Origin of the sequence: Butyricicoccus faecihominis (assembly GCF_014648015.1) — a bacterium.
GTDB lineage: Bacteria > Bacillota > Clostridia > Oscillospirales > Butyricicoccaceae > Agathobaculum > Agathobaculum butyriciproducens.
On the sequence record NZ_BMQH01000001.1, the window covers coordinates 221,789 to 334,490 of the forward strand.

Here is a 112,702-nt window from a genome sequence, read left to right on the forward strand (position 1 = left end):
TAATCGAGTCTGCAAATAATTTTGCGCATAAATCTTGACAGGATCCCACTCGTCTGTATAATAATTTGACTGTGTGTATACACATTAACACAAAAAGAAGCCGCCAACTCGGAATGGGCAAGCGAGTTGGCGGCCAATTTTTTAGGATGTTTCGTATTCGAAAATTACTAACGTGTTACAAAAGTGTTGCAAAAATTTTTTTGCGTTTTCAAGGTGTTAGCCAGAGAAGATTATTCCCACTCAATCGTAGCCGGCGGCTTACTGGTAATATCATACACAATACGGTTTACGCCGACAACCTCGTTTACGATACGGCTGGAAGCCTTATCAAGCACCTCGTACGGGATGCGCGCCCAGTCAGCGGTCATGAAGTCGCTGGTGGTTACGCCGCGCAGCGCGAGTGCGTAATCGTAGGTGCGGCTGTCACCCATAACGCCTACGGTGCGGGTGTTGGTCAGAACGGCAAAATACTGGTTGATCTCCTTGTCCAGACCTGCATTTGCAATCTCCTCGCGGAAGATTGCGTCTGCCTCACGCAGAATGTCGCACTTCTCCTTGGTGATCTCGCCGGTAATACGGATGCCGAGACCCGGACCCGGGAACGGCTGACGCATAACCAGCTGCTCGGACAGGCCCAGCTCAAAGCCGAGCTGACGAACTTCGTCCTTGAACAGCATGCGCAGCGGCTCAATGATCTCCTTGAAGTCCACGAAATCCGGCAGACCGCCTACGTTGTGGTGGCTCTTGATGACAGCGGCATCGTCCTTGCCGGACTCGATCACGTCCGGATAGATAGTGCCCTGTGCCAGATAGTCGATCTTGCCGACCTGCTCACCGATCTGCTTGCCCATCTTCTCAAACGTGCGGATGAACTGTGCGCCGATGGCCTTGCGCTTGTCCTCCGGATCGGTCAGACCCTTGAGAGCTCCGAGGAATGCGTCCTCCTCGTTCATGCGGATCAGGTTGATGTCCCACTTGGAGAAAGCTGCCTCAACCTCATCACCCTCGTTCTTACGCATCAGACCGTGGTCTACGAATACGCAGGTCAGCTGATTGCCGACTGCCTCAGCCAGCAGGGCCGCTGCAACCGAGGAGTCAACGCCGCCGGACAGCGCCAGCAGAACCTTGCCGTCGCCGACCTTCTCGCGGATGGCCTTGATGGAGCTGTTCTTGTAGTCACCCATGGTCCAGTCGCCTTTTGCATGGCAGACTTCATAAAGGAAGTTCTTCAGCATGAGCGAACCGTTCTCGGTGTGGTTTACCTCCGGATGGTACTGTACGCCGTAGAAGCCGCGCTTCTCGTCAGCGATGGCAGCGGTCGGGCACATATCGGTGTGAGCGACCAGCTCGAAGCCCTCCGGCACCTTTGCCATGTAGTCGCCGTGGCTCATCCAGGAAATGCCCTGCTCCGGCAGACCCTTGAACAGCTTGCAGTCCGTGTTGTAGAAGGTCTCGGTCTTGCCATACTCGCGCGCCGTATCCTCCTGCGCTGCGGTTACCTCGCCGCCGAGGGTATGCGCCATAAGCTGACAGCCGTAGCAGATGCCCAGAACCGGTACGCCCAGCTCGAACAGAGCCGGATCACACTTCGGGGATTTTTCCTCGTAAACGCTGTTCGGACCGCCGGTAAAGATGATGCCGATCGGATTGAGCGCCTTGATCTCCTCAATCGAGGTCTTATAGGGCTTAACCTCACAGTAAACATTATGTTCGCGGACGCGTCGTGCAATCAGCTGATTGTACTGACCGCCGAAGTCGAGCACCAGAACAAGCTGATGATTTTCCATCGCCAATCTCCTTTCTGTTTTCCCAATGTATATATAATAGAATTATGCCACATTTCTGCGTTTTCGGCAAGGGCTTTTGCGGAATTTTCCGTTTCCCGACAGGAAGAAAACATACACAGACCGGAATTCTGCCGATCCGGTATAAAATTTAACAGCCGCGTGCATACTTTCCGATAGAAGAAACGACCGGAAAGGGTGAAGGATTTTGAAAAACAGGCAGATTCGCATCATTGCGGTGCTGCTCGCAACCGTGCTCGCCTATGCGGGACTGATCGGCGCTGCCGCAGTAACTGCACAGGCGGCGGACAATGCACCGGTGGTGCAGCCGGTCACGGCGCAGACCTGCGTGGATATCGCCGTGGAGGCCAGGCTGTCCGCGACCGACGCGGATAACGACGTTGTGCTCTATCAACTGACCGAAAAGCCGCGGCTGGGCACAGCGAAGATCGAGGGCAGTACCTTATATTACACACCGGGCCGCAAAGCCGGACGCGACAGCTTCCGCTATACCGCCGTGGATGCCGAGGGCAATACAGCGCAGCCTGCCGCTATCACGATTGAAATCAAAAAGAATAAGACCGGACTCACCTACTCGGACATGGACGGTGATCCGGCACATTACGCGGCGATCTATCTGGCGCAGAAAGGCGTAATGACCGGAGAAACCATCGGCAGCTGTGCGTTTTTCCATCCCAGCCGAGCGGTAACACGCAGTGAGTTCATCGCCATGACAGCCGCCGCGGCAGACCTGTCCGTTGCGCCGACAGAACAGACCGATTTTGCGGACGACAGCGGACTTTCTGCGTGGGCCAAGCCGTATATCAGCGCCGCAGCCGCAAACGGACTGGTCAGCGGCTACGCGACCGCCTCCGGCGTGAGTGAGATTCGCGGCGAGAAACCCATCACAGTCGCTGAAGCCGGCGTGGTGCTCGATCACCTGCTTGACGGCACGCTGAGCGGTGTGCAGTACGCCTGGTCGATGTCCGACCATTCGCCGCAGGACTGGGCACAGCCGGCAATGAGCCGTCTTGAACGGGTCTCCGTGCTCACCTCGGCGCAGGCGCAGAATCCCGAAACTCCGCTCGACCGCCGAACGGCGTGCGAAATACTGTACCGCGCACTGATTTTGCTGGATTCTTGACGAAAATCAGCAGCAGTGATACAATAAAGCAGGGAGAAGCTTGGACTTCTCCCTGCTTTTTCTGATTTTGAAAGGACTGTATTCGTTTGCAGCAAATCGACTTTTCTCAGGGCAGCATCCGCCGCAGGATACTTGCGGTGGCCACACCGATGCTGATCGCGCAGCTGCTCAATCTGCTGTATAATATTGTAGACCGTATTTATATCGGCAAGATCCCCGGCGAGGGCACGCTTGCGCTGGCGAGTATCGGCTTGTGCTTCCCTTTTGTGACGCTCATTACCGCGTTTGCCAATTTGTTCGGACTGGGCGGTGCTCCGCTCTGCGCGATGGCGCGCGGCAAAGGCAACCGTGAAGGCGCACAAGGCATCATGGTCAACGCCGGCTTTATGTTGCTGCTGAGCGGTGCCGTGCTGACCGTGCTCGGCATCGCGTTCCATCGCCCGCTGCTGTACCTGTTCGGCGCCAGTGAGGTAACGTACCCGTATGCGTCCTCGTACATCGTGATTTACTTGCTCGGTACGCTATGCGTCATGCTGTCGCTCGGTCTCAATCCGTACATCAACTGTCAGGGCTTTGCCCGAATCGGCATGCTCACCGTGGCGCTCGGCGCGGCAGCCAACATCGTGCTCGACCCGATTTTCATTTTCGCACTGCACCTCGGCGTGCGCGGCGCTGCTATCGCAACCGTACTGTCGCAGTTTCTGTCTGCTGCATGGGTTGTCAAGTTTTTAACCGGCAAAAAAGCCGAGTTAAAGCTGGATTTCCGCGGTTTCTGTCCGGACTGGCACTGTATCCAGCACATTACCGTGCTCGGCATCGCCAGCTTTGTCATGTCGTTTACGGATATGCTCGTGCAGGTGGCGTGCAATTCCATGCTGCGCGGTTTCGGCGGAGACCTGTACATCAGCGTCATGACCGTACTTAACTCCGTGCGCCAGATCGCACAGACGCCGGTGCTCGCCATCGCGGATGGTGCATCTACCGCCATCAGCTACAACTACGGCGCCGGTCTGTACAAGCGCACCCGAGACGCTATCCGGTTTATGACGCAGATTGCTATCGGGTACACCATGCTTGTCTGGATGCTGGTCTCTCTCTTTCCTGCCCTGTTCATCCGCATTTTCAATCAGGACGCGGAACTGGTCGCGGCGGCTGTTCCGGCGCTGCACATTTACTTTTTCGGCTTTGTGATGATGGCGTTCCAGTATTCCGGTCAGAGTACGTTCCGCGCGTTGGGCCGGGCGAAATACGCGGTGTTCTTCTCTCTCTTGCGCAAGGCGTTCATTGTTGTGCCCCTGACTTTGCTGCTGCCGTACTGCTGGAATCTCGGCGTGAGCGGCGTATTTGCAGCAGAGCCGGTGTCCAACTGCATCGGCGGTCTGGCGTGCTACTTGACCATGCGGCATGTGGTGATGCCGGAGCTTAAAATGGAGAGTTGAAGATGGAGGATGGAGAATGAATAATCAGTCGCAGAACACTTCGTTTATTTTTCTGGATTTGGGACAGAACGGTCAGTGCCTGCTGTCTGTTCCGGCGTTTGTCGCCGAAAATGCGCGAGTCTATCAGGCTGAATTTGACAAATGGCTGCAGTCATCGACCGAGCATGATTACTGGGTTACTGCGCCGGACGGCACAAAGGCACTTTGCTTCGACGGCGCGGAAGCCTTTGTGGCGTGGCTCAATCAATATGTTCTGCAGGATTCCGAGGTCAAAGCACAGCGCATTCCAACGAATAGGTAAACCCGAAAAGGGAGTCGGACAAATCCGGCTCCCTTTTCGGCATTGCGAGGGGAAATCAGCAGCACTTTCGCTGGAAGGACTTACAGTCGGTGCACTGATCCACCGTTGGATTAGCCTCGTGCGTGCCAACGGTAATGCTGTCCAGCGCACAGTAAGAAGCGGTCGGACAATGGTTTGCGCACTGCTCCACCGTGCAGTGGATAGACTTGTTGCAGCGATCGTTACTCATAGAGAATGACCTCCTTTTGTGATTTCGGTAATATTATCTCACTCGTTTCCACAAATTATACTTTGGAATTGCGGAAATGCTTTCCGTTGTGCTATACTAAAACAAAAACATTACAATAAAGGTTGTGACATCCATGCAAAAGGGAGATTCCGCGAAGCTCAAGCTGCTGCTGGCAGGCATTTCAGCGCGGCTGACCAAAAACCGCGATTTTTTTGTGCAGGCAGACTGTACTCTGGTTTCCGGCAAAAAGAAATTTGACGCAAAGCTGTCCCGCGCGGACGAGGACTACACGCTGCATTTTCAGGGCAGCGACCGCCGCGTAGACGCGGCTGAATTCTGTACCTTCTTTGCCGAGCAGGCCGAGAAATACGACGAGAGCGTGCTCACCTACACCGAGCGCAGCACGGTTGTTACGCTGTCCGTGACGGCACGCGGCGTGCAGATGAAGCAGGCCGAGCGCGAAGCGACCGCCGAGGAAAAGGCGGCTGCCGCCAATCCGCTGCTCGACAGCGGCCGGCAGTACCTCATTCGTGTCGATCAGGCGGCAGCGCTGCTGCGCGAGATCGGCATCCTAACCGCAGACGGCAAGCTGAAAAACGACATGATCCGCAAGTACAATCAGATCGACCACTACGTCGAACTGGTTGCGCCGATGTTCGAGCAGGATGACAGCGACGAAATTGTGCTGCTGGACTGCGCCTGCGGCAAGTCCTACCTCAGCTTTGTCATGAATTACTATATCCACGAGGTGCTGCATCGTCGCTGCCGCGTTATCGGCGTGGATATCAAGGAGCACGTTATTGACGAGAGCCGTGCGATGGCGAAGCGTCTCGGCTACCACAACATGACATTCATTTGTGCGGATCTGCGGACATATCAGCCGCCGAAAAACGTTACCGCTGTGATTTCGCTGCACGCGTGCGATATTGCGACCGACCTTGCGCTCGGTACGGCAATCCGCGCCAAGGCGAAATACATCGCATGCGTGCCGTGCTGCCACAAGGAACTGCTCGATCAGTACACCATGCCCGGACTCGAGCCGCTGACCAAATTCGGCGTATTCAAGGCGCGCTTTAACGATGTGCTGACCGACAGCATGCGTGCGCTCAAACTGGAAGCCGAAGGCTACAAGGTGTCTGTCGTTGAGTATATTTCGCCGCTCGATACCCCGAAAAACCTGCTCATCCGCGCAACGCGAACCGGCAAGGCAAACAACCGCGCGAAAGCCGAGTACGATGCCGTGCGCCGCACGCTCGGCACGACCTCGGAGCTTGACCGTCGGTGCGCGGAACTCGACAACGAGTTTTTCGTCACCGATGAGGATTTGATGGGTTAATCCCCCGTTTTCCATGTGCATTTCAGACAATCTGCCGGATAGGCTCTTACTCTTTGAGCAAATCCGCATTATAATTTTTGTATACTCTCATGGAGGTGATGCCTGTGAAACCACCCGACAAAGGCCTGCCGCTCTCGTCGTATGTGGACTTTACCATTCCATCTCCGTTTGCGCGGGAGCATCTGTAGTACCTTATCCAATACAGACGCTACCATGAACTGCCGCCTTCCCCACCGGTATTACGTCACCGGGTCGACCGAGCTCCTCTGGTTTCACTTTTCCGGCGGCGAAAGCGCGGCTTATGTCCGGCTGCTGACCGGCGGCACCGGCATCTGCTTTGATGGGAATCATGAGATTCTCCCGTATTTTGAGCAGATTTTCTACTACGGTGACAAGCAGGTGTACAATGAGCACCGCATTTCGGTCGGCGTCCAATCCGTGCTGTGCTGTCTTGCCGCGCCGGACACCAAGCCGGATATTCCCGAGGTGATTCGTCCGGCGGTCGAGTATATCGCTGAGCACTTCTAGGAAGAGGTCACGCTCGAAACACTTGCCGATTTGTGCCATGTAAGTGTCACGCATCTCATTCGCTGTTTTGCCAGGTACATCGGCTTCCGTCCGCATGATTATCTGCAGGAGCAGCGTCTGCGTCACGCAAAGGTGCTGCTGACCGGTTCGGCGCTCTCCATCGAGCAGATCGCCGAGCAGAGCGGCTTCAACAGCGCAAGCCACTTTTCCCGCGTATTCCGCAGCCGCGAGAAAATGACGCCGAGTAAATTCCGCTCCATAAACTTCTGATGTTAATTTCTGCATAGAACAGGTTAATTTTCTGACGTAACTTTATGCAATTTTGTTCTATAATAGAGGCATAAAGTGAGCCACGCAGAACAAAAGGAGGCACAGATCATGGAGAAGAAAACGATTTCGGCAGGTATCATCGGTGCGGGCGGCTCTATCGGTCAGGAGCACCTCAAGCGACTGACCAAGCGGATCGACGGCGTTGCTGTCACCGCGCTGTACGATATCAATAAGGAAAAGACGGATGCGCTCGCTGCTGCATACGGTGCGGAGAGTATGGAGAGCGTGGACGCGCTCATCGCATCCGACAAGGTTGACGCTATCGTCATCACTGCGTGGGACGGCGTTCATGCCGAGATGACTAACAAGGCCATCGCAGCCGGCAAGCCGGTATTCTGCGAAAAGCCGTTGGCAACCACCAAGGCGGACTGCGCCGAGATTGTCCGCATTGAGCAGGCTGCCGGCAGGAATCTGGTGCAGGTCGGCTTTATGCGCCGCTATGACCCGGATTACCGTAAGATCAAGGCCATTCTGGATTCCGGTGAGCTGGGCAAGCCGCTGATGGCGCACTGCATCAGCCGCACGCCGCGCATCGCAGCCGGATTTACCAACGCCATGCAGGTAACTAATGTGCTCATCCACGAGATCGACCAGTTTCGCTGGCTGTTTGGCGAGGAGCTTGTCCGCGGTCAAATGCTGGCGGCACGCAACACCGCGTTCGCTGCTGACGGTCTGAATGACCCACAGCTGGCGCTCATGTGGACCGAGAGCAACATCCTGATTGACGTGGAATGCTCGGTCAACAGCTATTACGGCTACGAGATCGGCATGGAAATTGTATGTGAAAAGGGCACAATCCGTCTGCCGCTGCCCGCAGAACCAATCGTCCGTTCGCGTCTCAAGGTCGGCAATGAGATTATAGACAACTGGGCAGAACGTTTCCCGAAGGCTTATGATAATGAGCTGCAGCACTGGATCAACCATCTGCGCGGCATTGAGCCGACCGCAGGTCCGGGCAGCAAGGACGGCTTTGCAGCCTGCTGCATCGCGGATGCAATGATCGCATCGCAGACCTCGGGAAAGGTAGCGGCCGTAAACTTTGATATGTAAAATGTAAGGAGTAATTACTTATGCTGAAATTTGGTATGATCGGCGGCGGGCTTGGTTCATACATCGGCAAATTCCACCGCTGGGGCGCTATGCTGGACGATTCCGCCGAGTTGGTCTGCGGCTGCTTCTCCCGCAGCATGGATAAGAACCGCGCGACCGCTGAGGCGTATCACCTGCCTGACACCAGCCGCGTGTATGCGGATTTTCACGAAATGGCAGACAAGGAGTCCGCGCGTGAGGACGGTATTGATTTTGTCTCCATCATGACGGCAAACGATATGCATTACGAGATTGCAAAGTGCTTTCTTGAGCATGACATCCACGTTATATGCGACAAGCCGCTTGCGCTCCGCACTGAGGAAGCCGAGGAACTTGCCCGCATTGCAGAGGAGCGCGGTCTGCTGTTCGGCATAACGTATTCGTACACCGGCTATGCGCTCATCCGTCAGGCGCGTGAGATGATTCGCGCAGGTGTAATCGGCGATATTCTGCACGTCCGCGTGCAGCATCCGGAGGACTGGGTCATTTCCGGTGCGGTTGATGGCAAGGTGGACACCTCGGCATGGCGTTTTCAGCCGAAAAAGGTCGGTTCCTCGCTGTGTGCAAACGATCTCGGCACACATGCAGAGCAGATGGTAACGCAGTTTACCGGTCTGCACGTCAAGCGCGTGCTGGCGATGATGGATACCTATCCGCGTGATCTGCCGCTCGATACCAATGTAAATGTGCTGATGGATTTCGGGGGCGGCGTAACCGGTACGCTCTGGGCATCCCAGATTGCGATTGGACACGAGTGTGACAGCGGCATCTACGTCATCGGCACCGAAGGCTCGCTCGAATGGACCGCGACCGACTGCGACCACCTGATCTACACGCCGCGCAGCCAGCCGAGTCAGCGGCTGTCCGCCGGTGCAGACTATCTGCTCGATGCCAGCACGCGGCTTTCCCGCGTCGGTGCAGGCCATAATGAAGGCTTTATCGAGGCGTTCTCGAATATTTACCGTTCGTTCTGCAATGTGCTCTCCGATCGCAAGGCAGGTCGTGAGAACACGACCGACACCTTTCCGACTGTGGCGGACGGCGTGCTCGGCGTTCGCTTTGTCGATGCCTGTGTGCGCAGCCATAAGGCCGGAGGCGTCTGGATGGACGTATAAAGCAGCCCCCTCCCTCTTTGACGGAAGTCCCCCTGTATTGAAGGTACAGAGGGACTTCTTAATGTAACACCCCGGAAAATCTCCGAATAGATTGATACTGAAGTTGCTTCAATTTTTGTTTGGAGGTAATATACATGGCTGAAAAAGTTTGCTGCCCGGGTCCTATCGGCGGCAATAACGGCAACAGTGCAGGCGGCTTCCGCGAAGCGGTCTGCGTCCACACCAAAAAGGTTTATGACTCCTGCCGCAGCAAGGAGTGCCTGCGTGACATTCGCGTGTATCTCACCCGCGATGCGCAGGAGCTGATCAATGCCGGCGGCATTGCATCTGTGAAGCCGCGTGAAGCAGAACTGCTCTGTGTTTCTATTGATGTTGAGCGGATTCAGTTTAATCGAGGTTTCTACAGCGTTGATATCCGCTTTTTCTACCGCATTGAATGTGAAATCAGCTGCGTAATCGGTCGTCCGCGTATTGTGGACGGTCTGGCGGTATTTGACAAACGCGTTGTACTGTTCGGCGGTGAAGGCGGCGCGCGCATCTTTTCTTCGCAATATATCGAGGACGGCCGCGATGTGCAGCTGCGGCCTGACAGCAACAAGCCGACTGCAGTCGTAGAAGTCGTTGATCCGATCATGCTGGACGCGCGTGTGGTAGCGCCGGAAACCAGCTGCAACTGCTGCTGCTGCGCTCTGCACGAAGTACCCCGTTCAATCTGCTCGTGCTTCGGCGGTGACGATCTCGTGCTCAGCAACGATGGCTATCAGCTGTTCGTAACCCTCGGTCAGTTCTCGATCATCCGGCTCGAGCGCGACATCCAATTGCTCATGCCCGCTTACGACGTATGTCTGCCGCGGCGCGACTGCTCGAACAGCGGTGTCGGCGGTGAGCAGGACCCGTGCGAGATCTTCTCGAGCTTTGACTTCCCTATCGACGCCTTTTTCCCGCCGCAGAGCGACAAGGCAGGCTGCCTGTTCACCGGCAGTGCCGGCGTAAATGACAATCGCAGCGGCTGCGGCTGCGGCAATAACAATTCCTGCAGCGGCAATAATTCCTGCAGATAATCATCTTTACCCGTTTACGCGCAGCAGTTGACATGCGGCTGATGGATAGCGTACAGCTCGAGATACTCCGGTTCGGGTCTCTTGACCGAAACTATGAATGTCAATGAATATTTGAGCCGCTACTTGTGTTACTATCAGAACCAGTAAATAGCCTTTCACTGCCGCACAAACCGTTCGATCTGCTGAAAAATTTCTCTATTGGTGCAAAAAGTCCCTCATCGACTGATGAGGGACTTTTCCTGTGCAGTTTTTTGGTTCTGAGACTTCGCTTAGTACGCGATGCCCCAGACAACCATCTTGTTTGCAGGCTTGCCACAGACCGGACAGGTATCTGCGATGTGCTCCTGCTCGAACGGCATGCAGCGGCTCGGCATACCGGTCTCTTCCTTGACCTTCTCCTCGCAGGCGAGGTCGCCGCACCACATGGACTTGATAAAGCCGGTGTGCTCAGCAAGGATGGACTTCATCTCGTCAAGAGACTTTGCGGTATAGGTATGCGCCTCGCGGTTTGCGAGCGCCTTCTCATACAGCGACTTCTGGATATCCTCCAGCAGTGCCGGAATGGTCTTTTCGAGATCCTCGAACTTAACAACGGTCTTTTCGCGGGTGTCGCGGCGAACCAGTACGCACTGACCCTCAGCGATATCGCGCGGACCAACCTCCAGACGAAGCGGAATGCCCTTCATCTCGTACTCGGCAAACTTCCAACCCGGGGTATTGTCGCTCAGGTCGATCTTGGCACGGATACCCGCTGCCTTGACCTGCTCGTACAGCTCGGTTGCCTTCTCCTTGACGCCTTCCTTGTGAGCCGCAACCGGAATAACAACCAGCTGGGTCGGAGCGATGCGCGGCGGCAGAACCAGACCCTCGTTATCACCGTGCGTCATGATGATCGCGCCGATGATACGGGTGGAAACGCCCCAAGAGGTCTGATACATATACTGCAGGGTGTTGTTCTTATCGGTGTACTGCATGCCGAATGCGCGTGCAAAGCCATCACCGAAGTAGTGCGAGGTACCGGACTGCAGAGCCTTGCAGTCGTGCATCATAGCCTCGATGGTGTAGGTATTCTCTGCACCGGCGAAGCGCTCCTTCTCGGTCTTTTCGCCCTTAACGACCGGAATGGCCAGCCATTCCTCGAAGAACTTCGCGTAGATGTTCAGCATGCGCAGAGTCTCTTCCATAGCCTCCTCAGCGGTAGCATGAACGGTATGACCCTCCTGCCACCAGAACTCACGGCTGCGCAGGAACGGACGGGTGGTCTTTTCCCAGCGGACAACCGAGCACCACTGGTTGTACAGCTTCGGCAGGTCGCGCCAGGAGCGAACGATCTTTGCGTAATGCTCGCAGAACAGCGTCTCCGAGGTCGGACGAACGCACAGACGCTCCTCCAGCTTGTCGTTGCCGCCGTGTGTTACCCATGCACACTCCGGCGCGAAGCCTTCAACGTGGTCGGCTTCCTTCTGCAGCAGGCTTTCCGGGATAAAGATCGGCATTGCCACGTTCTCGTGACCGGTCTCCTTGAACATGCCGTCCAGCGTGTGCTGGATGTTCTCCCACAGCGCCTGTGCGTACGGACGCATGATGATACAGCCCTTTACAGACGAATAATCGGCCATTTCAGCCTTTTTAACAATATCTGTGTACCACTGCGCGAAGTCCACGTCCATGGACGTGATCTCGCTGACCAGCTTTTTCTTTTCTGCCATTATTCTTCACCTTTCTGGTTCGCAATAATCTTATCTATTTTCTCTTGTTCGTTTTCCAGCGCATCGTTGCCCCAGATGTAGAATACATCATCGGTTGCCGACCGAACGGTAATATTTCCGTCTTTCAACAGGCAGGTATAGTGTCCGCTTCTATGGCCCTCTGTCGGAATAGCGATTGTGAAGCGAACAGCACCGCTTTTGACCGTCTTTACCTCGTCGATCAGAATGTCATCGAGTGTTGCAAGCGTGGTCTGCGTTCCATCCGGCGCGATACGCACGAGCATATCACCGGCCATGTATCCGATACCATCCGAATAGTATTCCGTCCGCTCAGATTTATCGCAGGAAACAGCATAATAAGCCCCATCGGCATCCTGCTTTACGCCGATGACCGGAGAGTCTGTCACCTGTACCAGACGGCCGTTCTCTTCGCGGTACAGCCCGGCTGTGCCCCAGAACAGCACACCGTCACTGCCAAATATCTGCGGTGCAAAATGCTTGCGCACCTCGGCATCATCCGACTGATACGCATTCGAGATGGTATAGCGGTCTGTCTTTTGACCGTCCCAGTTATACGCCGTCAGCACGGTCTCGTCCGCCGTACATTTCTGCGTAACAGTCATGCCGTCATCCGTCAGCCGGCAGATACCCGCTGCCACGCCCAACGGCTCCACCCCTGTTTCAGTGAGCTTATAACTGGTCGTCTCGTCCGTGCAGATGATGCAGCCGTGTGCGCTCTGATAAACAGTGCGTTCTGCCCGCTGCTGCTGTGCTTCGGTCAGAGTCAGTTCGGTTTTGACCGTATCGCTGCGTACCGAGCACAGCGAATACGTTTCCGTTTCCTTGTTGAATATCAACAGATAGTCGGTTTCTCCGGCGCTGCCGAGATATTCCACAGAACTTTCTTTCGGCAGCGAGAGCACTTGCGTCAGCGCCATCGTCTTGCTGTCCATGAAGTACAGGATCAAGTCCGACTGCCTCATATCACTCTGCGCATAACGGTCTGTACCGCTGACAGGCTGCACGCCATCAATCGGACACTGCGCCACTGTCACATCTGCAATCTGGCAGACGAATGGCGAAGCAATCAGGTTCCATTTGCCATCGTACTGGTAATCATTGCTGTAATCACGCGGCAGAACGTCCCATGCCGCATTTTTGAACTGTTCCGCCGTGAAAACGCCGTCGTCGATCAGCTTTTCCGCCACACTGCGGTCGCTTTCATCGCCATTTTTCGCGTAGTTCGTACTGAGCAGCCGCGCCGAGAGCGAAACCGCATCTCCGCGGATAAAGCCCTCCTCATCCGTCTGCCGTACCTCATCGTTATCGACAAAAGCCGTACCCTGATAGCTGTCCGCATCCAAATGTGCCCGCGTCAGAAAAATGCAATACTGGTCGCAGGTGACATTGCGCTGCGAGCCGTACAGTGTCGCGGAAACGCCCTTGGTCAAACCATTCTGATACAGCCAGCCGACGTATTTGTCCGCCCACTGCGGTACATCGGTAAACGGATGCTTCCAGTTTCCTGCCAGCGCGGTCTTTTCTGCGCCAAGCAGGCGGGTCAGCATCACCGAGGCCTCTGCGCGGGTCATGGATTTCTCCAGCGCAAAGCCCTTGTCGGTGCCTTTAAACAGCCCGAGATCGTAAAGCATCTGCGCCTGCGCTTCGGTATCGCCGGGATAGCTGTTGTTGATCGTACCAACCTGTGCCGCACCGGCGGCACAAGTCATCAGACCTGCCATCAGACACGCGAAAACAAATTTTTTCATGTTGCACCCTCCCTGCATACATGACAAAACTCTATGAACCTTTATTCTATTGTGACGGAGAACGGAATACAGCTTCCGCTCTCCGTTTTGCTGCTTACTTCAGCTTATTCTCAACCTCATATGCGAGCTTCTCGATAAACTCGCCGGTCTCCATAGCGGTGGTCTCGCCGGTCTTGCGGGTACGAACCGAGATAACACCCTTTTCCTCGTCCTTGTCGCCAATGACGATCATATACGGAACCTTGTGAACCTGTGCTTCGCGGATCTTATAGCCAATCTTCTCGTTACGCTCGTCCATGGTTACGCGGAAGCCCTTATCGGTCAGCTGCTTAACAACCTCCTGTGCGCACGGAATATTGCGATCGGTCATCGGCATAACGCGAACCTGCTCCGGTGCGAGCCAGGTCGGGAATGCGCCTGCAAAATGCTCGGTGATAACGCCGATGAAGCGCTCAATAGAGCCGAGGACAACGCGGTGGATCATAACCGGACGGTGCTTCTCGCCGTCTGCGCCGGTGTACTCAAGCTCGAAACGCTCGGGCAGCTGCATATCCAGCTGGATGGTGCCGCACTGCCAGGTACGGCCGATGGAGTCTGCCAGATGGAAGTCCAGCTTCGGGCCGTAGAACGCGCCGTCGCCCTCGTTGACAACGTAGTCCTTGCCAATCTCGGTGATTGCTTCTGCGAGGGTCTTCTCAGCGAACTGCCAGTCCTTGAGGTCGCCCATGTGATCCTCCGGCATGGTAGACAGCTCGATCTGATAGGTCAGGCCAAAGGTGGAGTAAACCTCATCGAACAGACGGACAACGTTCTTGATCTCGTCCTTCATCTGGTCCCAGGTCATGAAGATGTGCGCGTCATCCTGCGTGAAGCAGCGCACACGGAACAGACCGTGCAGTGCGCCGGACAGCTCATGACGGTGTACCAGACCCAGCTCGCCGACACGCAGCGGCAGCTCCTTGTAGGAGTGCGGCTGAGCCTTGTAGACCAGCATACCGCCCGGGCAGTTCATCGGCTTGATTGCGTAATCCTCGTCATCGATGACGGTGGTGTACATGTTCTGCTTGTAGTGATCCCAGTGACCGGAGCGCTCCCACAGCTTGCGGTTGAGGATCATCGGGGTGGAGACCTCAACGTAGCCGTAGCGCTTGTGTACCTCGCGCCAGTAGTCGATGAGGGTGTTCTTGAGGGTCATGCCGTTCGGCAGGAAGAACGGGAAGCCGGGGCCTTCCTCGGTCAGCATGAACAGGCCGAGCTCCTTGCCCAGCTTGCGGTGGTCACGCTTCTTCGCTTCCTCCAGCATGTTGAGGTACTGGTCGAGTTCGTCCTTCTTCGGGAATGCGGTGCCGTAGATGCGCTGGAGCATCTTCTTGGAGGAATCGCCGCGCCAGTAAGCGCCGGTGACGTTCATCAGCTTGATGCCGTTGCCCTTTACGCGGCCGGTGGAGTCCAGATGCGGGCCTGCGCACAGGTCGGTGAACTCGCCCTGCTTGTAGAAGGAAATGGTAGCGTCCTCCGGCAGATCGTTAATCAGTTCTACCTTGTACGGCTCCTCGCGCTCTTCCATGAACTTGATGGCTTCCGCGCGCGGCAGCTCGAAGCGCTCAAGCTTCTCCTTCTCCTTGCAGATCTTACGCATCTCTGCCTCGAGAGCATCGAGGTGCTCCTGCGTGAAGGAGAACGGCGCATCAAAATCGTAGTAGAAGCCGTTGTCGATGGACGGACCGATGGCCAGCTTGACCTCCGGATACAGGCGCTTTACTGCCTGCGCGAGAATGTGCGATACCGTGTGACGGTAGGTGTCTCGGTATTCCTTGTTCTCAAACGTGTACTTGTTATCTTCGGACACTTTTATTCAGACCTTTCTTGTGAATTAGTAGTTAGTAATTACTAATTAGATGTAACACATTACATTTTGCTGCACAGCAACAAAAAAGCGCTCACCCCTGGTAAATTCAGGGGTGAGCGCTTGCCCACGGTTCCACCCTGCTTGCAGTCCCTTGAAGGACTGCCGCTCGGAGTTCTTAACGCGAACGACACGGCACAGCATACTGCGGTTTTCCGCTGTGCGGCTCGGGAATCGGTACTGTTTTCTCCGCATTGCGTGTGCTTGCAGCCGTGGCGCACGCTCTCTGATAAATGCTTTTCGGAAAACAGGATTTCCGTCATTGCCTATAACTTAATAAATACAAATTTATTATAACGCTCATATCCGCGCTTTGTCAACCGATTTCGCATGAAAAATGAGGAATTGAAAAATGCAGAATAACATCATTCTCCATTTTCCATTCTCAATTCTCCATTACTGTGCCTTTGCCTTGGTAATTTTATCTGCAGCAAGCAAAATACCCAGCTTGCCGGACTCATACGTCAGGCCGCCCTGCATATAGCAGACATACGGCTCGCGCATCGGTGCATCGGCGGAAAGCTCAATGGACGCGCCCTGCACGAACGCGCCTGCAGCCATGATAACCTGATCATCGTAACCCGGCATTGCCCACGGCTCCGGCGTTACATAGGAATCGACAGGTGCACCGGCCTGAATGCCCTCACAGAAGCGGCGCAGCGGGTCAGGCGCACCGAACGCGATGGTCTGGATGATGTCGTAACGCGGCTCCTCTGCCTTCGGGCTTACCTCGTAACCGAGCTTTTCCATGACCTTTGCGCAGAACATCGCGGTCTTGATGGCCTGCATGGTGACATGCGGCGCCATGAACAAGCCCTGATACAGCAGGCGGTTCTGACCCATCGTACAGCCGCATTCACCGCCGATGCCGGGTGCGGTCAGCTTATAGGAGGCGTTCTCGACCAGATCCGCACGGCCTGCAATATAGCCGCCGGTCGGGGCCAGACCGCCGCCCGGATTCTTGATGAGCGAGCCTGCGATGATGTCCGCACCGACCTGCGTCGGCTCGATCTCCTCAGTGAATTCACCGTAGCAGTTATCGACCATGATCGCTGCAGTCGTATTGACCTCACGCACGGCCTTGCAGATTTCGCCGATCTCCTCAACGGAGAGTGTCTTGCGGACGCCGTAGCCGCGGCTGCGCTGGATGAATACCAGCTTGATATTCTCATCTGCAGCCGCTGCCTTGATGGCAGGCAGGTCAGGTTCGCCGTTCTTGAGGTCAACCTGCCTGTAGCCGATGCCGTAGCTTTTCATGCTGCCGCAGTAATCGCCGGTGATGGTGTTCTGCAGCGTATCATACGCCGGGCCGGTGACGGACAGCACGGTGTCGCCGGTCTTGACGGCGGAAAACATCGCGCAGGACAGCGCGTGCGTGCCGTTTACAAAGCCGATACGCACGAGTGCGGCCTCGGTGCCGAAAATATCGGCGTAGATCTTGTCGAGCGTGTCACGGCCGTAGTCATCGTAGCCATAGCCGGTCGTACCGGCAAACAGGTTGTCGGATACACGGTTCTTCGCAAATGCCGCCAACACCTTCTCGGTGTTGCGGTCACAGATCTCCTCGAGACGCTCGAAATACGGACGGATCTCGCGTTCAGCCTCACGGCCGAGCGCACGAATCTCCGGTGAAATCTTAATATATTCAGACATTTATGTGTAATCTCCTTCTATCAGAGTGAAGAGTGGAGAGTTAAGAGTGAAGATAACGAAACGGTTTCGCTGTCTCTCTACTCTGCAATCTCCACTCTCCACTTTTTCTATATAACGCTTTCGCCGTCCGGCAGCGTAAACAATTCGCTGTCCGGCGTTTCCGTGCTGAGCTCGCTGACGGTGACTTTGCGCGTCAGCGTATCGCCGTCATAGAACGACGCCTGCGCCAGCAGACCGCTGACCGTTGAAACGGCATATACGCAGCGGTAGCCGTCCTGCTCAAACGTAACGGCAATACACGGTTCACCGTTAATGTCCTGCCGACCGGCAGCAGTCAACTGTACTTCGTCAGCCAGAACATCCTCGTACGTCGGCAGCATAGCAGTTGCGTCATCGGTTAAATCGCCGGCTTTGCCCTGATAAGCAGTGCTGTCCCCTGCATTCCACGCATACACCTTGCCGTCCGGAACGCGAATCAGCGTAGACTGCACCTGATTGTCACTGCCGAGTGTATCCGTGCGCATAACATTATCCCGCGCATAGCGATGGCAGTACAGAGTCGCCGAGCCGCCATCATAGTAGATCGTGTTCTCGATCCTGCTGCTGTATGCCGCCGGACGTGCGAGCGTCGCAATGACGGTCTTGGCGTTATTGACATCAATGGTAATATCATCCACACTCTGCCCGGTGAGCAGCGCACTGCCTGTGCCAACCGTTGGCGAATCGCCCTCACTGCCGGGCAGGATAATGCCGGTGCTGCTGCCGTGCATCCAGCTGGAGGACAGCACAAAGCTGAGCACCACCAACAGCACGAGCACAGTAGCGCCCGCAGCCGCAATCTTCGGCGTAGTGTCCGGCAGATAGTGTTTCGGTGTGTGCTTCTCTTTTTTTACGGGTTTCACGGGTTAAACGGAGCCGGACCGTCCTCGCGCAGACCAAAATACTGCTCGATCGCCTGCACGATACGCTGCGAGGTCTTTCCGTCGCCGTACGGATTGACAGCGTGCGCCATTTTTGCGTAAGCGTCCTTATCGTCGAACAGCTCGCGCGCGAGTTTAACGATATTAGCCTGCTCCACGCCTGCCAGCTTGACCGTACCTGCCTCGATGGCCTCCGGACGTTCGGTCTCGCGGCGCAGCACCAGAACCGGCTTGCCGAGGCTGGGCGCCTCCTCCTGCAGTCCGCCGGAGTCGGTCATGATGAGATAGCAGCGTGCCATCAGGTTATGCATCTCGTCCACGGCCAGCGGATGGATGAGGTGAATGCGGTTATTGCCGCCGAGGAATTTCTCCGCAGTCTCGCGGACATACGGGCTGAGGTGCACCGGATAAACGAAATGTACATCCGGGTATGCCTCGCTCAGCTCGGCAATGGCGCGGCAGATATTCTCCATCGGCTCGCCGTAGTTCTCGCGGCGGTGCGCGGTAACGAGGACAACGCGGTTGTTCTCGAAGTCCAGCGTTTTGAGCTGCTCATCACGGAACTCGAAATCCGGCTTTACGGTCATGTGGATCGCGTCAACAACCGTGTTGCCCATGACAAACACGCCGTCTGTGATACCTTCCTTCGCAAGATTATCACGGTTGCGCGGAGTCGGCGCAAAATGCAGCGTTGCAATCTGACCGGTCAGCTTGCGGTTCATCTCCTCCGGGAACGGGCTGTACTTATCGTAGGTACGCAGACCGGCCTCTACATGGCCGACCGGCACCTTGTGATAGAACGCCGCAAGCGCACCAGCAAAGGTGGTCGAGGTATCACCGTGGACGAGCACGATGTCCGGCTGTGCCTTTTCGAGCACCTCATCCAGACCGTGCAGGCTCTTCTCGGTGATGGTCGCCAGCGTCTGACGCGGCTGCATGATGTTCAGGTCATAATCCGGCTTAATATCGAAAATATCGAGCACCTGATCGAGCATCTCACGGTGCTGCGCGGTAACACACACAATGGATTCGGTGTTTTCATTCTGCTCAAGCGCGTGCACCAGCGGCGCCATCTTAATGGCCTCCGGGCGGGTGCCGAAAACCGTCATTACCTTGATTTTATTCATCGTCTTTATCCTCCTTGTTTTCGGGAGCGTGTTTGCTCCAGTGTTCCGCACCGTAAATGATGCCTGCGCCTACCAGAATCGCGGCCAGAACCGCCAGCAGCAGCACGATCGCCTTAACCTCGCCGGACGAGGTGAGCACCACGGCAGTCAGGCCGAGTGTTGCGCTGATAGCGTACAGGATAGCAACCGCCTGCTTCTGGTTGAAGCCCATGTCGATCAGCTTGTGATGCACATGGCCGCGGTCCGGACTCATCGGACTTCTGCCTGCCGCCACACGACGGATGATGGCGTTGGCTGTATCAAAAATCGGCAGACCGAGAATCAGGAACGGCACCGCAAACGAGATGACTGCGTAGAATTTGAACAGACCCATGATGGACACGGTCGCCAGCATGTAGCCGAGGAAGGTCGAGCCGGTGTCGCCCATGAAGATCTTAGCTGGGTTGAGGTTGTACGGCATAAAGCCGATGCACGCGCCGGCGAGCGCCGCCATCGTGATGGCAATCGGCATGTTGCCGGTCAGCAGCGCAACAGCAAGCATGGTAATCGCCGCAATAGACGAAACACCGACCGCAAGTCCGTCCAAACCGTCAATCAGGTTTACCGCATTCGTGATACCGACAATCCAGATAATCGTGACCGGCACTGCCAGAATGCCGAGATGGACAAACGGCGTATCCGACAGCGGATTCAAATTGGTGAACAGACCAATCTGCAGATCGCCGATGCAGACCGGAATAGCTGCCGCCACAATCTGCACCACGAATTTGAGCTTGGCGCCGAGCGCCAGCACATCATCGAAAATGCCGAGTGCGACAATGATGGCCGCTCCGAGCAGGACGCACAGCATGGTCTCATCAAGCTGCCCGAAAATCAGAATCGAGCACAGGAAGCCGCCGTAAATGGCCAGACCGCCCAGCCGCGGGATCGGTTTTTTGTGCATGCGGCGTGCATCCTTCGGCACGTCGATCGCGCCGACTTTGTGTGCAAAGTTCTTGACCGGCGGTGTGAAAAAATAGCTCAGCACGGCAGCTACGGCAAACGCTGCAATGATCGTGCCGATAACAATATATTCAGACATGGTTTACTCCCTTTTGGCTCAGCGTGCGACAAAGCCTACCTTTCGATAAACCTTATCCAGCGTTTTACGCGCCAGATAGGAGGCCTTCTGTGCGCCCTCCTTGTAGACCTGCTCCAGATAATCCTTGTTGTTCAGCAGATCGGTGGTCTTTTCACGAATCGGACGCAGCAGCTCGACAACGGCCTCGCCGACTGCGGGCTTGAACTCACCGTAGCCCTTGCCGTCAAACTCGGCTGCTGCCTGTTCGATGGTCTTACCGGTCGCCAGAGCGTAAATCTGCAGCAGGTTGGAAACACCCGGCTTGTTCTGCGGGTCAAAGATGATGCGGGAATCCGAGTCGGTAACCGCACGCTTGAACTTACGCATAATGTCCTCCGGCTTGTCCATCAGCAGGATATAGCCGTTCGGGTTCGGGTCGGACTTGCTCATTTTGCTGTTCGGGTCAACCAGGCTGGTAATCTTGGCACCCTCGCCAACCTTCGGGTAGTAGCCCTCCGGAATGGTAAAGGTGTTCGGATGCAGATTGTTGAAGCGGTTTGCAATGTCGCGGCAGATCTCGATGTGCTGGCTCTGGTCCACGCCAACCGGAACAAGATCGGTCTGGTACAGCAGAATGTCTGCCGCCATCAGAACCGGATAGGTGAACAGACCGACATTGATGTTGTCCGCATGCTTGGCGGATTTGTCCTTGAACTGGGTCATGCGGGAAGCCTCGCCGAACATGGTGAAGCAGTTGAGCACCCACGCCAGCTCCGCATGCGCAGGCACATGGCTCTGGATGAACAGAATGCTCTTTTCCGGGTCCAGACCGCAGGCAATGTACTGCGCGATCAGTTCAAGCGTTGCACGGCGGAGCGCCGCAGGCTCCTGCCGGACCGTGATGGCGTGCTGATCGACCACGCAGTAAATGCAGTTGTACTGCTCCTGCAGGATCGGGAAATTGCGGATAGCACCCAAATAGTTACCCAGCGTCAGCTTGCCGGACGGCTGCACGCCGGAGAAAATCGTTTTTTTCTGGTTATCGCTCATGTATATACTTCCCTTGCTTAGAATTTTTCGGTTCAATTCACCCCGAAAGGTTTCCATACTTAATTGTAATGATACCACACTTTAGGAAAGGTTGCAACCGTTCAAAAAGTTAGGAGGCAGGAGTGAGAAGATAGGAGTGGACAATGATGAACGTTTTCCTCAGGGGCGCACAGTGTGTGCCCGTCCCAGCGGCCTGCAACGGATAAAGAAAAAGGGCGCACACTGTGCGCCCCTGCGAGAGAGCTGAAGGCAGGAAAACTCCTGCCTCCTAACTCCTCACTGTTTGTTTACTCCGGTCTTTCTTTGGCCTTCCGCAAAATGGCCCACTCGCTGACCTTGAACGGGAACACAAAGTGTACGCGCATCTGCGGCACGTTGAACAGCTCACGCTTCGTGCCCTCGTCATCGGTGACGTTCTCCGCGCGGAACACATACGGCGCCTGACCCGGCTGGATCAGCTCCAGCTCTTCCCCGTCGAAAAAGCGGTTCTTGAGTGCGAACACGGCTTTGCCGCTGTCGTCACACTCGACCGGCATGCCGACAACCTCGTACTCGCGGATATACTGGCTGTCGCCGTAATGCTGTCCGTTTTCCTGATTGCCGAAGTAGAAGCCGGTGTAATACTCGCGGTGGCTGACCTTATTGACCTCATCGCGGCAGAACTGCGGCAGAACGAAGTTTTCCGGGTCCTTTTTATAGGTGTCAATCGCGGCACGGTATGCACCGGTGACACAGGCTGCATAGTACGCAGTTTTGTTGCGGCCCTCAATCTTGAACGAGGTAATACCGGCCTCGATCAGCTCCGGAACGTGCTCGATCATGCACATATCCTTGGAGTTATACAGGTAGGTGCCGCGTCCGTCCTCCTCGACCGGGAAGAACTGCCCCGGACGCTTCTCCTCCATCAGAGAATAATTCCAGCGGCACGGCTGTGCACATGCGCCGTGGTTGGCGTCGCGGCCGGTCATGTACTGCGAGATCAGGCAGCGGCCGGAGTACGAAATGCACATGGCACCATGAACAAAGGCCTCAATCTCGAGTTCCTTCGGGGTTTTGGCACGGATTTCGGCGATCTCCTCAAGAGAAAGCTCACGCGCAAGCACGATACGCTCGGCGCCTTCATCCGCCCAGTAGTTTGCCGCCTCGTGGTTAAGGATGCTGGTCTGGGTCGAGATGTGCACCGGAACCTTGGGCGCGTATCTGCGCGCCATGCGCAGCACGCCTACATCCGCGATGATGAGTGCGTCCGCGCCTGCGTCCTGCAGCAGCTCCAGATAGGCCGGAAGCGCCGGAAGGTCGCGGTTGGACGGCATAATATTGACTGTAATGTAGCACTTGACGCCGTGCGCATGCGCGTAGGCAATGCCCTCGCGCAGCGCATTATCGTCAAAGTTGGTTGCAGCGGCACGCATGCCGAAGCGCGTTCCGGCCATATAGACCGCATCCGCGCCGTAGGCAATGCCAAACCGCATTTTGTCCAGATCGCCTGCGGGCGACAGTAATTCAGGTGTGTTATTCACCGGTTGCCTCCGTTGTCGTCGTGTCTGCCGAAGCGCTTGCAGCCTGCGCCTGTGCCTGATTGGAAGCCTCGATGTTGCGCTCGTGCTCCTCATAGCTGCTTGCAAACAGGTGCGAGCCGTCCGGCATAGCAACGTAATAGTAGTAATTGTTGTCCTCCGGATGGCTTGCTGCGTACAGCGAAGCATAACCCGGGTTGCAGATCGGTCCGGGCGGCAGACCCTTGTGGTTGTAAAGGTTGTACTCGGAATCCGATTTGAGATCCTCGTCACTCAGCTTGCCGCCGGTGCGTCCCAGACCATACAGAACGGATGCATCCACCTGCAGATACGGGAACTCGGAGGAATTGTTCAGACGGTTATAGATAACGCCCGCAATGCGTGCGCGCTCATCGTCACGCTGTGCCTCACGCTCAATGAGAGAGGCGATCGTGACAATATCGTGCATCGAGCGGCCGAGATTCTCCGCGCCGGACTTGATGTCCGCGTCATACTTGTTGCCGAAGTTGTTGAGCATCTTGTTGATGGTATCGACAACCGCAGCGTTGCCCTTGTATACCTCATAGGTATCCGGGAACAGATAGCCTTCCAGCCAGCCTTCCGCGGCCGGTTTTTCATCCTCAAGGAAATCGTGCTTGAAGGAATATTCATTCAGCACCTCATCCAGTGCATCCTCGGTGCAGATATGGTTGTCCAGCAGCACCTGACGGATCTGCGAGATGGAATAACCCTCCGGGATGGTAATCTGCACGGTCTCTGTGCTTGCAGTGTTGGTCAGCGCGTCTACGATCTGACCGTAGTCCATCGACGGGTTCAGCTGATACGCACCTGCCAGAACCGAGGTATCGGTCTGGTGCTTGAGCTTCAGATACAGCTTGAACACCGAATGATAATTGATAACGCCCTGGTCGTCCAGTTCCTTAGCGAGCGAGGATACCGAGGTGTTCTCCGAAACCGTAATCTCCTTGACCGCATCTGCCTTGACAAAGGCAAAAATGTCGTTTGCCATGAACAGCGCTGCAATCGACAGCACCAGCGAAACGCCGACTACTGCGATCATGTACACCATCGAGCCTGCACAGCCTGCGTTCATCCGGCGGCGGCTGCGGCGGCGTCTGGGCTGCTTCTGCGGCGGCTGCGGCTCTCGATCGTCATCGAAATGCTCCGGCGTGAACTGCTCAGGCACCGGGGGTTCCGAGCCCGGCAGCGGTACACGCCGCGTTTCATCGTTGTTAAAATGATTATCCATAATTCACCTCTCTGCGGGTCAGCCTCAGCCGATCCAGTAATTCAGAATGATTTTACCGGCAAATGCCAGCGCGAACACAATAAATCCGGGCTCTTTCACCAGCAGCCACAGGTCGTACCAGCCGGCGCTGACCTCAAAGCGCGGAATGGAACCGCGCGCCAGCATTTTCCCCAGCGTGTCCAACGTTAAGAACGCAAACAGCAGGAAAAAGAGCACAGTCAGCGGCAGCAGGATGTTCCAAATGCCAAACGGTGCATAGGTATCTGCCATCCACTGCATCAACACGGTGACAAAAGCCGCCGCAGCATGGGAAAGCACCGCCGCCCATATGGTATCAAACACATAGGTCAGATAGGTAAACGCCAGACCGGCGCAGAATCCTGCCGCCAGATCAAGCGGACTGCCGTGCAGCAGTGCGAACACGATGCCGCCGAACAGCAGGCACGCCGAGGTACCGACTTCTTCACCGTATACGCTGAACAGCGCACCGCGTAAATAGATCTCCTCGACCAGAGCTGCTATCACAACGCCGATCAGCAGCCGCCATGCAAACGACATACCGCCGAGCGGCATCGGCAGGGATGCAATCGTCAGCCGGAGACCGGTATGCGCCAGCAGACGGTATTCCAGCATGTTCAGGCTGAGGGCGGCAAATGCGGTCGCCGCGCCCATAAACAGGATGAGCAGCCAGCCGCCCTTACGCGGCATTTTGAATGCAAGCCGCTGCTTAAAGCGCTCCCGATCCATGCCGGGCAGCGCCATTGCAAGCGCCAGACCGAAGCACACGATCTCACCGAGCGCCATCAGCGACGGAGGCAGATTGAAGTGTGTGATCAGCTTTTCCATGCCTGTCAGCAGGCAGAAGCACACAAACAGGCTGAGGCCCGGCAGCAGTGTGCGTTTATCTTGATTCATCGGTGCGCAGCACCTCTCTTTCGGTGATAATGTAATGACAGCGGCGATCGAACGCCTCGCGCGGCAGAGTTGCGCTCATGCGCTGAGAGGCACACAGCGCCGCACAGACCGCGTTTGTCCGGCTGAGGAACCGATCATAGTAGCCGCCGCCGTAGCCGAGACGGTACCCTTTTCTGTCGCACGAGAGCGCAGGCGCAAGAATCAGGTCGATGTTCTCCGGTGCAATCTCGGGCGCCGTGTCGGACGGCTCCAGAATACCGTAGTGACCGGTCTGCAGCTCAGAGAGCGCGGTGATTTTCCGCGCGGTCATGCTGCCGCCCTTGCCGCACAGCGGCACGCAGACCGTCCTGCCGGACGCAAGCGCGTTTTCGAGTACCATGCGGGTGTCAATCTCCTCAGCAGTCGAAACATAGCAGAAAATGCATTCTGCCTGCTGATAGAACTCGCTTTGCAGAATGTTCTGTGCGATGGCGCGATCAATCGCCTGCTTTTCCACGGCGGACAGACTTGCCCGTTCGGCAAGATAGCGCCCCCGCAGCGTTTTCTTATCCGTACACATGATGTACGACCGACTCTGCGATCTCGTCTGCCTTTGCCTTGCCGCACAGCGCGGTAATCAGCTCACACGCGAAATCCAGTGCGCCGCCGACGCCGCAGCCGGTGATGATCTTCCCGTCGGTGACTGCGTTTTTCTTTTCCGGGGTCGAACCCTTCATGCCGTCCTCCATGCCCGGATAGCAGGTCGCCTTTTTGCCTTCGAGCAGGCCCATGCCGCCCAGAATGATGGACGGAGCCGCGCAGATTGCCGCAACGTACTTGCCTGCATCCGCCATCGTGCGAACCGCATCGGTGACGCGCTTGTCCGCGTACAGATTGGTCGTGCCCGGCATGCCGCCCGGCAGAACGAGCATATCGGCCTTTGCAAGGTCAAGCTCGTCCATGGACAGGTCGGTTACGACATTGATGCCGCGTGCACCGCACACGGTTGCACCGGTCACACCGACCAGCCTGGTCTCCACGCCTGCGCGGCGCAGAAGATCGACCGGAGTCAACGCCTCGACTTCCTCGAAGCCCTCTGCCAGTAATACATATACCATGTTTGTCACACCTTTCAGTTGAGCATTAAATTCATATATCCAGCGGTTTCGTCCGCTTTGTTATGCCATTTACATACGCCGAGTGCGGTTTCCGCGCCGATCTCCGTCACGGCGAGCATATCGCGCCGCAGTACGTCCAGCAGCCCCTGCAGCTGCGCGTCACCTGCGCCGAGCAGCTCCTGCGCATTGTCCTCCCAGCAGAACGCATAGCCGGTGAGCGTTCCGTCCTTGAACCAGCCATACACGCCCGCACCGAGCGTGTCGAACAGCGCAAGCTGCGCGTTCCAGTACGCCGTGTCCCGCTCGATGCGGCATTTCGGCACCAGTTTGTCATACAGCGCCGCCAGCGCAGGCACATCCGCCGAGGTCAGCCGCCGAGGTGCTTCGCGCTCCCCTGCCGTGCGGGTAATCTCCCCGCGGGAAATATGGAAGAACGGCTCGTAGCCGAACGGTTTGTAAAAATCAAACAGCCACTTTTCTGCCGGAATGAGCACGGACGCGACACGCTCCGCCTGTCTGTCCAGCTCGAACGAGCGCTCGAGCAGCCGCGCCATATACCCCTTGCGGCGGTGCGCCGGGTCGGTACACGCGCCGTAGATATACGTCACCTCGCGGGATACGCCGCCCACCGTCATGCGGTACGGGAGCATCTGCACCATCGCCACGAGCGTTTCACCCTCGAGATACAGCAGCGTATATTTCTCTTTATAGAAGTGCGCGAAGAAGTAGTCATTGAAGCCGCCCTCATCCGGAAAACAGGTTTCCCAGAGGGTGCGAACGGCAGGAAAATCTCCTTTTTCGGCAAATCGCATCATTTCAATCAACCTTTCGGTGTTGCCACATATTTCACGCCGCGCATCACCGGATAATAGGACTTCTTCGCCTTGCGCAGACCCTCGAGTCCCAGATCCTCCTCGCGGTTGACGTATTCCACATCATTGCAGTTGCGCTGTACGAACTGCTGGTTGATCATCTGGTACGCGCCCTGAATCGTGTGGTCGGCCTTTTCAATCTGTACCACGAACATATCCGGCGTAGCCTTGCAGCCGAATGTGAACGCGATAACCTCGCCGTCCAAGCGGAGCAGTCCGCCGCGCAAATTCAAGTAGTCAAAGTTGTGGAGTGCCTGCACGATTGCGCAGGTCTCGCCCTCAAAGTCGCGCTCGCGTGCACAGCCGTTCAGGTTGCACCAGTGCACATGGAAGGCGAACGCATCCTTGCTGTTTTCCCGGGTCATGTCCTCGTAGCTCCACCGCCCCTCATAGGCGGTCTTGAAGCGGTTAACGAGGTTGCGCTTGCTCTGCAGCTTTTTGCCGGACAGCGTGCGCAGCTTTTCCGCGAGGTAGATATAATCGTCACCGTCCTCGCTGTCATGCGCGAACGTGAACTTGCCCGGACGAACGGCTTCGATACGCTCGATCATCGGCTCAGCGACCGAGACAATGACGAACGGAAGACCGCGTTCAGCGGCATCCTGCTCGAGCGCATCCAGCGCAGCGCCGAGGTCGCCCTGACCGACAGGCGCAAGATAGCAGTCGTGTCCGCCGTCCAACGGAGACATTTTCACCAGCATAAAGCCGTCTTTGAAGCAGATCTGCGTATTGTAGTGGCTGCGCCACATGAAAAGATCGACAAAGCAGCGCTCACACAGATGATAGTTGTAATGCGAGCCGCAGTGCTCGACCATCGGTTTATCTTCTAAGGTAATTTCTCTAAACGGTAACATATAATTCCTTTCGCAAGATTGATTTGAGGGTTACTTACCCTCGCGCAGCGTCTGATAGTGCGCGCGCACCTCTGCAGCCTTGCCGCAGGACATTTTGCCCTCTGTGCAGACACCGTCCACGCAGGCCGGTCCGCAGTGACCGAACAGCGTCGGCGCAACAGCGTATACCTGCCTGTACATCTCCTCGGCAAGCGCACGGATCTCCCACTGGGCGCGATTGCAGCAGCGCAGGCGGAAAAAGTTCTTGAGGCTGCGGGCGTTCGCCGTCATGACAATGCGGGTCGCGCAGGCGTTCGGCAGAACGTAGCGTGCGTCCTCAATGGCGTGCTTTTCAGCCTTGCTGCGGGCGGTCTTCTCCGGAACGCCCTGCTCGAGCAGCTCCTTGAGGTAGCCTTCCATCAGCGCGGCCGTCAATTCCTCGTAGGTGTGCTGATCGTCCTCCATCGCCTGAATGAATTTTGCCCGGGCAGCCGGAATTTTATCAATCTCCGGCGGAACAACATACTCAAAGCCCTTCTCACGCACATAGCGCTGGCTCTGTACCGAGAACGATGCAATGCGGTGGCGCGTGATCTGCGCCAGCAGAGAACGCGATACACCCTCAATTGCAAAGGTGAACGACACATGCTCGATCGGGCTTTCGTGGCCGATCTCGGAAAGCATGTTGACAAAGCTCTCGGTCTTTTCCTCGGTCAGACCATCCAGCACGCTGTCAACGTCCGTGGAGGAATAGCAGTTCTTTGCTGCAGCCGCGACCAGCTTTTCCGGGTCCGGCGTGTAAGCAAGCAGTTTTACTTTCATTCTTGTCACTTCCCCTTTCTGCCAAACAGCCGCTCCTTGATAACGATGAGCAGAAATTTCGGCAGCTTCATCATACGGCCGATACGGCTGGGCTGCTTGAGCAGGCGGTAAAACCACTCCAGACCCAGCTTGATGAAAATATCCGGCGCGCGCTTGGCAACGCCTGCAAACACATCCAGCGAGCCGCCGAGACCGCAGAACAGTGTGCTGTGGATATCGTCCATGTTGTCCGCGATAAATTTCTCCTGCTTGGGCGCACCCAGACAGACGAACACAACATCCGCACCGCCTGCGGCGTTGATGCTGTCAACAACCTCCTGCGGGTCAGAGAAATAGCCGTCATGCGTGCCGGCGAGCACCAGTCCCGGATACTTTGCACACAGGTTTGCACCTGCCTTTTCGGCAACACCGGGCTTCGCACCCAGCAGATACAGGCGCATGTTCTCCTTGGCCATCGCGGCAACAAGGCTCTCGGCAAATTCAATGCCGGCTACCTTTCCGTGCAGCTTTTCACCGAGGATCTTCGCAGCATAGATGATGCCGATGCCGTCCGGCAGGACAAGCGTCGCATGGTTGACAACGCCCATGAATTTTTCGTCATGGCGGCAGAGATCGACGATCTCCGGATTCGGGGTAACAACGTAGCCCTTCTGCCGGGAACGGATCTTGCTCATTGCAAGCTCAACAGCCTGCTGCTTGGTAACAGCGTGAAATTGCACGCCCAGAATAGAAGCAGTATTCATCTTCGTATCTCCCATATTTTCCAGCCTTTTATTTGGCGGTAAACATTCCTAATCTATTGTATTATACAGCAGCAAACTAAAATCTGCAAGTCCAGCTTGCAGAGAGTGAAGAGTAGATAGCGATAAACGTATCATGCAGGGTGGGCTGACCCCGGTTCGCCGCCTGTAAGTATGTGCAGATCGTTACGAACGGCGGCATGAGATCATGCCGCCCTGCGATATGCCTTGGCAAACATCGTTCTCTTTCCGCATAGGCTGTTAAGGGGAGGTGAACCCATGGAAGAACTGACGCAGTATATCAAGGCGGATTTCGCGGTTCTGGTGGCGGTTTTATACTGCATCGGACGCGGACTCAAGGCAATACAGCGTTTTCCCAATCAATTTATCCCTCTGGCACTCACGTTCTGCGGGATTGGACTGGCCTGTCTGTCGGTCATATCGCGCTATGCCAGCTACGGCAACTGGGCAGCCGCTCTGTTTGAAGGTGTGGTACAGGGTGTCCTGTGTACAGGCATGTCGGTCTATCTGAACGAAGTCATAGCGCACTGCAGTTCAAATAAAGGAAACGACCCGCCGAAATAACACGCGCAAACAAAAGAAGAACGAAGTGTTCCAACAATCTCAACGGCTTCGGATTTCCGAAGCCGTTTTCATTTATCCTTACTTGCAGCGGCAGGCAATTTGCGGTACAATACCCATATAAACTCTGTCCCCTGCTTTGGGACACCAAGGAGAGAGACACGCCTTGTACGATTTACAAACTCTGATTTTTTACGCCAAGGAGAAAAACACCTCCGATGTGCATTTGACCGTTGGTCTCCCGCCGATGCTGCGTATCGACGGTGAGCTGCGTACCCACGGTGACGTACCTCTGACCGAGCAGGATGTGCAGGATGCGGCGCAGCAGCTTGCGGATGAGCATCAGCTGCACGAGCTGAAAACCATCGGCGAGTCCGACTTTGCAGTGACGTTTGCCGATTCCGTGCGCATGCGCTGCAATCTGTTTCGCCAGCAGCACCACACGGCGCTGGCGCTGCGTCTGCTGCCGATGGAAATCCCGACTGCGGAGCAGCTTCGCCTGCCGGATATCATTATACAGCAGGCCGAAAAGCCGCGCGGACTGGTTATCGTGACCGGTCCCACCGGCTCCGGCAAAAGTTCCACACTGGCGGCACTGATCGACCACGTCAACCGCACCGCGGCACGCCATATCATCACGCTCGAAAACCCGATCGAGTATGTACACCCGCGCATCCGCTCAATGATCAACCAGCGCGAAATCGGCGCGGACACGGACAGCTTCGCAAGCGGTCTGCGGGCGGCTCTGCGGCAGGACCCGGACGTTATTCTCGTCGGTGAGATGCGCGATCTGGAGACCATTTCGACCGCTATCACGGCTGCCGAGACCGGACACCTTGTATTCGGCACACTGCACACCAAGGGGGCTGCCGGTACGATCGACCGTATCGTAGACGTATTCCCGCCGGAGCAGCAGGAGCAGATTCGCATTCAGCTTGCCGAGGTGCTTGAGTGCATTGTCTGCCAGACGCTCGTACCGCGCACCATGGGTGGCCGCGTAGCTGCATTTGAGATTCTGACCGGCACCCCTGCCGTGCGCAACCTGATCCGCCAAAACAAGTCGTATCAGCTCATCAGCACCATGCAGACCGGCCGCAATCAGGGTATGATGCTGATGGACGATTCGCTCGGGGAACTCGTCCGCAGCGGAGAGGTCCGCATCGACGATGCCGCCGCAAAGGCAGCCGACCCGGAAGCGTTTCCGCAGTCTGTCTTCCGATAAGATAACAAATCCCGCGTTGAATTTCACGCGGGATTTTTATGGCAATACCGCATAAAGGAGCCGCGGCTTTCACCTTATGCTTGCAGTGCGCCTGCTTTGGGAGCAGGATGCCGCAGGTTCGCTCTTACGTTAATTCTCCATTCTCAATTTTCCGCAACTCTACGGAGCGTTCATTGTATTCTCCTCTGTTTTCCGTATAATAGAACGCAAGGGAGGTGATCCGAATGGATCAGGTAAAAACCGGCAGACTAATCCGTACAATGCGGACAAAACTGGGACTGACACAGCTTGCGCTGGCTGAACAGCTTGGCGTCAGCGACAAGGCGGTATCCAAATGGGAGCGCGGAGTTTCCCATAGTTAAAGATACCACACCAAATATGATGAACCCACGCTTATACACTACCAGCTATAATAAACCGCAAGGACAGCAATTTGATGATACTGCTGTCCTTTCTTTTATAAAATTGCAGTACACATAAAAAAGCTGTAAAATGATAAATATATTTGTCCTTGTAACAATTCTCGGACATTTGCCTGTTATACTATCTGCAAAAAGCAAAGGAAGTGAGAATATGGAGCAGATTTTAATTGTCGAGGACGACAGTTTTTTGAATAAGATGTTAGACTATAACCTGACCGCAGACGGCTACGGCGTGACTTCTGCCCTAAATGCCAGAACCGCAGCCGAAGCCATCCGCCAGCGGGAATTTGATTTAGTGCTGCTGGACATCAACCTGCCGGACGGGAACGGTTTTGAACTGTGCAAGCTGATAAAGCCCCAGCACCCGGACACCATCGTAATATTCCTGACCGCCAACGATCAGGAGAGCGACCAGATACGGGGCTATGAGGTGGGCGCGGTGGACTACATCACAAAGCCCTTTGTGATCGGGGCCTTGCAGCGAAAAATCAAAGCCATGTTCGCCATGCTGGAACACCACAAACCGGCCAAGGACATTTACGACGACGGGCGGTTGTTTCTGGACTTCTCGGAGCAGACGGCTTCCTTAAACGGCAAGCCCCTGACTCTATCCCCGATGGAGTACAAAATGCTGAACCTGTTTCGTAAAAATCCCCGGCAAGTGCTGACCCGTGGGCAGCTTTTGGAAAAGCTGTGGGATATAGACGAGCGGTTTGTGGACGAACACACCCTGACAACCTCCATCAGCCGTATTCGCAGCAAGATTGAAGCCGACGGCGGCGCACCCTACATCAAGACCGTTTACGGCATGGGGTATCAATGGACGGGAGGCGAGGTAAAATGAAGTTTCAAAACCTCTCGGTAAAGCGGCTGTTTGGCCGGGTGGCAATGGAGCTTGTCCTCTCCATGTCCGGGATCACCATAGCCCTGTTTCTTGTGACAAAACAGATTGCGGTGCTGCTGACAGGCGGGACGCTGCTGCTGTGCGCCCTTGTGGGGATTTTTGTACTGACGCAGGCGTTTGGAAAGCGGCTGTCGCAGTTTACCGCTGACCTGTGCCAGACCTTAGACCACATGATCGCCGGGAATGAAGCGCCCCAGCGGCCAGAGGACAGCGAAACCCAGCTTGCCAGAATCGGACACCGGCTGGCAAGGCTTTACCAGATCATGCAGGAGAACCGCCGCCGGGTGGACGAGGAACGGCAGGAGTTACAGACCCTTGTATCGGATATTTCCCATCAGGTGAAAACGCCGGTAAGCAATCTGAAAATGGCGACGGACACCTTGCTGGAAAAGCCCATGACCGAGGCGGAGCGCACCGACTTTATCCGGGGAATCCGCAGCCAGACGGATAAGCTGGACTTTCTCTTTCAGGCCCTTGTGAAAACCTCACGGCTGGAAACGGGCGTGATCCAGTTGGATAAGAAACCGGGTCGCCTCTTTGATACCGTGGCGCAGGCCATGAGTGGGATTGTGTATGCAGCGGAGAAAAAGGAAATCGCTGTGTCCGTGGACTGCCCGGAGGATTTGACCGTTTTCCATGACAGCAAGTGGACATCCGAAGCCCTCTTTAACCTGCTGGACAATGCAGTGAAGTACACCCCGGCAGGCGGGAAAATCGCCGTGTCAGTGGTGCTGTGGGAAATGTATGTGGAGGTCAAAGTGACCGACACCGGCAAGGGCATTTCCGAAAGCAATCAGGCTGCCATCTTCCGGCGCTTCTATCGTGAGGAAGAAGTACACGAACAGCAGGGCGTGGGCATTGGCCTGTATCTGGCCCGCGAGATCGTAACGCGGCAAGGCGGCTATATCAAAGTGGTTTCGGAGCCGGGCAAGGGTTCAGAATTTTCCATTATGCTGCCGACAAAATAGAATGCGGCGGACGGTCATTCTCGGCTGCCCGCCGTAAGTCTTTTCGCAACAGTGTGCCGATAAAGCTGCCAGTGGCAGTTTTTCGGCGGAAATGTCCGAGCGTTGTAACATTTCACCCCCGATTTTCAATGAAATTTTTTGGCCGCTGTAACATTTCGCGGACATTTGGGTTTTACAATAGCCTTATCAACAGGCAGAAAGCCTTGAAAGGAGTTTTGAGTATGAGAATTTTACAGACTATCGACCTGAAAAAGTATTACGGTACAGAGCCGAATATCACCCGCGCCCTTGACGGCGTGAACTTCTCTGTAAATGACGGCGAATTTGTGGCCGTTGTGGGAACCTCCGGCAGCGGCAAGTCCACCCTGCTTCACATGATGGGCGGGCTGGACACCCCTACTTCCGGCAATGTGATTGTCCGGGACAAAGAGCTGTCGAAAATGAACGACGAACAGCTTACCATCTTCCGCCGCCGCAACATCGGCTTTATCTTCCAGAACTATAACCTTGTTCCTATCCTGAATGTGTATGAGAACATCGTCCTGCCGGTGGAGCTGGACGGGGACACGGTGGATCAGAAGTTTTTGGACGAGATCGTTCACCTGCTGGGGCTGGAAGATAAACTGAAAAATATGCCGAACAATCTTTCCGGCGGCCAGCAGCAGCGTGTGGCTATCGCACGCGCCCTGATTACCAAACCGGCTATTGTGCTGGCCGACGAGCCGACCGGCAACCTTGACAGCAAGACCAGCGCCGAGGTGCTGGGGCTTATCAAGCGCACCAGTGCAGAGTTCCGGCAAACTGTTGTGATGATTACCCACAATGACGACATAGCCCGTCTTGCAGATCGGATTGTCCGCATTGAGGACGGCAAGATTGTGGAGTAAGGAGGTGGCAGGCTATGACATGGCCTTTTGAGAATGATACCAGCGCCATTACAAAGAAGCTGGCAAAGAAAAGTTTGCAAAGCGAGAAGCGCCGGAATCTGATGGTGGTGATTGCCGTTGCGCTGGCGGCATTTCTGATCTGCTTTACGGGAATTGTGTCTACCTCCCTGACACAAATGCAGCGCAATCAGGTTGTCGATACTTATGAGGCGGTCTGGCTGGGCGTAGAGGAAAACGACATTGAAACCCTGAAAGGACTGCCGGAGTTTGAGCGCGTAGGCGGCTACTATATGCTGGGTGAGGAGCTTTCAGAACAGGGCTATCATGCGTCTTATGTGTATTGCGACGCGCAAATGATGGAGATTACCAAGGCGCAGATGGAGTTGTTAGAGGGCCGGGTTCCTGAAAAAGCAAATGAAGTTGTTGTAAGCGAATACTTTCTTTCCACCTATGGAAACAATGCCAAGATCGGGGACACTGTGACCTTAGATACAGAGAGTTTTCATGGTGATTATGTCGTTACCGGCATTATGGACAGCGTAAATGAAAAAGAAGCGAATACCTGCGCTATCATTCTTTCCAACGCTGCCCTGACAGGATGGAAAGGGTTTGACCCGACTGGCTATCGCGCCTATGTCCATTTCAAAAACAGCGACCAGTTGGGCGAAGAACTGATGACCTCTTATTGCAGGGAGATTGCGGAGGAATATCAGCTTCCTATGCCCAAAATGAACAGCAAGTATTTTGCCTATGCTTCTAAATCCTTTGATTTTGCACTGATGGCTGGCGTGATTGCCATTGTTCTGATCGGCGGCTATATTGTGATCCAGAGTATCTTCCGTATCTCCATCAATGACAAAATCAAGAGCTACGGGCAGCTTCGGACGATTGGTGCAACGCCAAAGCAAATCAAGCGGATTGTAAAGCGGGAGGGGCGTAAACTCGGCAGTATCGGGATTTTGATTGGTACAGTGCTGGGTGTATGCGGCGGTTTTCTTTTGTTTCCCAAGGGATTTAATGCTGTTTCCTATGTGGCAACGATTATTTTGACACTCATAAGCAGTTGGATCATGGTATCTGTTTCCATCCGTAAGCCGATAAAAATTGCGGCAGGGATTTCCCCGATTGAAGCCGTCCGTTTTACCCCGGCACAAAAGGACATCCGAAGCCGAAAAAAGAATATCAAGCTCAATCCTGTTTCAATGGGAATTGCGAATTTTAAGCGTGACCGAAAAAAGACCGTTGCTATTGTAGCCTCATTGAGTTTGGGCGGAATTATTCTGCTTGTGGTATCCTCCATTGTTTTGCTGCGTTCTCCAGAGGCGCTTGCAAGACGGTTTTTCCCGGACGGCGACTATAAAATTTATTTGGATTCTGAAATGACAGAAGAAAAGGTTATGGCAGCGGGAAATCCGTTGAATGAAGAATTAAAACAGGAAATCTTATCTATTGATGGTGTTACAGATATAATTCCAAGCAGACAATCTCTCTATGCAACCCTTAAGACGGACATTTACCAAAGCGGTGGTATGTGTGATATGCTGACCGACCAGAATTATGCAACAGTTGAAGCGGCTCTGACAGCAGGAACGATGCCAAAAGATTCCCGTAGTATTGTAATTGACTATAATGTGCTAAAGCAGAATGAGGATATGGGTGTTGGTTCAACAGTTGACTTTTATTTTGGAGAGGGGCAACCGCCTGTTTCCGTCACTGTATCAGGATTGTTTGATTCCAACAAGACGCCTTCCGGGCATGGAAAACTGGCCCTCGATGGAGTACTCTTTTTCGCACCAGAAGCATTGTTCCATGAACTGCACCCGGAAATCGCTTCTTTCGACTATTCATGGAGCATTGTAAACGATCCGAAAAAAACGGACTATGTGGGAGCTGAATTGAAAAATATTGTTGCCAGCCATAGTAATATTGCCTTAGATGAAATCAATACAGTGATTGAATATGAAGAAATGACAAATTCTTTTGCGTTTGGCAGTATGGAGATACTTTCATGGTTGGTATTTCTCTTTGGCGTTATCAACCTTATCAATACGACACTCTCTAACCAGATAGCCCGAAAGCAGGAAAACAGTATTCTGCGTTCTATCGGCCTAACACAAAAACAGCTATGTGAAATGAACATCTGTGAGGGGCTGTGCTATGCGCTCTTTGCAACATTGGCGACGCTGATCGTTGGGCTTCCGGCTTCCATCTTTGCTTGCAGAAAAATGAGTATAGGAGCTTTTGCCGGAAATGTAGTGCCTTACAAATTCCCGGTTTTGGAAATGGGACTGTTCATTCTGGTATTGTTCGGAATGGAACTGATCTTGTCTGTATGGACAATCCGCAGACAGAAAAAGCAATCCCTGATCGAACAAATGCGGGCGATGGAATAACCGTATGGGATCGGCGGGGCGGCGTGTGCTGCCCCGCTTTTTTCGCCATTTCTCAAAAAATTTTTGAAATGTCCGAGCTTTGTAACAATTCAGCCTGTTTTTTTGTCGAAATCAAAGGCACCTCGGACATTTATAGTTCTTCCAAAAGTTTGATGATAATATTACCATTCATGGAAGAAGCAATCTGTTATTGCAATAATGCGAAATTGACGATAGAAAGTTTTTCATATCTCGGTCAGCTCAACAATTACATTACTCTGCTGATACAGCCAGTCCGTAAATTCTTTCGGGCTGGCCGTTCCTGTTTTTACAGCCTTTTTTCTCTGTAAGGCTTCTTTCTTAAAGTCGGAAAAGGAAGCCTGTATTTTTTCCAGACGGTCAGCCGGAAAGCCTGCGGTATTTTTTACCCGGTTTATTTTGTTGCGCCAGTTCTGGCATTCATTTTTATAAAGCAGGTCATAGTTATTTTCTCTTGACCTCTCGTCAAATTCCCGCTTGTTTTGAAGCGCCTGTGCTTTTCGGCACTTGTCGCTGCACAGCTCATACCGCTGGCTCTTTGCCAGAAAATATTTTCCACAGACCTTGCACCGCCGGAAGCAAAGCCCCCAGTCATTCAGCCTGTTCAGATAATAGGTAATCAACGGGTAGAGGGACGCATAGGCAGACACACATTCTTCTGTGCGCCGGTTGTCCGGGAACCAGAGGTCAAGCCGGGTATCTTCTGACGGTGCGCCTTTGAAATAAAGGCTGCCAGCTTGAAATTGTTTCGGTTTTCCTGTCTCCCTGTCAAAGCTCATGGTTTCGTTTTGGAATACCCCGGTCAGTCTGCTCATTTTATCCATGAAGCGGTCACAGGCAGCGTTACGGTCACGGGGTTCTCTGGCAAGCAGATAGCTGTTCCAGATACGGAACGCCACATACATTTTCAGAGGGTCGTTGCTAAGATATTTCTCCCAAAGAAATTCGCTTGCCGCCTGCTCCAGCTCCGGCTGTTTCCATCGGTTGGAGTGGAGAGCTTGCCGCAGCGGAGAAAGCCCGTATAAGTTCCAGTCTCTGTCCGTGTCACGCTCAAAGTTTATCAAAAAAGTTCCCAGTGGGCGTGTCATATCACAAAGCACCTCTGCGTTTTGGCTCCCGTTCAGACGGAAGCGGATCTGCTGTTCTTCCCCAATCAAAATCCGCTCTTTCATTTTCTTCCTGTCCAGCGTCAGGACAAACAAAATCCTCTCAAAACATGGCTCATGCCGTATAAACTGATTCTCCATCCCTATCCCCTGCCTTTGTTTATGGTAATTATATAATTCAGTTATATCTGTTACACTCATGGTATCGCAGAATCATTGTTTTGTCAAGGATAGTACGCTATGATGATTGCGGTTGGTAATTTCGTACCGCACAGTACCTTGACAAGTGAATGACCGTCCAAAAGGGATATGACCGGCAGGAGAAGTGACGCATTCGGCGCACCAATGCAGGGAAACACCGCAGGAATGGGGCAGGAAAACGGCTTTTGGGGAGAACGGCAACAGGAAGCATTTTAACCTATTTGATTTATGGGAGGAACAGAATGAACGATAAAAAGAGATTGAACAGCTACGAGGATTTACCGCTGGTTCTGGATGTGGCGGACATTCAGCGGATTATGGGAATTTCAAGAGCGAGCGCCTATGAGCTGGTACACACACCCGGCTTTCCAGCGTTCCGCAGGGGCAGACTTATCAAGGTCAGCAAAATTGCTTTCTTTGAATGGATGGCAAAAGGCTCCGAAACCGTACCGGGAAGCGACAAATAAGCGTGAGGTATCATTCCCTGACTTGCAATACTGCCGCACTTTCCAAAGGGGCATACAGAGGGAAAAAAACTTAAAAATGATACCGAGACGCTACATCAAAACAGCCTATCTGCGTACATCAGATAGAAACGGAGAAAGGAGCCGGTTATGGCAAGAATGAGTAACAAGCGGCGGTTGGAATGGTCTTTCTTCTTAAATGACCGCAGCCGTATCACTTACAACGAACTGTGCCGGAAATGCCAGCACGAATGTAAACAGAGCTTCCGGGCGGTTGTGGTTGACTGCCCGAAGTATCTTTCCAAGCGTTCCAAGAAAAAGGACAAGACTGCCGGAAACGGCAAAATCCCTTAGGAACTAAGGGCGCACTTCTATACATAGTCTAAAGACCATGTATCGTGCGTCCTGCGGAGCTTACCTCTGCCGCTGATAAAATCAGCAATCCGAGGTCTGCGTTCGCTTCGCTCCGACAAGGTGGCTACACCCCCTTGCGCCGCTAAAGCGGCTATCCCCTGTGTACCCGCCGCAAAGAGAAATCCGCTCTGCGGTTTTCCCTTTTCATCGGGTTTTATAGAAGCACTGACACACGGACTGTCTGCGGATGGTCTTTCTTTATCTTATCAGCAAAGGATGTGAGAACATGGAAAAATCTTTGGAACAGTTGAAGCAGGAATATGAAAAAACCACTGTCCTGCTGGAACAGGAAAAACGGAAAATGCAGCGTTTGAAAAACCGGCAGGCGTATCTGGAAAGCGGTTCCCGGAAACAGAGGACGCACCGGCTGATTACCCGTGGGGCAGCTATTGAGAGCATTGCACCACAGACAAAGGAGCTATCCGAAGCGGAATTTTATTCCCTCATGGAAAGCATTTTGAATCTGCCGCAGGCGGAGCATTTCATCCGGTCTGCCACAGAGAACCACGCCCGTATTTCCGGGCAGGAGAAAGGCGGTGACTAAGGATAGCACTTTATCATTTTTCAATCGCACAGATCAAGCGCAGCGCCGGTCAGAGCGCCATTGCCAGCGCAGCCTATCGAGCCGGGGAGCGTCTTTACAGCAGCTACTATGGAGAAGTCAGCGACTACACCAAAAAGGGCGGCGTGATCGCTTCGGAAATCATGCTGCCGCCCCATGCGCCGGAAATATATCTTGACCGGGCGACCCTCTGGAATGCTGTGGAGAACTGCGAGAAACATCCAAAAGCACAGCTTGCCTATTCCTTTGATATTGCCATGCAGAATGAATTGACGCTGGAAGAAAACATGGAGCTGGCGAGGAAGTTCGTACAGGAGCAGTTTGTGACAAAAGGCATGATTGCCGACCTTGCTTTTCACAGCCCGGAGAAAGAGGACGGCGGCATCCCTAACCCGCATTTTCATGTGATGACAACCATGCGCCCTTTGAACCCGGATGGCACATGGGGACAAAAACAGCGTCGGGAATATCTTCTTGATGAAGATGGAAACCGAATCCGGGATAAAAACGGCGATTATATGTTTAACGCTGTCCATACAACAGACTGGCATGAGCCGGAAACGCTGGAACACTGGCGGGAGCAGTGGGCGGCTGCCGTTAATACAAAATTTGAGGAAAAAGGGCTGGATGTGCGTATCGACCACCGTTCCTATGTGCGGCAGGGGCTTGACCTGATACCTACTGTCCACGAGGGAGCTAATGTCCGGCAGATGGAAGCAAAGGGCATCCGCACCGAGAAAGGGGAACTGAACCGCTGGATTAAAGCCACCAACCGGCTCATGCAGGATGTGAGGAAGAAGATCAAAGCCCTGTTTGTCTGGATGGCAGAGGTAAAAGAAGAACTTTCCAAACCGCAGACACCGAGCCTTGCCGACCTGTTGATCGCTTATTACAACCAGCGCAACGCAGGGGCATGGAGCAATAAAGCCAGAACCGGAAACTTAAAGCAGTTTGCCGAAGCCGTCAATTATCTGACGGAAAACAAGCTGCTCACATTAGAGGATTTGCAGGAGCGTCTTTCCTCTGTCAACGAAGAATTTGAAGCGTTAAGCGACTCCATGAAAAAGAAATCTGCCCGGATAAAGGAATTGCAGGAATTGATACGGGAGGGCGAGAATTACCAGCGGCTAAAACCTGTTCATACGGAATTGAACAATATCAAGTTTAAGAAACAGAGGGAGAAATTTGAAACATCCCACGATGCGGAGTTACGGCTGTTTTATGCCGCCCGCCGTATTTTGAAAGAAAAACTGGACGGAAAACCCATTGCCCTGAAAGCATGGAAACAGGAATACGCACAGTTAAAAACAGAGTATGCCGAACTGTCTCCGCAGCACAAGCCACTCCGGGAGGAAGTCATACGGCTACGGCAGGTGCAGAACGCCGTAGATACCGCACTGCGCCGGAGGGAGCAGCCACAGGCAGTACAGAGAAAGAAACATGAGATGGAGCTATGATATAACCGGCAGCTTTACCGCTACCAGTATTTTTATGGAGGGAGCATTTGAATGTATTTGAAGCGGTGAAACAGTCTGTTACCACCCGGCAGGCTGCTTCATTCTATGGAATCCGGGTGGGGAGAAACGGCATGGTCTGCTGTCCATTCCACAATGACCGCACGCCCAGCATGAAAGTGGACAGCCGCTTTTACTGCTTCGGCTGCGGGGCTTCCGGGGATGTGATCGACTTGGCCGCTTTGCTGCATGGATTGGGGAAACGGGAAGCTGCGGTCAGGCTTGCGGAGGACTTCGGCGTTTCCTATGAGAAATCCGGCAATGCGCTGCCAGATAGGAAGCGTCACAACAGGTCACAGCCCCGACAAAAATCAGCGGAGCAGAGATTTCAGGAAACGGAACGGTATTGTTTCCGGGTGCTATGCGATTATCTGCGCCTGCTGGAGCATTGGAAAACAGCACACGCCCCACAGCCGCAGGATGCCATCTGGCATCCTCTTTTTGTGGAAGCGTTGCAGAGGATAAGCTACACAGAATACCTTTTGGATATTTTGTTATACGGAGAAATAGAAGAAAAAGCGGCATTGATCGCCGCACAGGGAAAGGAGGTGTTGCGGCTTGAACAGCGAATTTCAGAGCTTGCCGCCGGAAACGCAGGAAGCGGTCAAAAGGACGATGGACACAATGGAACCGGCGCAGACACCGGCAGAAATCCGGGAAACATTAGAGGGGACGCAGAAAGGCGGCGTGAAGAACAGCATCCGAAACTGCCTGACGGTGTTCCAGCGTGACCCTCTGTTTCGCGGGGCGCTGCGCCTGAACCTTTTGACGGAGCAGATTGACATTGTGAAGCCGCTGGGCTGGGAGCGCACCAGTACCACGCTGACCGACATGGACATGAACTACCTGCTTTTGTATCTGGAAGAAAATTACGGGCTTACCAGCGAGAAAAAGGTGCAGAGCGCCATCAAGATTGTTGCCAATGAAAACCGCTACCATCCAGTCAGGGATTACCTGAACAGCCTGCAATGGGACGGCACAGAGCGCATCCGTTACGCCCTGCATCACTTTCTGGGAGCCGATACGGACGAATACACCTATGAAGCCTTGAAACTGTTCCTGATGGGAGCCATCCGGCGGGTATTCAGACCGGGGAGCAAGTTTGAGGTCATGCTCTGTCTGGTTGGTGGTCAGGGAGCCGGGAAATCTACCTTTTTCCGGCTGCTGGCAGGCAGGGACGAATGGTTTTCAGACGATTTGAAAAAGCTGGACGATGAAAATGTGTACCGCAAGCTGCAAGGGCATTGGATTATCGAGATGTCGGAGATGATTGCCACAGCCAACGCCAAGAGTATTGAGGAAATCAAGTCATTCTTAAGCCGCCAGAAAGAAACCTACAAAGTGCCGTATGAGACACATCCGGCAGACCGGCTGCGGCAATGTGTATTTGGAGGGACGACCAACCGGCAGGACTTTTTGCCCCGTGATCGCACCGGCAACCGGCGCTTTCTCCCCGTGACGGTGTACCCGGAACGGGCGGAGGTTCACATACTGGACGATGAAGCGGCGGCGAGGGCGTATATCGAACAGATGTGGGCGGAAGCCATGACGGTTTATCGCAGTGGGAAGTATAAGCTGTCATTCAGCATGGAAATGAACCGATACCTGAACGCCCACCAGCAGGACTTTATGCAGGAAGACACACAGGCCGGCATGATCTACGCCTATTTGGAGGACTACACCGGCGACAGGGTATGTTCCAAGCAGCTTTATGAGGAAGCGCTGGGGAACTTAAATTCCCCGGCAGACTGGGAGACACGGGCAATCTGCGAGATTATGAATACCGGCATTGCGGGCGGCATCATACAGGGCTGGGTAGCCTACAAAAGCCCGAAGCGGTATAAGAAATACGGTTCTCAAAAAGGCTGGGAGCGTGTCAACCAAGCTCCGCCGGAGGGGGACGGTTTTCAGGAAATCACGGAAGAAGAAGCCCGGCAAATGGAACTTCCATTCTGAAAAGCCACCGGTTGACAGTTTGGTTGACGCTTTGGTTGACAGCCGGTTGACGGGGAAAAGCCTGATATTTGGGGCATTTCTCTCCTTTGTCAACCATGTCAACCAAGAAATCAAAGAAAAAGTAAAAAGTAATAATAGAGCGCCTATGGATTGTTTTCAAAGTCTTTTCTGCCGGTTGACACGGTTTGGTTGACACGGAGACAGTCTGCGGCTGTACACCTGTCTGACATTCCCTTGTCGGGCATATTTCATTTATGGAGGTAACTGCCTATGGCAAAAAGCAAAAACGAGAGCAATAACAAAAACAGCGGCACCCTGCTTACCGAAAAAGACGGCACCCAGTATTTTGTCATGGGGAAAGTCCGTATCAAGGTATCGGAGCATTTCGCACAGGATGGGAAGCCGCTTGACAGCCTGCTGGAAGATGTGATCCAGCACGCTGCCGCCGCTTCCTGAAAAAATACGGAATAACGACTGTCAATCAGCCCACGCTTATGATATACTTGTACCAGCGAGTATTGTATAAGCGTGGGTTGTTTCTTTTAGAAGGAGGATTTTTAACCGTGAAACAACCATACAATACAACGATTTATAACACTGCACTATATTTGAGATTGAGCCGTGACGATGAATTACAGGGGGAAAGCGGCAGTATCCAGACCCAGCGCATGATGCTTAGACAGTATGCCGCAGAGCATGGGCTGACCGTTGTAGACGAGTACATTGACGACGGATGGAGTGGGACAAATTTCGAGCGTCCAAGTTTCCAAAGGATGATTGATGACATCGAAGACGGGAAAATCAACTGCGTTGTCACAAAGGACTTATCCCGTCTGGGAAGAAACTATATCCTGACCGGTCAGTACACGGAAATCTATTTCCCCAGCAAGGGAGTACGCTACATTGCCATCAATGACAATGTGGACACCATCAACGGAGAAAGCGAGCTTGCACCGTTCTTAAACATCCTGAATGAAATGCACGCCCGACAGACCAGCAAAAAGGTCAAGGCTGCCATGCACACAAGATTTGCCAATGGCGCACACTATGGGGCCTATGCACCGCTGGGCTATGTAAAAGACCCGGACAAAAAAGGTCATCTTCTGATCGACCCGGAAACACGCTGGATTGTAGAGAAGATTTTTGACCTTGCTGTACACGGGCGTGGAGCCGCCAGCATTACACGGATTCTGGTGGAGGAAAAAGTACCTACCCCCGGCTGGCTGAACTATGAAAGATACGGGACTTTCGCCAATATCTACGCCGGTGCGCCCGCAGAAAAAGCCTATGCGTGGACGATAGCACAGGTCAAGAGCATTTTGAAAGAGGAAACCTACATCGGTCACAGCATTCACAACAAGCAGAGCAACATTTCATTCAAGAACAAGAAAAAGGTGCGGAAGCCGCAGGAAGAATGGTATCGTGTGGAAAATACCCACGAAGCCATCATTTCTGAAGAAGTGTTCCAAAAAGTTCAGGAGCTGATTGCAAGCAGACGCAGGAAACGCAGAAACGGTACGACACAGATTTTCGCAGGATTGATAAAATGTGCAGACTGCGGATGGTCTTTAGCCTATGGGGAAAACAAGCAGAATAAGAACCCATACGGGTACTACCATTGCAGCAAGAACGGGCAGGGATTACGCCAGTGTTCCATGCACTATATCCGCTATGATGTACTGTATGCCTATGTGCTTGCAAGACTGCAATACTGGTCTATGCTGGCACAGAAAGACGAGGACAAGCTGCTGAAACGCCTGCTCAATGCCAGCGACAGGGAAAGAAACTCTGCGAAGAAAAAGCAGGCTGCGGAGCTGAAAAAGGCAGAGAAGCGTAAAGCCGAGGTTGACGGGCTGTTTGCTAAAATGTATGAGGACTGGTCTGCCGGACGCATAACCGAGTATAACTTCAATATGCTGTCCGAGAAGTACCAGAACGAGCAAAAGGAGCTTGAAACAAAAATAAGACAGCTTCACGAAACGATGGAAGCCGCCGTACAGACCGCAGCGGATGCTGAAAAGTGGATTGCCCTGATGAAACAGTATGTCAACCCTGTGGAGCTGACCGCCGAACTTCTGAACACTCTAATTGAAAAAATAACCGTCCACGAAGCTGTCAAGGGCGAGGACGGAAGCCGTGAGCAGGAAGTAGAAATCTACTACCGCTTCATCGGCAAAATCGACTGACCTTTCTTTTTTACCCAACAATATCTTTAATTAAGGGAGACGGGCGGCGGTGCTCCCGATATCTCGCTCCTCCCATTGTTATCACAGGCCCTCGGCGTGGACACCGAAGCCCTGCTGAGAGGCGATCTGGAGGAAAACGATATGACTAACGGCAATATGAAGAAAATGCGGTTTTACCGCTGTCCGGCCTGCGGCAACCTGCTGTTCTCGACCGATGACGCAGATGTGACCTGCTGTGGTGCAAAATTGACCAACCTCGTTATGCACAAACCGGACGAGGAAAATGCACTGCAAATTGAGCACAGCGACGGCGAATGGTATATCACCGCACCGCATGAAATGCACCGCGAGCACTATATCTCGTTCGTTGCATTTCTCACCGGAGACACGATGATCGTCAAAAAGCAGTACCCGGAATGGGGATTAGACGTGCGTCTGCCCTATATTCGGCACGGCATGCTGCTGTGGTACTGCACGAGGGACGGACTGTTCTATCAGAATATCTGAGCAAAGGCAGGGTAACCTGCCTTTTTCTCATTTTGCAGGAGGCTTTTGGCAATCCTTCATTTTTGGTTATATTTTTCATAAAATCGACTTGCTTTTTTTATGAGGGCAATGGTATAGTCAAAGAGAACTTTATACTACTAAAGCTTGGAGGTAGTTCAAATGTACAAAGAAATGATGGATTCCATCGGTATGATCCAGTCGATCGACCCCGAGCTGGGCAGTGCGATGAACGAGGAGCTGCACCGTCAGCGCCAGAATATCGAGCTGATCGCCAGCGAAAATATCGTTTCTCCCGGCGTTATGGCTGCTATGGGCAGCGTGCTGACCAATAAGTACGCAGAGGGTCTTCCCGGCAAGCGCTACTACGGCGGCTGTGAATTTGTTGACAAGGTAGAGCGTATCGCAATCGAGCGCGCATGTGAGCTGTTCGGTGCAAAATATGCGAATGTTCAGCCGCACTCCGGTGCACAGGCCAACCTTGCGGTTTACTTCGCTCTGCTCGACCTGGGCGACACCGTTATGGGCATGGATCTGTCTCAGGGCGGTCACCTGAGCCATGGCTCTCCGGTCAACCAGTCCGGCAAGAACTACCACTTTGTTTCCTACGGCGTAAACGAGGACGGCTTCATCGACTACGCTGAGCTTGAGAAGGCTGTCAAGAAGCACCGCCCGAAGCTGATCGTTGCAGGTGCATCCGCGTATCCGCGTGCCATCGACTTCGAGAAAATGGCCGAGATCGCACATGGCTACGGCGCTTACCTGATGGTTGATATGGCGCACATTGCCGGTCTGGTCGCCGGCGGCCAGCACCAGAACCCGATGCCGTATGCTGACGTTGTTACCACCACCACCCACAAGACGCTTCGCGGTCCGCGCGGCGGCCTGATCCTGACCAACAACGCGGTTCTGGCAAAGCGTATTAACTCCGCTGTATTCCCGGGCACCCAGGGCGGCCCGCTCGAGCATGTTATCGCGTCCAAGGCGGTTTGCTTCGGTGAGGCACTGCAGCCGGAGTTCAAGGAGTACGCACGCAAGATCGTCGAGAATGCCAAGGCTATGGCTGCACAGCTGCAGGCACGCGGTGTCAAGCTGGTTTCCGGCGGCACCGACAATCACCTGCTGCTCGTTGATCTGACCGACGAGGAGTGCACCGGCAAGGATCTGGAGGCTCGTCTGGATTCGGTTCACATCACCGCCAACAAGAACACCGTTCCAGGTGAGAAGCGCAGCCCGTTCATCACCTCCGGCGTTCGTCTGGGCACTCCGGCCGCTACGACCCGCGGCATGGGTGTAGAAGAGATGAAGGTCATCGCGGACTGCATCGCAGACTGCATCTATCACTACGATGAGAAGAAGGACGAGATTTCCGCACGCGTTCTGGCACTCACCGAGAAGTTCCCGCTGTACGAATAATCTCCAGTTGCCGCGGAACTATTTCATCCGGATTTCCGAGCAATGCCGCATGAAGCTCCAGAGCACGCAAGTCCGATGATACTCGTACAAAGAAACAGAGCATTTCACTGCTGTGAAGCGCTCTGTTTTCATTTTTATTCCTGCAACAAAAAAGCCGATGCCTGCAAAATGCAGACATCGGCCTTTTACATATCTGATGCTTTTCCACTGACGATTATCGTAAGTTTGCCTTTTAACCCTTAAAATCTCCAGTGTTTGCAGTGTTTTTCGCTACTTCTTAGTACATACCACCCATATCCGGTGCAGCCGGAGCAGCCGGAACCGGCTCCTTCTTATCAGCAACCAGGCTCTCGGTGGTCAGAACCATCGAAGCAACGGAAGCTGCGTTCTGGAGTGCGGAACGGTTTACCTTGGTCGGGTCAACGATGCCGTTTGCAATCATGTCGCCGTAGGTCTCGGTTGCAGCGTCAAAGCCGTAGCCAACCTTGTCAGCGTGCTTTACCTTATCAACAACGATTGCGCCCTCGATGCCTGCGTTGGCAGCGATCTGCTTCATCGGTGCTTCCAGACCGCGTGCAACGATCTGCATACCGGTCTTCTCATCGCCGGTTGCCTCGGCAGCCAGAGCCTCAACCGCTGCGATAGCGTTTACATAAGCTACGCCGCCGCCTGCTACGATGCCTTCCTCAACAGCTGCGCGGGTTGCGTTCAGTGCATCCTCGATGCGGAGCTTCTGCTCCTTCATCTCGGTCTCGGTTGCAGCGCCAACCTTGATAACTGCTACGCCGCCGGCCAGCTTAGCCAGACGCTCCTGCAGCTTCTCACGGTCGAAGTCAGAGGTGGTGCGCTCGATCGCGCCGCGGATCTCAGCAACGCGGTTTGCGATAGCCTGCTTGTCGCCAGCACCGTCAACGATGGTGGTATTCTCCTTGGTCACCTTGATCTGACGAGCAGAACCCAGCATATCCATGGTAGCGTCCTTCAGCTCGATACCAACCTCCTCAGAGATTACGGTACCGCCGGTCAGGATTGCGATGTCGCGGAGCATATCCTTGCGGCGATCGCCAAAGCCCGGAGCCTTAACAGCTACGCAGGTGAAGGTGCCGCGCAGACGGTTTACGATCAGGGTGGACAGAGCCTCGCCCTCAACGTCCTCAGCAATGAGCAGCAGCTTCTTGCCGGCCTTAACAACCTGCTCAAGGATCGGCAGCAGCTCCTGAATGTTGGACAGCTTCTTATCGGTGATCAGCACCAGAGCGTCGTCCAAGTTTGCTTCCATCTTCTCGGTGTCGGTGCACATATACGGGGTGATATAACCGCGGTCGAACTGCATGCCCTCAACAACCTCAGAGTAGGTCTCAGCGGTCTTGGACTCCTCAACGGTGATTACGCCGTCGGTAGAAACCTTCTCCATAGCCTCTGCGATCAGGGTGCCGATCTCGTCGGAGCTGGAGGAGATAGCGCCTACACGGGCGATGTCGTTCGTGCCGTCAACCTTCTTGGAGTTCTCAGCAATCGCTGCAACAGCAGCCTTGACTGCCTTGGCGATACCGCGGCGCATTACCATCGGGTTTGCACCTGCTGCTACGTTCTTCAGGCCCTCACGAACGAAAGCCTGCGCCAGAACGGTAGCGGTGGTGGTGCCGTCGCCTGCGATGTCGTTGGTCTTGGTGGCAACTTCCTTAACAAGCTGTGCGCCCATGTTCTCGAAAGCGTCGTCCAGCTCGATCTCCTTAGCGATGGTAACACCGTCGTTGGTGATCAGCGGACCGCCGTACTTCTTATCCAGTACAACATTGCGGCCCTTCGGACCGATGGTTACCTTAACGGTATCAGCGAGCTGATCAATACCGCGCTGCAGAGCCTTGCGCGCGTCCTCGCCGTAAATAAGCTGCTTAGCCATGATGAATTACCTCCTGAAAATTACTCTACGATTGCCAGAATGTCGCTCTGACGAACGATGATATACTTCTCGCCGTCCAGCTTAACCTCAGTACCGGTGTACTTGCCGGTAATGACCTTCTGGCCCTTCTGAACTTCCATCTTGATTTCCTTGCCGTCAACAACACCGCCCGGGCCTACTTCAATGATTTCAGCAACCTGGGGCTTCTCCTGTGCGGATGCGGTAAGAATAATGCCGCTTGCGGTGGTCTCCTCCGCCTCGACCATCTTGATAACTACGCGGTCGCAAAGGGGCTTGAGCTTCATAATGGATTCCTCCTATGAAAAATAAGATTTTACAATGTTGGGGGTTAGCACTCAAATTACCCGAGTGCTAACTTCGAGTATTATCTTACACCAAGGAGCCGCAATATGCAAGGGGGTAATCCGGAATTTTCACAAAAATTTTCTGAACAAATTATGAACAGTGCCCTGTACTGCTCAGTGTTTTGCCGGTCGTTTAGCAGACGGACGGTCGGAGTGCTTATTTACCGGCTTATCCTGTGCAGATGGGTCTTTAAAATACATATGCAGCTCGCACTTGATCATGCCGTTATACAGCTTGCGGCGCTTATCCGCCTTGCGGCCGTAGCAACGCTCGAACAGCGGGTCCGAGCTGAGCAGATACTGCTTCATCGGGCTGTTTTTTGTCGCTCTGCCGAGGTCGGCGTACAGCTTTTCCGCCTGCTGCAAGTCCAGCAGACGCTCACCGTACGGCGGATTGGCAAACAGTACGCCTGCACCGCTGTAATCGCGCTTTACTGCGTCCGCGCGCTCGAAGAACACCGTGTTCGCTACACCGGCCTTGCGCGCGTTCTCGATGGACAGCTGCACGCAGTCCGGGTCGATGTCGCTGCCGACGATATCGAATTTTGCGTCCGGCTGGGCAAGGTCGAGCGCACTCTCGCGCGCCTGCTGCCAGACCGACTTGTCAAAGCAGCTCCACCTTTCCGCGTCAAAGCGGCGCAGCAGACCGGGGGCACGGCGCTGCGCGATCATGGCCGCCTCAATCGCGATCGTGCCCGAGCCGCAGAACGGGTCGAGGAACGGATCGCGCCCGCGCCAGCGCGCCAGCTTGACCATAGCCGCCGCCAGCGTCTCACGAAGCGGCGCCGCATTGCTGTTGGCGCGGTAGCCGCGCTTGTGCAGACCGGCACCCGAGGTATCGAGGTACAGCTCAGCCACATCGTGCATGATGGCGAACTGAATCTGATACTTTTCACCAATCTCATCAAACCAGGTCTGACCGTACTTCGCGCCCAGGCGCGATACGACTGCCTTTTTGATGATCTTCTGGCAGTCCGGAATCGAGTGCAGCGTGGAGTCCAGACTGTGACCCTTGACCGGAAATGCGCCGTCTGCCGAAATGAACTGCTCCCACGGGAGTGCTTTTACGCCCTCGAACAACTGGTCGAACGTTTTGGCTTTGAATGTGCCGATGCGGATGAGCACACGCTCGGCGCACCGCAGGTTCAGGTTCGCCCATGCAAGCGTGTTTTCGTCACCGGTGAACAGCACGCGGCCGTTTTCCGCGTGCACGTCGGTCAGCCTGCCGCCGAAGCGCAGCTCGTCCGCGACGATGCCCTCCAGCCCGAATAAAGTCGGACAGCATAATGTAAGTTCCATCGTGTTTCCTCCAAAAAGGCTCCCGCCGTCATAGCAGGAGCCGAAAGTCCTTTTTAACCTTTATATTGTATCGGTTTTTAAGGATTTTGTCAAGATTTGCGACGAGATAACGCGGTTTTCTGAATGCCGCTATTCGGAGCGTTATCGCTTGAGAAGCGATAACGCTCTTGCCTGCCCTGCATGGGCGCAAGAGGGAGACACCAAGGTTTGCCCGTAGGCCACTAAACCTTTTTCCCGCGCCGTGTGCGGATTAAAGCAGTGTTCGATTTGTGCAGGTAGAGCCAGCGCATTCATGTAGGCAAACAGATAGAATCGGCAATGGGTAAAGAGGGCGTTGTCCATTGCAAATTCCAAACAGGAGTGTTTCTATGAACACAGTGGGTATTGATGTTCCAAGCAGAAAGAGCACGGCTGCATCGCTTCGTTCTTTGGGCGAGGTTGTTCAGCTGCCGTTGGATGTTGTCCGCAACGCGGGAGGATTGGCTTCTCTCGCCGAGCACTTGAAGGCACTTGACAGCGAAACCCGCGTTGTGTTGGAACACGCATCGTAGTTCGTGAACGCATCGTCATCCGGCGGTTCCGGCCAACTCCACTGCTCGATCGGCTCATTGATATGCACGTCAAAGAACTTTGTTTCCGGTTCGCCGCACTCGCAGTTCGTTTCAAAGAAGTAATCCGGCATGAACTCTGTTCCGTGCCAGCCTTTACCTTCTCCAGTTTCGGCATTGTACTGCGTAAAGTACCAGCCGATACCCTCCGCTTCTCCTTCTTCCTGCTCAAAACGAACATATGGGAGATAGATCATTTTTTCATTTTTCACACCTTTTTCCTCCTTATTTGAGGCCTATTTTTACTGCGGACAAATAAAAAGTGCCGGTAATGAGAATTTCATTACCGACACTTTCGATAAGGAAGGCTCTTTAGGGTCTTCCTTTTCTTTTTATCAAGAACTACCCCAATTACAGGAGTTATCGCCTATGCCCAGCAATATACCATCAAAGTCCGATGAAAACGGCGCAGCCGAATTCATCAGTACCAGAAACTATGTGACTTGGATTACTATTCCCGCTTTTCGCACGAGGAACTGGAATCCAAGCACGCCGACATTCTGCATTTATACGAGGCCCTTAAGAAAGACACCCGCGTTTGGATTGCCTTATCGTTCGCCCTGATTCCGGTTAGTGCGTTTATCTTAAGGGACTTTTATCTGCTTCTCACCAATCCCACCTATGCCTTCTACACATCAAAAAATATGAACATCGCGGAGATTATAGCTCTTCTCATACATATCAGAGCCCTTCTGCTGCACGCAGCATTCATCGCATTTTCCGTTTCTGACGGTTTCTATCTCGGCTTTCTTCGCCGGCAGAAAGAGACGATCGAGGAGCTGCTTACCATCAACGAAGCCAAGTAAAGGATCTTCTCTATGCATTTCTGCATTTTTAAGCGCAACGAAACGCTGGACGTACTTCTGCTCCCCCACAAGGGAACAAACATGTACAGCTTCGTGAATCTTAGCAAAGGCCATATCTGCCCTTGCTTATTTCCCAGTATTGATGCCGCTATTGCTGACCTTGACGACCGGCAGAAACGTGGCTTAATCCTGAAATACGATGTTATTGCTTAAAATCAAAAGAAAACCTCTGCTCATTTTGAGCAGAGGTTTTCTTTTGCCGCAAGCCGCCCTTCGCCTGCGGATCCGATTCTTCATTTCTTTATCATTTTTCGGAACACACATTCCCTTGCCGATTCCTTTCCTTTGGGCAAAGAAAAAAGCACCAGCAATGAGAAAAGTCATTACTGGCACTTTTAACGTGTCATTTATTGATTTTTTATCGTTACGGTATCACTGCTCACGCATCTTTGCGAAGCACTCGCTGCAATATACCGGGCGGTCAGATTTCGGCTCGAACGGAACGCGAGCCTCGCCGCCACAAGCAGTACAGGTAGCGGTGAAGAACTCACGCGGACCGCGTGCAGCGTTCTTGCGCGCGTCACGGCAGCTCTTGCAGCGCTGCGGCTCGTTCTGGAAACCGCGCTCTGCGTAAAACTCCTGCTCGCCGGCGGTGAACACGAACTCCTTACCGCATTCCTTGCATACTAAAGTCTTGTCTTCGTACATGGTTTTTACCTCTCTTTGATACTGTTCCCTCGGGAAACTTGAAATATATGCGTACAGACACTGCGCCTGCTATCGCCTAAATAGGTTTAATGGCTGCCGATTTTCGCTTGATGCGCTGGACGGCATTATCCACAGATTTGATTGGTTTGTGCAGCGCTTCGGACATCTCTTCATACGATAAGCCGTCCAAAAACAACGTCAAAACCTGTGCCTCAAATTCAGACAAAAGCGAGTAGAGCTTCTTTTTCCGCTCTTCCCTCTCCTCATTGCCGATAACAAGCGATTCAGGATCACCATTCGGTGCAGTTACCCGGGTACGCGATTCCGCAAGGTCTTCAAACAGAGGTCGATCGATTGACATGGACTGATTGAGCGGGTCGTGCTTGAGCGACGCTGCCGCCTTCACTGCGGAATAAATCTTCCGCGTGATGCACAACCGTGCAAACGCTCCAAAGGGTGCGCCCTTGCTCTCATCGTACTCCCGGACGGCATTCAGCAGCCCGAGCATCCCCTCCTGCATCAAATCCTCTGCATCGGCGCCTGCCAGAAAGTAGGGCCGCGCACAGGTCTTGACCAGACGGGTATAACGACGGATCAGATTCTCCATCGCGGGTCCGTCTCCCTGCCGTGCCAGACGGCACAGCTTTTCATCGGGAATCCCGTTCGATGGTTGTATTTGATAATCATTTCTCATGTCAATAGCTATTATACGCGGTAGAATTGGAAATGTCAAGAAACGATTGTCATCTTTACCGATATCACACAAAAACGTGTTCTCGTTTTTGTGCATTCATGACAATATCGTTGACGTTTTACTCTACAGTTACCGACTTTGCCAGGTTGCGCGGCTTATCGACATCACAGTTGCGCTCCACTGCGATATAGTATGCCAAAAGCTGCATCGGAATAATCGAAAGCGAAGCGGAAAATTCATACAGGCACTTCGGCAGGCGCACGATGTGCTGGCAGACCGACTCGTCCCCGGTGAAATCGTCCGTGGTGACGAGCACGACGCTTGCGCCGCGCGCTACAACCTCACGGATATTGGAGACTGTTTTCTCAAACAGTGCCGGCTGCGTTGCCAGAGCAACAACCAGAGTACCCTCCTCGATCAGCGAAATCGTGCCGTGCTTCAGCTCACCGGCAGCATACGCCTCCGAATGAATATAGGAAATTTCCTTCAGCTTGAGCGAAGCCTCGAGCGCGGCGGCATAGTCCAGCCCGCGGCCAAGGAAGAACACGCTCGAGCGGTTTGCATACAGCGTAGCGATACGCTGCATATCCGACTGGCACCCCAGTGTCTGCTCAATACATTCCGGCAGACGCTGCAGCTCAGCGCACAGCGCACGCTCGTCACCGATGGAAATCAGGCCGCGCACACGCGCGATCTTAACCGAGATGAGGTACAGAGCGGACAGCTGTGCGGAATATGCCTTGGTTGTCGCAACCGAAATCTCCGGGCCGGCCCAGGTATACAGCACACCGTCTGCTTCGCGCGCAATCGTCGAGGAAACGACGTTTACGATCGCAATCGTGAACGCACCTGCCTGCTTGGCCAGACGCATGGCAGCCAGCGTATCCGCCGTCTCGCCGGACTGGCTGATAACGATGCACATATCCTTTTTGCCGATGATCGGGTTCTCATAACGGAACTCACTGGCAACCTCTGCCGTGCAGCGAATGCGGCACATTGCCTCAATCACACGTTTGCCGACCATGCCTGCGTGCAGTGCAGAGCCGCAGCCGATGATATGAATATGCTCGATTTCACGCAGACGCTCGTCGGTCAGACCGTTGTCCTCGAACGCAACCGCATCGTTTTTGATACGCGGCTTAACCGTATCGGCAACTGCCTTGGGCTGCTCCATGATCTCCTTGAGCATAAAGTGCTGGTAGCCGCCCTTTTCCGCTGCGGACATATCCCACGTTACGGTCATGATTTCCTTCTCTACCGTATCGCCGAACTCGTTCATGACAACTACGCTGTCCGGGCGAACGATTGCAACCTCGTTATCATCCAGAATAATGTAACGCTTGGTGCGATTGATAATAGCGGTAATATCGGATGCGATCATGTTCTCGCCCTCACCGATACCGATAACCAGCGGGTTGCCGCGGCGTGCAGCAACGATCTCCTGCGTGTTATCCATCGAGACTACGCCCAGTGCGTAAGAGCCGCGCAGACGCTGCACGGCCTGCAGAACGGTCTTTGCCAGATCCTCCTGCTTGCCGGTGTGCAGATAGTCCACGAGGTGCGCGACAGTCTCCGTATCGGTCTCGGACTTAAACTCGTAGCCGTGTGCCTCCAGACGCTCACGCAGCTCCTTGTAGTTCTCGATAATGCCGTTGTGTACAACTGCTACCTTGCCCTTGCCGCCCAGATGCGGGTGTGAGTTGCGGTCGGACGGCTCGCCGTGCGTTGCCCAGCGGGTGTGGCCGATACCGCAGGTGCAGTACATGTCGCCGCCTTCCTCCTTGATCTTCTCCTCAAGGTTTGCAATGCGGCCGCGCGCCTTGACAACGCGCAGACCGTCCTTCGTGAAGGCAGCCACACCGGCAGAGTCATAGCCACGGTATTCCAGGCTATACAGACCCTTGATGAGAATCGGAAGCGCGTTCTCGCGTCCGGTGAATCCAACGATTCCACACATAAAATAATACTCCTTTGCAACGGTAAATATAACATATCTTCCGCAACATTTCAGTATGAGCCTTAGGCAGCACGGAATAATGAAAGCTGTGGCTTCTTGCACGAACTCCGGTCGCGCCTTATCGGTCCGTAAAACTCTCTCACAAATCGCTCTTGTTTAATTATTCCGTATTGCCTTACCTCAATATATGCGGTGAATTTCTAATTTTGGGTATAAAAATAGTGCGTTACGCATAACTGCTCTGTCGATACGGTCGCCCGTATGTTTTAACAGCCTGCTGACGATCAACCCACTTGTGACCGAAGGGCACCCGCCGAATACTTTCGATTAACCCTTTCCTCGTCAACTGCGATACCGGCTGCACCGCAGTTCTGGCGCTTAGCATATTATGGAATTGTGCGCAAATGCTCCCACCTCCCTGTTAAGAATGCAGAAAGTGGGTGTGAAAACCACACCCACTCCCGTTGGCTCCTTTACATTATACAACAGACTCGATGACTTTGGCAACCTTTTTTGCCAAAGTATCTACCTGCTCACTGTTCGTGCCCTCTACCATGACGCGCACAAGCGCCTCCGTGCCGGACGGACGAACCAAGATTCGGCCGTTATTGCCCAGCTCCGCAGAAGCCGCATCGATAGCCGCCTTGACCTCGGGCAGCTGCTGCAGGGTAGCCTTTTTATCGTTCGGCACCTTGACGTTGATCATCAGCTGCGGCCACGGCTCAACCTCAGCTGCGATCTCCGAGCACTTCTTGCCGCTCGCCTTGAGGATAGACATAAACTGCAGTGCAGTCAGCTCACCATCACCGGTGGACGCATACTCAAGGAAAATAACGTGTCCGGACTGCTCGCCGCCCAGAATGTAACCCTTCTTGAGCATCATTTCGAGCACATAGCGGTCACCTACATTGGAGCACTCGATCTTCATGCCGTTCTTATCGGCGTAGGCGTGCAGGCCCATGTTGGACAGAATGGTGGCAACAAATGCGCCGCCGCGCAGCTTGCCTTCCTTCTTCATGTGCGCCGCGCAGACTGCCATAATGCGGTCGCCATCCAGCTCCTCGCCGGTCTCGTCTACGATCAGGCAGCGATCCGCATCACCGTCAAAAGCAACGCCAAGATCAAAATTGCCCGAGCGGACGCGCTCCTTCAGCTGACCGAGATGCGTGGAGCCGCAGTTATCGTTGATATTGATGCCATCCGGCTCATAGAAGCGGATTTCCGCCTTGCACTCGACCAGACGCATGAGGCGCTCCACCGTCGTGGAGGAGGAGCCGTTTGCACAGTCCACCGCCACGCGCAGACCGGACAGGTCGCCCTTGATGGTATCTGCAAGATGGTCGGTGTACTCGACTACCGGGTCGATCTCGCTTTTGAGTACACGGCCGATCTTCTCGTGGGTCATCTTCGGAATAGACTCGAAATCGTCGATCAGGTCCTCAATCCTTGCCTCGGTTTCGTCCGGCAGCTTGTAGCCGTTGCCTGCAAAAATCTTGATGCCGTTGTACTCAAAGGAGTTGTGGCTTGCGGAAATGACAATACCCGCATCTGCCTTGTGCTTAATGGTGAGGAAAGCGACCGCCGGCGTCGGGATAACGCCAAGCAGCTCTACATCCGCGCCAACCGAGCAGGTGCCCGCGACGAGCGCGTTCTCCAGCATATCCGAGGATACGCGGGTGTCCTTGCCGATCAGCAGCTTCGCCTTGCGGCCGTGTGCAGACTCCTGCGTAAGTGCGTATGCCGCTGCCGCGCCGATCTTGAACGCCAGCAGTGCATCAAGTTCCGAGTTCGCTACACCGCGAACGCCGTCTGTTCCAAAATATCTACCCAAATGAAACACCTAACTTTCTTATATGATAAAGGCGGGGAAATGATTGAATTACAGCATTTGCTGTCCGTCCGCCGGTTCCAGATTCAAATGACGGTAAGCCTGCAGCGTCACGCAGCGTCCGCGCGGCGTGCGGCTGAGAAAGCCGATCTGCATGAGATACGGCTCATAAACATCTTCCAAGGTGATCGCTTCTTCGCCGATGGTCGCGGCCAGCGTGTCCAGTCCGACCGGACCGCCGCCGTAGTTCTGGATGATGCTTTTGAGCATCCTGCGGTCTACGTTATCCAGACCTAACTCATCAATCTCGAGTGCACGAAGCGCAATGTCGGCACTTTTTCTGTCAATCGTACCGGTGCCGATTACCTGCGCGAAGTCTCGCACGCGGCGCAGAAGCCGGTTGGCGATTCGCGGCGTACCGCGGCTGCGGCGCGCAATCTCGAATGCACCCTCGTGCTCGCACGGTACATTAAGAATGCCTGCCGAGCGTTCAACAATACCGCACAGCTCCTCCGGCGAATACAGCTCCAGGCGGAGCATAACGCCGAAGCGGTCACGCAGCGGACTGGTCATCTGACCGGCACGCGTAGTCGCGCCGATGAGCGTAAATTTCGGCAGGTCGATACGGATCGAGCGCGCCGAAGGCCCCTTGCCGATGATGATATCGAGTGCATAGTCCTCCATCGCGGGATAGAGAATCTCCTCTACCGCACGGTCGAGGCGATGGATCTCGTCAATAAACAAAATATCATTCTCTGAGAGATTTGTCAATAAAGCCGCCAAATCTCCCGCTTTTTCGATCGCCGGACCGCTCGTAACACGGATATTCACGCCCATTTCTGCGGCAATGATGCCCGCGAGTGTGGTCTTGCCCAGACCCGGCGGGCCGTACAGCAGCGTATGGTCGAGCGATTCACCGCGCATTTTCGCGGCCTGTATGTAAATACTCAGGTTTTCCTTAGCTTTTTTCTGACCGATATAGTCCGCCATGGATTTCGGACGGAGCGAATTCTCGGTCTCGTCCTCGCTGAGCTGGCGGGTGGAGATGATGCGCTCATCATCCGTCATGCCGCCGGAAAATTCAATACTCAAAGGTACACTCTCCTACTTGATCAGGCTTTTATCGTCCAAAATCAGGACTTGACCAGCTTTTTCAAGCACTGACGGATGATCTCGTCCGCCTCCATGCCGGCAGCATCCAGACCCTCCATCGCGTGCAGCGCCTCTGCCTGCGTATAGCCGAGCACCATAAGCGCCGCGACTGCCTCCTGCGTGTGGTTGACACCGCCGGAAACGGCGGCTGCCGCCACCGGAGACGCTGCAGATGCGGTCTCGAGCTGCTCCTTGCTCATCTTGTCGCGCAGCTCGAGTACAATGCGCTGTGCGATCTTCTTGCCGATGCCCGGCGCCTGCATGAGCATTTTTTCATCGCCGGTGATGATGCTGAGCGCCAGTCTGTCCGGCGGTGCGACCGACAGGATGGACAGCGCCGCCTTCGGGCCAACACCGTTAACGCTGGTCAGCATCAGGAAGCAGGACTTCTCCTCCTCGTCGATAAAGCCATACAGCTCAAACACGCCCTCACGGACATTGAGCCAGGTCAGCAGACGCGCTTTTTCGCCGGTTTTCAGCTTGCCGATGGTGTTCTGCGAAGCGTGACAGGCATAGCCTACACCGCTGCAGTCGATCACTGCAAGACCCTGCTGGAGCACGGAAACCGTGCCGTCTACATAATAAAACATCTATTTCAACCTCATAATAAGCCTTCATAGCGCATGGCCTGCCGGGAATGCCCGTGGCAGATGGCAAGCGCAAGCGCATCCGCGGCATCGTCCGGACGCGGCAGCTTGGTGAGATGGAGAATGCTTTTTGTCATTTCCATCACCTGTTTTTTCTCCGCGCCGCCATAGCCGACAACGGACAGCTTCACCTGATTTGGTGTATAGGATACCGGATGCAGTCCCTTCTGGGCCAGCGCCAGCAGAATTACACCGCGCGCCTGCGCAACCTGAATGCCGGTTGTGACGTTTTTCGAGAAGAAAAGCTCCTCGATTGCCACCTCGTCCGGGTGAAATGTGTCCACCAGCGTACAGATATCATCGTAAATCTCACATAAGCGCAGGTGCATTGGTATTCCGGGAGCGGTTTTTGCCGCACCGTACTGCACCGGCGTAAATTTCATATTATCGAACCGCACCACGCCGTAGCCAATCGTGCCATAGCCCGGGTCGATGCCAAGAATCGTTATCATTTCTTTATAACCTCAAAATTATACCACGTTTGCACACATTGTGCAATAAATTTTAGTGGCAGGTGAATGAAAAATTGAGAATGGCGAATTAAGAACTGCGGTTACGCGCAAAGCGTGTTATTGAATTGCCGCCCTGTGGGCGGACACATTCATTCTCCATTTTCCATTTTCAATTCTTCTTCTGTTGGCATAACCGCGCCCTTATGCTGCACGGTATACGCCGAGCATTCGGACGAAAATGTCAGATAATCCGCGAACTTTTCCTGCGGGATGTCAGCGAGCGTTTCCGCTGTCACACCGTCACGGGTAAGCTGATACAGGAACGACCCGATGAACGAATCGCCCGCTCCGGTGGTATCCGCGACCGTCACCGGCAGTGCTTCGGTCTCGGCGCTCGCGTTCGGCGTGTAGACTGCCGCGCCGTCCGCGCCGCGTGTCACAAGCAGCAGCCTGCAGCCCTGCGAAAACAGAAGTTCTGCCGCTTCCCTCTCGGTTTTGCAGCCGGTGCAGAATTCAACTTCATCATCCGACAGCTTCACGAGGTCTGCACACGGCAGAAATTCACGAATTGCTGCCTGACAGCTTTCCGGGCTGTCCCACAGCGGCAGGCGCACGTTCGGGTCGAACGAGAGAAACGCGCCTGCGTCCTTTGCCAGCCGGATGGCCTTGCGATGTGCCTGCTTGACAGGTGCATCCACCAGATCGACCGAGCAGAAGTGCAGCGCGGCACAGTCCGCGAAAATATCCGGCGTGATCTGTGCTTCATCGAGAAACAGGTCTGCCGAGGGATTGCGGTAGAAGGAAAACTCGCGGTTGCCGTTCTTATCAAGTGAAACAAACGCCAGCGCAGTATTCGCCCGTTCGGTGCGGAACACACTCGAGGTATCCACGCCGTTTGCGCGCAGCGTTTTGAGAATGTGCGTACCGAATGCGTCCTCTCCCACCTGTGAAATCATCTGCGCTCTGCCGCCGAGACGCGCCACTGCGGTTGCAACATTGGCCGGCGCACCGCCCGCGACACGCTCAAACTGCACGACCTCATCAAGTGCACAGCCGCGCTGCTGCGGTACGAAATCAATGAGCAGTTCGCCGATTGCCACTACTTTTTTCATCGTTCATTCCCCCAGAATATGTCGGTAAATCGCCTGTGCGACACCGTTTTCCATATTGCTGCCGGTGATAACGTCCGCTGCTTCGCAGATGCACGGCTCGCTGTTTGCCATGGCGACGCCCAGTCCCGCCATCTGCAGCATGGTCAGATCGTTTTCACTGTCACCGATAGCGATGACGTTGGCCAGCGTGCAGCCGAGGTGATGCGCCAGCCATTCCAGTCCGCGTCCCTTGTGCACACCCACGCGGTTGACCTCGACATTGCGCAGCTCTCCGCCATACATGACGGACGGTGCCAGCTCGAAAATGCCGTATTTATCGAGTGCAGCTGTCAGCGGCGCGATCGCATTCGGGTCATCGTGATAAAGAATCGCCTTGGTGAACGGGCGCGGCTCGCGCGCGAGCACAGCGCGCCACGCATTCTTGTCCCCAACAAAGTGATAACCCTCGTCGGCCTCATCCATCACGACCCGTCCGCGCCGCTGCAGGTTTTCGAGGAAATGCCGAAAAGCATGTCCATAGTACAAATCCTGCGTGGTATACAGGCATGGGTCGGTATCAATGGCGGTGCACTCGTTCAGGATGATGTCCACCATTTCTGTGCTCAGACCGTCGAAGAACGCCGGTTCCCTGTCGTCCGGATGCTGCACTGCCGCGCCGTTTGCGGTGACGAGCCAGTCCGGTGCGGCTTCCAGCTGTTCGCTGAAGCGGCGCACCTCGCGCACGTTGCGTCCGGTGCACAGCACGATCTGCACGCCCGCCTGCTGCGCCATGCGTACCGCGCGGGCGTTCTCCGGCGTGATGCGGCTCTGCGCATCCAGCAGCGTTCCGTCTAAATCCAACGCCAGAATTTTGTATTGATTCGTCATATTCATACTCGTTTCCTGTTCTCATTCGCGCAGCATGGCACGCCGCGCACGATAATCGGGTAAATAGCGCTCCACCAGCGCCCAGAACTGCGGTCCATGGTTTTTATGTGCAATGTGCGCCAGTTCATGCACCACCACATAGTCGATAGCGGGTTCGGGATAGTCCATCAGCCGCCATGAGAAGCAAATACTGTTTTTGCCGCTGCACGAGCCGAACCGTGTTCTCGCTGAGGTGATCTTCAGTCCGGTCGGGTACAGGTTCATCAGTTTTGCGTAATGCTGTACCTTGGGCGGCAGCTCTATTTTCGCTCGGCGGATAAGCTCAGCCTGCCTGGCCTCATCCGGCTCCGGATGTGCCGCACGGCAGGACTGCTGATCGGCAAGTGCGCGAGCTATCCAGTCCGTATGCTCCGCGACAAACCGTTCAATACGGTATTTTGCCAACCGCAGCGGCGCACGAACGATCACACGCCCCTCACGCGTCACCTGCACAGCAAGCGTCTTGCGTTTGGAGCGAACCAGTTCGTACTCGATCATATCATTGTCCCTTGCGCTCCAGATTGCGGTTATAGAAGAACACCGCGACCGAAATGCCGCAGATCAGCAGATAACCGAGGACGCTCCAGCCGTCCGGCAGCTGGCCGAACAGGAAAAAGCCGAGGATAGCCGAGAAGATGACCTGCGTGTAGTCGAACACCGAAATCTCCTTGGCCGGTGCATTGGCGTACGCGAGCGTTACGCCGAACTGTCCGAGCGCGGCTGACGCACCTGCGCCGATCAGGCAGAAGAACTGTCCCCATGTCATTGGGTGGTAGTCCGTGATCATAAACGGTACGCATACCAGCGTGGAGAACATCGAGAAGAAGAACACGATGCGGGCGCTCTTTTCGCCCTTCCGGCTGAGTGCGCGTACACAGGTGTAGGCCGCGCCTGCACCTGTGCCGCCCAGCAGGCCGATAATTGCCGGGAAGGTTGCCGAGGAAAAACCCGGCTTGATAATCAGCATGCTGCTGCCGAATGCCGCAAGCACCGCCGCGTACTGGAATACGCTGGCCCGCTCCTTCAGCAGAATGAGCGAGAAGATGATAGCGAAAAACGGCGACATTTTATTAAGAATGTTTGCATCTGCCAGTACGAGATGGTCAATAGCGTAGTAATTGCAGAAAATGCCGAGTGTACCGCAGGTTGCGCGTATGATGAGCAGCGGCAGGTTGCCCTTTTCCCACTTAAAACCAACCTTTTCGCGGCACAGCACCACGGCGGCCACTGCCACCGCGACCAGATTGCGGAAAAATGTTTTCTGCGTGAACGGCAGATCACCCGCCAGACGCACGAATGCCGCCATCATCGCAAAACCGAATGCGGACATAATGATAAAACCGATTGCCTTACTTTTTTTAGAAAGCACTGAAGTCTTCCTCCTTTTTCGCTGTGAGTTTTCTGACTGCTTCTATTGTAACACACAAACTGTTTCGCGTGGCAGAGAAATCGTCTGTTTTTCGCGTTTTGAAATTTTTCAAAAAAAATTTAAAAAAAGGTGTTGACATTTGGCGTTCACATGGATATAATAATTCTTGTCGCTGACAGTGAGGCGACTCGATGAGAACAGAATGCGAGTGTGCTGGAACTGGTAGACAGGCACGTTTGAGGGGCGTGTGTCGATCGACGTACGGGTTCAAGTCCCGTCACTCGCACCACCTTCTTTCAACAACAAAATATGCGGATGTGGCGGAATGGCAGACGCGCTAGCTTCAGGTGCTAGTGTTCGCAAGGACATGGGGGTTCAAGTCCCCCCATCCGCACCAAGTTAAAGAGCTTCAAACGTAAGTTTGAAGCTCTTTTTCTGTACTTTTCGGAAAGCTCATCGGAGTAGGGAGGAGGCTGTCCAATACCCTTGTCTAACAGATTGTCTGCTATTTCACCCAATTCCGCAGAATGCACCAAAACCAAGCCGACAGACTACGGATTTTCTGTATTGACACCTGCTCAAACCGTGGTACAATTATAACAGAAAAAGCAGAGTAGAGCACAATGCGTTAAGTGCCGCTGAAACGGGGAGTTGTTCGGCGGACGAAAGGGAGCCTTTTCCTTGCGGTATTGTGGTCGCATCCCGCTGCTGCAACTGTTTAGGCACTTTCCTAAATCGCTGTGGCAACAGATGAATTTGATTAGGAGGTGTCTTTTTCTATGTCTAAAACTCCGAATATCTTTGTCCGCTCGCTGCGTGAGCTGAGGTCCACCCGCTGTCTGGCGGTCACGGCGCTGCTCATTGCGATCAACGTCACGCTGGATCTGCTCGGTCTGTCGATCAAGCTGCCGCCCAACCTGCGTATCGGCTTCGGCTTCCTGTGCAATGCGTCGATCGGCATGCTGTTCGGCCCGGTCGTCGGCATGATGGCCGGCGTGTGCACCGACGTGCTCGGCTACTTTGCGGGCAACCTGTCCATGGGCGCGTATTTCCCGGGCTATACGCTGACAGCCGTTGTAGGCGGTCTGATCTGGGGTCTGTGGCTGTATCCGCGCAAGGTCACTGTATGGCGTGCCATCGGCGCAAAGACCTGCATCAACCTGTTCTGCAATATCTGCCTGAACACCCTTTGGCTGACCGTCACCGGCGGCAAGGCGATGAGCGTGCTGCTCGTTACGCGCGTGCCGAAAAACCTTATTCTGCTGCCGATCGAGATCGTGCTGGTCTATTTCGGCATGAAGCTGGTCAACCGTATCTATGGCGCGCTGCCGAATGGAAAGACCGCTGCGGAAAACTCTTGAGTAAGAGCGGAGAGAAACCTGTCTCCACCTGATAACAGTCCCCCGGCTCTGTCGCTTGACAAAACCGGGGGATATGCTATAATAAAGCCAAAGGGACACTGTTACAGCAGTCAGGCCCTTGTACTTTCATCAGTTAAATTTTGAAGACCGTTTCGGGTACCAGCCGGACGGTCATCGCGCTTTTATACAGAAAATGTACAGTACAATGACCGCACATACAAAAAGCTGAAATGCTTTCTTCTGCACTTGCGCCACCTCCTTCCTGCCGCGGACTGCGGGAAAGGAAAAGAGGGTCTGACCGCCTTATGTAACAGTGTCCGCAATGATTATAGCATATAACACCGAATAAAGTCGATCAGCCGCCTTTTCGGGCGGTTTTTGTTTTATTTGAAAACATTGGCAGCACGCTTTCAGCTTTTTGTGAATAATTCTGTTTTTCCCTATGCAAACGGCTGATTTTTTGTTATACTATATATGATTGGAGAAGAACGGTACAGTCCGTTCGCTGAAAGGGAGTGACCTCTTTATGAAACTTACAAAAGAGAGTATTAAACATAACGTGGCATGGAAGGGTTATCGTCTGCCGCAGTACGACATTGACGCCGTGCGCGAAAACACCCACAAGGCACCGACTTGGCTGCATTTCGGCGCCGGCAACCTGTTCCGCGCCTTCCCGGCTGTACTGGCGCAGCGCCTGCTGACCGCCGGTCTGTCCGACACCGGCATTATCTGCTGCGACGGCTACGATGAGGAGCTGATCGACCGCTGCTACCGCGCCTGCGATCATCTGTCGCTGGTTGTCACCCTGTATTCCAACGGCACGATCAACAAGGAAGTGGTTGCGTCCGTTACCGAAAGCCTCAAGCTGAGCGAGGACATGCTGCGCCTGAAGGACATTTTCCTGGCGCCGAGCCTGCAGATGATCAGCTTTACGCTGACCGAGAAGGGCTATATCATCCAGGACGACACCCGTGAGTTCCTGCCGGACTACAAGCACGACCGCGAGAACGGTCCGGAAGGCTGCCAGTCCTTCTTCGGCAAGCTGACCGCACTGTGCCTCGAGCGCTGCCGCGCCGGTCTGTCTCCGCTGGCACTCGTTTCGCTGGATAACTGCTCGGATAACGGCACCCGTCTGGAGCGTGCTGTCCGTCACATGGCACGCGCATGGCAGCGTGGCGGCTTCATCACCGAGGATGAGTATTACTTCCTGCTCAAGAAGAATACCTTCCCGCTGTCCATGATTGATAAGATTACCCCGCATCCGGATAACCGCATCGCAGACAAGCTGGCGGCTGACGGTCTGGAGAACGCAAAGCCGTTCGTAACCGAAAAGGGCACGCACGCGGCTGTTTACGTCAACTCCGAAAGCCCGCACTACCTGCTCATCGAGAACGCATTCCCGAACGGTCATCCGGCTCTCGAGCAGTGCGGCGTTATCATCACCCGCCGCGACATCGTTGAGAAGTCTGCGATGATGAAGGTAAGCACCTGCATGAACCCGATGGATACCGCCCTCGGCGTATTCGGCTGCATGCTCGGCTACACCCGCATCAGCGACGAGATGAAGGACACCGAGCTGGTCAACCTCATCACGCGCCTGAGCGAGCAGGAGGCAATGCCGATGGTAGCCGACCCGGGCGTTATCGACCCGGAGGCATTCCTGCACGAGGTTCTTGGCGAACGTTATCCGAACCCGTTCCTGCAGGATTCCCCGCAGCGTACCGCAACCGATACCTCGCGTAAGATTGCGCCGCGCTTCGGCACCACGCTGTACGCTTACTATAACTCCATGCTGCCCGCACACCGTGCCACCAGGCTGATTTACATTCCGCTGGTACTGGCCGGCTGGCTGCGCTATCTGGAAGGCGTGGACGATAACGGCAGCGAGTTCACCCTCAGCCCCGACGCGAATATCGAGCATGTCCGCGCACTGATGGGCAACCCGAAGCTGGGCGATGACGTAAGCGAGGCTCAGCTGTATCCGCTGCTGGCAAACCGCTACTACTTCGGTGTCAACCTGTTTGAGATCGGCGTAGGCGAGACCGTTGTCCGCATGTTTGGTGAGATGAACCGCGGCCCGCACGCTGTCCGCGAGACGCTGCAGAAGTACTGCGGCGAGGAGCAGGAGCAGGAGTGGATTTTCTCTTAATTACCGAAAAACCGTAAGACAAAAGGCGAACCGTAAGGTTCGCCTTTTTGTATGCAGATAAAACAAAAACCGCCACAAAAGGCGGTTGATTGACAAGGTATTGCAATATATGCTATACTCAGAATGTCAACAACGATGTGAAACAGGTTGTTCCTCCCAACATAAGGGAGGTGATGACATGGTCACTTATTCCGATCTGTTCCAGTTCGGTCTTCTGATCGTTGCTATCATCAGTCTATGTCTGAAACATAGAAGATAACCGCCCCTGAAAAGGAGCGGCGTTTCCTCAATTAACCAAGTTTTTTAGGAACGACCGCTCTTTCGCAGAGAGCCATCGTTGTTGATACCATTATAACGCAGTGCCCCGGTTTTGTCAAGCGACAGAGCCGGGGCGCTGTTATTCAGTTATCCGTTAACAAGGGTTACAATACCTTTCCAAAGAGCGTAAAGCAAGTCCTCGAATGACGCCTGCGGGTTATGAATGGCAATCCATACAAAGCCCGCCGTTAAAAGGACAGTTACTACGATTATCACCCAGAAACAATACCATCTCTGTTTAGGTGTCATATGATTTCCCTCCTCAGTCATAACGGTATTTTTCACCTCGGGGAGTTTACGGCTTATATCTATATATTAAAAGATATTCACGGTTTGCAAAGGGATTTTGCACAGAAGCCGGTGCATTATTTTTGTCCGGCGGCAACCCGTAATCCCGGTGCATACCTCAGCCATTTCCCGCTCTTGAGCCGCAGGAAGAAGCAGATCGACCGGCACAGCCAGTCACCGATCATGGCAATCCAGATGCCGATCGCGCCCATGCCGAAGTGCACCGCGAGAATATATCCCGCGACAAGTCGCAGTCCCAGCATGGAGATAATCGAGCACACCATCGGATACCGCACGTCGTTCGCCGCACGCAGGATATTCGGCATGGCGAACGAGGTCGGCCACAGGAAGATCGCGCAGCCGTTGTGGATCATAATCAGCGTCATGCCGAGCGCAAGCGCCTCCGCAGACACGCTGTAAATCTTGAGGATAAGCGGCGTGCACGCAATCGTGACAAGGCAGGTGCTCGCGGTAACGGCGTAGGTGATCATCATCAGCTTTTTCGCCATGCGGCGCGTCTGCGGCTCATCGCCCGAGCCGATGCACTGCCCGATAACGGTTATCATCGCCAGGCTCATCGCCTGACCCGGAATGACGGCTACGGCATCCAGATTGTTCGCCAGCGCATTCGCGGCAATCTGGGTCGTGCCGAACAGCGAGATCATGCTCACGACGAGCACGCGGCCCAGCTGAAACAGGCTGTTTTCCAGTCCGTTCGGCACACCAATCTGCAGAATGCGGCGGATCAGCTCCTTATCCGGTCGAAACCGCTGTCCGCGCCGCAGAGAGACCGTGTGCTCGGGGTTCAGCAGCAGAATCGTGATAGCGACAGCCGCCGTGCCGCGCGACAGCACGGACGAAAGCGCTGCGCCTCCGACGCCCCACTTGAACACGAAAATGAACAGCGAGTTGCCAATGAGGTTGACGATGTTGATCAGTCCCGCAATCAGCATGGAGATACGCGAGTTGCCCTGTGCGCGGAACAGCGCCGCACCGGCGTTGTAAATCGCCAGAACAGGGTAGGAGAACACGCTGACCGTCAGGTAGGTGAGCGCGCTCTGCATCACGTCGTCCTCGATCGTGCCGAACAGCAGCCGCAGCAGCGGTGCGCGGAACAGCATGACGAGCGTCGAGATGATCAGCGCAATGACCGTCACAACTAAGTACAGCTGCTTGGAGGCGTCGCATGCACGGTCGTTTTTTCTCGCGCCGAGCAGCTGCGCGACCACGACCGCGCCGCCGGTCGCCAGCGCAGAAAAGATGTTGATGATGAGTACGTTGAGCATATCGACCAGCGATACGCCGGAAACCGCCGCTTCACCGACCGAGGAGACCATCATCGTGTCGGCCAGACCGACCGTGATGGCGAGTACCTGCTCGATAACGAGCGGAAAAATCAGCTTTTTGAGTGCAGCATTTGGAAATAACTCTTTACTCGTAAAAAATACACCTCGAATCAGAGAATAACGCGGTACGCCTCGATCAGCCGTTCGAGCGACCAAGCGGCGTTCGCGGGACTGGTGGAGGGCAGCTGCGTGATGGGAACGCCGGTTTTCGGCTCGATCAGCCTGCGGTACAGTTGCGCCGACTTGCCGCCGGTGGCAAAAATGCGCGTAATTTTGCTCTCGCGGAGCAGGCGGCCTATGTCATTCGGCTCGGCGTTGCGGATAGACGTGTCGGACGCGCCCGCAATATCGCATTTGGCGATGGTGTCCCACAGCGCCACATGATGCCGCAGGCACATCGCGCGCTTGTCCTCAATGGAGACCGGCACCTCCTCGCTGAGCACAGCCGCCAGCACGCGCCAGAACCGGTTCTGCGGGTGGCCGTAAAAGAATCCGACCTCGCGGGATTTCGGGCTTGGAATCGAGCCGAGCAGCAGCACGCGCGACTCGCTGTCGTACAGCGGCGGAATGGTGTGAATGATGGTTTGCAGTTGCATGGATCAGTCCTCCAGTACGGAAACAAAGCTGCGGAATGCGCTCGGCAGCGCATAAGCATCACGCAGCTCGGCAGGTGTGACAAAGGTGAGAGTGGGTGCAGGTGCGTCCAGTTCGACATACACGCCGTTCATGTGCCACTCCACATGGGTGAAAATATGCTTGGCAGGCCGCAGAGAGAGCAGCTTTCGCACGCTCCAGCCCATTTCGGTGAGCGCCGCGCGCAGCTCGTCCGGCGAGAGATGGCCATCGAGCGACGGCAGCTCCCACAGACCGGCGAGCAGACCCTTTTTGGGTCTCTGCCGCAGACCGACAAGCTGACCGCAGCGCACAACAAGTGCGGTGCGGTTTTCCACTCTCCGCGCCTTTTTTGCGGCTCGGAGCGGCAGCACAGCCGCATTGCCGCGATGAAAGCCCTCGCAGAGATGCTGAATCGGGCAGTCGGCACAGCGCGGTGCGCCGTTCGGCAGACAGACCGTTGCACCGAGTTCCATCAGCGACTGGTTGAGATCGCCGGAACGGTCGGACGGCATGAGTGCGGCGAACCGCTCGCGCGTCTGCTTTTTGAACTTTGCGTCCGTGATCGGCGTGAAATCGTTATCGAGCCGCGCCGCCACACGCAGAACATTGCCGTCCACCGCCGGAACAGGCAGCCCGAACGCGATAGACGCCACCGCGCCTGCCGTATATTCACCGACGCCGGGCAGAGCAAGCAGCCTGTCGTAATCGGCAGGCAGTTCGCCGCCGTATTCTTCGCACAGCAGGACCGCTGCACGGTGCAGGTTGCGCACGCGGCTGTAGTAGCCGAGCCCCTCCCAGAGCTTGGTGTAAACGGCCTCGTCCGCCGCCGCGAGAGCGGGAATATCGGGCAGCGCGTTCATCCAACGGGAAAAATAGCCGCGCACGGCCTCTACGCGCGTCTGCTGCAGCATGATCTCGCTCACCCAGACGCGGTAGGGAGTAGGCTCAGACCGCCACGGCAGGTCGCGGTGACCGGCGTCATACCAGTCCAGCAGCGGCTGCACGATGGCCTTGCTTACCCCGCTCAATATTTCATGTCATCCAGCGTAGCGCCGGTGTAGAACATGGTGAAGGTTGCGTCGGCAATGTGCTTGCCCTCGTCGTCGTGCACCTCGACCATGTAGACCGACACCTTGCGGCCGCGCTTGCGCTCGTACGCCACAGCGGTCAGTTTTTTGCCGCAGCGGCCTGGACGGTAGTAGTGGATGGTGCTGTCGAGCGTGACGGCCACCGTGCCCTGAGACGCCGCCGCAGAGCCGGCCGCAATGTCGCACAGCGAGAAGATCGTGCCGCCGTGCGCCATGCCGAGCGGATTGAGCAGCTCGGGGGTCAGGTCGAGTTCTACGGTTGCGCCGCCGTCCTTGTCGAGCGTCACAACGTGCATGTGCATCAGTTTGTTTAAGCCGCCGGCTTCCTGCCGCAGCTTGAGGATTTCTTCGATGGTCAAGGTTAGGACTCCTTTATCATGATATAATCTTTTGATAAACGATGGTTTTTCGCCTTCGAGGCGAACGGTTCTTGCCTGCGCGGCAGGCGCACAAGAGGGTAGACACCAAGGTTTCTACCCTCTTGAGAATCACCCATTTCCTTAGAGGGCACGGCGCAGATTGCCGACATGTGACCGCTGCGAAGCAGGGGAGCGGCAGAGGAGTTTTTCTTCCGCAGAGACGCACTGCGTGCGCTCATGTATCCGCATATTCGCAGTGTCGGATACCGTTCTGCTACACAGACCAGCTACTCTACGCAGGCGCGACATACCCGTGTCGCGCAATTCGTGAGCGCGTTATGATAGATAGGGCCTGCGCAGGATAACTTGCACCAAACGCTTAATTCGTAGGTGCTGTCTGTAATCTCCAGACTTACGAATTGTGCGGCACTGTTATGCCGCGCCTGCGTTGACTAAACCGCCTGTGTAGCAGTACGCTGTCTGTGAACTGCGAATATTTTGCGAAACAAACGCAAGAGTAACCCGACTGCCGTTCCTTTATTTCGCAGCGGTCACATATAGGAAATCTGCGCCAGATTGGGAAGCAAGGGAAAGGTAGGAGTTCAAAGAGGAAGGAAAACCGCAGGTTGTCCTTCCTTTTTGCCCCCGCGGCGGGCGCCGCAGTCTCCCGCGCTCCGCAGAGCGCAACTCCTCGCTGAGGTTCAGCAAAAGAACGGCCGCCCGTTAGGGGCGAACACGCTGACGCAGTTCGCGTGCCCCGGTTAGCCGGTGCTGAAAAACTGCCGCCCGTCAGGGGCGAACACGCTAACGTAGTTCGCGTGCCCCGGTTAGCCGGTGCTGAAAAAACTCCCGCCCGTTAGGGACGAACCGCCTGCGCAGTTCGCGTGCCCCGGTCAATCGGTGCAGGATAATAGGTGAAATCTGCAATATTACTCTATTTTATTATAAAATGCACCCGCTCCTGCGTCAAGTGCAACCGCCCGGCGAAGCCTGACGAATTTTTCTAACAACCGTCGGATTACACAATCCCCAATATGTAGTTACCAATCGAAAACAGGACAACAAAATGCAGGGAAAAGTGTCGAAAATACAAAGTGAGCCTGTCGAAATGCGTCGAATATGACTGTTTTCTGTACTTTACAAACGGTAATACAGCGAGTATAATATAAATATATATTTTATAGTTGTGCCTTCTGCGGCACAACGCAGACGGAGAATGTTGGAATGAGTGATTTTTCGCGCACGCTTGCGCTTCTGCGACGGGAAAAGAAAATAAGTCAAAGAGCGGCAGCGGGCGACCTCGGCGTTTCGCAGGCGCTTCTCAGCCACTATGAGAACGGACTGCGCGAACCCGGTCTGTCTTTTGTCGTGCGTGCGGCGGATTATTACGGTGTGTCCTGTGACTACCTGCTTGGCCGTTCGATGGCGCGTGACGGCTCTGCTGTGCCTGCTGAGCGCATGGAGGGCACGGACACCGAGACGGAGCACAGCCGGATCGTGCAGGCGGCAGCCCTGCTGCTGCAGGTTGCTGAATCGCTCGAGAGCAAGCAGCTTTCGCACGAGATCGAGTCGTATTTCGCGGTTGCAATCTACAAGGTATACCGCTATCTCTACATGGCTGACCCGGCCGGGGTGGATGCGGTGTTCCGCGCGCCGCAGGATCGATTCGAGTACCTGTGCGATGCCCGCATGAAGGAGCATGAGCTGAAAATCCGTCTGGCGGCCAACGGCGAGGAAGGCTGCGGTCTGACGCAGGAGAATATCCGGCGGATGCCGCTCGCCCCGAGCGAGATTGCACGGCGTTATCCGGATTTGTCGAGCGCACTGCTGACTGTTCTGCAGCAGGTGTCGGATTCGATCGATCGGAAAAATAAAATGCAATAATTTCGGACAAACCTATTGACAAATACACCGGTGTGAGGTATACTAAATAAGTCGCTGAGACAAGACGACTTGATGAAACGCTGGTGTAGCTCAGTTGGTAGAGCAGCTGATTTGTAATCAGCAGGTCGGGGGTTCAAGTCCGTCCACCAGCTCCAATCAAGCTGGTAATTGAATATGGAAGGTTTCCCGAGTGGCCAAAGGGAACAGACTGTAAATCTGTCGTCTATGACTTCGGTGGTTCGAATCCACCACCTTCCACCAAAACAGAAGGACATTCCAAAAGGAATGTCCTTTTTCTGTTTTGGCGGAAGGTGGTTGTGGATTCGAAAGCCGGCTCTTAGAAACGTGCCGGTGGCACGTTTCAACCGGCGTGGCTTCCGTCGCAACGGAAGCGAATCCACCACCGGACGGGTCGGCAGGCGTGTGGCAGTGCGGTTAGGGGACTGCACCAGACGCTCAAGTTAGGCACACGCCTTAAACGGAGCGCCGGCTCTTGGAAACAGCCCGGTGGGCTGTTTCAATCACCGTGGCTTTCACCGCAGTGAAAGCGAATCCACCACCGGACGGGTCGGCACGCGTGTGGCAGTGCGGTTAGGGGACTGCACCAGACGCTCAAGTTAGGCACGCGCCATATACGAAGGAATGAAAAACAGGCACGCGCCTAATTCGAAGGAAAGAGCGCTCGTTCGATAGCGAAGTCAACCTGCACAGGCTATTTGGAACGATTTATTGTCGTTTGCGATGTTACCTCGTAGGGGCGCACAGTGTGCGCCCGGGCAGCGCAAAATCATACGGGGCGTGGGCGAACAATGTTCGCCCCTACGGGATAGATTGTACAGACCGAAAAATATTTCCCTGAGTTGACCATTCGTGGTCAATTTTTTCCTCAATTCAGCATATAGGTGAGGGCAGAACCATTGCCGGTCAGGGCAAATGCAGCAGCGCATTAGCGGGCGTGAGAACCAATCGGCGGCGACCTGAGCCGATGAAGCTGCTCCATCGAACAGAGCAAAATACAGCCTTGTTGGGAATCAACAGGGCTTATTCCCATGCCCATCGTTTTTTCTCGCCCGGAAAACGCGATTTCTCGTCCGAAAAACGGCATTTCTCGTCCGGAAAATCCACAGAGCAGAGAAGAGCAGAGGACAGAACAGAAGAGGAGAGTAGAGCATAGCAGAGAACAGCAGAGCAGAAACAAGATTGAGAATGGAGAATGATTCTGACTGACCTGACCCTGACTGACGAAAAGAGATTTTCTAAATTGCTTTCTGCAAATAAAAAGGACCTCCGGTAAAACCGGAAGTCCTTGATCTATCGTTTTGGTAACGAGATTACTTAGCCATGGAAGCAACTTCTGCTGCGAAGTCGTCAACCTTCTTCTCGATGCCCTCGCCCTTCTCGAAACGAACGCACTTTACGAGCTTGATCTCGCCGCCCAGCTCCTTGGCAACAGCCTTGATGTGAGCCTCAACGGAAACCTTGTTCTCCTTAACGAAAGCCTGCTGCAGGAGGCAGTTCTCCTCGTAGTACTTGCCGATACGGCCGTCTACCATCTTGTGGATGATCTGCTCCGGCTTCGGCTTAGCAGCGGTCTTGTTCTCCTCGAGAGCCTGGATCAGGAGGATCTCCTTCTCCTTTGCGAGGGTAGCCTCGTCAACGTCGGACTTGTCCAGGAAGGACGGGTTCATAGCAGCAGCCTGCATGCCGATGTCCTTGCCCAGCTCCTTAACAGCAGCGTTGTCCTTCAGGCTGTCGGAAACTTCCAGACCAACCAGAACGCCGATTACGCCGCCCATGTGGTTGTAAGCAACGTTAACGGTGGAGTCGTCGAAACGCTCGAAACGACGGATCTGCAGGTTCTCGCCGATGGTCAGAACCTTCTCCTGCAGAGCGTCCTGAACGGTGCCTTCGCCCATCTTGCAAGCCTTGAGAGCCTCAACGTCAGCCGGAGCGTCCTTGATAACAACGTTAGCAACGTCGGAAACGAACTGCTGGAAGTCAGCGTTCTTAGCAACGAAGTCGGTCTCGGAGTTTACCTCGATGATTGCGCCTACGCCGCACTCATCACATACGGTAGCCTTGACCAGACCCTCAGCAGCGATGCGGTCTGCCTTCTTGGCAGCCTTAGCCAGGCCCTTCTCACGGAGCAGCTCGATAGCCTTGTCGAAGTCGCCGTCGGCCTCGGTCAGTGCCTTCTTGCAGTCCATCATGCCTACGCTGGTCATTTCGCGGAGCTTCTTTACGTCAGCAGCGGTAAAAGCCATTTTATTATTCCTCCAATTTATGATTTTACGATGAAAAAAAACGTAGGGCACAACGAACACCGGCGCGCCGGGTCGTCGCGCCCTACGAACAACTCACTGAATGTTATATTGAGTTATGAATTACTCAGCCTTTGCGTCAGCCTTAGCCTCAACCTCGAGCTGCTCGCCCTGCTTGCCTTCCAGAACAGCGTTAGCCATGGTCTGGGAGATCAGCTTGATAGCGCGGATAGCGTCGTCGTTGCCCGGGATAACGTAGTCGATCTCGTCCGGATCGCAGTTGGTATCAACGATTGCAACGATCGGAATGCCCAGCTTGCGTGCTTCTGCGATCGCGTTCTTCTCCTTGCGGGAGTCAACTACGAACAGAGCGCCCGGAAGCTCCTTCATTTCCTTAACGCCGCCGAGGTACTTCTCGAGCTTAGCGATCTCGAGCTGGAGCTTGATAACTTCCTTCTTCGGGAGCAGATCGAAGGTGCCGTCAGCCTGCATCTTCTGCAGCTGGTTCAGACGAGCGATACGGGTACGCATGGTCTTGAAGTTGGTCAGCATGCCGCCCAGCCAACGTGCGTTAACGTAGAACTGACCGCAACGCTCAGCCTCTTCCTTGATTGCGTCCTGTGCCTGCTTCTTGGTGCCGACGAACAGGATGGACTTGCCGGAAGCTGCCATATCGCGTACGAAGAAGTATGCTTCCTCGAGCTTCTTTACAGTCTTCTGGAGGTCAATGATGTAGATACCATTGCGCTCGGTGAAGATGTAGGTAGCCATTTTCGGGTTCCAACGACGGGTCTGATGGCCGAAGTGTACGCCGGCCTCCAGCAGCTGCTTCATAGAAATTACTGCCATTTTGTTTTTCCTCCTTGGTTTTTCCTCCATCCCTGATCATCTGACAGCGGCAACAGAACGAATGTCCCATCACCGACCGCTTTCATCACGGGATGTGTGAATTCATGCTATGATAGTTTACACCAATGGGGGAGGGATGTCAAGAGGAAAGTTGAAAATTGAGGATGGAAAATGGAGAATGGAGAATGAACGATACGGTTTACGGTGTTTCCCCGGGGGTGGCAGTGCATGAAATGCATACCGCAGGGTGCTGAAATCTTTTTTCGCTGCATAAATTATGACAGGAGGGGATTTCTTTGCGATTGGGTTTTCGTCACACCGCGTTTCAGGCGGTATGCACGGTTTTGGTTTTATGCTTTGCGCTCGGACTGCTTCAGCGTGCCGACACGGTGCAGCCGGTATTCGGGGAGGACAGCGTGCGTGTACCGATTCTAATGTATCACAGCATTCTCAAGGACAGCGCACGGCAGGGCAAATATGTTATCTCGCCGGCGGTTTTGGCGGCCGATTTGGACGCCTTGCAGGCGAAGGGGTATACCGCCATAACGGTAAGCGATCTGCTGGCGTATGTGCAGGACGGTGCAGACCTGCCGGAGAAGCCGGTGATGATCACCTTCGATGACGGCTACTACAACAACTACATTTATGCCTATCCGCTGCTCAAACAGCGCGGAATGAAGGCAGTTGTGTCCATCATCGGCAGCCAGACCGCGCTTTTCACCGACAACGGAGAGGAAAACGCCTACTGGTCGCATTTGCGGCTTGACCGCCTGCGCGAAATGCAGGATGTGTTTGAGGTGCAGAATCATTCGTGGAATCTGCACGAGTACGGCGAACGCCGCGGCTGTCTGCGCCGGAGAGGCGAGGACGAAACGCGCTATGAGACCCTGCTCCGCGAGGACACCGAGCAGACGCAGACGCTCATCACGGACGCCGGACTGCCCGCGCCGACCTGCTACACCTATCCGTTCGGTGCGTGCTCCAAGGAGAGCGAAACGCTGCTCAAAAGCATGGGCTTCCGGTGTACGCTCGGGTGCGAGGAGCGCGTCAATACCGTTACACGAAACCCGGACTGCCTGTTTGAACTGGGGCGGTTCAACCGTCCGGCAGGGCAGAGCACGGAAAGCTTCCTGCACCGCGCGTTAGGAGAGGATTAAATGCAGAATACCATGCGATTTTCCGAGCTGCACTGCCGTGAGGTGATCAATCTGTGCGACGGAGCACGGATGGGTGAGGTGAGCGATCTGCTGTTCGATCCGGTCTGCGGACAGATTACCGCACTCGTCGTGCCCGCGCAAAGCGGCATTGCAGGGCTGTTCTCTAAAAATGACTGCGTTATTCCGTGGGGGTGCATTGAAACCCTTGGGGAAGACTATATTCTGGTCCGGTATAGACCTAAATAATACCGGATTAGACCTGTACCGTAGGGCGGGGCACTCCAGAGTGGCGTCTCTTGCCCTACGGAGAAGACAAAATCACATCAAATGCAAAAAGAAAAAGGCGGACAACTGTCCGCCTCAGCTTGTCGAAAAAGCAATATTCGATTTTTATGCTTCGTGCGGCAGCACGCATTCAATCGAATTTGCTTTGCAAATTCATAAATTCCGGGAGCATGTATCTCGGAATTTATACAAGGGAAGAAAAAATGTGTCCGCAGGACGCGGTTTTTCTTCGAGATTCGCTCGAAAGCGTGGTTTCGAGCGAGAGGCTGTTCGGAAAACGAAGTTTTTCGACAGCCTCAGGCGGACAACCGTCCGCCTTTTGGCTCAATCCTTTTTATACTTTGCAACGCCCTCGGTGTAGAGGTTGCCGCCGACCGAATCCTGCGACACGATGGCGGAGAAATTCTCCACGGTGAGACGCTTGACCGACTCACAGCCCAGCTCGTCATATGCGATGACCTCGACATTCTTAATGGATGCCGCCTTCGCCGCGCCTGCGCCGCCGATGGCTACCATATAAACCGCGCCGTTGCGCGCCATTGCGTCCTGCACGCCTTGATTGCGCACGCCCTTGCCGATCATGCAGGCAAGACCTGCATCGAGCAGACGCGGTGCGAACGGGTCCATACGGCCGGAGGTGGTCGGGCCGACCGAGCCGATGACCTGACCCGGCTTTGCGGGGGTCGGTCCGGCGTAGTAGATCGCCGCGCCGTCGAGGTCGAACGGCAGCTTGTCGCCTGCGTCCATCGCGGCAACGATCTTCTTGTGTGCGGCGTCGCGCGCGGTGTAGACCGTGCCGGTCAGCGTTACGGTGTCGCCCGCACGCAGCTTCGGCGCCATTTCCTTGAGCTGTTCGGTTTTCAAATCGTAGTGTGCCATGCTTATTCCTCCGTTTTCTGGCGCAGATTGTTCAGAACCTCACGCAGTCCGTTTTTTGTCTTGTCCGGCTCGGGATGGGGCGCCTCGCCGTCCTTTTTGCCGAGCGACGCGCTGATCTTGTCAATTTCGCCGAGCACCTCACCGGCCTTGCGGGCCATCTCGGCGGATTCCTGCTGGTTGCGTGCCAGCACGGTGCGGTAGTTCTCCTTGGTGGCATCCAGCTGGCGGCGCACCTGCTCGATGGTCTCCATCGACTTGCGGCGCAGCTTCTGCAGCTCCACCTTGGCGTCCTCCTCGATCTGCTTGGCGCGCCGGTACGCGGAAAGCTCCATCTCGGCGATCTTCTCTCTGGTCGCATCGTATTCACCGCATTTGGCCGACAGCTTGGCGTTCTCCGAGGTCAGCCGGTCGTTTTCCGCCGCAAGCTGCGCCGCACGGGCGTTCTGCGCCTCGATCTCGGTCGCCTGCAGGGAAAAACCGCTTTCGATCTGGTCAAGCTGTGCACGGATCTTATCGGTATCCAGCGTCATTTCGCCCAGCCGCTCGAGCAGCTCGGCGTTCTTCGCGGTAAGCGCCTCGTTCTGCGTGCGCAGCTCGTTCATCGCGGACTGCGCCTCGGTCAGCTGAGAGCGCAGCTCGGCGGTCTCGGTGTAGTATTTCGTGTCGGTTTCTTCTATGTAATGCAGTACGTCCTCGCGGTTAAAGCCGCCGAAGATGGCACTGCGGAATCCACGGGTTTGCTCGTCCATTACAGTTCCTCCCACAATAATCTTTCTTTAGTATAGCAAATTCATGAGATAAAGGCAAATAATAATTAGTAATTACTAATTCCTAACTTATATATAATATGTGTCTTGCAATCAAAAAAAGAACGTGCTATTATTATCTTAACTTGCAAAAACGAGGAAGATGCTCAATGTTAGAATTAAAAGATTTCGAGGCAGCTGCGGACCGACTGAAAAACGTCATCCACAACATTCCGCTGTCTACGTCCTGCACCTTCTCCGCCATGACCGGCGCAGAGGTTTATCTGAAGTACGAAAATCAGCAGAAGACCGGCTCCTTTAAGGTGCGCGGTGCTTACAATAAGATTATGAAGCGCTACGCTGAGGGCGACCTGCACGCTGTTGTTGCGTCCTCTGCGGGCAACCATGCACAGGGCGTTGCCTTTGCGGCAACCGCTGCCGGTGTAAAGTCCACCATCGTTATGCCGCGTTCCGCGCCGATCGCCAAGGTTTCCGCAACCCAGGGCTACGGTGCCGAGGTTGTTCTGGCGGGCAACATTTACGATGAAGCCTATGCCAAGGCATGCGAGATCTGCGAGGAGACCGGCGCAGAGTTCATCCACCCGTTTGACGATGAGGATGTTATGGCGGGTCAGGGCACCATCGCACTGGAAATCCTGCGCGACCTGCCGGGCGTTGACATGATCTTCGTTCCGGCCGGCGGCGGCGGACTGATCTCCGGCGTGGCTGCCTGCGCAAAGCAGATCAACCCGCGCATCCAGATCATCGGCGTACAGGCTGAGGGCGCACCGGCAATCGCAAATTCGTTCCGCACCGGTGAGCGCATTCCGTCCGATACCGTGCACACCATCGCTGACGGTATTGCCGTAAAGACCCCGGGCGAAAAGACCTTTGAGTATATCAAGAAGTATGTGGACCGCGTTGTCACGGTTTCTGATGATGAGATTGCTTCCGCTGTTCTGCTGCTGCTCGAGCGCTGCAAGCAGGTCGTTGAGACCTCGGGTGCGGCTCCGCTCGCGGCTGTACTCAACAACAAGGTGGATGTACGCGGCAAGAAGGTCGTCTGCGTGCTGTCCGGCGGCAATATCGACGTGTCCTTTATTCACAAGATTGTGGAAAAGGGCCTGATTACCCGCTGCCGTCAGCTGAAGTTCTCTGTGCTCATGCCGGATGCACCGGGCGCACTCGAGCATTTCTCGCACATCGTTGCACAGCAGAATGCCAATATCATCCTGTTCCAGCATGACCGCGTACAGACGGACCTCGAGATCGGCGAGGCGATTATCCATGTCGTCTGTGAGGTTGGCGGCGTTGACCACGCCAAGCGCCTGATCGACACCCTCACCGATGATGGCTATAAGGTGTTTACTTCGCAGATTTGATAAAAATGCAATGAAATTACAGCGTTCCGCTTGGATAGAGCGGGACGCTGTTCTTTTTTCGGAAGAATGGAGAATTGAAAGTGAACGTAAACGTAAACCATCACATTCATTTTCCACTCTCCATTTTCAAGTACTCCTGCCTTGTATAACGCTCTACTCTCATGGCAAGATATTATATTGACAAATAAATAACGATGTGCTATTATCTCAGCGTGATAAGGAATGAAAAAACAGGTGGACGTTTTATCGCATTATTTGCCTTAAAACGGATAGAATAATAAAACCAAGCATACAGTCAACCGCAGAAAGGAAGCATTACGCTATGGCAGCACACATCAACGACGAAATGCTGAACAAAATGGACGCATACTGGCGGGCGGCAAATTATCTTGCAGCCGGTCAGCTTTACCTGCTCGACAACCCGCTCCTGAAGGAGCCGCTGAAGCCCGAGCACATCAAGAAGAAGATCGTCGGCCACTGGGGCACGGTGCCCGGACAGAACCTGATTTACGTTCACCTGAACCGCATCATCAAGCAGTATAATCTGGATATGATCCTGCTGTCCGGTCCGGGTCACGGCGGCAATTTCTTCGTGGCGAACACCTATCTCGAGGGCACTTACAGCGAGGTTTACCCGAACATCAGCGAGGACACTGAGGGCATGAAGCGCCTGTTCAAGCAGTTCTCGTTCCCGGGCGGCATTGCCAGCCACGTTGCACCGGAGACCCCCGGCTCCATCCACGAGGGCGGTGAACTGGGTTATTCTCTGGCGCACGGCTTCGGTGCGGTGCTGGATAACCCCGATCTGATCGCAACCGTAGTTGTCGGTGACGGCGAGGCGGAGACCGGCCCGCTGGCAACCTCGTGGCACGGCAACAAGTTCCTCAATCCGGTAACGGACGGTGTTGTTCTGCCGATCCTGCATCTGAACGGCTACAAAATCTCCAACCCGACCCTGCTTTCGCGTATTCCGGAGGAGGAACTGCGCAAAATGCTCGAGGGCTGCGGCTGGAAGCCGTATTTCGTCGAGGGCGATGAGCCGATGAAGGTACACCGCGCACTGGCGGACACGCTCGATACCGTAACCGAGGAAATCCTCGCCATCCGCAAGCACGCCCGTGAGACCGGCGACACGACCCGTCCGATCTACCCGATGATCGTGCTGCGCACCCCGAAGGGCTGGACCGGCCCGAAGAACGTGGACGGCAAGCAGATCGAGGGCAGCTTCCGCGCGCATCAGGTGCCGCTGATGATGGACAGCCCGGAGCATCTGCCCATGCTCGAGCAGTGGCTGCGCAGCTACCATCCGGAGGAGCTGTTCGACGAAAACGGCAAGCTGATTCCCGAACTCAAGGCACTGGCGCCGACCGGCGAGCACCGCATCGGCGCAAACCCGCACGCCAACGGCGGTCTGCTCATGCACCAGCTGCGCCTGCCGGATTTCCGCGATTACGGACTGAATGTTCCGGCTCCGGGCAGTGTTGAGGGTCAGGATATGATCGAGCTTGGCGCTTATGTCCGCGATGTCATCAAGCTGAACATGGACAGCCGCAACTTCCGCGTATTCGGCCCGGACGAGACCATGTCCAACCGCCTGAGCCACATTTTCGAGGTCACCGACCGCGAGTGGAACGCCGAGCGTCTGGACACCGACGAATTTCTGTCCGCAAGCGGCCGTGTGATGGACGGCATGCTGTCCGAGCACATGTGCGAGGGTTGGCTTGAGGGCTATCTGCTGACCGGCCGTCACGGCTTTTTCGCAAGCTATGAGGCGTTCATCCGCATTATCGACTCGATGGCGGCACAGCACGCCAAGTGGCTCAAGGTTTGCAACGGCCTGCCGTGGCGTCAGCCGATCGCGTCGCTCAACCTGATTCTGGCTTCAAACGTATGGCAGCAGGACCACAACGGCTTTACCCATCAGGACCCGGGCTTCCTTGACCACATCGCCAACAAAAAGGCGGATGTTGTCCGTCTGTACCTGCCGCCCGATGCAAACTGCCTGCTCAGCTGCTTCGATCACTGCATCAAGAGCCGCAACTATGTCAACGTCATCGTGGCTTCCAAGCATCCGCGTCCGCAGTGGCTGACCATGGAGCAGGCTGTGCAGCACTGCACCCAGGGCATCGGCATCTGGGAGTGGGCGTCCAACGATCAGGGCGCAGAACCGGACGTTGTTATGGCGTGCTGCGGCGAGACGCCGACGCTCGAAACGCTGGCTGCCGTATCCATCCTGCGGGAAGAGCTGCCCGAACTCAAGGTTCGCGTTGTCAACGTGGTTGACCTGATGAAGCTGCAGCCCGAGCGGGAGCATCCGCACGGCCTGTCCGATGCAGAATACGACATGCTGTTCACCAAGGATAAGCCGATCATCTTCGCCTTCCACGGCTACCCGACGCTCGTTCATGAGCTGACCTACCGCCGTCATAACCGCAACCTGCACGTTCGCGGCTACAGGGAGGAGGGCACCATCACCACGCCGTTTGATATGCGCGTGCAGAATGATATCGACCGCTTCCACCTTGTCAAGGACGTTCTGCTGCGCCTGCCGCAGCTGGGCAACCGCGGCGCGTACCTCTACCAGAAGATGAGCGATAAGCTGGTGCAGCATCAGCAGTATATCACCGAGTACGGTGAGGATATGCCGGAAGTCCGCGAGTGGAAATGGAAATAATAGAGAATTGAAAATGGAAAATGGAGAATGACCGTGAAGGGATGGTTCTCCGCAGGGCGCACATTGTGCGCCCTTTTTCTTTTGCAACGATAAATCATGTTCATACCGACAAATAACTGCACAAACATTACCGTAGGGTGCGGCAAGGTGAATTGCGGCATAGCCGCAAGAGAAGGTGCCCTGGGGTACGACCTCGGCGCACCGTTTGTAAATTCATCGGCAACATTTATCTCGTAGGGGAGCACAGTGTGCTCCCTCGTTGTGGTTAAATGGGTGTGCGGCCGCTCCTTGCGCAGGCTCCGGTCGCGCTGCGGCCGCTCCTTGCGCAGGCTCCGGTCGCGCTGCGGGCGAACAATGTTCGCCCCTACGGTTACGCATGTGCAGACGGTTTACACGGTGCGCCGGGGTCGGCGCACCCTACGGTAAGGCTTTCTATCACGTTAATTACTAACTTCTAATTCCTAATTACTAATTATGCTTGACATGCCGTCTGGTTCGTGTTATTATCTAACTGTACTAAAACACACAGTACAGTTGATACACTCTCAAATCAACAAAAGGAAAGGAGGCGCGTCAGGTGATTAAAATCGACTATCGGGATGCCCGACCCATCTATGAACAGGTGGTGGACGGCATTGAGGGACTGGCTTTGCGTGGGGCACTGCCGGCGGACACCCAGCTGCCCAGTGTACGGCAGCTTGCGATGGAACTGTCGATCAACCCGAACACAATACAGCGCGCTTACGGAGAGCTGGAACGCCGCGGTGTGATCTACGCCGCAAAAGGACGGGGAAATTTTATATCGGACAATGCAGCGGTGCTGCGTTCCCAGAGGCTTAACGAACTGGGTGAGCAGATTACCGCACTGGCTGGTCAGGCGCGCTCGCTCGGGGCGACCGAGGAGCAGCTGCGCGGCTGGGTAGAGAGGAAAGGAGAGAGCAGAACATGATTACGGCAACCAACGCGACCAAGCGGTTTGAGGACATCACGGCGGTCGATCACATCTGTGCGGAAGTCAAGGACGGTTCGGTCTACGGCCTGATCGGCTCGAACGGCGCGGGCAAGTCCACGTTCCTGCGCATGCTGGCCGGCATTTTGCAGCCGGATGAGGGCACGGTGCAGATCGACGGCAAGGACATTTTCGAGAACATTGCAATGAAGGAACGGTTTTTCTTCATCTCGGATGAGCAGTTCTTTTTCCCGAACAGCACGCCGAAGGAAATGAAAAACTACTACAAGCGCTTTTACAGCAAATTCGATGAAGCGCGCTACCGCAAGCTGATGAACGGCTTCGGTCTGGACGAAAACCGCAAGCTGCGGACGTTCTCCAAGGGCATGAAAAAGCAGGTTTCGGTCATCTGCGGCGTATGCAGCGGCACGGACTACTTATTCTGCGATGAGACGTTCGACGGTCTCGACCCGGTCGTTCGCCAGACGGTAAAGAGCCTGTTTGCCGAGGATGTAGCGGACAGAGGTCTGACGCCCATCATCGCCTCGCACAACCTGCGTGAGCTGGAGGACATCTGCGACCATGTCGGTCTGCTGCATCGCGGCGGCATCCTGTTCTCGCGCGATCTGGACGACATGAAGCTCGGCATGTACAAAATGCAGTGCATTTTTCCGAATCCGCTGCCGGATTCCGCGTGGGAAGGCTTTGACATTCTGCACAAGGAGCAGCGCGGCTCGCTGTACACGATTACGGCGCGCGGCAGCCGGGAAGAGCTGCTCGCCAGGGTGAACGCGCTGAACCCGACCTTCTGCGAAATGCTCCCGCTGACGCTGGAGGAAATCTTTATCAATGAAACGGAGGTGGCAGACTATGATGTCAAGAAACTCCTGTTCTAAGGGTCTCGTGCGGGATTGCATGAAACGCAATCTGTGGGCCATCGTGCTGTCCACGGTGGGATTCTTTATGGCGCAGCTGCTGCCAGTGATTATGACGGCGCAGCACAGCCTGTCGGCACATAAGCAGGATCTGGTCAATCTGAGTGCGGCAGATGCCGCGGCAAGCTGGCAAGGCTATGTGGAGAGCGTCGGTGAGATGCTCGGCGGACAGAATGTGTTTGTCAAGCTGGCCGTCATCATTCTGGCGGTCACCTGCGGTGTGAGCATGTTCGCGTACCTGCACAATCGCCGCAAGGTGGATTTCTATCACAGCCTGCCGATTTCGCGCAGCCGTCTGTTTGCGGTAAACTACGCGACCGGTGCGCTGTGTGCGCTGGTGCCGTACCTCGTGCTGCATGCGCTGAGCATTGTCAGTGCATGTGCGATGGGCTTCGGTGAGGTGGTCAACGCATCGCTCATCGGCGTGATCGCGTCCAACGTCATTTTCTTCTTCCTGCTGTACGCGATGGCGGCTGTTACGACCATCCTGTGCGGCAACACGGTCATCACGCTGCTGCTCGGTCTGTGGGTGTACTTCGGACCGACACTCGTAACCGCACTGTGGCAGGGCCTCAAGAGCATGTTCTTCCAGACCTATGTGATGGATGCTTCCATGACTTCGCTGCTGTTCTGCAACAAGTTTGCACCGCTGATTCAGTATTTCGGCGTAAACGGCACGAAAATGCATAGCTGGGCAGGGGCAGTGGAGCCTGTCTATACGATGGATTACGCCGCCGGGCTGCAGGAGCCGAGTGCTATCGGTCTGCTGATCGGCTATGCGGTTGCGGCGATCGTTATCACCGCACTGGCGCTGTTCCTGTTCCGCATCCGCAAGAGCGAGCGGGCGGGCACGGCACTGGCATTCAACCCGATTAAGCTGCCCGTCAAGATTATTATCTGCGTGGTTATGGGTACGGCGTTCGCTGAGATTTTCAAAATGCTGGTCTACGAATCTGAGCTGTGGTTCTGGGTCGGTCTGGTGCTCGGCACGGTCATTTTCCACTGCGTGGTGGAGATCATTTACGCGTTCGACTTCCGCGCCATCTTCCGCAAGCCGCTGCAGCTGGTTATCATCCTTGCAGTGCTGGTCGGCGGTATGCTGATCATGCAGGCGGATGTGTTCGGTTATGATGAGTGGCTGCCGGATGAGGGCAGCATTGCAGCGGCAGCGCCGATGGGTTACGTCGGTGAATCGGCACTGCTCAGTGAGCCGGAAAATATCGCGGCAGCGCGGCAGCTGGCGGCGCTCGGCGTGGAAGGCCTGAATAATACGGATGAAAATGCACAGAAGGAGTGCATCACCGTCACCTTCAAGCTGAAGAACGGCAAGGTGAAGAGCCGTTCGTATGAGCTGCCGGCCACAGACGAAGTGTTCACGCTCAAAAAGCAGATTTACCAGTCCGCAGAGTACAAGCAGAAGGCGTGGTCGCTGTTTGCGCTCGGCGAGGTCAATGAGGGTTATCACCGCAACATTGTTTTCTACACCAACGGTGACGGCTACAACGGCGTCGGCACACTCAGCGACTCGCAGAAGGCACAGGAGATCATTGACACGCTCAAGGCAGAGACGCTGACCCACACCGGTGATGCCATGCCGGTGCTGCGCATGGAATTCTCGCAGCAGAACAACGACGATTATTACAGCGAGGGTGCCGTATGCGTGACCGACAAGGACGTAAAGACGCTTGCACTCATCAAAAAGTACGCCAATATCGTTCCCAAGGCTGTCAGCGCGAAAAACGTAAAGCTGATTACACTGAGCATCTATCTGCCGGATAAAGACTTCTGGCAGGGCGTGCAGGTGACCGACAGAGCAGACATTGACGCGCTGCTCAAGAATGCGGTCAACATTGACGCAATGAATCTGTACGGCAGCGATGCGATGGCGTATGGCATTATGCAGCAGTTTGCCCGCAGCAACGTATCCGTGACCTACACGGACGAAAAGGGCGACGAGTGGGATGCAAGCGCAGGCTATATCGAAGAGGATTATCCGAAGGATATCATCGAGAAATACCGTGCACAGGCGGAGAAGGACGCGGAAAACGGCGTCGAGTCTGCACAGAGCGGTGATGTTGCCTATACGACGGAAGTGGCCGTCGGATGAGCAAGCGCGGTATCATCGGCACGCTGCTTCTGCTGATGTACCTTGCGGGCGTGGGACTGTTTACCGGTCCTTCACTGGCGCAGCTGCTCGTTGGCCATCTGCCGCAGCCAAGGCTGGAGCTGATTCCGTTCGCGGATATGATTTCCGTGCTGACGGACAAAAACGCGGTCGGACTGGGCGCGTTCGTGAACATTGCCGGAAATATCGCGCTGCTGTTTCCGCTCGGACTGTTCCTGCCGCTGTTCTGGCGGTGGTTCGAGCGGGCGGGACGTACCATCGGCTGGTGCTTCGGCACCTCGCTCAGCATTGAGCTGATACAGCTGGCCGCGGGCGGCGTCACCTCGGCAGATGATCTGCTGCTGAATACGCTCGGCGGCGCGCTCGGCTTCGCGGCGACAAGGCTTCTGATGAGAGCGTGCCCCAAGCTCGCGCCGCAGGGCGAGGGAAGGGCAGAGTGGGCAGCACCGCTTGTCTGCTGGCTCGTCATCATCGCGGCAAGTACAATATCCGATCTGCTGATTCTGTGGTAGGAGACAGCGGGTCGCAGGATAGAGAGTAATATACGGAAAACAGGCACACCGAGAGGTGTGCCTGTTTTGGGGTTTATGTGATTGAAATACGGGGGAAATACACAAAAGCCGCCCCGAAGAGCGGTTTATTGACACAGTATGAAACCATGTATGCTATAATGAAGTTGCTGATATGGAACGGCGAGGTTATTCCCCTGCATTAAGGGGGTGACGCGCATGACAACAATGGAGGTACTTACGCTTCTGATGCTGCTTGCGACGGTTGTCTTCGGTATTTTGAACCTCAAGAAATAACCGCCACCTAAAAAGGCAGCGGCGTTTTCCTCAAGCTCTAAACTTGTTCGGGGAACGACCGCACCTGACACGTGAGAGCCGTTCTTATATCAGTATAATAAACGGACGCTCCGGTTTTGTCAAGTGATGAAACCGGAGCGCTTGTTTGTTGAGAGACATGGTTTTGCACCATATATCCCGTAGGGCGAACAGTGTTCGCCCTAATTATTGGTATGCGGGCGCACACTCCGGCTCGCTAAGAGCCGCCTACGGCGGTTGCTCGCTGGACGCCCACTGCGGTGGGTGTGTGCGCCCCTGCGAGATAACGTCGCAAACGGCAATATATCGTTACAAACGGTCCGTGCTGGTAGATTTCATCATCGAACGACCGCTCTTTCCTTCGGATTGGGCGTGTGCCTGCCGTGATTGGCGGGTGCAGCCTTATGGCTTTACTGCCACACGCGTGCCTGCCCGTCCGGTGGTGGATTCGAACCACCGAAGTCATAGACGACAGATTTACAGTGTGGAGCAAACCCGCAGAATAGCTGACGATTTCGGGGTTGTTCCCTTATTATTCCCTTGTTCTTTAGATAAATATCACTCCGAAGTCGATGCCCTATACAGCAACATCTTTGCCTGAGGAGTAGGAATGGTATATGATGATGTATTATATTTGAACAGTTATGAAAATTTTTACTATCGCCTAAAAACAACCAATACAACCACTGCACTTATCAATACCATGATGTTAAAGTACAGAACATAAGGATATTTTCGGCGTAACCGTCCCCAGGCTCGATGATTTTCTGGGCAGGACTCACATTCTCTTCCTTTGCAAGATGCTGCAATGCTTTGATTCGCAATCTTAGATACTGCGTACATTAACATAAATAATGTGTTAAATGCAATAAATCCAACTATCAATAAATATAGAAGCATATTCTTCACATTCATATTATTTATGTTCGAGAAAGTTTCTGTCAGTAACTTGATCTCAGTTGAGAAACCCAATACTATACCAGAAAAAATACCTAAAATTGCAATAGATTGACCATGGAATCCATTGACACGGTCAAGTAGATCAGTTACATTTTTGTTGCTTTCTTTATTCAACTGTTGAGCTTGTTTTAATGCTTCATCCGCTTTAGCACTTAAAAATGCCACTTTCTCCATTCTAGCCAAACGTAATGCTTCTAACTTAATATGATCATATAACTTTGTCATACCCTTACTAAGGTTAGAATGATCGTCTGATATTCTCGACATCACTCGTTCAAGAACAGCACAGACATTATCGCGCACATCACTCTGAAAGCCCTCTAATTGTTGGGAAATTTCATAATATGAATGCCGAAAAGTACCATCGTTATAGATTTCTTGAAAATCATTGAGTAACTCGTCGGCTTCCTCATCAGATGGCTCAATATAATGTGTCATGCTCTCAATGAGTTCACTTAGTTTCTCAGAATATTCCATATCAGATTAAGAGTCCAATCCAAGAGGATCATTACATGCAAAGAATCGTTTAATTGCATTTTTGCTTATCATCTGTCGTGAAGCAGTATTTTTCCATGGATCCTCTTTGTGTGTCATACTTACTAATTGTCTTGCAGAATACAGTAAGCATTTGTTTAGGACCTTATGCAATAAATTAAATGCTTTACTATCAATCCGCAAAGAATTACCAAATTCATTGGCAGCAGTAACATCGATGTTATTGATAGGATTGCTTAGGTTTACATTATACTCAAAATAAGCTTCAGGAACAACCGGACCATATTGCCAGTTGTATATATCCTCATCAAAAGCAAGGGAATCTAAGCACCTCATAAAATATCCTTGAATATAGTATAAAATTTTCTGCAGCTGCAAGTTTGTAACCGTTCTACCATCATCAGCTGTCGTTGAACAAATATAGTTCGACAACGATAGCACGGGGTATTCTCGTTGCATACATTCCCCTCCTTTCAAATTTATTGTAACATAATTATCAGAAAAAGCAATATTCTTTCTAAATGCCATCCACATATCTACAAGCTCCTTTTTTATGATTTAAGAATACCCTTCAATATATGTCTGATATACCGTATAAATTGACCACAAATGGTCAACTAAGAAAAAATTCCTCCGATTTTTTTCGGAGGAATTACAAATTCAGTACGCCAGCTTCTGCGACGCCCGGCGCTGGTCGTCGGTATTGATGTGCGTATAGATCTCGGTGACCTTAACGGACGAGTGTCCGAGCAGGGTCTGCACGGCGCGCAGCTCGGCGCCGCCCTTGATGAGGTAGGTGGCGTAGGTATGGCGCAGCTTATGCGGCGACAGGCGGCGAATGGGCAGCCCATCGAAAAAGCTGTCGTACTGCCGGCGGAACGAGCCGGGTGTCATGTAACCGCCGCGCTTTGCCGGAACAACGTAGATACTCGTTTTCGGCGCGTCCGCCAGCACCGCGGCAAGCTGGTCACCGTAGGTGACAACGCGCACCCGCTCGTTCTTGGTCACGTCCACGGGCGCAAACTCGCCTTTGGCAACACGGGTGACAACGCGCCGGACGGTGATTGTGCGGTTCTTCCGGTCGATGTCGCGCCAGTGCAGCCCCATGACTTCCTCGCTGCGCAGACCGGCGTACAGCAGAATGGCAATCGCCACACCGAACGGTCGGTCAAGGTGAGAGAGCAGGCAGGCGATTTCGTCCGGCTTGTAGACGGTGATATTCTTGAATGTCGCGTCCGGCTTGACCTTGATACCCTCGCACGGATTGCGGCTGCACAGACCGTTCGCAACCGCGCTTTTCATGATCTGGTCGATGGTGATGAAGATGTGGTGGCGTGCGCTCTTACTGAGGTGCGCGGCGCTGCCCATCAGCCGCTCAATGTCGGCGGGCATGACCTTGTCGAGCGACATTTTGCCGAGCATAGGCAGGATATAGCGGTTGAAATACAGCTCGTAATTGGCGTAGGTGCGGTACTTGACCGACTGCTCTTTGCGTTCCAGCCACTCTGCGCCCCAGCCTCCGACCGACTTCCGCCGGGCCTGCGTCTGTTTACCTTTCTCGAGAAATTCCTCGTAGGCGGCTTTAGCGAGCGCACGAGTGCGCCTGCAGAATGACTTCTGAACATGGCTGCCGTCCGGCATATCGAGCCAGACACGCAGTTCCACACTGCCGTTCGGCTTTTTGCGGAAACTTCCGTTCATAATGATAAAACCCCTTTCTTATCGCATGAAGGTGTGATAAAATAGAGGTACTGATAGGTTTCGCGATTTGTCAGTACCTCATGTCCCGCTCTGGTGTTGGTAGCACCGGGGCGGGATTTTTTTGAAAAAATATTTGTTGAATATTTATAGTAACGCCAAAGATGCCAGAAAGCTCCGCAGAACGCTGCGAACCGCTGGTGTCGGTTGGATGAATGATAAAACGTATCAAAAAGTTCAGAAAACGCGAGATTGAAGTTTTTTCACCGTCATTTTGTCAATTTACAGAATTGGTGCCATGCGGTAAGATACCACCTGTAATTACAACTGAGCGCGCTCACCCCGAAATGGGGGACAGCATTGGAGTAACGCATGGCGGGGTATGTTCCCGCCGCTCCTTTCCACCTATGGACGAAAGGACAATGCAATGAGCAAAGAAATTCAGATTTTCGCAAATGACCAGTTCGGCGAGGTTCGCACGCTGACTAAGGACGGCGAACCGTGGTTTGTCGGCAAGGACGTAGCGGACATTCTCGGTTATTCCGATACCGCACAGGCGGTCCGCAAGCACATCGATGACGAAGACAAGGGGGTGGTTGAAATGACAACCCCCGGCGGCAAGCAGAACATGGTTATCATCAACGAGTCCGGCTTGTACAGCCTTATCCTGTCCAGCAAGCTGCCGGCGGCCAGAGCGTTCAAGCGCTGGGTAACGTCCGAAGTGCTGCCTGCAATCCGCAAGCACGGCGAGTACACGGCACCGAAGGTATCGCAGAAGCGGCTCGGCGAGGTCAACAGCGCGGCACGCATTATCCGCCAGACACTCAAGGAGGCCGGTATGGCGCCGCAGTTTGTTGCCGTTGCCATGAAGAGTCTGTACGCGCCGGTCGGTGTGGAGATCCCGCTCGAGGGCGTAACGCTGAACAAGCAACTGTTCGATGCGACCGCGATTGCTAAAAAGGTTGGCGTAATGTCCAGATCGGGCAAACCGCACGCACACGCAATCTCCGCGATCATCGCGCAGGTGGACGTACTGCCCGAGGAAAAAGAGCTTGCGCCGTTCCAGAGCGCCGTCAGCGGCCACGCCGGAACGAACGTGCAGTACACGAAGTCGGTCGTTGCCAAGGTCAGCCTGTGGCTGGAGCGCCACGATTACCCGGAAAGTTTTGAGTACCGGGGCAAGAAGTACACGCTGCGGTATAGTGCGGCAGCATAAATATCCTATCCCTGTTCACGGTTCTACCAGTGAATGGGGATTTTTGTTTTAGCTCGGTCGAAATTCAACCTTGACGACCAGACCCAGAATTTGAACATTAGTCTCTTTCAAATCGTAAACAAACGGCTTGTGTTTGGGATTGGTGGACTGCGGCATGAGGGTTACTATGTTACCACTTCGAGAAAAGCGTTTGAGGGTTGCGTCTTGATCGTCGATAAGGACTGCCGCGATCTCGCCATTTTCAACAATATCCTGTCTACGGATAATAACAATATCACCATCAAAAATACGGGCGGCATTCATGCTGTCACCTCGTACGCGCAGAGCAAAGTATTCTGCGCCGCCGTTAAGGTCGGTAAAAGTGTAGCCCTCGATATTTTCTTCGGCGTAGATCGGCGCTCCTGCAGCGATGCGGCCGAGGATGGGGATGCGCTTTAGGTGAGAGAAGTCAACCGGAACGGCATTGTCGGGAAGTTTGTTTGTTTGTTCCTTGATAGGTGCTTTGCCGGTCAGCGTGTTCATGTCTACATTATAGAAGTCGGCAAAAACTTCAAGGGTTTCCAGATCTGGCTCGCGCTTGCCGGTTTCATACATACCGATCGCACTGCGGGATATTTTCAGGGTGTTTGCAAGCTCCTGCTGGGACAGTCCTTTTCTTTTTCGCAAATAAGTGAGCATATCACTAAGTTGTGCCAAATGGATCGCCTCCTTATGTTGGTATCATAACACGACCCGTGACAAAAGTAAATAGAAAAATGTCACGAAATGTGTTGACAAAGATTGACGAGGTTGTTATAATAACATTGTCACATAAAGTGACACGCAAGGAGGTGACAAAAATGACGATTGCAGAACGGCTTGTGCAGGCAAGAGGTAACATTCCGCGTGATATTGTAGCCAGTGCGGTAGGGATTTCGCTGTCTGCTATCTCGATGTACGAGAATGGACAGCGTGTACCGCGTGACGAGATCAAGGTCAAACTGGCGGATTACTACCACACGACCGTACAGGCTCTTTTTTTTGACACAGATAGTCACGATAAGTGACAAAAGCGAGGTAAGAAACAATGACTGAAAACACGCAAAAATCTATTAAGAAGGCACTTTGTTTTGAAAAAAACGGAGAAACATTTGCAGTTGAGATTAGTATTGCAAATGTTCCTCCGAAGCGCGAGCGAGATACCATAATCAGATGGTTGGATGAGCTCTATGTTAATGCAAAAATGGAGTTATGTTATCATTAAAGGAAGGATAATTTTAGCCATTTCTTCTGGATGTTTAGCCAGTTCTTGCATAATAATTTGCTCCTGATCTTCGGATGTTAAGCCAGGGCGGAGCATTTGCTGCAACAGGGTTGGTTGGGTACAGCAGAAATTGAGAAAATTTTTCATTACTTCCTGTTGTGGATCTGCTTTTTGTCCGAAAAGAGTGGGTACATAATTGGTAAATGCGCACAACTCCAAAAACTGGTTATCAGGCTTATTGGGATTTCGTTGATAGAAACCAAATCTTGAGATGAGCTTTGTTTTCAAATCTTCCATACCACCTGCTTCCAAAGAGTATTCGATATAGCGCAAGTGAGAAATATCGAAAGGAATTGAAGGTGCATTTTGCTCACGGATAAGAATGGTGCGTGGGCTGATGGCATGGCGTATACCGAGTTCATAAAATACATTTGGATTAGGATATGTGATGTCAGCAATAACATATTTGGAGTGCATCAACTTCATGAAAATATCATTGCTCATTGAACCGGGATTCAGTTCTTCATCTGCTCGGATGACTTCAAGCGTGGGGTCGGCAGCTTGGATAGCCTGCTTGATAATGTAGTCGTATCGTTTACGCAGATCATTTTCGGAAACAGTTACACCATTGTAAATTTGTGTACCGATTGGCATAACAACAAAGCAAGAATTTGTCATAATAAGACCTCCTTTGTCAATATTATAGCAAATGCTGGATTAGGGTACAAGCGTAAAAGTGAGGTGAAAACCAATGATTTTCCCAATTACCGCTTTATGCGTATCGTCGTTCGCCTTAGGCTGGACTGTACGCAGCTGCGTATATCAGTTCCTGCGCTGGCGTGCCTTAGACAATCTGGCAAAGGCCGTACGACGAGCGCTCGATGACAGCAATTCGGAGGAGAACCGATAAAATGGCAGAACAGAAACAAATACTGCGCATTTCGTCCACGGATAATATTCGCTACTCGGTGCTGCAGTTGCTGCATGAATGCCTTGCGGCGGCAGCAAGAAAGGGCGATGCCCAATCAGCTATTGCGCTGTCAAAATACATTTTCAAGGAATTTGATGAGCGAGATATGCTGCTTTATGTAGAAACGACGCAATACGAGCTGGAAACAAGAAAGCATGTACGAGAACCCATCAAGAAGGGTGGTGATGCTTCATGATTTACCTCCCGTCGGGCATTGCTTTTTGGGAGCTGCTCATTCTGGTGCAGATCCACCTGTTGAAGAACAGGCTGTTCCATCAGCGTATCGACATGTTCTGTGCGGTATTTTACATCAGTTTGGCTGCTCTGATCTGCATTGCACGGATGACAGCTAAGTTTATCACATAAGAGAGGAGAATTCACATGACGGACAAGCGTGAAACCTACACCGCAAAAGAATGCGCACAACGTCTGGGCATGAACCCTAACTCGCTGCGCAACCTGATCCGCACCAAGCAGGTGCCGTTTGGCATCGCGTACCGTCAGCCGAGCGGGCGTATGCACTTTATCATTCCCAAGGCCGCGTTCGAGAAGTTCATGGCCGAGGGTGTCAGCACGGAATGAAAAGGAGATGAAACCCTATGTCTAACAACAATTTCGCAGAAACTCTCGCCTCGGTCGCATCCGAGTTCGACAGTCCGCACCGCAAGCCGCGGCCGAGCAAGCGCCCGTACTTCCGCTGGACAGATGAACAGCTCGAGCAGTTGGCAACGCTGCGCGACGAGGGCAAGTCCGCGAACGAGATCGCGGAGGCGCTGGGCGTATCCCGCGATAAGGTCATCACCAAGCTGGCCGCCATGGCAGCACGGCAGCGGACCGGCAGCAAGACGCCGGAGCCGAGTACCGAACCGGTACCCGAGGTCGAAGCAGAGCCGGAGCAGGAAGCTGAAACCGAGCCGTCCGTCGAGGCCGAGCCGGAACCAGCAAAAGAGCCGGTCGATGTTGACCGCATGATCTTCACGGCGTTTGACGCTGTGGTCGGTCGGGTGGACGACTTCAACAAGATGGCTGTCTGCTGGCGCAAGGCTTTGTCGGTCATCGAGCAGGAAATCCGCAAGCTGTCGTACATCATCGAGCAGCACCCCGACGCCGATGTGTCGGTCTGCGAGATCGCGGCTGTTATCGCCTACGACGAAGTGCGCGCATGAAAAACGCCGCTGTCAGGACGGCAATCCCGATCAGCGGCAGGTAAAAGTATTCAACCACATAATAGCATGAAGTTAGGAGATTTTCAATGGTAAAGATTATCTGTACGGAAAAAAATGGCGTGAACAAGACCGAAGTCGAGCTGTCCGGCGAGATGGACTTCATCACCGCCCAGATCAGCTACGCGATTGCAAGCATGTACACCGAGATCCGCAAGCAGGACAAGAACGTCGGTGAAGCGTTTCGCGTGTCTATGACCCGCGCCATCGCAAGCAAGGATTCGCCCGTCTGGAAGCGCACGACTTACGATGACGCGACCTGCCGTGCAGCACTCGTCCGCAAGGGCGCGAAGCTGACCGGCGACGACATTGCCGACCTGCTGCGCCGCGGCACGCCGAAGGACATCATCAAGAGCCTGCTGGAGGAGATGGAAGCATGAACATCCTTCTGAAATCCTTGGATTTGGTGCACTTCAAGTGCTTCAACGTCCTGCACCTCGACTTTCACGAGGGCGTGAACAACATCTATGGCGAGAACGCCGCAGGCAAAACCAGCGTTTACGACGCGCTGACGTGGCTGCTTTTCGACAAGGACAGCGCAGGCCACAGCCGCCCGGCCATCAAGCCGACTGGTGCACCGGCAGGCACGATGCCCGAGGTCACCGCCATTCTGGAGGTGGACGGCGAGCCAATCAAGCTGCGCAAGGTGCTCCGCGAGAAGTGGGAGAAGCCACGCGGTTCGTCCATCGAGCGCTACGCCGGTGACACCCGTGACTATTACATCGACGATGTGCCGCTTGCCGAAAACGCATACAAGCGCCGCATTGCAGAGCTGATCGACGAGAGACAGTTTAAGTTGCTCACCGATGTCTGGGCGGTAACGAAAGGAATGCACTGGAAAGACCGCCGCACGCTGCTCGCTGAGATCTGCGGTCTGCCGGAGGACAAGCAGCTGCTCGCGACTGCACCGCAGTTTGCCGAGTTGACCGAGAAAGTCGGCCGCCGGACAGTGGATGAATACAAGTCCGTGCTGATGAAGCAGCGCAAGGACATGAACGCAAACCTGAACACGCTGCCGGTCCGCGTGGATGAATGCAGCCGCATGGTAGCGGAGCTGGAAAGTCTTGACTTCGCGGCAGCGCACAGCGAAAGCGACCGTTTGCAGGCCGAGCGCGAGCGGGTGCAGGGCGAGCTTGTGAAGCTCACGAACAACACCCTTGCCGCACAGGCACGCAACGAGCTGGGCGCACTGCAAAATCAGCTCCGTGAGCTGGAAACCGAAAACAACGCCCATCTTGCCAGTCAGCGCGTGCCGGTCGAGGACAAGACCGACGAGCTGCGCCGTGCGCTTTCCGAACGTAAGCAGGACGTTGATCGCTTTCAGAGAACCATTGACCATGAAAAGCGGTACATCGCGGACGGCGAAACCCGCCTAAACGATTACCGTGCCCGCTGGCGTGCGATTGACATGGAAGAGTTCACGGAAACCGTCTGCCCGACCTGCCATCAGCCGCTGCCGGCAGAGCAGGTTGCAGAGGCGCGCGAAGCCTTTGCCGCCTATCAGCAGCAGCGTAAGGGCGCACTCCTTGAGGACAGCAAGCTGGTCAAGCAGGGCATTGCCGCCGCGCAGGAGCGCCTTGCGAATGCGGAAACGGCGCTGAAATCCGCACAGGACGAGGTGCAGAAAGCGCAGATTGCCCTTGACGGATATACGCCGCCGGTCATCACAGAACCGGAGAACCTGCCGGACTACGACCGCCGCAGGAACGCCATCCAGATGCTCATCACGGATACGGAAAAGCGGCTCGACCGATTGAACAGCGACACCGCTGCGGAAAAGACCCGTCTGGAAACCGAGCACGCCGAGCTGACGCGCCGCAAGCTGGAAAGCGATGCCGTTCTTGCCAAGGAGCAGACACTCGCGGACACGAAAAAGCGCATTGCCGAGTTGCAGACCGAGCAGCGCAAAGCCGCCGCCAAGGTCGAGCAGATGGACAGGCTCATTGCCATGTGCGAGGAGTTCACGCGCTACCGCGTGCAGGCCATTACCGAGAGCGTCAACAGCCGGTTCCGCCTGACGCGCTGGCGGCTGTTCACCGAGCAGGTCAACGGCGGTCTGGTAGACTGCTGTGAGCCGATGGATATGAACGGCTCGACGTTCGAGGGCACGAACAACGCCATGCAAATCAACATCGGCATGGACATTATTGACACGCTTTCCGCACATTTCGGCCGCCGTGTACCGCTTTTCGTGGACAACGCCGAGAGTGTTACACATTTGCAGCCTATCGGCTCGCAGGTCGTGCGGCTGGTGGTTTCGGAGCAGGATAAGGAGTTGAGAATCGAATGAGCCTGAAAGCAAAACGCAAGGTCGTGAGCAGCATTCCGCCGATGGACGGCGGCACCTACATGGGTGTTTGCGTTGCGGTCGTTGACCTCGGTCAGCAGTACAAGCAGTTCGAGAAGCAGAAGCAGGGCAAGTACGCCGAGGAATGTATGTTCATCTTCGAGATACCGGATGAGCGTGTCGAGGTGGACGGCGAGGACAAGCCGCGCTGGCTGTCGTCCCGCCGGTTTACGGTGTCGCTGCATGAGCGTGCGGCGCTGTTCCAGATGCTGACCGCATGGCGCGGCAAGGCGCTGACCGATGCGGAGCTGGATCCGGCCGGTGATGGCTTTGATCTGATGCAGATGGCGGGCGTTCCGGCGATGCTGAGCGTGACCGTCACGGAGAAGGACGACGGCGGCAGGTACAACCGCATTGAGGCCGTGACCGGCTTCCCGAAAGGGATTCCTGCGCCGCAGCCGGAGAGCGAAATTCTCGTTTTCGATGCGGACGATCCGGACATGGAAGTGCTCGGCAAGCTGCCCGAGTGGGTGCAGGACATCATCCGCAAGTCCACGCAGTTCGCGGACAACGCGCCCGAGGAAAAGGTGGAAATCCCGCCCGAGGAGACCGAAGGAGAGTGCCCGATTTGACGTTTACATCACTGGCGAGCAGTTCCAAGGGCAACGCCTACGTGGTGTCGGACGGCGAAACCACGCTGCTGTTGGAGTGCGGACTGACGTTCAAGGAGCTGCAAAAGCGGCTCGGCTACGGCGTGGCGGGCATTACCGCGTGTCTGGTCAGCCATGAGCACCAGGACCACGCCAAAGCCGCCGCACAGCTGCTGAAAGGCGGCGTTCCGGTCTACATGAGCGAGGGCACAGCCGCCGCCCACAAGGACGCAATGGACGCGGCGCATCTCATCAAAGCGGGCGACGTGCTGCGGTTCGGACACCTGACAGTCGTTCCGTTCCGCACGTTCCACAACACGGACGAGCCGCTCGGGTTTCTCATCGAGGACGGCCGCACCAAGGAACGCCTGCTCTGGGCGGTGGATACCGCGAATCTGGGCGTCACCGCCGATAAGCTGACCTACATCGCGGTTGAATGCAATTACGAGGAGCGCCTGCTGAACCGCAGCGACCGCATTCCCTCGGTGCTGAAAGACCGCATCCGGCACAGCCATTTCGAGGTTTCGGATGTAATCCGTTGGCTGCACAAGCAGGATCTCAGCGGCGTGCTGACCATCTGGCTGCTGCACCTGTCCGCTGGCAACAGCAGGGCAGAGGCATGGCAGCGGCGGTTTGAACGGGAGTTTCCGGGGATTGAGATTCGGATTTGTCCGGAATAAGAGGAGAATTTCATGAAGATTACATTTGACGTAGACCCGCGCACTGCATCGGCGCTGCTGAAATACGCTGCTCGTTGGAGCATGACACCTGGCGAGATCATAGACGGTCTGATGAGATTCTACAAACGTGAGATGAAGGAGAGGTACAACCATGAGTAACTTTAATAACACCGGCGAAGTTAAGGAGATCAGCATTCTGGACATGATGAACGGCGCGATCGGTGAGCGCACGGCCTACGAGCTGACGCGCATCATGAAAAACTGCCGCGACTTCAACACTGAGGCGAAAAAGGCGCGGACGCTGACCATCAAGCTGTCCATCGTGCCGACCGAGAACCGCGACAGCGTGGCTGTCCGTGCGGAGGTGAGCAGCAAGCTGATTCCGGTCAAGCCGATCGACGGCGCACTGCTGCTCGGTGGCACGGACGCAGAACCCATCGTTATGGAGTACACGCCGCAGGTGCCCGGTCAGCAGTCGTTCGACCCGTCCGTTGACACCGAACCCAAGGTCGTCAAGCTGGCGTAAATCAATAGGAGGATATTCAAAATGATCAAGGAAGCACTGGAATATATCGTAAACCTTTCGGCTCCGCATCTGGAGTTCCGCAACGGCAGCCACTATGCAGACCGCACGCTGCACCGCATTCCGAACGAGCTGACGGCATCGCCGCTGGCGGTACATACGCTTTCGGCGGTGCGCGACTACATCGAGAGCGGCACGGATGAGTGCGCTGAGGACGAGGACAGCCTCAGCCGCCGCTTTGTTATCCACGTTGCGGATTACGACAGCGTGCACCTGTACCGCGAGCTGAACAGCGACAAGGCGCGTGAGTGCTTGCTGGAAGCCGAGCTGTCCGCACCAACGTTCCCGTTTGGCCGCTGGCTGGGCGTGGAGGAGTTCATCATCAATATGCAGACGCATTTCGTGCCGACCGAAGTCCGCGACACGTTGGTGCAGCTCATCAGCACGGTAACGACCGAGAACGGCGTATCGCTGGCGGATGACGGCATGACGCAGCGCGTGACGGCCCGCAGCGGTATTTCTCTTGTGAAGCAGGTGAGCGTGCCGAACCCGGTTGTACTGGCGCCGTACCGTACCTTTACCGAGGTTGAGCAGCCGAAAAGTCCGTTCGTGTTCCGTATTCGCCAGACCGGCGATGAGGTGCAGGCGGCGCTCTTTGCGGCTGATGCGGATGCATGGAAGCGTGAGGCTATCGCAAATATCCGCGACTGGTTCGAGCAGCACATTCCGCAGGAGCTCCGCGAGGACGTTATCATTCTGGCGTAAGCAGGCAAGGCACAGGGCGGCAACCCCGCCCTTCCTGCCCTGAAAACCGGAGGTGATACTACGGGCAGACCGACCAAGAACGGGCTGGATTATTTCCGTCACGATATTGGATTGATGAGCGACCCGAAGCTGATTACCGCACGGCGCAAATACGGCGCGGCGGCGATCGTGGTGTATTTACAGCTGCTGGTGATGGCGTACCGCGACAAAGGCTATTATTTAGCCTACGGCGATAGCGACCGTGACGGCGTGATCTGGTCCATTAAAAGCGAAGTATTGTCCGGACGCTATGAGCCGGACGCAGAAAAAATTGCAGAGATGATAGACTGTCTGGCGGCGCACGGGCTTTTCGACGGCGACCTATTCCAGCAGGGCATTATCACCTCGCACAGAATCCAGGAGCACTACTACTTTGCGACTGCCGGACGAACCAATCCGGAGGTGAAGTGGGAACTGTGGCTTCTGACCGAGCAGGAAATGCGGGAGATCAGCTCTCGCAGTGTTTTGCTGCAAAAATTCGTTTCCCGCGAGGAAAACCCCGGTTTCACAAGCGAGAAACCCCAGTTTCCCTCTGACGAAAGTACACATAGTAAAGTAAAAGAAAAAGATAGGAATATAGATAGTAATTCTACTCTACTACACAGCGACGTGGAGGAAATTTTAGGAGAACGGCTGAACAAGGCGAACCGCTCTGCTATCGCCAAGATGAGGTCATTAGGAATGACCGATGAGGTGATAACGGCTACTGCGCATTATGCAGTCGGCCACGCCAAGAGCGACAGCCGCGGTTATGTGCCGTACTTTATGACCGTACTGCGTGAGCGGCTGAAAAACGGCGTGCTGACGGCAGCGAACCTGTCCAGGCCGAAAGAGCAGAGCAGACCAAAGCAGGAGGACTCGAGCGGCTATCTCAGCCCGGCGAACATCGGCGGTACTGACCGAGGGCAGGACGATTCGCAGCTTTCGGACTGGGAGCGGGAATGGAAAAATCGGGTTATGAACCGCAGTAAGGAGAACAGTAATGACGATTAAAGAATATCAGCGCAAGGCCATGCGTACAGCGACGCCGAAGTGCTATAACACGGCAAATGCCGCTCTCGGCCTGACCGGCGAGGCTGGCGAGGTAGCCGATGAAGTCAAGAAGTGTATGTATCAGGGACATCCGTGGCAGCCGTCCAAAATTATCGAAGAGCTGGGCGACGTGCTGTGGTATGTGACTTTGATGGCTGAACTGATGAACGTACCGTTGGAGTACATCATGCAGGCAAACATCGAGAAGCTGGAACGGCGGTATCCGGATGGTTTTTCGCCGGCGGCGAGCGTGAATCGGGAGGAGAACAATGGCAAAATGTAAATTCTGCGGACAGGGCGTGCGGACTGCACCCGAGTTCCATCTGGCCTGCTGGGAGCAGCGGGCAAACAAGGTGATGGAGGGGTTCTGCGACGAGTATTGCAGATTTCCGCGAGAAATCAAGGACCATGACAATCTTATCGAGCATTGTTCGGAGTGCGTGGCCGCAGAGCTGCTGCGAATGGGAGGTAATGAGGTATGATGCTGGAACTGACAGGTAAGGACATTCTCGCCCTGACCAACGAGAGCAAGCGCAAGGCCGTCCTGGCCGACTGGCAGAACTGGGGTATCTGGCACAAGGCGCCCGAGATCGGGCTTAACGTGTACCGGCTCGACCTGCCGGACGGCAGCTTTTTCACCGCCAGCTGGTACGAGGGCGACGACTTCTTTCCCGGCGGCGGTACGCATAATGTCAACTGTCCGCGCTTCAATCTCTGCGACAAGGGCGGCAAGCTGAAAGCTGGGAGCAAGGCCGAGAGCCTGCTGACGGACAAGCTCAAGGAGCTGCGGAAGGAGCTGATGAGAGATGGCAACGCCTGAATGTTATTACTGCAAAGCAAAGGAACACTGCATTGCCGCGGCTCAGCCGGGGTCGGTTTTGTGCATGGTAAACCGCATGAGATACGGCGGTACACACGCGGATGATGTCCCGCCGAGAACAGAAGCGGTGTATTGCCAGTTTTGCGGACAGCCGTTAAAGGTAATCGGTCAGAAACGGTTTTGCAATAATACTCGTTGCCTGAACCGCTATAACGATGTCTGATAGGAGGATAAGCATGAATACAAAAGAACTTATCGAAGCCCTCGGACAGCTGAAAGTGCAGACCGGCTCTCTGGCCTGCCTCGGCTGCGGGCATGATCACAACTGCGGTTTGCATGGCTGCGCCCTGATCCGCGAGGCAGTGACCCAGCTGATCGAACAGAACGGCTGGATCAACCCAAAGGAGCGCCTGCCGGAGCGCGGTGTGCCGGTGTTGACGTACAACAAGTGGGGACGTGCAAGAGTGGAAACGCTGCGTACCTGGGATGAGCAGCCGTATTTTGTCGGCGGGCTGAAAGCCGGAACCGATGTGCTGTTCTGGCGGCCGTTGCCGCAGTTGCCGGAGGTGCAGGAATGACAATCACTGATTTGCTGGTCAATCTGGACTGTATCCTGTGGCTGGTGCTGTTCTTCCTTGTGCTGCATCGGGTCCACTTCTGGGACGGGAAATTCAGCGAGTTACATGAGGAACTGCTGAGAACAATCCGAGAGGAGGACAAGAAATGAACGATTTCAGTGGCCCGGTAGATAAGAAAACAGCGAAAACCCTGCTGAAACTATGCAGGAAGACCATTCCGGTTATGACACTGCTGGACGCATACACCATTCAGGCTATCCTGCACGGAGCAGAACGGCGTGCCAAAGAGAGGGAGGACACCCATGACGATTAACCAGGTAATCCGCATCCTCGACCCGGCCACGACAGCCGAGGAGTTGGCAGCGATCGAATACTACGGCGGTCTGCACGGCCGTGAAAAGATGGTGGCTGCGTGTGACGAGGCGTGCCACGTGGCGGTCGGCATCATGCGGAAATATCAGGAGGAGCATAAGAATATTGACTAAATACAGCGATAAAGTTCGGCGCTACCTTGCGTGGCGCTACGGCATTACGGACAGGGAGGGAAAACATTGAACAATCGTGAGGACTGGTGGGAGTACACAAAGCGCATCATCCGGTCGTACCCGGCGCTGCGCCGCAAGGCGGAAAATGTGGGCGACATGCCCTGCACACCGGCCTACGGCGCGTCCGGCGGCCACAGCAGCGGCGGCAGTCCGGTCGAGCGTGCGGTCGTTGACCGCCTGACTGACAAGGAGCAGCGGAGGTATGATGCGGTGCGGGCTGCCATCTCGGAAACCGAGGTGATGAAACACGGCCGCCAGCGCATGGAGCTGATCGACCGCGTGTACTGGAAGCGAAGCCATACGCTGTACGGCGCGGCGATGTGCGTGCCGGTGAGTGAGAGGACGGCGCATACATGGAATGCGGAGTTTATCCGGCTAGTTGAAAAATATTTAGATCTTCCGTGAAAATTTGCCTAACGTGCACCTAAATCTGTGTTTTAATAGTATCATGAAGTTGACAGGGGTGAAACGCAGACCCTGTGACCTCCTGCTTCATGCCATTGGAGTACATCTCTGAAAGAGCACTCTCGTTCGAGGGTGCTTTTTCCATTGACAACACAACGGGCTGTATTGTATGGTAGAGGCGTGGAGGTGTATGTGTATGTTTATGTCGAGTTTGTTTAAGTATTTCCCGGCAGAGTACATAAAAGATAAGAACGGAAAAGAAAGAAATTATGCTCTGGAGAGCATCAAAAATAATACTTTGTGGGCATCTATTCCCGATGCGTTTAATGATCCATTTGAGTGTGAGTCGCGTTGCACAATAGATGATTTGATGAAAGCTGCAATGCAGAAAGATTGGAAGGTAGCAGCACTGGATAATTCGACAGATCGTCAGTCTATTGAAAACGAATTACTTTCAACTATAACGGCAGCAAGGGAACAACTTAAGAGTCAAATAGGCATAACATGTTTTTCGAGAAAGGATACATCGTTGCTGATGTGGGGGCATTATGCAAACTGTCATCGCGGAATTTGCGTGGAATATGATGCTTCCAAATTCACAAAGAAAATGTGGCCTGTTGAATATCATTCGGAAATGATTTGTTTAACGGGTTATAAGGGGATAAAACTTCAACTTGCGGTCATTGGATCACTTTATCGCAAATCACCTGAGTGGTCATATGAGGAAGAAGTTCGTGCAATTCATATGCAAGTTCCGTTGGGAGAACAGGGCGCATCTTGGGACGCACCAATACCAAAATCAATCCGACTTGGTGTGAAAGCAGACGAGCGTTTGAAAGCCGAAATCAAAGACTTGTGCAAAGAAAAAGGCATTGAGTTATACCAAATGAAAAAAGTCCCCGGACAATACGCAATCGAAAAAATAAAAATAGAGCTGTAACCCAGCATAACCGTCTACACCGTAGGCGGTTTTCTTTTACCCATTTTCAGAAAGGACGGTGAGCGCGTGAGCAAACTGACAGCCAAGCAGCAGGCTTGGGTAGATTATTACAAGCAGGGCAAGACGGCGGCAGAAGCGGCGCGGCTTGCCGGATACAAGGCGAGGGATGACAATGGATTTCAGTCCATCGGCAGTGAAAACTTGCGGAAACTTGCTGTTTACATCGCAGACCGCGACAAGTTGCTTGAAACGCCGCGCATTGCCGACATGGAGGAGATCAACGCCTTCTGGACGAACGTCATGCGCGACAAGGATGAGGAAACCAAGGATCGGCTCAAGGCCTCAGAGCTGAGAGCCAAAGCGGCGGGCGCATTTGTGCAGAAAATCGAGCACTCCGGCATCCTCGAGGTGGAAAACCCGCTCGCAGGTCTGACCACCGAAGAACTGCGAAAGCTGGCTGACGATGGTTGACGCGCGTATTCGGCGCATGGCGCGGATTGAGCTTGCGCGGCGCGACTTCTGGGCGTTCTGCAAGCTGATGGCGCCGGACTTCTACCGCGAGGACCGGCCGTACCTCAAAACACTGTGTCGGCGCTTACAGGCGTTCTGTGAGAGCGACCGCAAGGTGTTGGTGGTCAATATGCCGCCGCGCCACGGCAAGAGCCGCACGGCGGTGCTGCTGAGCCAGTGGCTGTTTGGGCGCGATCCGTCCGAGCAGATCATGACCGGCAGCTACAACGAAACGCTGTCTACAACGTTCGCACGGGCAGTCCGCGATGGCATTGCGGAGGAACGGTTCGACCCGAACCGCATTGTGTTCTCGGACATTTTTCCGGCGACACGCATCAAGTACGGCGAAGCCGCCGCAGGCAAGTGGGCGCTTGAGGGACAGTACGCAAGCTACCTCGCAACCTCTCCGGGCGGCACGGCGACCGGCTTCGGCGCGCGCAAGCTGATTCTCGACGACCTCATCAAGAAAGCCGAGGAGGCTTTTAACGAGGGCGCACTCGACAAGCAGTGGCAGTGGTTCACGGACACCATGCTGTCCCGAACCGAAACCGGCTACAAGATCGTTATCATCATGACGCGCTGGGCGACCGGCGACCTCGCAGGCCGTGCGCTGGAGCACTGGCCGGATGCGGAACTCATTACGATGAAAGCCTTGCAGGACGACGGCACGATGCTGTGCGACGCGGTTCTCACCCGTGAGGACTACGAGGACAAGGTTCGCACGATGAGCGAGGAGATCGCGTCAGCGAACTACCAGCAGCAGCCGATCGACCTGAAAGGCCGTCTGTACAGCAGCTTCAAGACCTACACGGACATTCCGCGCGATGCAAACGGCAGGCCGCTGTTCACGCATATCCGCAGCTACACCGACACGGCGGACACCGGCGCGGACTATCTTTGCAGTATCATCTACGGCGAGTACGACCGTGAAGCCTATGTGCTCGATGTTTACTACACCAAAGACCCGATGGAGGTCACCGAGCCGGAAACCGCACGGCGGCTGCTGGCGCACGGCGTAAACCTCGCCAAAATCGAGAGCAACAACGGCGGCCGCGGCTTTGCCCGCAACGTGCAGGAGCAGCTTCGGCGGCTCGGCTCCAACCGCTGCCGTGTGGAGTGGTTCCACCAGAGCGAGAACAAGGTCGCGCGTATCCTCACGAACTCAACGTGGGTGCAGGATCACATTTACTACCCCGTAAACTGGCGCGACCGCTGGCCGGAGTACGCAAAAGCAATGTTACATTACCAGAAAGAGGGCAAGAACGCCCACGATGACGCTCCCGACGCGACAACCGGCGTTGCGGAGCAGTTTACCAGGAAAGGAGGTGTCAGCGTATGGTGAAAGTGAACAGCCGCACGATTCAGCGGCTTTTGCAGGGGCACGGGCAGTTCATCCGCGAGGCGGACGAGGCTCGGCGCTATTACAGCAACGTCAACCGCATCAAGCAGGACAACAGCGTTTTGCAGCGGCAGGCAGAGACCGAGCAGGCGCTCGGCAATCCGCTGCACCTCGCGGACAACCGCATTTCGCACTCGTGGCATAATCTGCTCGTGACGCAGAAGGTTTCCTACGCGCTGAGCTATCCGCCGGCGTTCGATGTGGGGAACAAGACCGCCAACGAGCGGATCGCAGAGATTCTCGGAGATCAGTATACCGCAACGGCCATGCAGCTCGGCATTGACGCGAGCAACACCTCGGTCGGCTGGCTGCATTACTGGCGCGGCACAGACGGCAGGTTCCGCTACCACACCGTAGACCCGGAACAGATTGTGCCGGTGTTCTCCGGTATGCTGGAGAGCGACCTCGTCGGCGTGCTGCGCTGCTACACCATGCTCGACCCGGCAAGCGGCCAGACCGTGCAGGTGTGCGAATACTGGGATGACACGACCTGCCGGTTCTACCGTCAGAACGGCGTGTCCGGCAATTACACCTACTTCGAATATCCGGAAGTCGGGCAGGAGCTGCGGCACGGCCTCGGCGCGGTGCCGTTCATCCCGTTTTACAACAACGCCGACCGGCGGGGCGACCTGCCGCTGTACCGCGACCTGATCGACGCCTACGACAAGGTGGTTTCCGGCTTCGCCAACGATATGGAGGACGTGCAGGAGGTCATCTTCGTCATCAAGAACTACGGCGGCACGGACAAGACCGAGTTCATGAGCGACCTCAAAAAGAGCAAGCTCATCAAGGTCGAGGGGGACGGCGGCGTGGACACCATTCGCGCGGAGATCCCGTTTGAGGCGCGGAACGCCTTCCTCGAAAGAACCCGCCGTCAGATCTTCGTTTCCGGCATGGGCGTTGACCCGAACCCTGAGAATTTCGGCAACTCGTCCGGTGTGGCGCTCAAGTACCTGTACAGTCTGCTGGAGCTCAAGGCCGTGATGCTGGAAACGCAGTTCCGCAGCGGTTTCGCCGAGCTGGTACGCGCTATCTGCCGACTGGAGGGTATCGCACAGCCCGTGCGTATTTTGCAGACTTGGACACGCAACATGGTGCAGAACGACCTCGAAACCGCGCAGATCGCGCAGCAGTCGGTCGGCATTATCTCGGACAGAACCATCCTCGCAAACCATCCGTGGGTAGACGATGCCGAGAGCGAGCAGAAGCAGCTGGAAAAGGAACAGCAGGCGGCAGCCGAGAAGCAGCCGCAGTTCCAGTTCCCGCCAAAGGACGGTGCAGGCGATGGCAGCAGCGGATAAGCTGAACGGCGCCTACTGGCGCAAGCGTGCCATTGAGCTGGCCGAAAAGCAGAAGCAGGAAGATGATGACCTGTGTCTGCGGTTCCATCGGGAATACGAGCGCATTCTGCACGAACTGGACAAGGAAATCTCGATCTTTTATGCCCGCTATGCCGCAAACGAGAGCGTCAGCATGGCAGACGCACGCAGGCTGCTGCGGGATGCAGAGCTGGAGGACTTCCGGATGTCGCTGGACGAGTTCCGCGACAAGGCGCTTGCAGGCGGCTTTGATAAGGAGCTGGAGGAGGTTTATCTCCGTTCGCGTATCTCGCGCTTGCAGGCATTGCAGACGCAGGTGGAGCTGCGGATGATGGAGCTGTTCAGCTCTCAGCGCGATGTGCTGCGCGACCACTTGCAGGAGCGCTACACCGACACCTACTACCGCACGGTGTACGCCGTCAGCCAGCAGGCCGATGTGGCGAGCACGTTCGCAAGGATTGACCCGCAGACCATTGAACGCATTCTTGCGGTGTCGTGGGTCGGCAGTGAGTTTTCCTCACGCATCTGGGCGGACAAGGACAAGCTGACCCGTGAGCTGATGCAGACGCTCTCGCGCGGCTTTGTCCGCGGCGACTCGCTCGATCGTATGACGAAAGAGTTCGCCCAGCGCATGGGCGTGTCCGAGAGCAGGGCGGCAACGCTCATCCACACCGAGAGCGCCCACATGGCGGCTGAGGCTGCCGAACAGGGATACCGGGAAACAGGTGTCCAGTCCTATCGGTTTGAGGCGGCGCTTGACCTCAAGACCTGTGCAGTGTGCGGTGCTTTGGATCAGCGCGAGTTTCCGCTCGCGGAGCATGAAACCGGCATTAACTATCCGCCGCTGCATCCGCGCTGCCGGTGCACCACCGTTCCGGTGACGGAGTTCCGGATCGGCAGTAAGCGTGCCGCCAGAAATCCCGCGACCGGCAAGACCGAGTATGTTGAGAAGAAGCTGACGTATGAGGAATGGCGGAAGAAGTACGTTGAGGAGGACGCAGACAAAACCGAGTGGGAAGAATATCAGCGTGTCTTGGGTGAAAAAGCACCGAAAACGCTTGAAGAATTCCGCAATATCAAGTATACTGAAAGTAAGAAATGGGGGATAATGATGGAGAACAAACGCCTGTTTGAGAAAATCGACAGCACCGAAACCTATTCCCCGGAGTACCGCGCCAAGCTGAAAGAAACCTATCAGTATTTCAGCGATGCCGGATTTGCGTTCCGTGAGCACGCACTCAACCGTGTGCTCGGTCAGAAAACCGGCAAGGATAAATTCACGTTCACCAAGGAAGAATTACTGCGTATACTGAATAAGCCCGCAAACTACCAACAGCCGGACGGCAAATATGTTCGTTTTTACGACGGCATTTCTGTTATTTCGGCGGATGACACCGGCGAAATCGTCAGTGTGGTAGTCAAGCGGACGCCAAGAAAGGACTGGACTGCGTTATGAAATACACCAATGAACTGATGCTGATGATTGCAAAGTTCCTGTACGGCGAGTACGATGCAGAGCGTTTTTCGTTTGATTTCCCTGCAACGCTTTCGGATGCGTATGACGCTTTTCAGCAGGAAAACCCTGACCTGTGCGACTATCTGGAAGAAGAAATGCCGGATGCGTGCGGCTACTTTGACCCGTATAACACCGGTGACCCGGATACGCTGAACGAACAGCAGTTCCGCATGAAGGTCATGGGAATTTACCAGAACGCGCTGCCGATGTCCATGCGGCCGGCATCGTAACAAATTGTTTGCGAAAATTGATAGAAAAGGTATTTTGAAGTAGAGATTGTGCTGCTACGCACCCTCTGGGTCAAAAGAAATGTGGGAAAGGGCACACCCACCAAAATACCAGAAATCCCGATAGGGGCGCTCCGCAAGGGGCGCCTTTGTCGTACAACCGAAGAACTAACCACCAAGACAACCGTCAAGGTGGTTTTTTCATACCCATTTTTCGATGAAAGGAGCAAAAACAATGGAATTTCTCAAAAGCCTTTTTGAAAAGGGCGCACTAACGTGGGAGCAGTTTCAGCAGGCAGCCAAGGACGCAAAGTTTGAGGTGGTCAACGCCGCCGGCGGTGCTTACGTTCCCAAGGCCGACCTGGACACCAAGGCGCAGGAGCTGACCACGGCGAACAACACCATCAAGGACCTGCGTGCCGCCGCCAAGGCGTGGGACGGCAAGGACCCGAAGAAGCTGGAGGATGACCTCAAAACCCTCCAGACCAAGTACGACACCGACACCGCGAACATCCGCCGCGACGCTGCCATCGACCTGGCACTGACCCGTGCCCATGCACGCGATCCGCAGCTGACCCGTGCGGCGCTCTCGATGGACGACATCAAGATCGGCACGGACGGCAAGGTGACCGGTCTGGACGCGCAGCTCGAAACGCTGAAGAAAGACAAGGCGTGGCTGTTCGAGGAGGACAGTGCAGGTCAGTCCGGCAAGCAGGGCAGCAAGGGCGGAAACCCGAACGGCGGCTATGACCCGCAGTCCGGCGGCAAGCCGAACACGGTAAACGACCTCGGTTCCGCTCTCGCAGAAGTATACAACACCAACGGATAAAGAAAGGAAGATGAAAAATGCCTATCACTCTCGCACAGGCAAAGGTCGGCATGGCAAACCATGTGGACCAGCAGGTTATCGACCAGTTCCGCCGCGGCTCCATGCTGCTGAACGCACTGACGTTTGACAACTCGGTTTCCCCCGGCACGGGCGGCTCGACCCTGACCTATGGCTACACTCAGCTCAAGACCCCGGCAGGCGCGGACTTCCGCGACATCAACGCCGACTACACCGAGACCGTTGCCGACCGCGAAACCAAGTCGGTTGACCTCAAGATCTTCGGCGGTACGTTCAAGATCGACCGTGTTCTCGCTAACACCGCGAACGGTCAGATCAACGAGGTGCAGTTCCAGCTCGAGGAGCACATCAAGGCGACCACCAACCTGTTCCACTACACTGCCATCAACGGCGACAAGGGCACCAAGGGCTTTGACGGTCTGGATACGCTGCTTGTCGGCACCTCCACCGAGCTCAACGCCGACGCCTCCAAGGCGATCGACCTGTCCACCTCGGCGGCCATCGACACCAACTACAAGACCGTGCTCGATATGCTCGACGAGTTCCTCTCCGAGCTGGACGGTGTGCCGACTATGCTCATCGGCAATGCGGCGCTGCTGACCAAGATCCGCTCGTGCGCCCGCCGTGCCGGTTATCTGACCCACGCCGAGGACGCTTTCGGCCGTCAGATGAGCGGTTACAACGGCATTCCGTTCATGGATATGCAGTATTACTACGACACCGCCGAGAAGAAGGAAAAGCCGGTCGTGCCGATTACGTCGCGTGAATACGGCGCGTCCTCGTCTAAGACCACGGTTACGGGTCTGACCGACCTGTACGCAGTCCGTCTGGGTCTGGACGGTTTCCACGCCGTATCTCCGATGGGCGGCAAGGTGATCTCGACCACGCTGCCTGATTTCTCCACCGCAGGTGCAGTCAAGGCCGGTGACGTGGAAATGGTAGCCGCTACCGTGCTCAAGAAGTCCCGCGCTGCCGGCGTGCTGCGTAACTTCAAGGTAAAGTGAGGTGCACATGATGTACAAGATCAAGGCACCGAGCGAGGAGTACGACCGCAAGATCGGCGGTGTGCAGTTCGTCAGTGGTGAGGCGCAGACGGATAACGAGTGGCTTGCAAGCTGGTTCTCCGGCCGTGCGGGCTTTACCGTGGAAACCGTGACCGCCGAGGAGGAAACCGAGCCGACCGAGGACAAACCGAGGGGGAAGCGCAGAAATGACAAGGGAAACGCTGATGCTGCGGGCGCAAAGCCTGCTGCCGAACCTGCCGCAGGAAACGCTTGAGTTCGCCTGCGATCTGGTGCTCGAGCAGATCTGTAACTACTGCAATCTGACCGAGGCACCGGACGGCCTGACGAACACTGCAGCGCTTATGGTGCGCGGCCTGGTAAACAGCGTTCAGCTCCAGAACGAGAATATGCAGCCTGCCGCAAAGGGCGTGTCCAGAGGGGATACGTCCTTTTCCTTTGCCACGGCGGCGGAGCAGCTGGCGGCGCTGGCAGGCTCGGGTGACTTCCTCACCGACTACAAGGCACAGCTGAATGCCTATCGAAAGATGAGGTGGTAGTATGCTCGGCAATCCGGAGCTGGAACGGGCGCTGCTTGAGCAGACCTATGACGGCGTGATGACCGTCACCGGCACACGCAAGCAGGAAGTGAACGGCGAAACCGTCGTAACGCCGGACGCAGTGCTGCACGAGAATATCCCATGTGCACTGTCGTTTTCGGGCACACCGGACAGCAAGACGGACGCAAACAGCGGTCAGATCAGCTATCAGGCCACGATCTACTGCGCGCCGGAGCTGACGATTCCGGCAGGCTGCCGCATTGTGGTTCAGCAGTACGGCGCGACCTATCGGCTGAAATACAGCGGCGAAAGCGTGGTCTATCCGACTCATCAGCAGCTTTCTGCCGTCCGAGAGGAGCGAGCGTAATGGCAAGCTGGGGAAGCTGCGATTTTCACGAGCTGCGCGACTTAAACGAACGCATTAAGGCCGCCGCCAGCGAACCGGAGATGGACGCTTTCTACACCGGCCTGCTCGATGAGATGATGAATGGCCTGCTGACCGACGTCAAGGAACTGACACCGGTTGACCGCGGTCATCTGCGGCGCAACTGGTTCATCACCAAGGCGAAGCGCAGCGGCAAGGTGTACCACGCGGATATTTATAACAACATTGAATACGCGCCGTATGTGGAGAACGGCCACCGGCAGGAGGTCGGACGG

At 54.7% G+C, this 112,702-nt stretch carries 122 protein-coding genes, 4 tRNA genes and 1 riboswitch (1 of these 127 only partly in view); of the genes, 77 read left to right on the plus strand and 49 right to left on the minus strand.

Annotated features, from left to right (window positions below):
* Positions 1-230: 230 nt before the first annotated feature.
* A complete protein-coding gene (guaA, locus tag IEY11_RS00945; RefSeq protein ID WP_117491254.1) occupies positions 231-1,787 on the minus strand; it encodes a glutamine-hydrolyzing GMP synthase in 1,557 nt (518 codons plus the stop codon).
* 205 nt (positions 1,788-1,992) lie between these two features.
* On the opposite strand from guaA, the gene IEY11_RS00950 reads away from it, so the two are divergent.
* The 3 genes from IEY11_RS00950 (at position 1,993) to IEY11_RS00960 (ending at position 4,668) form a co-directional block, all read left to right on the plus strand.
* Positions 1,993-2,928: an S-layer homology domain-containing protein gene (locus IEY11_RS00950; RefSeq protein WP_118729483.1), complete on the plus strand. Its 936-nt coding sequence runs from the start codon at positions 1,993-1,995 to the stop codon at positions 2,926-2,928.
* A gap of 86 nt (positions 2,929-3,014) precedes the next feature.
* A complete protein-coding gene (locus tag IEY11_RS00955; RefSeq protein ID WP_407926632.1) occupies positions 3,015-4,367 on the plus strand; it encodes an MATE family efflux transporter in 1,353 nt (450 codons plus the stop codon).
* Between the two features lie 16 nt (positions 4,368-4,383).
* The gene (locus IEY11_RS00960) at positions 4,384-4,668 is read left to right on the plus strand and encodes a hypothetical protein (RefSeq protein ID WP_188885496.1); all 285 of its coding nucleotides are present in this window, start codon (positions 4,384-4,386) and stop codon (positions 4,666-4,668) included.
* A 55-nt stretch (positions 4,669-4,723) separates the two neighbouring features.
* Here IEY11_RS00960 and IEY11_RS00965 read toward each other — a convergent pair whose 3' ends face one another.
* Positions 4,724-4,897, minus strand: a complete 174-nt coding sequence (locus tag IEY11_RS00965) for a DUF1540 domain-containing protein (protein WP_118285538.1) — start codon at positions 4,895-4,897, stop codon at positions 4,724-4,726.
* A 133-nt stretch (positions 4,898-5,030) separates the two neighbouring features.
* Here IEY11_RS00965 and IEY11_RS00970 point away from each other — a divergent pair, with 133 nt between their 5' ends.
* The 6 genes from IEY11_RS00970 (at position 5,031) to IEY11_RS00995 (ending at position 10,356) form a co-directional block, all read left to right on the plus strand.
* Positions 5,031-6,233 carry a class I SAM-dependent methyltransferase gene (locus IEY11_RS00970; protein WP_188885497.1) on the plus strand — a complete coding sequence of 401 codons (1,203 nt, stop codon included), beginning with the start codon at positions 5,031-5,033 and terminating at the stop codon, positions 6,231-6,233.
* A 213-nt stretch (positions 6,234-6,446) separates the two neighbouring features.
* Positions 6,447-6,761, plus strand: coding sequence for a hypothetical protein (locus IEY11_RS00975; protein ID WP_188885498.1), 315 nt, complete (start codon positions 6,447-6,449; stop codon positions 6,759-6,761).
* A 30-nt stretch (positions 6,762-6,791) separates the two neighbouring features.
* Positions 6,792-7,031, plus strand: coding sequence for a helix-turn-helix domain-containing protein (locus tag IEY11_RS00980; RefSeq protein ID WP_118479984.1), 240 nt, complete (start codon positions 6,792-6,794; stop codon positions 7,029-7,031).
* Positions 7,032-7,139: 108 nt separating this feature from the next.
* A complete protein-coding gene (locus IEY11_RS00985; RefSeq protein ID WP_188885499.1) occupies positions 7,140-8,141 on the plus strand; it encodes a Gfo/Idh/MocA family protein in 1,002 nt (333 codons plus the stop codon).
* A gap of 20 nt (positions 8,142-8,161) precedes the next feature.
* Positions 8,162-9,295, plus strand: a complete 1,134-nt coding sequence (locus IEY11_RS00990) for a Gfo/Idh/MocA family protein (protein WP_188885500.1) — start codon at positions 8,162-8,164, stop codon at positions 9,293-9,295.
* A 134-nt stretch (positions 9,296-9,429) separates the two neighbouring features.
* Positions 9,430-10,356, plus strand: coding sequence for a hypothetical protein (locus IEY11_RS00995; RefSeq protein ID WP_118285535.1), 927 nt, complete (start codon positions 9,430-9,432; stop codon positions 10,354-10,356).
* Between the two features lie 269 nt (positions 10,357-10,625).
* On the opposite strand, the gene proS is transcribed toward IEY11_RS00995, so the two are convergent.
* The 17 genes from proS to IEY11_RS01080 all read right to left on the minus strand — a co-directional run bounded on the left by proS (position 10,626) and on the right by IEY11_RS01080 (position 29,598).
* On the minus strand, positions 10,626-12,065 hold the full coding sequence (gene proS, locus IEY11_RS01000; RefSeq protein ID WP_110436840.1) for a proline--tRNA ligase: 1,440 nt from the start codon (positions 12,063-12,065) through the stop codon (positions 10,626-10,628).
* A complete protein-coding gene (locus tag IEY11_RS01005; RefSeq protein ID WP_188885501.1) occupies positions 12,065-13,834 on the minus strand; it encodes an S-layer homology domain-containing protein in 1,770 nt (589 codons plus the stop codon). Before IEY11_RS01005 ends, proS begins: the two co-directional genes overlap by 1 nt.
* Positions 13,835-13,928: 94 nt before the next feature.
* Positions 13,929-15,683 carry a threonine--tRNA ligase gene (gene thrS / locus IEY11_RS01010; protein WP_118358849.1) on the minus strand — a complete coding sequence of 585 codons (1,755 nt, stop codon included), beginning with the start codon at positions 15,681-15,683 and terminating at the stop codon, positions 13,929-13,931.
* 453 nt (positions 15,684-16,136) lie between these two features.
* Complete coding sequence (locus IEY11_RS01015) at positions 16,137-17,393, minus strand: methionine gamma-lyase family protein (protein ID WP_188885502.1); 1,257 nt, start codon at positions 17,391-17,393, stop codon at positions 16,137-16,139.
* A 107-nt stretch (positions 17,394-17,500) separates the two neighbouring features.
* On the minus strand, positions 17,501-18,295 hold the full coding sequence (locus tag IEY11_RS01020; RefSeq protein ID WP_188885503.1) for a hypothetical protein: 795 nt from the start codon (positions 18,293-18,295) through the stop codon (positions 17,501-17,503).
* The gene (gene wecB, locus IEY11_RS01025) at positions 18,292-19,440 is read right to left on the minus strand and encodes a non-hydrolyzing UDP-N-acetylglucosamine 2-epimerase (protein WP_119191094.1); all 1,149 of its coding nucleotides are present in this window, start codon (positions 19,438-19,440) and stop codon (positions 18,292-18,294) included. Before wecB ends, IEY11_RS01020 begins: the two co-directional genes overlap by 4 nt.
* Positions 19,433-20,521, minus strand: a complete 1,089-nt coding sequence (locus IEY11_RS01030; protein WP_188885504.1) for an MraY family glycosyltransferase — start codon at positions 20,519-20,521, stop codon at positions 19,433-19,435. Before IEY11_RS01030 ends, wecB begins: the two co-directional genes overlap by 8 nt.
* An 18-nt stretch (positions 20,522-20,539) precedes the next feature.
* A complete protein-coding gene (gene trpS / locus IEY11_RS01035; protein WP_110436847.1) occupies positions 20,540-21,550 on the minus strand; it encodes a tryptophan--tRNA ligase in 1,011 nt (336 codons plus the stop codon).
* 287 nt (positions 21,551-21,837) lie between these two features.
* Complete coding sequence (locus IEY11_RS01040; RefSeq protein ID WP_243183926.1) at positions 21,838-23,070, minus strand: peptidase U32 family protein; 1,233 nt, start codon at positions 23,068-23,070, stop codon at positions 21,838-21,840.
* Complete coding sequence (gene mltG / locus IEY11_RS01045; RefSeq protein WP_188885506.1) at positions 23,063-24,316, minus strand: endolytic transglycosylase MltG; 1,254 nt, start codon at positions 24,314-24,316, stop codon at positions 23,063-23,065. Before mltG ends, IEY11_RS01040 begins: the two co-directional genes overlap by 8 nt.
* Positions 24,317-24,340: 24 nt before the next feature.
* Positions 24,341-25,231 carry a CPBP family intramembrane glutamic endopeptidase gene (locus IEY11_RS01050; RefSeq protein WP_188885507.1) on the minus strand — a complete coding sequence of 297 codons (891 nt, stop codon included), beginning with the start codon at positions 25,229-25,231 and terminating at the stop codon, positions 24,341-24,343.
* The gene (locus IEY11_RS01055) at positions 25,218-25,790 is read right to left on the minus strand and encodes a 5-formyltetrahydrofolate cyclo-ligase (protein WP_188885508.1); all 573 of its coding nucleotides are present in this window, start codon (positions 25,788-25,790) and stop codon (positions 25,218-25,220) included. Before IEY11_RS01055 ends, IEY11_RS01050 begins: the two co-directional genes overlap by 14 nt.
* Complete coding sequence (locus tag IEY11_RS01060; RefSeq protein ID WP_118481238.1) at positions 25,777-26,328, minus strand: DJ-1 family glyoxalase III; 552 nt, start codon at positions 26,326-26,328, stop codon at positions 25,777-25,779. The genes IEY11_RS01055 and IEY11_RS01060 overlap by 14 nt, the downstream gene beginning before the upstream one ends.
* A gap of 14 nt (positions 26,329-26,342) precedes the next feature.
* A complete protein-coding gene (locus tag IEY11_RS01065; protein WP_188885509.1) occupies positions 26,343-27,143 on the minus strand; it encodes a GNAT family N-acetyltransferase in 801 nt (266 codons plus the stop codon).
* A gap of 5 nt (positions 27,144-27,148) precedes the next feature.
* Positions 27,149-28,054, minus strand: coding sequence for a DUF2156 domain-containing protein (locus IEY11_RS01070; protein ID WP_188885510.1), 906 nt, complete (start codon positions 28,052-28,054; stop codon positions 27,149-27,151).
* A 30-nt stretch (positions 28,055-28,084) separates the two neighbouring features.
* Positions 28,085-28,855 (minus strand): FAD-dependent thymidylate synthase, encoded by a 771-nt coding sequence (thyX, locus tag IEY11_RS01075; RefSeq protein WP_188885511.1) that lies wholly within the window; start codon positions 28,853-28,855, stop codon positions 28,085-28,087.
* Between the two features lie 5 nt (positions 28,856-28,860).
* Positions 28,861-29,598: a WecB/TagA/CpsF family glycosyltransferase gene (locus IEY11_RS01080; RefSeq protein WP_117491714.1), complete on the minus strand. Its 738-nt coding sequence runs from the start codon at positions 29,596-29,598 to the stop codon at positions 28,861-28,863.
* A gap of 276 nt (positions 29,599-29,874) precedes the next feature.
* Here IEY11_RS01080 and IEY11_RS01085 point away from each other — a divergent pair, with 276 nt between their 5' ends.
* The 7 genes from IEY11_RS01085 to IEY11_RS01115 all read left to right on the plus strand — a co-directional run bounded on the left by IEY11_RS01085 (position 29,875) and on the right by IEY11_RS01115 (position 36,973).
* Entirely contained in the window at positions 29,875-30,180 is a 306-nt protein-coding gene (locus IEY11_RS01085) for a phage holin family protein (RefSeq protein WP_188885512.1), read from the plus strand.
* Positions 30,181-30,343: 163 nt separating this feature from the next.
* Positions 30,344-31,399, plus strand: coding sequence for a type IV pilus twitching motility protein PilT (locus IEY11_RS01090; protein ID WP_188885513.1), 1,056 nt, complete (start codon positions 30,344-30,346; stop codon positions 31,397-31,399).
* A gap of 224 nt (positions 31,400-31,623) precedes the next feature.
* On the plus strand, positions 31,624-31,761 hold the full coding sequence (locus IEY11_RS01095) for a helix-turn-helix domain-containing protein (protein ID WP_118667830.1): 138 nt from the start codon (positions 31,624-31,626) through the stop codon (positions 31,759-31,761).
* 211 nt (positions 31,762-31,972) lie between these two features.
* Positions 31,973-32,665 carry a response regulator transcription factor gene (locus IEY11_RS01100; protein ID WP_015533258.1) on the plus strand — a complete coding sequence of 231 codons (693 nt, stop codon included), beginning with the start codon at positions 31,973-31,975 and terminating at the stop codon, positions 32,663-32,665.
* Positions 32,662-33,693, plus strand: coding sequence for a sensor histidine kinase (locus tag IEY11_RS01105; protein WP_005936000.1), 1,032 nt, complete (start codon positions 32,662-32,664; stop codon positions 33,691-33,693). The genes IEY11_RS01100 and IEY11_RS01105 overlap by 4 nt, the downstream gene beginning before the upstream one ends.
* Before the next feature lie 221 nt (positions 33,694-33,914).
* The gene (locus IEY11_RS01110; protein WP_009296631.1) at positions 33,915-34,580 is read left to right on the plus strand and encodes an ABC transporter ATP-binding protein; all 666 of its coding nucleotides are present in this window, start codon (positions 33,915-33,917) and stop codon (positions 34,578-34,580) included.
* A 14-nt stretch (positions 34,581-34,594) separates the two neighbouring features.
* Complete coding sequence (locus IEY11_RS01115) at positions 34,595-36,973, plus strand: ABC transporter permease (RefSeq protein WP_055201186.1); 2,379 nt, start codon at positions 34,595-34,597, stop codon at positions 36,971-36,973.
* Between the two features lie 224 nt (positions 36,974-37,197).
* Here IEY11_RS01115 and IEY11_RS01120 read toward each other — a convergent pair whose 3' ends face one another.
* Positions 37,198-38,298 (minus strand): DUF6076 domain-containing protein, encoded by a 1,101-nt coding sequence (locus IEY11_RS01120; protein WP_005362415.1) that lies wholly within the window; start codon positions 38,296-38,298, stop codon positions 37,198-37,200.
* 242 nt (positions 38,299-38,540) lie between these two features.
* Between IEY11_RS01120 and IEY11_RS01125 the strand changes: the two genes are divergently transcribed.
* The 10 genes from IEY11_RS01125 to glyA all read left to right on the plus strand — a co-directional run bounded on the left by IEY11_RS01125 (position 38,541) and on the right by glyA (position 47,314).
* Positions 38,541-38,765, plus strand: coding sequence for a helix-turn-helix domain-containing protein (locus IEY11_RS01125; RefSeq protein ID WP_005362423.1), 225 nt, complete (start codon positions 38,541-38,543; stop codon positions 38,763-38,765).
* A 147-nt stretch (positions 38,766-38,912) separates the two neighbouring features.
* Positions 38,913-39,116: a hypothetical protein gene (locus IEY11_RS01130; RefSeq protein ID WP_004614949.1), complete on the plus strand. Its 204-nt coding sequence runs from the start codon at positions 38,913-38,915 to the stop codon at positions 39,114-39,116.
* A 286-nt stretch (positions 39,117-39,402) separates the two neighbouring features.
* Positions 39,403-39,720, plus strand: coding sequence for a DUF3847 domain-containing protein (locus tag IEY11_RS01135; RefSeq protein WP_008816380.1), 318 nt, complete (start codon positions 39,403-39,405; stop codon positions 39,718-39,720).
* 2 nt (positions 39,721-39,722) lie between these two features.
* Positions 39,723-41,195, plus strand: coding sequence for a MobQ family relaxase (gene mobQ / locus IEY11_RS01140; RefSeq protein ID WP_074104019.1), 1,473 nt, complete (start codon positions 39,723-39,725; stop codon positions 41,193-41,195).
* 47 nt (positions 41,196-41,242) lie between these two features.
* Positions 41,243-41,983: a CHC2 zinc finger domain-containing protein gene (locus IEY11_RS01145; RefSeq protein ID WP_147518461.1), complete on the plus strand. Its 741-nt coding sequence runs from the start codon at positions 41,243-41,245 to the stop codon at positions 41,981-41,983.
* Positions 41,868-43,208 carry a virulence-associated E family protein gene (locus IEY11_RS01150; RefSeq protein ID WP_009321442.1) on the plus strand — a complete coding sequence of 447 codons (1,341 nt, stop codon included), beginning with the start codon at positions 41,868-41,870 and terminating at the stop codon, positions 43,206-43,208. Before IEY11_RS01145 ends, IEY11_RS01150 begins: the two co-directional genes overlap by 116 nt.
* Before the next feature lie 270 nt (positions 43,209-43,478).
* The gene (locus IEY11_RS01155; protein ID WP_004849804.1) at positions 43,479-43,664 is read left to right on the plus strand and encodes a hypothetical protein; all 186 of its coding nucleotides are present in this window, start codon (positions 43,479-43,481) and stop codon (positions 43,662-43,664) included.
* A 38-nt stretch (positions 43,665-43,702) separates the two neighbouring features.
* The gene (locus IEY11_RS01160; RefSeq protein ID WP_005936058.1) at positions 43,703-45,394 is read left to right on the plus strand and encodes a recombinase family protein; all 1,692 of its coding nucleotides are present in this window, start codon (positions 43,703-43,705) and stop codon (positions 45,392-45,394) included.
* Between the two features lie 141 nt (positions 45,395-45,535).
* Entirely contained in the window at positions 45,536-45,901 is a 366-nt protein-coding gene (locus IEY11_RS01165; RefSeq protein WP_116704907.1) for a hypothetical protein, read from the plus strand.
* A gap of 159 nt (positions 45,902-46,060) precedes the next feature.
* Positions 46,061-47,314 carry a serine hydroxymethyltransferase gene (gene glyA / locus IEY11_RS01170; protein ID WP_110436868.1) on the plus strand — a complete coding sequence of 418 codons (1,254 nt, stop codon included), beginning with the start codon at positions 46,061-46,063 and terminating at the stop codon, positions 47,312-47,314.
* 277 nt (positions 47,315-47,591) lie between these two features.
* Here the strand turns inward: glyA and groL are convergent, their stop codons facing one another.
* The 4 genes from groL to IEY11_RS01195 all read right to left on the minus strand — a co-directional run bounded on the left by groL (position 47,592) and on the right by IEY11_RS01195 (position 51,701).
* Entirely contained in the window at positions 47,592-49,217 is a 1,626-nt protein-coding gene (gene groL, locus IEY11_RS01175; RefSeq protein ID WP_188885514.1) for a chaperonin GroEL, read from the minus strand.
* Between the two features lie 20 nt (positions 49,218-49,237).
* Positions 49,238-49,522, minus strand: a complete 285-nt coding sequence (locus tag IEY11_RS01180; protein WP_110436870.1) for a co-chaperone GroES — start codon at positions 49,520-49,522, stop codon at positions 49,238-49,240.
* A gap of 174 nt (positions 49,523-49,696) precedes the next feature.
* On the minus strand, positions 49,697-50,881 hold the full coding sequence (locus IEY11_RS01185) for a THUMP domain-containing class I SAM-dependent RNA methyltransferase (protein WP_188885515.1): 1,185 nt from the start codon (positions 50,879-50,881) through the stop codon (positions 49,697-49,699).
* A gap of 442 nt (positions 50,882-51,323) precedes the next feature.
* Positions 51,324-51,701, minus strand: coding sequence for a hypothetical protein (locus IEY11_RS01195; protein ID WP_118729453.1), 378 nt, complete (start codon positions 51,699-51,701; stop codon positions 51,324-51,326).
* 231 nt (positions 51,702-51,932) lie between these two features.
* Between IEY11_RS01195 and IEY11_RS01200 the strand changes: the two genes are divergently transcribed.
* The gene (locus tag IEY11_RS01200) at positions 51,933-52,295 is read left to right on the plus strand and encodes a hypothetical protein (protein ID WP_118729452.1); all 363 of its coding nucleotides are present in this window, start codon (positions 51,933-51,935) and stop codon (positions 52,293-52,295) included.
* A gap of 183 nt (positions 52,296-52,478) precedes the next feature.
* On the opposite strand, the gene IEY11_RS01205 is transcribed toward IEY11_RS01200, so the two are convergent.
* The 12 genes from IEY11_RS01205 to IEY11_RS01260 form a co-directional block, all read right to left on the minus strand.
* Positions 52,479-52,679 (minus strand): hypothetical protein, encoded by a 201-nt coding sequence (locus IEY11_RS01205; protein WP_147358086.1) that lies wholly within the window; start codon positions 52,677-52,679, stop codon positions 52,479-52,481.
* Between the two features lie 48 nt (positions 52,680-52,727).
* Entirely contained in the window at positions 52,728-53,003 is a 276-nt protein-coding gene (locus IEY11_RS01210; RefSeq protein WP_188885517.1) for a zinc-ribbon domain containing protein, read from the minus strand.
* A 76-nt stretch (positions 53,004-53,079) separates the two neighbouring features.
* Positions 53,080-53,610, minus strand: a complete 531-nt coding sequence (locus IEY11_RS01215; protein ID WP_227601148.1) for a sigma-70 family RNA polymerase sigma factor — start codon at positions 53,608-53,610, stop codon at positions 53,080-53,082.
* A gap of 205 nt (positions 53,611-53,815) precedes the next feature.
* Positions 53,816-55,654: a glutamine--fructose-6-phosphate transaminase (isomerizing) gene (gene glmS / locus IEY11_RS01220; protein WP_188885518.1), complete on the minus strand. Its 1,839-nt coding sequence runs from the start codon at positions 55,652-55,654 to the stop codon at positions 53,816-53,818.
* Positions 55,655-56,132: 478 nt separating this feature from the next.
* Complete coding sequence (gene glmM / locus IEY11_RS01225) at positions 56,133-57,485, minus strand: phosphoglucosamine mutase (RefSeq protein WP_188885519.1); 1,353 nt, start codon at positions 57,483-57,485, stop codon at positions 56,133-56,135.
* 48 nt (positions 57,486-57,533) lie between these two features.
* The gene (gene ruvB / locus IEY11_RS01230; protein WP_181967744.1) at positions 57,534-58,574 is read right to left on the minus strand and encodes a Holliday junction branch migration DNA helicase RuvB; all 1,041 of its coding nucleotides are present in this window, start codon (positions 58,572-58,574) and stop codon (positions 57,534-57,536) included.
* A gap of 41 nt (positions 58,575-58,615) precedes the next feature.
* Positions 58,616-59,224: a Holliday junction branch migration protein RuvA gene (ruvA, locus tag IEY11_RS01235; protein WP_188885520.1), complete on the minus strand. Its 609-nt coding sequence runs from the start codon at positions 59,222-59,224 to the stop codon at positions 58,616-58,618.
* An 11-nt stretch (positions 59,225-59,235) separates the two neighbouring features.
* Positions 59,236-59,733, minus strand: coding sequence for a crossover junction endodeoxyribonuclease RuvC (ruvC, locus tag IEY11_RS01240; protein ID WP_337764176.1), 498 nt, complete (start codon positions 59,731-59,733; stop codon positions 59,236-59,238).
* Positions 59,734-59,882: 149 nt separating this feature from the next.
* The gene (locus tag IEY11_RS01245) at positions 59,883-60,845 is read right to left on the minus strand and encodes a carbohydrate kinase family protein (RefSeq protein ID WP_118729449.1); all 963 of its coding nucleotides are present in this window, start codon (positions 60,843-60,845) and stop codon (positions 59,883-59,885) included.
* 3 nt (positions 60,846-60,848) lie between these two features.
* Positions 60,849-61,712: a Cof-type HAD-IIB family hydrolase gene (locus IEY11_RS01250; RefSeq protein WP_188885521.1), complete on the minus strand. Its 864-nt coding sequence runs from the start codon at positions 61,710-61,712 to the stop codon at positions 60,849-60,851.
* Positions 61,713-61,733: 21 nt separating this feature from the next.
* Positions 61,734-62,249 (minus strand): M48 family metallopeptidase, encoded by a 516-nt coding sequence (locus IEY11_RS01255; RefSeq protein WP_188885522.1) that lies wholly within the window; start codon positions 62,247-62,249, stop codon positions 61,734-61,736.
* A 1-nt stretch (position 62,250) separates the two neighbouring features.
* Positions 62,251-63,120 (minus strand): DMT family transporter, encoded by an 870-nt coding sequence (locus IEY11_RS01260; RefSeq protein WP_279289174.1) that lies wholly within the window; start codon positions 63,118-63,120, stop codon positions 62,251-62,253.
* A 204-nt stretch (positions 63,121-63,324) separates the two neighbouring features.
* On the opposite strand from IEY11_RS01260, the gene IEY11_RS01265 reads away from it, so the two are divergent.
* From IEY11_RS01265 to IEY11_RS15175, 5 genes are all read left to right on the plus strand, one after another.
* Positions 63,325-63,409, plus strand: a tRNA-Leu gene (locus tag IEY11_RS01265).
* A 22-nt stretch (positions 63,410-63,431) separates the two neighbouring features.
* Positions 63,432-63,517, plus strand: a tRNA-Leu gene (locus IEY11_RS01270).
* A gap of 210 nt (positions 63,518-63,727) precedes the next feature.
* Positions 63,728-63,830, plus strand: a riboswitch (THF riboswitch).
* Between the two features lie 69 nt (positions 63,831-63,899).
* Positions 63,900-64,481, plus strand: coding sequence for a folate family ECF transporter S component (locus IEY11_RS01275; RefSeq protein WP_188885523.1), 582 nt, complete (start codon positions 63,900-63,902; stop codon positions 64,479-64,481).
* Positions 64,482-65,007: 526 nt separating this feature from the next.
* Positions 65,008-66,630 carry a mannitol dehydrogenase family protein gene (locus tag IEY11_RS01280; RefSeq protein WP_188885524.1) on the plus strand — a complete coding sequence of 541 codons (1,623 nt, stop codon included), beginning with the start codon at positions 65,008-65,010 and terminating at the stop codon, positions 66,628-66,630.
* A gap of 178 nt (positions 66,631-66,808) precedes the next feature.
* On the plus strand, positions 66,809-66,889 hold the full coding sequence (locus IEY11_RS15175; RefSeq protein ID WP_407926634.1) for a putative holin-like toxin: 81 nt from the start codon (positions 66,809-66,811) through the stop codon (positions 66,887-66,889).
* A 424-nt stretch (positions 66,890-67,313) separates the two neighbouring features.
* On the opposite strand, the gene IEY11_RS01285 is transcribed toward IEY11_RS15175, so the two are convergent.
* The 4 genes from IEY11_RS01285 to IEY11_RS01300 are packed head-to-tail and all read right to left on the minus strand — an operon-like array spanning position 67,314 to position 70,644.
* Positions 67,314-68,738 (minus strand): MATE family efflux transporter, encoded by a 1,425-nt coding sequence (locus IEY11_RS01285; protein ID WP_407926633.1) that lies wholly within the window; start codon positions 68,736-68,738, stop codon positions 67,314-67,316.
* The gene (locus IEY11_RS01290; RefSeq protein ID WP_118564323.1) at positions 68,693-69,178 is read right to left on the minus strand and encodes a DNA-deoxyinosine glycosylase; all 486 of its coding nucleotides are present in this window, start codon (positions 69,176-69,178) and stop codon (positions 68,693-68,695) included. The genes IEY11_RS01285 and IEY11_RS01290 overlap by 46 nt, the downstream gene beginning before the upstream one ends.
* Before the next feature lie 3 nt (positions 69,179-69,181).
* The gene (locus IEY11_RS01295; protein ID WP_188885525.1) at positions 69,182-70,225 is read right to left on the minus strand and encodes an A/G-specific adenine glycosylase; all 1,044 of its coding nucleotides are present in this window, start codon (positions 70,223-70,225) and stop codon (positions 69,182-69,184) included.
* Positions 70,222-70,644, minus strand: coding sequence for a PaaI family thioesterase (locus IEY11_RS01300; protein WP_188885526.1), 423 nt, complete (start codon positions 70,642-70,644; stop codon positions 70,222-70,224). Before IEY11_RS01300 ends, IEY11_RS01295 begins: the two co-directional genes overlap by 4 nt.
* A gap of 1,224 nt (positions 70,645-71,868) precedes the next feature.
* Between IEY11_RS01300 and IEY11_RS01305 the strand changes: the two genes are divergently transcribed.
* The 3 genes from IEY11_RS01305 to IEY11_RS01315 all read left to right on the plus strand — a co-directional run bounded on the left by IEY11_RS01305 (position 71,869) and on the right by IEY11_RS01315 (position 72,789).
* On the plus strand, positions 71,869-72,528 hold the full coding sequence (locus tag IEY11_RS01305; RefSeq protein ID WP_118285335.1) for a helix-turn-helix domain-containing protein: 660 nt from the start codon (positions 71,869-71,871) through the stop codon (positions 72,526-72,528).
* Positions 72,529-72,607: 79 nt separating this feature from the next.
* Positions 72,608-72,683: transfer RNA gene (locus IEY11_RS01310), tRNA-Thr, on the plus strand.
* 21 nt (positions 72,684-72,704) lie between these two features.
* Positions 72,705-72,789: transfer RNA gene (locus tag IEY11_RS01315), tRNA-Tyr, on the plus strand.
* Between the two features lie 1,070 nt (positions 72,790-73,859).
* Here IEY11_RS01315 and tsf read toward each other — a convergent pair.
* Both tsf and rpsB read right to left on the minus strand, forming a co-directional pair.
* Complete coding sequence (gene tsf / locus IEY11_RS01320) at positions 73,860-74,792, minus strand: translation elongation factor Ts (protein WP_118646320.1); 933 nt, start codon at positions 74,790-74,792, stop codon at positions 73,860-73,862.
* Between the two features lie 120 nt (positions 74,793-74,912).
* Positions 74,913-75,638, minus strand: a complete 726-nt coding sequence (rpsB, locus tag IEY11_RS01325) for a 30S ribosomal protein S2 (RefSeq protein WP_110436512.1) — start codon at positions 75,636-75,638, stop codon at positions 74,913-74,915.
* Between the two features lie 296 nt (positions 75,639-75,934).
* Here rpsB and IEY11_RS01330 point away from each other — a divergent pair, with 296 nt between their 5' ends.
* Together IEY11_RS01330 and IEY11_RS01335 are read left to right on the plus strand one after the other, a co-directional pair.
* Entirely contained in the window at positions 75,935-76,795 is an 861-nt protein-coding gene (locus IEY11_RS01330) for a polysaccharide deacetylase family protein (RefSeq protein ID WP_188885527.1), read from the plus strand.
* Positions 76,796-77,041, plus strand: coding sequence for a YlmC/YmxH family sporulation protein (locus IEY11_RS01335; RefSeq protein ID WP_117492272.1), 246 nt, complete (start codon positions 76,796-76,798; stop codon positions 77,039-77,041).
* A 363-nt stretch (positions 77,042-77,404) separates the two neighbouring features.
* Here IEY11_RS01335 and IEY11_RS01340 read toward each other — a convergent pair whose 3' ends face one another.
* Together IEY11_RS01340 and IEY11_RS01345 are read right to left on the minus strand one after the other, a co-directional pair.
* Positions 77,405-77,959: a FumA C-terminus/TtdB family hydratase beta subunit gene (locus IEY11_RS01340; RefSeq protein WP_118480468.1), complete on the minus strand. Its 555-nt coding sequence runs from the start codon at positions 77,957-77,959 to the stop codon at positions 77,405-77,407.
* A gap of 2 nt (positions 77,960-77,961) precedes the next feature.
* Entirely contained in the window at positions 77,962-78,708 is a 747-nt protein-coding gene (locus tag IEY11_RS01345; protein WP_188885528.1) for a GumC domain-containing protein, read from the minus strand.
* Between the two features lie 167 nt (positions 78,709-78,875).
* Here IEY11_RS01345 and ilvA point away from each other — a divergent pair, with 167 nt between their 5' ends.
* The 6 genes from ilvA (at position 78,876) to IEY11_RS01375 (ending at position 87,282) form a co-directional block, all read left to right on the plus strand.
* Positions 78,876-80,087 (plus strand): threonine ammonia-lyase, encoded by a 1,212-nt coding sequence (ilvA, locus tag IEY11_RS01350; protein ID WP_188885529.1) that lies wholly within the window; start codon positions 78,876-78,878, stop codon positions 80,085-80,087.
* 322 nt (positions 80,088-80,409) lie between these two features.
* Complete coding sequence (locus IEY11_RS01355) at positions 80,410-82,761, plus strand: phosphoketolase family protein (RefSeq protein ID WP_117751837.1); 2,352 nt, start codon at positions 80,410-80,412, stop codon at positions 82,759-82,761.
* 577 nt (positions 82,762-83,338) lie between these two features.
* The gene (locus IEY11_RS01360) at positions 83,339-83,710 is read left to right on the plus strand and encodes a GntR family transcriptional regulator (protein WP_118564311.1); all 372 of its coding nucleotides are present in this window, start codon (positions 83,339-83,341) and stop codon (positions 83,708-83,710) included.
* A complete protein-coding gene (locus IEY11_RS01365; RefSeq protein WP_188885530.1) occupies positions 83,707-84,606 on the plus strand; it encodes an ABC transporter ATP-binding protein in 900 nt (299 codons plus the stop codon). The genes IEY11_RS01360 and IEY11_RS01365 overlap by 4 nt, the downstream gene beginning before the upstream one ends.
* Entirely contained in the window at positions 84,581-86,752 is a 2,172-nt protein-coding gene (locus IEY11_RS01370) for a DUF6449 domain-containing protein (protein WP_194461851.1), read from the plus strand. Before IEY11_RS01365 ends, IEY11_RS01370 begins: the two co-directional genes overlap by 26 nt.
* A complete protein-coding gene (locus IEY11_RS01375; RefSeq protein WP_188885532.1) occupies positions 86,749-87,282 on the plus strand; it encodes a VanZ family protein in 534 nt (177 codons plus the stop codon). The genes IEY11_RS01370 and IEY11_RS01375 overlap by 4 nt, the downstream gene beginning before the upstream one ends.
* 969 nt (positions 87,283-88,251) lie before the next feature.
* Here the strand turns inward: IEY11_RS01375 and IEY11_RS01380 are convergent.
* From IEY11_RS01380 to IEY11_RS01390, 3 genes are all read right to left on the minus strand, one after another.
* Complete coding sequence (locus IEY11_RS01380; protein ID WP_118729322.1) at positions 88,252-89,031, minus strand: hypothetical protein; 780 nt, start codon at positions 89,029-89,031, stop codon at positions 88,252-88,254.
* A 6-nt stretch (positions 89,032-89,037) separates the two neighbouring features.
* Positions 89,038-89,583, minus strand: coding sequence for a Panacea domain-containing protein (locus IEY11_RS01385; protein ID WP_118729321.1), 546 nt, complete (start codon positions 89,581-89,583; stop codon positions 89,038-89,040).
* 126 nt (positions 89,584-89,709) lie between these two features.
* Positions 89,710-90,750: a tyrosine-type recombinase/integrase gene (locus IEY11_RS01390; protein ID WP_118729320.1), complete on the minus strand. Its 1,041-nt coding sequence runs from the start codon at positions 90,748-90,750 to the stop codon at positions 89,710-89,712.
* A 424-nt stretch (positions 90,751-91,174) separates the two neighbouring features.
* Between IEY11_RS01390 and IEY11_RS01395 the strand changes: the two genes are divergently transcribed.
* Positions 91,175-91,963: a BRO-N domain-containing protein gene (locus IEY11_RS01395; RefSeq protein ID WP_118729419.1), complete on the plus strand. Its 789-nt coding sequence runs from the start codon at positions 91,175-91,177 to the stop codon at positions 91,961-91,963.
* Between the two features lie 48 nt (positions 91,964-92,011).
* On the opposite strand, the gene IEY11_RS01400 is transcribed toward IEY11_RS01395, so the two are convergent.
* Complete coding sequence (locus tag IEY11_RS01400; protein ID WP_147358074.1) at positions 92,012-92,659, minus strand: LexA family protein; 648 nt, start codon at positions 92,657-92,659, stop codon at positions 92,012-92,014.
* A gap of 143 nt (positions 92,660-92,802) precedes the next feature.
* On the opposite strand from IEY11_RS01400, the gene IEY11_RS01405 reads away from it, so the two are divergent.
* Positions 92,803-93,009: a helix-turn-helix domain-containing protein gene (locus tag IEY11_RS01405; RefSeq protein WP_117490524.1), complete on the plus strand. Its 207-nt coding sequence runs from the start codon at positions 92,803-92,805 to the stop codon at positions 93,007-93,009.
* A gap of 182 nt (positions 93,010-93,191) precedes the next feature.
* On the opposite strand, the gene IEY11_RS01410 is transcribed toward IEY11_RS01405, so the two are convergent.
* Positions 93,192-93,884, minus strand: a complete 693-nt coding sequence (locus IEY11_RS01410; protein WP_118729318.1) for a hypothetical protein — start codon at positions 93,882-93,884, stop codon at positions 93,192-93,194.
* 233 nt (positions 93,885-94,117) lie between these two features.
* Between IEY11_RS01410 and IEY11_RS01415 the strand changes: the two genes are divergently transcribed.
* From IEY11_RS01415 to IEY11_RS01570, 32 genes are all read left to right on the plus strand, one after another.
* Positions 94,118-94,372 carry a hypothetical protein gene (locus IEY11_RS01415; RefSeq protein ID WP_118729317.1) on the plus strand — a complete coding sequence of 85 codons (255 nt, stop codon included), beginning with the start codon at positions 94,118-94,120 and terminating at the stop codon, positions 94,370-94,372.
* Positions 94,369-94,542 (plus strand): hypothetical protein, encoded by a 174-nt coding sequence (locus IEY11_RS01420; protein WP_158578299.1) that lies wholly within the window; start codon positions 94,369-94,371, stop codon positions 94,540-94,542. Before IEY11_RS01415 ends, IEY11_RS01420 begins: the two co-directional genes overlap by 4 nt.
* Before the next feature lie 15 nt (positions 94,543-94,557).
* Positions 94,558-94,758 (plus strand): helix-turn-helix domain-containing protein, encoded by a 201-nt coding sequence (locus IEY11_RS01425; protein ID WP_118729316.1) that lies wholly within the window; start codon positions 94,558-94,560, stop codon positions 94,756-94,758.
* Positions 94,759-94,775: 17 nt separating this feature from the next.
* Positions 94,776-95,342 carry a GcrA family cell cycle regulator gene (locus IEY11_RS01430; RefSeq protein ID WP_118729315.1) on the plus strand — a complete coding sequence of 189 codons (567 nt, stop codon included), beginning with the start codon at positions 94,776-94,778 and terminating at the stop codon, positions 95,340-95,342.
* A gap of 86 nt (positions 95,343-95,428) precedes the next feature.
* On the plus strand, positions 95,429-95,779 hold the full coding sequence (locus IEY11_RS01435) for a hypothetical protein (protein WP_118729314.1): 351 nt from the start codon (positions 95,429-95,431) through the stop codon (positions 95,777-95,779).
* Positions 95,776-97,689, plus strand: coding sequence for an AAA family ATPase (locus tag IEY11_RS01440; protein ID WP_188885533.1), 1,914 nt, complete (start codon positions 95,776-95,778; stop codon positions 97,687-97,689). The genes IEY11_RS01435 and IEY11_RS01440 overlap by 4 nt, the downstream gene beginning before the upstream one ends.
* Positions 97,686-98,318 carry a phage replication initiation protein, NGO0469 family gene (locus tag IEY11_RS01445; RefSeq protein WP_188885534.1) on the plus strand — a complete coding sequence of 211 codons (633 nt, stop codon included), beginning with the start codon at positions 97,686-97,688 and terminating at the stop codon, positions 98,316-98,318. Before IEY11_RS01440 ends, IEY11_RS01445 begins: the two co-directional genes overlap by 4 nt.
* Complete coding sequence (locus IEY11_RS01450; protein ID WP_188885535.1) at positions 98,315-99,016, plus strand: MBL fold metallo-hydrolase; 702 nt, start codon at positions 98,315-98,317, stop codon at positions 99,014-99,016. Before IEY11_RS01445 ends, IEY11_RS01450 begins: the two co-directional genes overlap by 4 nt.
* A gap of 12 nt (positions 99,017-99,028) precedes the next feature.
* Complete coding sequence (locus IEY11_RS01455) at positions 99,029-99,175, plus strand: hypothetical protein (RefSeq protein ID WP_158578297.1); 147 nt, start codon at positions 99,029-99,031, stop codon at positions 99,173-99,175.
* On the plus strand, positions 99,168-99,542 hold the full coding sequence (locus IEY11_RS01460) for a hypothetical protein (RefSeq protein WP_118729310.1): 375 nt from the start codon (positions 99,168-99,170) through the stop codon (positions 99,540-99,542). The genes IEY11_RS01455 and IEY11_RS01460 overlap by 8 nt, the downstream gene beginning before the upstream one ends.
* Positions 99,543-99,563: 21 nt before the next feature.
* Positions 99,564-100,304 carry a hypothetical protein gene (locus IEY11_RS01465; protein WP_188885536.1) on the plus strand — a complete coding sequence of 247 codons (741 nt, stop codon included), beginning with the start codon at positions 99,564-99,566 and terminating at the stop codon, positions 100,302-100,304.
* Between the two features lie 84 nt (positions 100,305-100,388).
* A complete protein-coding gene (locus IEY11_RS01470; protein ID WP_279220773.1) occupies positions 100,389-101,336 on the plus strand; it encodes a DUF4373 domain-containing protein in 948 nt (315 codons plus the stop codon).
* Positions 101,326-101,658 (plus strand): nucleoside triphosphate pyrophosphohydrolase family protein, encoded by a 333-nt coding sequence (locus IEY11_RS01475; protein ID WP_117490506.1) that lies wholly within the window; start codon positions 101,326-101,328, stop codon positions 101,656-101,658. The genes IEY11_RS01470 and IEY11_RS01475 overlap by 11 nt, the downstream gene beginning before the upstream one ends.
* Positions 101,645-101,857 (plus strand): hypothetical protein, encoded by a 213-nt coding sequence (locus IEY11_RS01480; protein ID WP_118729307.1) that lies wholly within the window; start codon positions 101,645-101,647, stop codon positions 101,855-101,857. The genes IEY11_RS01475 and IEY11_RS01480 overlap by 14 nt, the downstream gene beginning before the upstream one ends.
* Positions 101,854-102,195: a hypothetical protein gene (locus IEY11_RS01485; RefSeq protein ID WP_118729306.1), complete on the plus strand. Its 342-nt coding sequence runs from the start codon at positions 101,854-101,856 to the stop codon at positions 102,193-102,195. The genes IEY11_RS01480 and IEY11_RS01485 overlap by 4 nt, the downstream gene beginning before the upstream one ends.
* Before the next feature lie 236 nt (positions 102,196-102,431).
* On the plus strand, positions 102,432-102,773 hold the full coding sequence (locus IEY11_RS01490) for a DUF551 domain-containing protein (RefSeq protein WP_118729304.1): 342 nt from the start codon (positions 102,432-102,434) through the stop codon (positions 102,771-102,773).
* A complete protein-coding gene (locus IEY11_RS01495) occupies positions 102,770-102,922 on the plus strand; it encodes a hypothetical protein (RefSeq protein WP_158578296.1) in 153 nt (50 codons plus the stop codon). The genes IEY11_RS01490 and IEY11_RS01495 overlap by 4 nt, the downstream gene beginning before the upstream one ends.
* Complete coding sequence (locus IEY11_RS01500) at positions 102,919-103,086, plus strand: hypothetical protein (RefSeq protein ID WP_158578295.1); 168 nt, start codon at positions 102,919-102,921, stop codon at positions 103,084-103,086. Before IEY11_RS01495 ends, IEY11_RS01500 begins: the two co-directional genes overlap by 4 nt.
* On the plus strand, positions 103,076-103,258 hold the full coding sequence (locus IEY11_RS01505; protein ID WP_188885537.1) for a hypothetical protein: 183 nt from the start codon (positions 103,076-103,078) through the stop codon (positions 103,256-103,258). The genes IEY11_RS01500 and IEY11_RS01505 overlap by 11 nt, the downstream gene beginning before the upstream one ends.
* 66 nt (positions 103,259-103,324) lie before the next feature.
* Positions 103,325-103,723, plus strand: coding sequence for a hypothetical protein (locus IEY11_RS01510; RefSeq protein ID WP_188885538.1), 399 nt, complete (start codon positions 103,325-103,327; stop codon positions 103,721-103,723).
* Positions 103,724-103,919: 196 nt separating this feature from the next.
* The gene (locus tag IEY11_RS01515; protein WP_188885539.1) at positions 103,920-104,663 is read left to right on the plus strand and encodes a DUF2971 domain-containing protein; all 744 of its coding nucleotides are present in this window, start codon (positions 103,920-103,922) and stop codon (positions 104,661-104,663) included.
* A 66-nt stretch (positions 104,664-104,729) separates the two neighbouring features.
* Positions 104,730-105,134, plus strand: a complete 405-nt coding sequence (locus IEY11_RS01520) for a terminase small subunit (protein ID WP_188885540.1) — start codon at positions 104,730-104,732, stop codon at positions 105,132-105,134.
* Positions 105,127-106,515, plus strand: coding sequence for a phage terminase large subunit (terL, locus tag IEY11_RS01525; protein WP_188885541.1), 1,389 nt, complete (start codon positions 105,127-105,129; stop codon positions 106,513-106,515). Before IEY11_RS01520 ends, terL begins: the two co-directional genes overlap by 8 nt.
* Entirely contained in the window at positions 106,509-107,873 is a 1,365-nt protein-coding gene (locus IEY11_RS01530; RefSeq protein WP_188885542.1) for a phage portal protein, read from the plus strand. Before terL ends, IEY11_RS01530 begins: the two co-directional genes overlap by 7 nt.
* Positions 107,857-109,347, plus strand: coding sequence for a minor capsid protein (locus tag IEY11_RS01535; protein WP_188885543.1), 1,491 nt, complete (start codon positions 107,857-107,859; stop codon positions 109,345-109,347). The genes IEY11_RS01530 and IEY11_RS01535 overlap by 17 nt, the downstream gene beginning before the upstream one ends.
* Positions 109,344-109,637 carry a hypothetical protein gene (locus IEY11_RS01540; RefSeq protein WP_118729296.1) on the plus strand — a complete coding sequence of 98 codons (294 nt, stop codon included), beginning with the start codon at positions 109,344-109,346 and terminating at the stop codon, positions 109,635-109,637. The genes IEY11_RS01535 and IEY11_RS01540 overlap by 4 nt, the downstream gene beginning before the upstream one ends.
* A 232-nt stretch (positions 109,638-109,869) precedes the next feature.
* Positions 109,870-110,463, plus strand: a complete 594-nt coding sequence (locus IEY11_RS01545) for a phage scaffolding protein (protein WP_158578294.1) — start codon at positions 109,870-109,872, stop codon at positions 110,461-110,463.
* Between the two features lie 17 nt (positions 110,464-110,480).
* Positions 110,481-111,485, plus strand: a complete 1,005-nt coding sequence (locus IEY11_RS01550; protein WP_118729294.1) for a major capsid protein — start codon at positions 110,481-110,483, stop codon at positions 111,483-111,485.
* Between the two features lie 7 nt (positions 111,486-111,492).
* On the plus strand, positions 111,493-111,759 hold the full coding sequence (locus IEY11_RS01555; protein ID WP_118729293.1) for a hypothetical protein: 267 nt from the start codon (positions 111,493-111,495) through the stop codon (positions 111,757-111,759).
* Entirely contained in the window at positions 111,692-112,042 is a 351-nt protein-coding gene (locus IEY11_RS01560; RefSeq protein WP_147358073.1) for a head-tail connector protein, read from the plus strand. The genes IEY11_RS01555 and IEY11_RS01560 overlap by 68 nt, the downstream gene beginning before the upstream one ends.
* A gap of 1 nt (position 112,043) precedes the next feature.
* Positions 112,044-112,409: a hypothetical protein gene (locus IEY11_RS01565; protein WP_188885544.1), complete on the plus strand. Its 366-nt coding sequence runs from the start codon at positions 112,044-112,046 to the stop codon at positions 112,407-112,409.
* A protein-coding gene (locus IEY11_RS01570) for an HK97 gp10 family phage protein (RefSeq protein WP_188885545.1) crosses the window boundary here: on the plus strand, positions 112,409-112,702 show its 5' portion. Its footprint extends 153 nt past the window's final position; the window shows 294 of its 447 coding nt (coding positions 1-294); the start codon lies at positions 112,409-112,411; its stop codon lies beyond the right edge, outside the window. The genes IEY11_RS01565 and IEY11_RS01570 overlap by 1 nt, the downstream gene beginning before the upstream one ends.

What these genes read in the sequence shown, in the direction of transcription:
- IEY11_RS01335 (WP_117492272.1), top strand. Translation starts at nt 76,796, where the DNA reads ATGCAGAATACCATGCGATTTTCCGAGCTGCACTGCCGTGAGGTGATC.
- IEY11_RS01115 (WP_055201186.1), top strand. Translation starts at nt 34,595, where the DNA reads ATGACATGGCCTTTTGAGAATGATACCAGCGCCATTACAAAGAAGCTG.
- IEY11_RS01475 (WP_117490506.1), top strand. Translation starts at nt 101,326, where the DNA reads ATGACGATTAAAGAATATCAGCGCAAGGCCATGCGTACAGCGACGCCG.
- IEY11_RS01160 (WP_005936058.1), top strand. Translation starts at nt 43,703, where the DNA reads ATGATATACTTGTACCAGCGAGTATTGTATAAGCGTGGGTTGTTTCTT.
- IEY11_RS01560 (WP_147358073.1), top strand. Translation starts at nt 111,692, where the DNA reads ATGACAAGGGAAACGCTGATGCTGCGGGCGCAAAGCCTGCTGCCGAAC.
- IEY11_RS01105 (WP_005936000.1), top strand. Translation starts at nt 32,662, where the DNA reads ATGAAGTTTCAAAACCTCTCGGTAAAGCGGCTGTTTGGCCGGGTGGCA.
- IEY11_RS01245 (WP_118729449.1), bottom strand. Translation starts at nt 60,845, where the DNA reads ATGAAAAAAGTAGTGGCAATCGGCGAACTGCTCATTGATTTCGTACCG.
- glmS (WP_188885518.1), bottom strand. Translation starts at nt 55,654, where the DNA reads ATGTGTGGAATCGTTGGATTCACCGGACGCGAGAACGCGCTTCCGATT.
- IEY11_RS00970 (WP_188885497.1), top strand. Translation starts at nt 5,031, where the DNA reads ATGCAAAAGGGAGATTCCGCGAAGCTCAAGCTGCTGCTGGCAGGCATT.
- IEY11_RS01205 (WP_147358086.1), bottom strand. Translation starts at nt 52,679, where the DNA reads ATGACTTTTCTCATTGCTGGTGCTTTTTTCTTTGCCCAAAGGAAAGGA.
- IEY11_RS01415 (WP_118729317.1), top strand. Translation starts at nt 94,118, where the DNA reads ATGGCAGAACAGAAACAAATACTGCGCATTTCGTCCACGGATAATATT.
- IEY11_RS01080 (WP_117491714.1), bottom strand. Translation starts at nt 29,598, where the DNA reads ATGAATACTGCTTCTATTCTGGGCGTGCAATTTCACGCTGTTACCAAG.
- IEY11_RS00960 (WP_188885496.1), top strand. Translation starts at nt 4,384, where the DNA reads ATGAATAATCAGTCGCAGAACACTTCGTTTATTTTTCTGGATTTGGGA.
- IEY11_RS01060 (WP_118481238.1), bottom strand. Translation starts at nt 26,328, where the DNA reads ATGGTATATGTATTACTGGCAGAGGGCTTCGAGGAAGTCGAGGCGTTG.
- IEY11_RS01215 (WP_227601148.1), bottom strand. Translation starts at nt 53,610, where the DNA reads ATGGAGAATCTGATCCGTCGTTATACCCGTCTGGTCAAGACCTGTGCG.
- wecB (WP_119191094.1), bottom strand. Translation starts at nt 19,440, where the DNA reads ATGAATAAAATCAAGGTAATGACGGTTTTCGGCACCCGCCCGGAGGCC.
- terL (WP_188885541.1), top strand. Translation starts at nt 105,127, where the DNA reads ATGGTTGACGCGCGTATTCGGCGCATGGCGCGGATTGAGCTTGCGCGG.
- IEY11_RS01555 (WP_118729293.1), top strand. Translation starts at nt 111,493, where the DNA reads ATGATGTACAAGATCAAGGCACCGAGCGAGGAGTACGACCGCAAGATC.
- ruvA (WP_188885520.1), bottom strand. Translation starts at nt 59,224, where the DNA reads ATGTTTTATTATGTAGACGGCACGGTTTCCGTGCTCCAGCAGGGTCTT.
- IEY11_RS01420 (WP_158578299.1), top strand. Translation starts at nt 94,369, where the DNA reads ATGATTTACCTCCCGTCGGGCATTGCTTTTTGGGAGCTGCTCATTCTG.
- thyX (WP_188885511.1), bottom strand. Translation starts at nt 28,855, where the DNA reads ATGAAAGTAAAACTGCTTGCTTACACGCCGGACCCGGAAAAGCTGGTC.
- IEY11_RS01050 (WP_188885507.1), bottom strand. Translation starts at nt 25,231, where the DNA reads ATGAATCAAGATAAACGCACACTGCTGCCGGGCCTCAGCCTGTTTGTG.
- IEY11_RS01100 (WP_015533258.1), top strand. Translation starts at nt 31,973, where the DNA reads ATGGAGCAGATTTTAATTGTCGAGGACGACAGTTTTTTGAATAAGATG.
- mltG (WP_188885506.1), bottom strand. Translation starts at nt 24,316, where the DNA reads ATGGATAATCATTTTAACAACGATGAAACGCGGCGTGTACCGCTGCCG.
- IEY11_RS01210 (WP_188885517.1), bottom strand. Translation starts at nt 53,003, where the DNA reads ATGTACGAAGACAAGACTTTAGTATGCAAGGAATGCGGTAAGGAGTTC.
- IEY11_RS01375 (WP_188885532.1), top strand. Translation starts at nt 86,749, where the DNA reads ATGAGCAAGCGCGGTATCATCGGCACGCTGCTTCTGCTGATGTACCTT.
- IEY11_RS01165 (WP_116704907.1), top strand. Translation starts at nt 45,536, where the DNA reads ATGACTAACGGCAATATGAAGAAAATGCGGTTTTACCGCTGTCCGGCC.
- IEY11_RS01135 (WP_008816380.1), top strand. Translation starts at nt 39,403, where the DNA reads ATGGAAAAATCTTTGGAACAGTTGAAGCAGGAATATGAAAAAACCACT.
- IEY11_RS01455 (WP_158578297.1), top strand. Translation starts at nt 99,029, where the DNA reads ATGAAGATTACATTTGACGTAGACCCGCGCACTGCATCGGCGCTGCTG.
- IEY11_RS01185 (WP_188885515.1), bottom strand. Translation starts at nt 50,881, where the DNA reads ATGGAACTTACATTATGCTGTCCGACTTTATTCGGGCTGGAGGGCATC.
- IEY11_RS01070 (WP_188885510.1), bottom strand. Translation starts at nt 28,054, where the DNA reads ATGTTACCGTTTAGAGAAATTACCTTAGAAGATAAACCGATGGTCGAG.
- IEY11_RS01405 (WP_117490524.1), top strand. Translation starts at nt 92,803, where the DNA reads ATGACGATTGCAGAACGGCTTGTGCAGGCAAGAGGTAACATTCCGCGT.
- IEY11_RS01425 (WP_118729316.1), top strand. Translation starts at nt 94,558, where the DNA reads ATGACGGACAAGCGTGAAACCTACACCGCAAAAGAATGCGCACAACGT.
- proS (WP_110436840.1), bottom strand. Translation starts at nt 12,065, where the DNA reads ATGGCAGAAAAGAAAAAGCTGGTCAGCGAGATCACGTCCATGGACGTG.
- IEY11_RS15175 (WP_407926634.1), top strand. Translation starts at nt 66,809, where the DNA reads ATGGTCACTTATTCCGATCTGTTCCAGTTCGGTCTTCTGATCGTTGCT.
- IEY11_RS01430 (WP_118729315.1), top strand. Translation starts at nt 94,776, where the DNA reads ATGTCTAACAACAATTTCGCAGAAACTCTCGCCTCGGTCGCATCCGAG.
- IEY11_RS01275 (WP_188885523.1), top strand. Translation starts at nt 63,900, where the DNA reads ATGTCTAAAACTCCGAATATCTTTGTCCGCTCGCTGCGTGAGCTGAGG.
- IEY11_RS01130 (WP_004614949.1), top strand. Translation starts at nt 38,913, where the DNA reads ATGGCAAGAATGAGTAACAAGCGGCGGTTGGAATGGTCTTTCTTCTTA.
- IEY11_RS01280 (WP_188885524.1), top strand. Translation starts at nt 65,008, where the DNA reads ATGAAACTTACAAAAGAGAGTATTAAACATAACGTGGCATGGAAGGGT.
- IEY11_RS01460 (WP_118729310.1), top strand. Translation starts at nt 99,168, where the DNA reads ATGAGTAACTTTAATAACACCGGCGAAGTTAAGGAGATCAGCATTCTG.
- IEY11_RS01440 (WP_188885533.1), top strand. Translation starts at nt 95,776, where the DNA reads ATGAACATCCTTCTGAAATCCTTGGATTTGGTGCACTTCAAGTGCTTC.
- IEY11_RS01390 (WP_118729320.1), bottom strand. Translation starts at nt 90,750, where the DNA reads ATGAACGGAAGTTTCCGCAAAAAGCCGAACGGCAGTGTGGAACTGCGT.
- IEY11_RS01535 (WP_188885543.1), top strand. Translation starts at nt 107,857, where the DNA reads ATGGCAGCAGCGGATAAGCTGAACGGCGCCTACTGGCGCAAGCGTGCC.
- IEY11_RS01030 (WP_188885504.1), bottom strand. Translation starts at nt 20,521, where the DNA reads ATGTCTGAATATATTGTTATCGGCACGATCATTGCAGCGTTTGCCGTA.
- IEY11_RS01500 (WP_158578295.1), top strand. Translation starts at nt 102,919, where the DNA reads ATGAACGATTTCAGTGGCCCGGTAGATAAGAAAACAGCGAAAACCCTG.
- IEY11_RS01540 (WP_118729296.1), top strand. Translation starts at nt 109,344, where the DNA reads ATGAAATACACCAATGAACTGATGCTGATGATTGCAAAGTTCCTGTAC.
- IEY11_RS01410 (WP_118729318.1), bottom strand. Translation starts at nt 93,884, where the DNA reads ATGACAAATTCTTGCTTTGTTGTTATGCCAATCGGTACACAAATTTAC.
- IEY11_RS01545 (WP_158578294.1), top strand. Translation starts at nt 109,870, where the DNA reads ATGGAATTTCTCAAAAGCCTTTTTGAAAAGGGCGCACTAACGTGGGAG.
- IEY11_RS01345 (WP_188885528.1), bottom strand. Translation starts at nt 78,708, where the DNA reads ATGGACGAGCAAACCCGTGGATTCCGCAGTGCCATCTTCGGCGGCTTT.
- IEY11_RS01125 (WP_005362423.1), top strand. Translation starts at nt 38,541, where the DNA reads ATGAACGATAAAAAGAGATTGAACAGCTACGAGGATTTACCGCTGGTT.
- IEY11_RS01435 (WP_118729314.1), top strand. Translation starts at nt 95,429, where the DNA reads ATGGTAAAGATTATCTGTACGGAAAAAAATGGCGTGAACAAGACCGAA.
- IEY11_RS01485 (WP_118729306.1), top strand. Translation starts at nt 101,854, where the DNA reads ATGATGCTGGAACTGACAGGTAAGGACATTCTCGCCCTGACCAACGAG.
- IEY11_RS01505 (WP_188885537.1), top strand. Translation starts at nt 103,076, where the DNA reads ATGACGATTAACCAGGTAATCCGCATCCTCGACCCGGCCACGACAGCC.
- IEY11_RS01445 (WP_188885534.1), top strand. Translation starts at nt 97,686, where the DNA reads ATGAGCCTGAAAGCAAAACGCAAGGTCGTGAGCAGCATTCCGCCGATG.
- IEY11_RS01515 (WP_188885539.1), top strand. Translation starts at nt 103,920, where the DNA reads ATGTTTATGTCGAGTTTGTTTAAGTATTTCCCGGCAGAGTACATAAAA.
- IEY11_RS01110 (WP_009296631.1), top strand. Translation starts at nt 33,915, where the DNA reads ATGAGAATTTTACAGACTATCGACCTGAAAAAGTATTACGGTACAGAG.
- ilvA (WP_188885529.1), top strand. Translation starts at nt 78,876, where the DNA reads ATGTTAGAATTAAAAGATTTCGAGGCAGCTGCGGACCGACTGAAAAAC.
- guaA (WP_117491254.1), bottom strand. Translation starts at nt 1,787, where the DNA reads ATGGAAAATCATCAGCTTGTTCTGGTGCTCGACTTCGGCGGTCAGTAC.
- IEY11_RS01015 (WP_188885502.1), bottom strand. Translation starts at nt 17,393, where the DNA reads ATGTCTGAATATATTAAGATTTCACCGGAGATTCGTGCGCTCGGCCGT.
- IEY11_RS01065 (WP_188885509.1), bottom strand. Translation starts at nt 27,143, where the DNA reads ATGATGCGATTTGCCGAAAAAGGAGATTTTCCTGCCGTTCGCACCCTC.
- IEY11_RS01465 (WP_188885536.1), top strand. Translation starts at nt 99,564, where the DNA reads ATGATCAAGGAAGCACTGGAATATATCGTAAACCTTTCGGCTCCGCAT.
- IEY11_RS01180 (WP_110436870.1), bottom strand. Translation starts at nt 49,522, where the DNA reads ATGAAGCTCAAGCCCCTTTGCGACCGCGTAGTTATCAAGATGGTCGAG.
- IEY11_RS00995 (WP_118285535.1), top strand. Translation starts at nt 9,430, where the DNA reads ATGGCTGAAAAAGTTTGCTGCCCGGGTCCTATCGGCGGCAATAACGGC.
- IEY11_RS01530 (WP_188885542.1), top strand. Translation starts at nt 106,509, where the DNA reads ATGGTGAAAGTGAACAGCCGCACGATTCAGCGGCTTTTGCAGGGGCAC.
- IEY11_RS01565 (WP_188885544.1), top strand. Translation starts at nt 112,044, where the DNA reads ATGCTCGGCAATCCGGAGCTGGAACGGGCGCTGCTTGAGCAGACCTAT.
- IEY11_RS01005 (WP_188885501.1), bottom strand. Translation starts at nt 13,834, where the DNA reads ATGAAAAAATTTGTTTTCGCGTGTCTGATGGCAGGTCTGATGACTTGT.
- rpsB (WP_110436512.1), bottom strand. Translation starts at nt 75,638, where the DNA reads ATGGCAGTAATTTCTATGAAGCAGCTGCTGGAGGCCGGCGTACACTTC.
- glyA (WP_110436868.1), top strand. Translation starts at nt 46,061, where the DNA reads ATGTACAAAGAAATGATGGATTCCATCGGTATGATCCAGTCGATCGAC.
- IEY11_RS01250 (WP_188885521.1), bottom strand. Translation starts at nt 61,712, where the DNA reads ATGACGAATCAATACAAAATTCTGGCGTTGGATTTAGACGGAACGCTG.
- IEY11_RS01480 (WP_118729307.1), top strand. Translation starts at nt 101,645, where the DNA reads ATGGCAAAATGTAAATTCTGCGGACAGGGCGTGCGGACTGCACCCGAG.
- IEY11_RS01380 (WP_118729322.1), bottom strand. Translation starts at nt 89,031, where the DNA reads ATGGAATATTCTGAGAAACTAAGTGAACTCATTGAGAGCATGACACAT.
- IEY11_RS01365 (WP_188885530.1), top strand. Translation starts at nt 83,707, where the DNA reads ATGATTACGGCAACCAACGCGACCAAGCGGTTTGAGGACATCACGGCG.
- IEY11_RS01255 (WP_188885522.1), bottom strand. Translation starts at nt 62,249, where the DNA reads ATGATCGAGTACGAACTGGTTCGCTCCAAACGCAAGACGCTTGCTGTG.
- IEY11_RS01095 (WP_118667830.1), top strand. Translation starts at nt 31,624, where the DNA reads ATGGATCAGGTAAAAACCGGCAGACTAATCCGTACAATGCGGACAAAA.
- groL (WP_188885514.1), bottom strand. Translation starts at nt 49,217, where the DNA reads ATGGCTAAGCAGCTTATTTACGGCGAGGACGCGCGCAAGGCTCTGCAG.
- IEY11_RS01355 (WP_117751837.1), top strand. Translation starts at nt 80,410, where the DNA reads ATGGCAGCACACATCAACGACGAAATGCTGAACAAAATGGACGCATAC.
- IEY11_RS01385 (WP_118729321.1), bottom strand. Translation starts at nt 89,583, where the DNA reads ATGTGGATGGCATTTAGAAAGAATATTGCTTTTTCTGATAATTATGTT.
- IEY11_RS01370 (WP_194461851.1), top strand. Translation starts at nt 84,581, where the DNA reads ATGATGTCAAGAAACTCCTGTTCTAAGGGTCTCGTGCGGGATTGCATG.
- IEY11_RS01495 (WP_158578296.1), top strand. Translation starts at nt 102,770, where the DNA reads ATGACAATCACTGATTTGCTGGTCAATCTGGACTGTATCCTGTGGCTG.
- IEY11_RS01055 (WP_188885508.1), bottom strand. Translation starts at nt 25,790, where the DNA reads ATGTGTACGGATAAGAAAACGCTGCGGGGGCGCTATCTTGCCGAACGG.
- IEY11_RS01490 (WP_118729304.1), top strand. Translation starts at nt 102,432, where the DNA reads ATGAATACAAAAGAACTTATCGAAGCCCTCGGACAGCTGAAAGTGCAG.
- IEY11_RS01305 (WP_118285335.1), top strand. Translation starts at nt 71,869, where the DNA reads ATGAGTGATTTTTCGCGCACGCTTGCGCTTCTGCGACGGGAAAAGAAA.
- ruvC (WP_337764176.1), bottom strand. Translation starts at nt 59,733, where the DNA reads ATGATAACGATTCTTGGCATCGACCCGGGCTATGGCACGATTGGCTAC.
- IEY11_RS00985 (WP_188885499.1), top strand. Translation starts at nt 7,140, where the DNA reads ATGGAGAAGAAAACGATTTCGGCAGGTATCATCGGTGCGGGCGGCTCT.
- IEY11_RS01120 (WP_005362415.1), bottom strand. Translation starts at nt 38,298, where the DNA reads ATGAGTGTAACAGATATAACTGAATTATATAATTACCATAAACAAAGG.
- IEY11_RS00975 (WP_188885498.1), top strand. Translation starts at nt 6,447, where the DNA reads ATGAACTGCCGCCTTCCCCACCGGTATTACGTCACCGGGTCGACCGAG.
- trpS (WP_110436847.1), bottom strand. Translation starts at nt 21,550, where the DNA reads ATGAGCGATAACCAGAAAAAAACGATTTTCTCCGGCGTGCAGCCGTCC.
- IEY11_RS01340 (WP_118480468.1), bottom strand. Translation starts at nt 77,959, where the DNA reads ATGGCACACTACGATTTGAAAACCGAACAGCTCAAGGAAATGGCGCCG.
- tsf (WP_118646320.1), bottom strand. Translation starts at nt 74,792, where the DNA reads ATGGCTTTTACCGCTGCTGACGTAAAGAAGCTCCGCGAAATGACCAGC.
- IEY11_RS01550 (WP_118729294.1), top strand. Translation starts at nt 110,481, where the DNA reads ATGCCTATCACTCTCGCACAGGCAAAGGTCGGCATGGCAAACCATGTG.
- IEY11_RS01290 (WP_118564323.1), bottom strand. Translation starts at nt 69,178, where the DNA reads ATGCAACTGCAAACCATCATTCACACCATTCCGCCGCTGTACGACAGC.
- IEY11_RS00990 (WP_188885500.1), top strand. Translation starts at nt 8,162, where the DNA reads ATGCTGAAATTTGGTATGATCGGCGGCGGGCTTGGTTCATACATCGGC.
- IEY11_RS01155 (WP_004849804.1), top strand. Translation starts at nt 43,479, where the DNA reads ATGGCAAAAAGCAAAAACGAGAGCAATAACAAAAACAGCGGCACCCTG.
- IEY11_RS01085 (WP_188885512.1), top strand. Translation starts at nt 29,875, where the DNA reads ATGGAAGAACTGACGCAGTATATCAAGGCGGATTTCGCGGTTCTGGTG.
- IEY11_RS01150 (WP_009321442.1), top strand. Translation starts at nt 41,868, where the DNA reads ATGGACACAATGGAACCGGCGCAGACACCGGCAGAAATCCGGGAAACA.
- IEY11_RS01395 (WP_118729419.1), top strand. Translation starts at nt 91,175, where the DNA reads ATGAGCAAAGAAATTCAGATTTTCGCAAATGACCAGTTCGGCGAGGTT.
- IEY11_RS00965 (WP_118285538.1), bottom strand. Translation starts at nt 4,897, where the DNA reads ATGAGTAACGATCGCTGCAACAAGTCTATCCACTGCACGGTGGAGCAG.